The sequence below is a fragment of the Paenibacillus sp. FW104-T2 genome (assembly GCF_058789975.1).
Genome location: NZ_JBYTCE010000011.1, coordinates 1 through 115,343 on the forward strand (window position 1 = coordinate 1; position 115,343 = coordinate 115,343).

The following is a 115,343-nucleotide window of genomic DNA, read 5'->3' on the forward strand; positions in this document are numbered from 1 at the left end:
TCTCCGAGGAGATGACAGGCTCTTGCTAAATGATTCTATATAATAGCGATTAGAAGCTTGCTGCTACTTCAGCTGCCAATTTCAGGCCAGCATCCACGATCTCTTGGGAACGATCAGGTGAAGCATTGTGACCTTCAACGATAACGAGCTCAGGGTTTTGGATACCCCAGAAGTTCAGTACGTTTGTTACATATTTTACGGACATTTCAGCAGATGCCATTGGCTCAACGGAGTAAACGCCGCCACGTGCATTCAGCAATGCCACTTTTTTGTCGCCAACCAAACCTACAGGGCCTTCAGCTGTGTATTTGAACATTTTGCCAGCTTGGCTCAGGTAGGAAATGTAGTTTACCAGTGGAGCAGGAACAGTGAAGTTCCACAGTGGGAATGCAAATACTACTTTGTCAGCTGCCAGGAATTGATCTTGCAATTGTGCTGCGAGTGCAGCAGCTTGCTGCTCTTCAGCAGTTGCTTCGATACCGTTAGCTGCTTTATATCCACCTGTAATTACAGTGTTACCGTAGTAAGGGATATCTGTATTGTAGAGATCCAGCTCAGTGATGGTGTCACCTGGGTGGGATTCTTTGTATGCGCTCAAAAATGCATCGTACAATTTTACGCTGACTGCTTGATCCGCAGGACGGTCGTTTGCTTTTACAAATAGAATATTGGACATGTTCGTTCCCCCGTTAATTAAAATATATGAGTGTTTCTCCTGAAATCGCGTTGAGTACAACATATATAAAGAAAACAACAACTCATTAATACATATTATATATAAAAATGTTAGTGGATGCAATAACGTAATTACTTTGGGTTATGAACTCTTTTTATTTGTTCTTCAAAATTTCATATATTTACTTAGGAATCGCAGTTCTCACTTTCTTATGAAGAAAGCCGCTCTCGCTCTCTTAATCATTCTGCTAATTGCGAGCAGTGAATTCTGAGATAGCTTCACTGATCAGGTTCATGCCCAGCAGCAGCTCGTCGCGTCCAGGATGACTAAAATTCAATCGAATGTGACGGTAATCCTGGACACCCGTGGAGCAGAGAGAACCTGGCAGAAAGGACACACCTTTGGAAAGTGCCACTTTGAGCAATGCTCCGCTATCCAGCCCCTCGGGGAGTTGAACCCACAGGTACATGCCCCCTTTGGGGATGGTATATTGAACCCCTTTCCAGCCAGGCCTTTTGAGCAACTCAAGCATCAGCTTCAGTCTGATTTTGTACTCCCGGTTTAGCATGGAGAGATGGTCACTCCATTTAAATGGAGACTGGGCGAGCAGCTGGTATAATAACCGCTGATTCATTGGACTGGATTGCCCGTCTGCAATCCGTTTGACTGAAGCCATGGCTTGTATCAAGGCAGGATGTCCTGCTGCCCAGCCCGTGCGCAGTGCAGGTGCAACCGTTTTGCTGAACGAACCAATATACAGTACATGCCCGCCTTGATCAGCAGTATCGAGCGCAAATAACGAAGGAAACCTGCGATAGAAGTCTGCCGTCTCCAGACCGTCGAAGTGAAGCTCTCCATACGAGTCATCCTCAACAAGCAAAACCCCGTAACGAGAGCACAGATCAAGCACAGCCTCTCTCCGTTCCATGGACCATAGCACGCCCGTCGGATTCGAGAAGCTTGGCGCAGCAAAAAGCAGCTTCGGTCTAAGCTGCTGCATGTGGTGCTCCAATAGATCTGGCAATATGCCGTCTGAATCGCCAAGGACAGGCACAATTTTGGCCCCTTGCATTTCCAGAACTTCAAGACACCCCGGAGAAGTAGGGTGTTCTACCAATACGGAATCCCCTGGCTCCAGCAGCAGACGCATCACCAAATCAATTGCCTGCTGGGTTCCTGTGGTCAATAAAATCTGCTCTGGCACTGTACGTATGTCTTTTCGGATATTCCAGTCCGTGTCCAGCCACTCTCTCAGAGGTCTGTAGCCTGCTGGCTCACCATACTGAAGAGCAGATGGCCCAGAACTGAATACAGATACGGCCGCTTCTTCCAGCAGCTTGAACGGAAATAATTCCTCTGCAGGTAACTCTTCGGCCAGAGAAATGAAATAATCCCGGCCAGACATCTCACGAATATCCCGGAGTGGTGAAGACAACAGCCTGTTTGTACGGGAGGCGAAGAAATATTTCATCGGTCCGTTCCCCTTTCATCAATTCCGAACTGTGCTCGCAGTCCACAGCCACTTCAACCTATTCCTGCTGATCGCCGAATATGACGATGGGACCTGCCTCCTGATTCACATCCTGTACCTTTATAAATGAAGAATGGTTATCAGGATAGCGTCTTGGCCTGTCTCGCATATAAGGCATAGCGTTCAATAGCTTGTGCGCGACTGCTTACATCCAACTTCACATAGATTTTGCGCAGATAGTTATCAATGGAACGTCGGCTGACGTTAATCTCACTGGCTATTTTATCATAGGTTACGCCCTGAACAATTCTTTCCATGATAAAAGTTTCGGTTTCTGTCAGTTCCACCAGAAATTCTTCTCCCGGAGAGTCAGACGGCTGAGCCCATTCAGTGCTTGTAAGCCAGGAGATCGGAATGGATACGCAACCCTCCCGCAACCCGGAAATAAGGTGAATCAGCTGGCTAGGGGAAGCCTGTTTCGACAGCATGCCGCTTGCACCAAGACCCATAAGATGACGAAACAACTTCACATTGTCTTCATCTGTCAAAATAATAACATGACTATGCACGGATGCATTCTTCATCTGAGTTATATATGGATCTGCTTGCCCTTCAGGAAGCCGATAATCCATCAAAATGAGATCGGGTTGATGGATCTTCACCAATTCTAGTCCTTCTGTACCTGTTGAGGTCATTCCCCGTACAAGTAAATCCTGCTGCTCTTCCAAAATCAATTTGGTACCCAGCATGCTGGTGGGGTGGATATCTACGATGACCACCTGCCATACTTTTTTCATGATTGTTCCCCCTGGTTATGTATTGGACAAATACTTTTCTACTTTTTTTGCCTTGATTCTATCACCATACTTGCGACAGTCCACGTATAGAAGAAGCAAAGTCGAATAATGTCGAAATATGATGAATAAATGGATGAACAGCCATACAGCTGCTTTATTTCACCAAAACTGCATCATGACATTGCAATATATATGCCTCACTCATGCAAAATATAGTATAATTTTCCTGCATCTCTAGCTAAAAAGGTCGAAAATCCTGCCCAAAGTTCCTACTTATTGCATCTATAAGAAATTGTATCCTAGGACTTCCATCCGATGCAATCTCTTTTTATCCTATTACTTAAAGAATTTCATTTTTGCGTAATCAATAGTGGCATGTTAGAATGAGGATTGGTATTTTTTAAACTATTTATAACCAGGAGTGATGATATGAAACCTTCTGATCAACCTTCTGACATCCATCACACCCGGAGCGCCAAAGGCAAGGCCGGATCTTCAGTCAAGCTTTTTCTGGTCATGTGGATTGTTCTCATTGCACTGGGAGTTTTGGGAACCTACTACTATAGTAACCATCTTCAGAAGCAGATGCTTAGTCAGATTCAGGCCCATAATCAGCAGCAGATTGCCGCGCTAAAAGCAGACTACGAAAATCAGCTAACAACGATATCGAAGGAAGTAGCCGACCTGCAGGGACAAGTTCAATCCTTCAATGAGCTGCTGACGTTTACTAAGGATAATGCAAGCGACAAAACGGATAACAGCAATAAGTTGTACACCCAGCTGAGCGAAGTCAAAAAGCAACTGGAAACCCTCCAGAAAAAGATGGACCTGCTCAAATGATTACACCCGTAAAACAGGTTAATCGTTTTTTTATGCTTGCACTTGCTCCTTTTATTGGATTGATCATCTGTTTGCTGCTGCTTCGCCCCCCGCTTGAACCCGGGGATTTGATTCATTCCGGACTGTCAGAGGAAACGATTACTCCCCAGACCCAGGCTATACGCCAGGAGCTTACTGGGGCCAAGGAAGCTGCCGTTCAAACTTCTTCTTCTATTAAAAGAACGACAGAGCTGTATAATCGTACGACCAGTACGATGTCTACCATTGTACAATCCGCGTCGGTACAATCCGCACGTCCGGAAACGATATACAACCAGCGTATTTCGTCCAAGCTTGGCGTTCCCATTGAACGGGTAAACAGTGACCGGCTTACGATTGAACTCTATCGAGTAAATCCTGGCACGTACAAGGGTTACGCGATGAAAGTTAAACTGAAGGACCCTACAGCCATGAAAATGGCTATGAGCAGTGAACCAGGAAAAGCCGAGACAACCATGCAGGCCGTTAAGCGAAATGGTGCGATCGCCGGAATCAATGCAGGCGGATTCGCAGATAGCGGTGGCAAACGATACCCGCTCAGCACAACGGTCATGGACGGTAAATATGTGAACGGCTTCCAAGCCAGTTTCAAGGATCTGTTTTTTGTAGGACTTAACGATACGGGCAAACTGGTAGGCGGCAAATTTTTTGATAAAAACTCACTGGACCGCCTTAAACCACAGTTCGGCGCAACTTTTGTACCTGTCCTGCTTCAGAACGGCAAGAAAACAGCCATTCCTGCCAAGTGGAAGGTGTCGCCCAAGAGGGCTCCGCGTACCGTAATTGGCAATTACAAGGATGATCAGCTGCTTATTATCGTCGTGGATGGATATAACGAAAGCGGAAGCTCTGGTGCGACTCTTGAGGAGCTTCAGGGTCGATTATACAAACTGGGCGTAGTGGATGCCTACAATCTGGATGGCGGCGGCTCCTCCTCGCTAATCCTGAACAATCGGGTTGTGAACAATCCATCAGACGGCAATCTCAGACCTGTGCCTACTCACTTTTTATTTTACAAATGATCCTGTATAGGCATTCCTTTTCTTCCCTTATTGGTTATAATAGAAGAAAGTGCTAAATGTACAGGAGGTGGCAAGTGTATGTCGTTCTCATTGACATTCTGGATTATTGCAATTGTACTTGCATTGTTCATGACAGGCATTTTCACTGCAGCCTACAACAACGACAAAACCAAGGGCCTTTAATGGTCAAGCCTCTCCTTGTGAGAGGCTTTTTTATTGTGTTCCTATACCAAGAGACAAGGCTTAAAAGAATGCTGTAATTCTTCTAAGCCTTGTCTCTCGGGGTACAGCATCGACATCGTTGAAGCTATTGCTGATGATACATTTTATGGGCTCGTCCTCTCGCATCAAGAGTTAACCACCCGTTCATGGCGAATAGGCAATGGGATCTCTTGTGGAACCTGTCTGCAAACTGAACCGCCCTCCACCAATGTAACGTAGATTCGTTCATGATCTACCGGTTCTCCGGCAATAATTTTGATTAACTGCTCCGCTGCAAGGGAACCCCACTTCCTTTTGGAATAATCAATGGTGACCAGCCTTGGTTGAACATATTTGCTCAGTTCAATGTTGTCAAAACCGATTACATCAATATCCCGGCCAATCTGCAGCTCACTTTCGGCCAAGCGATTACACAGACCAATGGCCATCTCGTCATTGAGACAGAATACTGCAGCCGGTCTCGTATACTCTTGAATAATGAACTCAGCAGCCTGCTCTCCGCCACTTTTCTCAAAATCTCCCACAATCTCGATCCATTCCACATTTGCTTCCCGCTCGGTCACTTGTCTTACCGCTTTCATCCGCTGTGCCGAGTCAAATGAACCCTCCGGACCGGTTACGACATATATCTTCGTATGTCCTTGCTCAATCAGATGTTCCATAGCCAGTGTAGCTCCTGCCTTGTTATCCAGCAGTACCTGATTGATATTCGGATGATGAAGCTCCCGGTCAAGAACGACAATTTTATGTCCCCGATCGGCATATTGCAGCAGCTCCTCGCTGGCAAACGTATGATCGAGTATAACGGCTCCATCAATCATTCGCTCCGGAAGCATTCGGTGGGACTGCTTGCCACTGCAGACAATCAAGTCATAACCCTGAGCGTTGCAAACTGTTTTCATGCCACTAAGCAAATCCCCGTATACATCCCCGCTAAAGTCTGTCAGAAATACACCGAGAATTTTGGATTCCCTTTTCTTCAACGTTCGTGCGGCAGCGTTCGGAACATAGTTCAGCTCTTTGGCAATGGCCAAAATTTTGGAGCTGGTCTCATCTGTCACTTTATTGCTGCCATTCAGCGCATAAGACACGGTGGAGATCGAAACCCCCGCCTTTTTGGCGATATCCTTGATACTGACCACAATCTTCGCTCCCCTGTTATGTTCATCAGGCCCTCCGGGCTGGAGGACCTGACTTCTTGAATAGTTGGTAAACGGACTAACCCTTATCTGATGACACTCCGGTTACAGAATCTTCTTTCGATCGCTGTTACCCCAGAGGTCCTCTGCCATTTTTAGCTGTAAATCTCGATCACATTACCTTCGGCCAGACCTTGTTCAAGGGTTGTACGTGAAATACGCAGTCCCCCTTGACGATAAGGCTGCCGCAGTCTCGTCGAATCCAGTTCCTTGCCGTTCAACAGCACACGTTGTACCGGTTCTCCGCCAAGATGATAAACAAAGGTCACGTTCTTTCCGTTATATTGGAAATCAAAGTGCAGGCCATCCAGACTTGCCGGAAGGATGGGATCAATTACGAGATCCTCTTCCTCTTGACGAATGCCCAGTGCGTTCGAGATCAGTTGGTTCATGTAAATCCCTGGTCCGCTGGAATAGATTCTCCAGCCGCCTTTTACCTGGACATCACCGGTGCGAAGCTTATCGAACTGCTCCTGTGCATCGTAGCGGTTGTTAAATTTACCATCAGAACTGCTGAAGTAAGCATTGCTCTGGCGGAGATCCGCATTAGGCACGACTTGCTGAATACCCACAGGGTTGATGATGCCAAGGCCGTTCCATACTTCCTCGGGATTACCAAGTTTCGCCATGGCTTCAATGTAGCGAATATGTGCATGCACATATTGCAGACCAACTTCACGACCGAAGTTGGACGCCTGTTCTGCACGTTTGAAATGTGTGCTTACCCCTCCATCGTATTGGGCTGGACGGTTCATAAGCCGCACGCCGTCCGGGCAGAACAATTTTTCCTTAATCAAACGATAGTGGGACGCCGCCTGTTCGGGCTCCAGAAGCTCGGCAATCATGCTGCGTGTCATTGGCAACAGACGGTACTGAATGCCAGTCTCGCTGTCATCCGGATGCAGCATCCGCTTGGCTTGCTCTGGATCTTCCATATATACGAAACCAGGAATAACGTCGGTATCCAGCATATATTTGTTGAAGTCCTTTTTAACTCCTGCAGCCATGCTGCTTAATTCTGCCGCTAGTTCCAGCTTCACAGGCTCAAGTGCTCTGGATAGCTGACTCAGTGTTTGATACGTAAGGGCAACGGTCCAGCTGCTGACCATATACTGTTTCAGTTGGGCATTTGCAGGTTGAAGTGTATCATCCCAGTCTCCATCACCATACGAGGAAAGGAATGTATCGTGCAGGAAGTGGCTGCGGATATATTCGAGCTCTTTCTGCGCATGCTCCAGCACTGATGCTTTCTCTTCACTAAAATGGAAACCATGTTTAACGGTGTAAGGAACCTCTTCATCCAGAATGGAGTAATCCTTGGTCGCAATCAGGTAGTCACTCAGTACTTTAAGCGGCCATACAATGATGTCTCCATGGCTCTCTTCCTGCTGAATTTTGAAATAACGGTCAAACATGAACCATTGCGGCCAGTTGCCGTCATCCTCATACTGATGCGAATACACCATTTTCAAAATATCGCGGACCTGTTCATATTTCTGCGTAGCCATAAAGTATTCGACAGGCCCCTGACATACATCCCGTGTTCCCCAAGCTGCGCCGCCATATTGCTCCAAACCGTGCGGAACGGAGTAATGGACCAGCATATTATGGGTATACCACCATGCAAGCGCATTGACCTTGAACAACTCTTCTGCGTTTGGCTTCCCAGGACGCGACAGATGGAACCCGTTCATGACTTCCGCATAAAATGCACGATATGCATTAACTTCCTCCTCGAAGCTGCGTGTGGACAACACCACACTGTCTCCTTCAAGCAGGCCTTGAATGGTCATTGTCCATTCAGCCGTACTCCCCAGCTGCAAGGTGAAAATAGATCCGTCACCCGAATTTACACCACTCGCCAGTCGGGTCTCGTCGCCTACTTTCATTCCCGCTCCGCTCACCGACATGCGATATTCCAGATTCGGGTATTCCTTGGCGCTGAGGCTGTCCGTATTCGCCTTAATGCGAAGTTCACCGTTCTGTTCGGTGACACGGGCAGGCAATTCGTATTCATTCACATTCATGGTGATCTGATTAGTGATCAGGTAGCGATAAGCGATTCCTTTTTCCGATTTCACATGCAAACGTATTTCAGGAGTATCCAGTGTTGTATAGTTCGTGACAATCAGCGTGTCCTGATCCGTTTTGTAATACCAACGCACATAGTTGAAGCCCATCTCGAAGAGAGACGGCATGGTGAGCAGATGGAAGACTCCGCCCATTTCCACGTAGATCCGCTGACCGGAGGATTTCGCGATATTCAGCGCACTGCGGGCATTGCTCATCATTTTGTTAAAGTTCGTATTGCCCACAACGATGTGTGAGTTAAAAATACCGTACATATAGGAAGTCGTCGTAATCACATTCTCGCCCAGTTTCACATTGTTTCCACTCATCAGAATATGACCGTGCGGACGCTCCACGCGCATTTCCTTTTCCTTGAGGACGATATGCTCATAAGTGTCTGTGAAAAAAGCCAACAGTTCGCCATCGGCACGTTCTTCCTGTTGTCTGGTTGAAGCCGGGAAAAGAGCATTCACTTCGTCATAAGACATAGCCAAAGTACGAAGCGGCTCACCCAGAGTCGGGTTCAGGGAGACTTTAGGCAAAGCGTTGGCAGAGCTAGCTGCAACAGCTGCGTTCCCTGTGCTTTTCGCTTCATATTCGTTCCAGGCCTGTTCCACAACATCCTTATATTCCAGTTCCTTAATGGCTGCCGCATGATTCGCCTGGAACAGGCCGTAGAATACAAAGCGGGCTTCGCCATTCAAAACCACGGTTTCTGACTGAAGGGCTGTATATGCAAATTCATATTGATATACTTCATTCGCCAGCGACGGTTTAAGCAGGCTTTCAGGAATGTTCGTTTCCTTGTAGCTCAAGCCAAAGAATTGGAATCCATCGGTTGAATACCCCGTAGCACGAGTTAGAGATCCCTGCTGCACATAAGGAAATACCCCGCCCTGGGGTTGATTTTGCCTGGATGCTACGACATAACCCCATTTGTCATCCTCGAAGACTGTATGATCGATATATTGCGAAAGATAGGCTTCATTGCTTCGTACCGCTCCGGGGTCAGCTATGCCAATGTCTTGGCCGTAGATGACATCCACTTTTTCCCCGTGGCCGTTAACCTTCACATCCCAGAACCAGACTCCCCGAGCTGTCGGTGCAAAAACAACCTGATAAGTCACACCTTCCGCATTTCCCGCCCACACCAAGCGGTCTCCGTCTTGATGAGTCTGGCTCTCGGAATGGATGCCGAGCATGGGAACATAACGAATACTGGATTCGTCATGAAAACGCAAATAGAGATTATTCATGGCCCCGTCCACCGGGCTTGTCATTAATTGATTGATCATGGCCTGTCCACTTACAGCCTGGAACAGATCACCGCTCTCCCAGAATGTGAAGTTCAGCTCGCCGGCTTGAATGTTGATTTGCGATCTAGTCATCGTATTCATGTATCTATTCATATCCTCCTATCCTGCCTTCTTCCCCTGCCAAGCAGCCTTGAAGAAGGCAGTGCAGCTTCACTGCATTTTTATGCTAAAATCCAATCACTCACTTGCGGTAACTTGCATTCATTACACCAACTTGAATGTGCTTTCCAGGGTATCGCGGCTGTTAGGGCCGACAAAAATCTGGAATTTGCCTTTGTCACTGCGGTAAGTCAGATCGGAATGATGATAGCGAAGTTTTTCCTCACTTAACGAAAATGTAGCCGTACCGCTCTCGCCTGGCTCGAGTGCAAGCTTCGTATACCCCTTCAGCTCACGCATCGGTCGTACGACCTCACCGGTTACGTCACGCACATAGAGTTGAACTGTCTCCACACCTGCGCGCTGTCCGGTATTCGTTACACGAACCTGGATGCTGATCGTTTGATCGGCAGTCATCTCCTGGCTAGAGACTTCCAAATCACCGTATTCAAACGTGGTGTATGACAAGCCATAACCAAACGGAAGGAGTGGATCGTTCGGGCTATCTATATACTTTGAAACATAACGTTCTTCCGTTTTCTCCGGGTTCAGAGGGCGTCCTGTGTTGAAATGGTTATAATACACCGGGATCTGACCGACGGACTGCGGGAACGACATCGTCAAACGTGCAGATGGATTCACTACGCCTGTGAGAACATCAGCAATGGCTGCTCCGCCTTCACTGCCCGGGAACCACGCTTCAAGTACGGCATCCGATTCTTCAAACACACCATGCAGATCCAAAGGACGACCATTAAAAATCACGCTAACTATCGGTTTGCCTGTCGCCTTCAACTGTTTGATGAGTTCAAGCTGAGCTGCTGGCAGACGAATATCGGTACGCGAACCACCTTCACCGCTCATTTCCGAATCTTCACCCAGAGCCAGAACGATAAGGTCAGCCTTATTCGCCGTTTCCATGGCTTCAGTGATTTGTTCCGAGGTGATCGTGTGAACGCCACTTCCTTGGGCCATGTGAACCTGTCCATGCTGCAGACGCTCCTGCAGTGCCGTTCCCAGCTTGACAGCATCCGCCTTCACGCCTTCACAAGACCACCAGCCGAGAATGTCTTCACTCTGGGCAAAAGGCCCAATCAATGCGACATTCGCTTCCGGCTGAAGCGGAAGTACGCTGTTATCATTTTTCAGCAAAACAGCCGATTTGGTTGCCAGCTCGTAGGAAACCTGACGATGTTCCTTCGAGAATACAATCTCGCGCTCGCGTTCCGGGTCAGCGGCACGAAGTGGATTGTCGAACAATCCCAGTTTTTCTTTTAGCTGCAGAATACGGAATACAGCTTCATCGATAAGCTTCTCTTCCACTTCACCGCTCTGGATCAGCTCAGGCAGATGATTAACATAACAAGGGGTCATCATCTCGATATCCACGCCTGCGCGAATGGCACGGTATGCCGCTTCGCGATCATCTTCAGCTGCACCATGTGCAATCATCTCGCGGATGGAAGCCCAATCCGAAATCAATACACCATCGAAGCCCCACTCATCACGTAAAATGTCACGCATCAACTTTTCATTGCCGCTCGCTGGGATGCCATCTACTGTATTGAACGAAGCCATCACCATTTCGACGCCTGCATCCAGAGCAGCTTTGTATGCTGGCAAATAATACTCACGCAGATTGCGCTCGGACATATCTACGGTGTTATAGTCACGTCCGCCTTCAGCAGCACCATACGCTGCAAAGTGTTTGACGCAAGCAGCGAGACGATCTGGCTCATCTTTCAAATTGTCTCCCTGATACCCACGTACAAAAGCCGCTGAGAACAGGCTGTTGAGGTACGGATCTTCGCCTGTCGTCTCCATCACGCGGCCCCAGCGCGGGTCACGAACCAGATCCACCATTGGAGAAAATGTCACATGCAAACCGGATACTGCGGATTCGCGTGCAGCAATCTCTGCACTTTTCTCAGCCAAGTCCGTATCCCATGAACACCCAATCGCCAGTGGAATCGGGAAAATCGTTTTAAAACCATGCACGACATCCGCCATAAACAACAGTGGAATACCGAGACGGCTTTTTTTCAAATAGGCTTGCTGTACATCAATAATGGCCTGTGCGCCTGACAAGCCCAGGATAGAGCCACTGGCAACGACAGATTGCTCTGTAATCCCCATTTCTTCCATCGGTCCAGTAATCTGGCCTTGGGCATCCGTCCCTTCGTAAAAATTGGCGGTCAATTGAAGAAGCTGAGCTGTTTTTTCCTCCAGCGTCATCTGTTTGACCAGGTCAAGCAACTGCTCATTATTCATATCTGTTATCCTCCACTGCATGTTGTTGAAATAAAGAACCCGGCTGCGTTCGGGGAGAGACCGCGCACCGGGTTCAGAATGGTGGGCTGACAGAATCGTCCTGTCATGTCCCATCTTGTTAACTACTGAATGATTACTTGAATTCGCTGTTCAGTTCATCCAGGTAAGGTTGAACCAGGGACATCTTGCTGTTCACCCATTCTTTCCAGTTAGCTTCCAGATCTCCACTTTTGAGGATCAGGTTGGCATATTCGTTCTGGTAATCGAATGAAGCTTGACTCTTAGCTTTGGAATCGTACAGGTTGACATCCCAGTCGTATGTTGCGAGCGATTGACCTTCTGTACCGAGTTTTGCTTTTTCCTCGAACAGTTTTACGGCTCTATCACGGTAATCCTTTTTAATAGCAGGGTTTACAACACTGAAGTCGTCACCCAGGAGATACAGACCTTCGAAGCGTGCTGGGTATTTGTCTTCCAGAACTGTTCCTTCTGGCAACAAGCTAACCAGTTCGTTGTTCTCATCATATTTCCAGTCCGTTCCTTCGAAGCCCATGTTAATAAGCAGCTGTCCTTCTTTTGTCGCGGAGTAGTCGATCAGATCCATAATTCGTTCAAATTTCTCATCACTGATCTCAGGGTTGAAAATCAGCGCGGACCAGAAGTTTGCTTGCTCCAAGTTGCGATATTTCCCGTCATCTCCAAGAACGATTGCAGTGTGTACCAGCTCATCACTATCTACACCCAGGTTCTTTCTCATATCGGTGTCCAAACCTTGTCTGTATGAAGCCAATCCACCCAGACTTGTAACTGCAGCAGTACCTGTTACTTTAAAGTTGTTTTGACCTTCATTGTTTTTCCATGTGTAGAACTCTGGATTGAGCAGTCCATCCTTATAGGCTTTTTGCATCAATTTCAGTCCTGTCAGCGTCTCAGGATCGGCTGGTCCCCAGTGGAACTGACCATCTTCACCTTTATAGAACGGAGCATCCGTCATGGCATGCACACTGTTCGGCATAATCATGTTTGTCATAGCGTCTGCAGCATTGTAGGACAGAGGTACAAGTTTGCTGCCTACTTTGCCTGGATCTTTTTCTTTCACAAGCGCAGCATATTCATTAATTTCAGATGTTGTATATGCATCTTTCAACTCGAAACCAACCGCTTCAGCCCAGTCCTTACGGAGAGCAATAACCCCGATTTGGTTTGTAAGTGGATCAGCAGGTTTGTTCTCATAATAAATTGGTCTAGGCAAGAGATACGTTCCGCCAGTCAGTTCTTCCAATTTATCTCCGAGTCCTGTCAAGTTGTAAGCTGCTGCCACGTTCGGCCAGCGTTCCTTCCAGTCATTCGGGAATTTGTAGAAGAGTCCTTGATCAATATTGTTCAAGGCATCACCGTGAACATAGTTCCATACGGATACATCCGGCAAATCTCCTGAGTTGATCCACAGGCGAAGTTTCTCGCCCCATGAATCCCAGTCAATATAGTTGTAGTCCCAAGTTACATTGAACTTGTCTGTCCAGAATTTATGGAACTCATTATCCATGTTCCCGTTTTTTACTTCCGTAAGGTTAGCTACAGAGATGGTCAGGTTATCTGTATAATTTCCCTCTGCATCCTTCTCGTTGCTACCTTCCGAACTACTACTGGAACAAGCTGTCACCACCAACATCAACATACAGAGCGTGATGGCAAAAATGGATCTAACAGACAACTTTTTGTTCGTCTTCATGCTTTTACCCCCATGTTTTTTAGTAGAATTTTAAGTCAAAATCCTATACGTATAATCAGGTCTTGATAGCCCCTGTTAATACCCCTTTGGCAAAGTGCTTTTGCAGCATTGGGAAGAAACACATAATTGGCACCATAGTGACAAATACCGCAGCCATTTTCATCCCCATTGAGAAATTGCTGACTTGCGTTGCATCCACGCTGGAAGCATTGGAGGCATTGGTTTGTGATGTAGATATAATCGTCCTAAGTACATTTTGCAGTGGTAACTGATCTGCCTTTCGCAGGAAGATCATCGCATCGTACCAGCTGTTCCAATATGCCACACCGTAGAACAGTGTGATGGTAGCAATGATTGGTGTGGCCAGCGGAAGAACGACGTTGAACAGGATTCTCCACTCCCCTGCACCATCCAGTCGCGCAGATTCCATTAGCGATTCCGGCAAAGTGTAGAAGTAGTTCATCATCAGGATCATGTTAAATGCACTGAAGCTTCCCGCCAGAATAACGGACCATAGCGATCCCGTCAGATGAAGTGATTTCATGATCAGGTAGAGTGGTACGATACCACCATTGAAGATCATGGTGAACAGCACTAGGAAAAAGATAAATTTCTTAAATGGAAAGTTGCTGCGACTTAGTCCATACGCCATGCTTGTTGTCAGGAACATACTGAGAGGCAAGCCAATCACCAGCAGGATCAGTGTATTTTTATACCCCGAAAGGATAGTCCCGTCCGCAAACAGTGCTTTATAGGAATCCAAAGTGAACTCTTTAGGAAACATCAATAATGGATTGTCGGCATATTCTTTTTGTGTTGCAAACGAGATCATGATGACATTCCAGAACGGAATCAGAATCATCAGGGCAAGCACAAGTAAGATGGCGAAGATAACGTAATCCAGAAGCGTCATTCGTTCTGTACCAATCTTCGACTTTTTGTTAGCTTTCTTGCTCATTTCATTTTTCCTCCTTTCTTATCGGAACAATCCATCTCCGCCAAGCAGCTTCGCAAATCTGTCAGCAAGAAGCAGCAAGATCATATTCACAAGGGAACGGAACAAGCTGACCGCTGTCGAGAACGAGAAGTCGGTTGATGATTGGAACGTAATCCGATAAATATATACATCGAGTACTTCCGATACATTTTTGGTTGCGGCATTTGCCAAGTTGAAGATCTGATCGAAACCGGATGACATCAATCCACCGACAGACAGGATAAACATAACGGTGATGGTCGGCAGGATGTTCGGCAGCGTAATCCGGAACATTTGCTGCAACCGTGAAGCTCCGTCGATCTGTGCAGATTCGTATTGATCCTGATCGATACCCGAGATCGCAGCGAGGAAGATGATGGCACTCCATCCGCTTGATTTCCAGATATCTGTTAATAGAAGCATCGGTACAAAGTTGGATTCGGAACCCAGGAAGTTAATCGTTGGCAATCCAAGCAATGCTAGCGTGCTATTCACCAATCCGTCATACGCCAATACGTTGATGACAACCCCGGATACGATAATCCATGAAAGGAAGTGAGGGAACGTAAGAATCGTTTGGAACCACTTTTTCCCTCTGCGCATACGCAGTTCGTTCAGTAACAGAGCCAATATAATCGGGAATGGGAATTGGATAATCAGCTTCAAAATGTTGATATACAATGTCCGCCATACCGCGTCGATAAACGTTGGATCCCGGAAAACGTATTTGAAGTTCTCAAATCCGCTCCATGGGCTTCCCCAGATTCCCAGGTTCGCTTTGTAATCCTTAAATGCCAGAGACAGACCGCCCATTGGCATATAAGCAAACAGGATGAGCCAGACAAGCCCCGGAATTAGCAGGGTGTACGTCATTCTGTGCTTCCAGATTTCACTCCAGAGCGAATTCCCTTTCAAGTTTCCCTTCAGCTTTTTGCTAGGTCCTTCGGCTGCAGGTTTCAATTTGCATCTCCTCACTCTACTTTGGTCTTGTCGTTATACAGAAAATCAAACATGGTTCTCAGGTGATGCTCCCAAAATCTCCATTCATGAGCTCCCGGAGATTCTACGTACCGGAAATGATACGCAGTTCCCTGCATGTACTCGGCAAATCTGCGGTTCATTTCAATAAATGGATCACTTTCACCGCAGCAGCTAAGCACATCCGGTAAAGGCCTGCCCTCTTGCAGCAATTTGTCTGACAGTGCGTAGATGTCCTGGTCGGGCTTTACCTGTAACCGTTCTCCAAAAACCGCTTTCATTTCCTTGATCATACCGGGTGGCATATTGGGATCATGAAGCCTTGTCTGAATGTCGGTTACTCCGGATAAAGAAACCACCTTGCGATAACGTTCGGGATAAGTCAGTGCACATTTCAGAGCACCATATCCACCCATGGACAATCCCGCAATGTAAGTCTTCTCGGGATCCGTGTTCAGGTTGAGCTGACGTCTGCAAAACTCAGGCAACTCCTGAGTAATGTAATGGAAGTAATTCAGGCCGTATTCCATATCAGTGTAGTAGCTTCGGTTTGCCTCTGGCATAATGATGGTACAGCCATATTGTGCAGCGTACATTTCAATTGTAGTCAATCGTTGCCATGTACTCGCATTATCGCCTGCCCCATGCAGCAGATATAGCGTACCGCCTGAAGTCTCTCCGGAGTCACTGGACACTACATGTATGCTTGTGTTCATGCATAATGTAGGCGATCCGGTTTCGATCGTAATGTGTGCCATATGCAACCCCTTTCATCATCAGCTGTTGCCTGTACTCTCTCTACTCTCGCTTTTCTGCTACGACTTTTTGCCGTTCCCCCATTACCCTACTAGTTATCGAAACGATTTTCTCGAATCGTTTCAAAACATAGCTAACGTTGATTCACATGGACTTAAAAACAGCACTTTTTACTTGGAAGCGATTTCTTCGAATCGTTTCGAATAAATCATAATCCCGATGAGTAAATCCTGTCAATAACCTTTTTACAAATTTCGCGTTATTTTCTCAAAAAACTTCTTTTTCAAGTGTAAATTTGCGTCAAAAGGCACTTTATTTGTGAAAATTCACCCTTTTGGTAACCGTTTGCACATCTTTCATTGACATCCCCTTCGGATTGTACTAACATATTTTCTGATTTTGGTTCCAGATTACGGAAACGTTTCACCAGCCCTAAAATGTCGTCTTTCTTAATGAAAGGATGTTATTATGTCCAGCATTGTTAATCGCTTTGTTCAACATATTGAGGCTCAGCAATTAAACGTACTGTCGGTTCGTGTGCTGCAGCATGGAGAAACACGTGGAATGTGGGATCGGACTGAGGATAAGCAGCGCTTACAGCATTCGATCAGTAAATCGTTTACCTGTATGGCTGTAGGATTGGCACTCGAAGAAGGCATATTCACACTCGAATCCAAACTGGGAGAATACTTCACATGGCCAACACCTGCTCCGAACCTAACAGCATTCTCTCCTGCGGATCTCACACTGTATGATCTGCTGCGGATGTCTTCAGGGCATGATGTGCCTGTGCTCTGGGCGGAGGAACGGGCCACACTTGCGGAGAAAGATTGGGCTAAATATTACATGTCACTTCCAATTGACAGAGTCCCTGGTGAAGCATTTACATACAGCAGTGCCGATACTTTTATGATCTCGGCCATGTTTCAGGCAGCCTCGGGCCAGACCGTAAAAGATTATCTGATTCCCAGACTGTTTGAACCGCTGGAGATTTACAACGTCGAATGGGAAACGTCTCCACTGGGCATTACATTAGGCTGTGCGGGCTTGCAGCTTACGAATGAGGAATTAGGCAGGTTCGGACAGTTCTTGCTTCAGAAGGGCAATTGGAACGGCAGTCAGCTGGTTCCTGCGGAATGGATAGACCAAGCAACAACTCGCCAGATAACGACGCCGGGTGAAGGCGATTGGGGACAAGGATACGGCTATCAATTTTGGTTATGTTCTCACAATGCATACCGTGCTGATGGCGCTTATGGTCAACTATGCGTGGTCCTGCCCGAACTGGACGCTGTGGTTGCCGTTAATAGTGACGAATTGAACATGCAGGCCATTTTGAACCTGATCTGGTCCGATATCCTTCCCCATCTTGAAAGTGAACATTAAGCTACTCAATAGGATTATAAATTATTGTATTTTTTCAAAACATATTGAAAAAACAAAAGAAGTATCATGCCTTTATCGGTCATGATACTTCTTTATTTTACCCGTGCTGTGGAAGCTGGGTCATTTCATCTAGACATTGTGCGCATATGTAACGCTCTTTGAACTCATTGACTTCTTCCATTGATCCGCAGAAAATACATTTTGGACGGTATCTCTCCAGAATGATATGGTCCCCTTGTACTAAGATCTCTACAGGATCTCCCTCATTCATTTGATACCTTTTACGCAAAGATTTAGGCAATACGATCCTACCCAATTGGTCAACTTTGCGAACTACTCCAGCTGGCTTCATAGCTACGGCACACCTCTCCTATCTTACTCTAAATTTCTAGGTACAATTGTACTATGTTTAAAGATTCGCCAAGATTTTGTCGAATCCTGCTGGAAATAAACATTTTTTGTCCTTTTTTTTGAAAAATGTTTTTTTAGCGAATTCTAACAAGCACTTGAAGGCGAATATGGATCAATCCATGCCCGGAAAATTCAATTGTCGCAATGCTTCATATACGATAATTGCCGCCGAATTGGACAAGTTTAATGAACGTACATCACCTGTCATAGGCATTCTCATGCAAGTTTCCGGATTGGCAGCAATCAATTCAGGAGGTAGTCCTTTGGTCTCTTTGCCAAAAACCAAAAAATCTTCATCCTGGAATGAAAAATCGCTATAGTTGTTCTTCGCCTTCGTGGTTGCATAGAAAAAGCGACCCTCCGGATACTTTTCCTGAACCTCTGCGAATGAATCATGATATTCAATGTGAACTGCATGCCAGTAATCCAGGCCAGCCCGCTTCAAGGTAGCATCATCCGTCCGAAACCCGAGTGGGCGAACCAGGTGCAGATGGGTTCCCGTAGCCGCGCAGGTGCGAGAAATATTGCCGGTATTCGCGGGAATCTCCGGTTCAACCAGAACGATATGCAAAGCCATATGTGTTCAATCTCCTTTAAGTTCATGTATCTGTTGCAATCCTCTAATTCTAAAGAAAAGCCCCCCACACGTCAATGTGGAAGGCTCTGGAAGGGCTAGATTGGAAGGCTAAGGCCTCTCATCCATTCCCCTATGATTTATCCATTTGTCTTCTGAAAGTGGCTCATAAAGTCTGTCAATGCCTTAACACTCTCATAAGGTGCTGCATTGTAGATGGATGCACGTAGGCCTCCAACACTGCGGTGTCCTTTTAATCCAACGAACCCTTCCTGCTCGGAAGCCTTGATGAATTGTTTCTCCAATTCTTCCGAAGCAAGGCGGAATGTTACGTTCATCAGGGAACGGTCTGCAGCATCAACACAGCCGCGATAGAAGTCGCCTGAGGAATCAATGGTATTATAGAGCAATTCCGCTTTCTTGATGTTCTTTTGTTCGATCCCTTTCAGTCCACCTTGTTCTTCAATCCATTTCAGAACTTCATTGACCATGTAAACAGAGAAAGAAGGCGGGGTATTATACAGGGAATTGTTTTCGGTATGCGTGCTGTAACGAAGCATCGTTGGAATCGTTTTTGGCGATTCGCTTACCAGCTCCTCCCGCGCAATTACCACTGTAATCCCGGATGGTCCAAGGTTTTTCTGTGCACCGGCATAAATCATGCCAAACTGATTAAGATCAAATGGTTTACAGAAAATATCACTCGACATGTCAGCAATTAAAGGTACAGATCCCGTGTCCGGGAAAGACTTGAACTGTGTACCCTCGATCGTTTCATTGGATGTCAGATGTACATAAGCTGTGCGGTCAGGCAAACTCAGGTTCGATACATCAGGCAATTTCATGTATTTATCAGCCTCGGAAGAAGCTGCAATGTGGGTTTCACCGATCAGCTTCGCTTCAGATAACGCTTTTTTTGCCCAGCTGCCTGTCATGACATAACTTGCAGTTTGGCCTGCTCCCAGAAGGTTCATCGGCAGCATGGCGAACTGGGTGCTTGCTCCGCCCTGAAGAAATAGTACCTTGTATCCCTTCGGATTGCCTAAGAGCGACAGCAAACGCTCCTGAGCTTCATTATGTACGGACTCGTACACTGCCCCACGGTGAGACATCTCCATAATCGACATGCCTGTGTTACGAAAATCAACAAATTCTGCTTGCGCACGCTCCAAAACCTCCAGTGGCAGTGCCGCTGGTCCTGCATTAAAATTATACGCTCTCTTTGTCATTTTTCCCCCGCCCTTTCCATCCGTAGCTTACATATGAAGTAAATATTATCGCTATGATATCAGTATTCCCTATCCGCATCAAGGGCAATAAGCACTGAAGCTAGCAATTAGGGTCATCAAAATACTTTATCACCCTGCAAAGTTAACGTACTACATCGCTCATTCATGGAAAAGCCTCCGAGAGCGAGTCCCGGAGGCTTAAATTGTAGGCACACTTGTTTCGATCGGATTAGCAATCGAAGTAAAGGCTGTACTCGTGTGGATGAATGCGAATAGCTACAGCTTTTGCTTCATCACGTTTGAGGTTGATGTAGTTCTCGATGAATTCTTTAGTGAATACGCCGCCTTCAGTCAAGAACTCGTTGTCTGCTGCCAGAGCATCAAGCGCCTCTTCCAGGGAAGCTGGAACGCTGCGGATGTTTTCTTTGTCAGCATCTGACAAGTCATAGATGTTTTTGTCGAGAGGACCGTAACCAAGCTCAGTTGGATTGATTTTACGTTTGATTCCGTCCAGACCCGCCATCAGCATAGCAGAGAATGCCAGGTAAGGGTTAGCAGTGGAGTCAGGCGTACGGAACTCGATACGACAACCTTTAGGTGTCACAGCTGCAACCGGGATACGCACTGCAGCAGAGCGGTTACCTTTGGAGTAAACCAGGTTCACCGGTGCTTCGTAACCAGGTACAAGACGTTTGAATGAGTTTGTACTTGGGTTAGTCAACGCGATCAGAGCTGGTGCATGGTACAGAATTCCTCCGATGTAGTGCAGAGCCATTTCGCTCAGGTTTGCATATCCCGCTTTGTCGTAGAACAATGGGGAGTCGCCATCGAAGATGGATTGGTGAACGTGCATTCCGCTACCATTATCACCGAACAATGGTTTCGGCATGAATGTAGCTACTTTGCCATATTGACGTGCAGTGTTATGCACGATGTATTTGTATACAAGCAGATTATCTGCTGTTTTCTTCAACGTATCAAAACGGAAGTTGATTTCGGCTTGACCAGCTGTTGCCACTTCGTGGTGATGACGCTCGATTGACAGGCCAGCTTCTTCCAACAAACGACACATTTCACTACGGATATCTTGTTGAGTATCCACTGGTGCTACAGGTACATATCCGCCTTTAGTGCGAACTTTGAAGCCCAGGTTGCCGCCTTCTTCCTTGCGGTTCGTGTTCCAAGATGCTTCTTCGGAATCAACGTAGTAGGAAGAGCTGTTCGTGCCGCTCTCATAACGTACATCGTCGAAGATGAAGAATTCGGACTCAGGTGCGAAGAATGCTGCTGTACCTACACCGCTCTCTTTCAGGAAAGCTTCAGCTTTAACAGCGATGCTGCGTGGGTCGCGCTCATAGCGCTCGCCATCTGGTGTAAAGATATCACACATAACATTCAATGTAGGGTGTGCAGTGAACGGATCGACATAAGTCGCTTCAGGATCAGGCATCATAACCATATCGGACTCTTCGATTCCACGGAAACCTTGGATAGAAGAACCGTCAAAAGCTACTCCATTTACGAATGTGTCTGCATCAACAGCCGAAGCTGGCAACGAGATGTGATGTGCACGACCAGCTAAATCTACAAAACGAAAATCTACCCACTCGATGTTGTTCTCTTGAATTGATTTCAATACGTTTTCAACCGACATGTATTCGTCCTCCCAAATATTCCGAACAATAAACAACCCCACGAAAGAAAATGTCCATATTCGAATTTTTTTCTGTCGTCATTATAAATTCTTAAACATGACATCGTCAATACTTATGTAAGGTATTTTTTGCGACTATGTTAGCTATACTTACATTTTATAAATTCGCTAATTTCACTTAACAACGAATTGATTATACATTTAACCAAGTTAATGCGGTAAAGTAACCATAATAACATCCTAAAACATGGGAAAAACATTACATCATAAATGTTTCTTATCACTGTTGATTAATAAATGTATTCAATCCCCTCTTGATATGAAAAACCGGACATCCCCCCTGCTTCATTCTCAAGAATGAAACGAGGAAAATGTCCGATTGTATAGTCAAACTATAAGATTAAACGCCCACTCTTGCCGGGAAAAACTCGGCAGGTTGTTTGGCTGTATTAAACGTTTTGCCCACGATTGGAGCGAGTTTCTCCAGATCCTGCAGCAAGTTGGCGAATTGGTCAGGGAACAGGGATTGTACACCATCGCCTGTCATGGAGTTGTCTGGATCTGTGTGCATCTCGATAATTAATCCATTGGCACCAGCAGCAACAGAAGCTTTTGTCATCGGTTCTACCAGTTCACGGCGTCCTGTACCATGGCTAGGATCGGAAATGACAGGCAGATGGCTAAGAGACTGCAGCACAGGAATCGCCGACAGATCAAGCGTATTGCGAGTATAGGACTCAAACGTACGAATGCCGCGCTCACAGAGCATTACATTAGGGTTACCGCCGGCGAGGATGTACTCAGCCGCGTTCAGAAGCTCATCGTATGTCGCACTGAAGCCGCGTTTCAGCAATACGGGTTTTCCGCATTCGCCCAGCTTACGCAGCAAATCGAAGTTTTGCATGTTCCGTGTTCCGACTTGCAGAATATCCGCGTACTCCGCACAAATATCCACGTATTCCGGAGTCATGACTTCCGTGATGGTCAGCAGGTCATGTTTCTTGCCAGCTTCAGCCATCATGATGAGCCCTTCTACACCTGTTCCCTGGAAACTGTAAGGACCGGTACGAGGTTTAAATGCACCGCCGCGCAGTACCTGGCCACCAGCAGCTTTCACAAGACCGGCAATTTCATCAATTTGGGCAGCAGATTCAACCGCACATGGTCCACCCATAACGACAAGTTCTTTTCCGCCGATATCCACTTCCTTAATGGAGATAACTGTATCTTCAGGATGGAAGTCACGGCTGGCCAACTTGTAGGATTTTGAGATTCTTACGACATTCTCTACACCCTTCATTTGACGAAGATGCTCCTGCATTTTGGGTTCCACTTTGCCAATCAATCCGATAATGGTACGATCCTCCCCGCGGGAGATATGCACCTGAAGCCCTTCCTTTTCAATCACAGCGACGATATCCTGAATCTGTTCCTCCGGTGTTGCCTTACCTGCAATAACGATCATAATTAATTCCCATCCTTCCTTGTATGAGAGCACCAAAAACTGTTTCGATGTGCATCTGATTATAATTAAAAGTTCTGTCGCGCTTAAACGCTTGTTCGCTTTTAAGCTTTTATCCACTAAAGTAAATATATCATAGTCAGCCATTCTCGTCAAGGTCACTACGGCTACTCCTCTTGCAAAAAAATCCTGTGCCACAACCCTAATTCGGGGCTGCAGCACAGGATTTCTTGTATTTGTTACGTTGTACGGGTCTTCTCCCGCACTGGGGGCAGCAGTTTGCTCATGTTGACGGTACGCTTAATTTCCCACGTCTCCGGTTGATCATGCTCATATTGCTCCAGATAACTGATAACTTCCTTCGTAATCGGAGTCGGCGTCGAAGCACCTGAAGTTACGGCTACCTTGTTTACCCCTTTCAGCCATTCCTGCTTGATCTCGGACACATCCGATACCCGGTAGGCCGTTACACCCGCAATCTCTTCCGATACTTGTGCAAGTCGGTTCGAGTTGTTACTGCGCGGGTCACCCACAACGATAACCAGATCAGATTGACCTGCCTGCTCAGCTACAGCTTCCTGACGAACTTGTGTAGCCAGACATATCTCATTATGAATTTCAGCACCAGGAAATTTCTCCAGAAGACGGCTCATGATGTGTTTGATATCCCATTGACTCATCGTCGTCTGATTGGTAATGAGAATCTTGCCAGCTGGCACATTCAGTGAATCAATTTCTTCTTCCTTCTCAATCAAATGCACCTGGTCAGGCGCAACTCCAATAGCCCCTTCGGGTTCAGGATGGTTCTTTTTGCCGATATAGATGATCTGATAACCTTCAGCCGTTTTCTCCCGGATCAGGTCATGCGTCTTGGTTACATCCGGACATGTGGCGTCTACTGTAGTGAGCCCTTTGTCCCGTGCCATCTTGCGTACCTCAGGAGATACACCATGGGCCGTAAAGATGACCGTACCGCTCTCTACCTGACTCAGGATTTCGATCCGGTTCGGACCATCCAGTGTAATGATCCCCTCATCTTCAAAGGAATCCGTCACATGTTTGTTATGCACAATCATACCCAATATATATATAGGCCGTGGTAAATCAAGATTACGTGCTGCCTGACGTGCCAATACCATGGCATCCACAACTCCGTAACAATACCCTCGCGGCGAAATTCGCAGTACTTCCACTTGGTTTGCCACCCGCTTTCTTTTTCAGCATCACTGCCGATGTAATTGCAGTCCAGTCTATTATACCTTTATTCGATAGGTGGAGCAAAGACAACTGGCATCCAGATGATGAAAGTCGTTCCTTCACCGCGTCTGGTCACGACCTCAACGGAGCCCATATGCTCCTCAATAATCCATTTAGCGATGGACAACCCCAGTCCAATGCCCGGTGTAGCTCCGCGGGATTCGTCTGCACGATAGAAACGATCGAAGATAAACGGCACCTCATCCTTATCCATACCGATGCCCGTATCACTGATGCGGAGACCAACCTGGCCTTTGTATAGGATCGCATCAAGTGTTACCGATCCGTCCGGTGTGTATTTGAACGCATTTTCAATGAAAATAAAGAGCATCTGCTGAAGATAGTCTTTGCTGCCGTTCACATAAATTCCATTTAAAATCGATAAATCGCCAACCCGCCATTCTGCGTGGTGATCGAGGAAATGTGCTCTGCGAGCCACTTCTTGCACCAAAATTTGCAGCGGAATCGGATTCAGTTCTATTTTCTGTCCTGTATCGGCCCTAGCCAGTGACAGCATGTCACTAATCAACCTGCTCATGCGTTTGCCTTCGTCCGCCATGTCTTCAATCGCTTCAAGCGACATCTCCTTGACGGTCTCCTCATCCAAATTCGGTCGGTCATTGCCTTCCTGATCCCATAACTTTTTCAGGAAATCCACGTTTCCCCGAATCGTGGTCAGCGGTGTACGCAGCTCATGAGAGGCATCGGATACAAATCTGCGCTGAGCAGCATTGGTCTCCTCCAGGCCGCGGAAGGACAGTTCTGTCCGTTCGAGCATGTTATTCACCGTTTCAATCAGACGACCGATTTCATCCTTGGGACCCGTATATTGTATCCGGACACTCAGATCGTCACCGGATTGAATCTGATTGGCTGCATCAATGACATTGACGAGTGGGCGCATCGATTTACGGGCAAGAATGAGACCTGAAGTAATGGCCAGTGCCATGGCTACAAGCCAGCCAAAGATCAGAATATTAAGCAGTGCCTCCAGCAATCGTTCCTGTGAACTTACATTGGCACCCACCTGAAGAAGCCCCCTAATTTCATTGGTCCCCTGCAGGGACAAGGGCTGCTGATTGACCAGAAAAGGAGTGCCATTCACGTAAATCTTGGATATCCCGCGTTTTTCTACTATTTCATTCGTCTTCAAAACCGGAAATTGGATGCGAACCTTCTCCATGTTTCCTGAGATTTTGCCAGACTGACTTTGGTAATCCCAGAGTTGAATGTAAATTTGGGCTTCCTGCAGCTGACTCTCGGTAAAAGGGTCCAGATCAAGCGTCTGAGATAACGGGTTAACTCCGATCTGGTCTGTAATTCGCGCACTCTTCGACTTTAACTGCTGTTCGACTTCCTGATACGTATTGAAATAAACAAAGGCATAGATTACGACACCCCAAAAAATAAGCACAGCTGCCAAGATGCCAGAATACCATGCGGTTAGTTTTAACCGAATGGACATGTCAGGAGTCACCTCTCAGAATATAACCCGCTCCACGAATCGTTTGGATTAAGCGTTTGCCTCCATACTCTTCCGTTTTTTGCCGGAGCATCGCAATATATACTTCCAGTACGTTTGACTCGCCGCTATAATCATAGCCCCAGATCTTATCCATGATCAGGTCACGGGAGAGCACTCTTTTCGGATTTTGCATAAACAAGTTCAATAGTTCGAATTCCTTCGCTGTCAGCTCAAGACGTTTCCCGTCACGCAGCACTTCGCGTGAGTCATTGTCCAATATAATATCTTCGTAGACGAGCCGGTTATCCGGTGTTTCTGCAATATCCGATTTACGACGCAGCAAGGCGCGGACACGGGCCAGTAATTCTTCCAGTGCGAATGGCTTCACCAGATAATCATCCGCTCCGGTATCCAGACCGGTCACCCGGCTCTGAACCTCATCCTTCGCGGTTAACATGAGCACAGGTACTTTGCTTCCGGCTTCCCTTAATCGGCGACATACCTCGAAACCGTCGATCTGAGGCATCATCACATCCAGCACCACTACATCCGGTTCCTTATCCATTAATTTACTGAGACCCTCAGCCCCATTGGAAGCAGTCTGTACCTCATAACCTTCAAACGCCAGCCCCCGGCGGAGCATGGACACGATTTTTTCATCATCATCCACAATCAAAATAGTTGAGCGCATGGTCTTTCTCCTTTATTCTCACATTTTAATCTCATTGTAACAGCCAGAAGCCCAGTCTGCATCTTGGCCGCATTTTTCGCTTCTCCAAGCCTTGCTTGGTATCTGTAATCATGCCTTCATTAGGACAAAAAAAGCGAAAGGGCCCTCAAACCCTTCCGCTCTTCTGAATCTCGAACCACCATTCAAATTATGGTTGTGTTTGTTGCTGTTGATCAGATGTTTGTGAAGTATCATAGTCATTTTTGTTGCCGATTTTAATTTTGATATCCATCTTCTTACCATCGCGTACCACATTCAATGTAACTTCACTGCCGATTTCCTGAGTTTTGATGAAATCAATCAGGTCTTGGCTAGTGCTGTACGGCGTTCCATTTGCACCCGTGATGATATCATAGGCACGCAGATCGGCTTGGTAAGCTGGAGACTGATAGATCGTGCTGGCTACGACAGAACCTTCAGTAATATCCGTTCCCATTTGTTTCGCCACTTCAGGCGTCAGCGCCATCAGGGATGCACCAATAAATGGAACCGGCTCTTTTGGAACTTCTTTGTTTTCTTTCAGATATTTCACGGCATCCGACATGACGCTTGAAGGGATCGCAAATCCAATACCTTGCGCATCAGCGCTAACGGCTACGTTCATACCAATGACTTCACCGTTAAGGTTAAGCAGCGGACCACCAGAGTTACCTGGGTTAATCGACGCATCGGTTTGCAGCAGATGGCTGTATTCGCGGGTTTTACCTGTTTCTTCGTCCGGAATGCTGATTGTACGTTCTTTGGCACTCAGTACACCTGCAGTTACAGTATGCTCAAACCCTTCTGGGTTACCAATGGCAACAAGCCATTCACCAACTTGTGTGCTGTTTGAGTCGCCAAGCGGAGCAACAGGGAAATCATCGTCACCGCTGTTTTTCTCGATTTTCAATACAGCAAGGTCAAGATCGAAGCTGCTTCCCAGCAGTTTGGCTTCGTAAGGTTTGCTGTTGTTCTCCAGTGTAACCTGAATGACATCTGCACCTTGAATAACGTGCTGGTTCGTCAGGATATATCCTTCTTTGTCAAAAATAAATCCGGAACCAATGCCGAGTGGAACAAGCTGATTGCTTCCCTGCTGCTGCTGGCCTTGGTTGCTATCCGTTCCACCGCTTCCGTTACCTCCGTTACCGAAGAAGTATTGATATAATGGATCACTCATCGTGGATCCACCTTGGCTTCCACTGCGTGTGGACTGCTTAGCCAATGTTTCAATCTTTACAACCGCAGGACTTGTGCTCGTCACTACAGAAGAGACATCCTCTTTACCTGTTGGCAGAAGGGATGCAGTCACATTATTGCTGCTGCCCGTATTCGTAGAAGTCGATTCCTGACTTGTGCTTTGATTCTCTGCACTTGTTAAGGCTTCTTGCGGAGTAAACATGTTCGTGCGGTCTGCCGTGTACATCAGTACTGTAATGACCAGCATCCCTGCTATAAATGAAAATAATAATGATCTGACCGAGGAGCGAGGCTTACGGTTGTTGTAGTTCCAGTTTCCATTTCCGTTTTTTCCACCGTTACCACCATCTCCGCCGTTTCCGGAACCGCTGCTTCCGTTGCCGCGGCCCGCCTGTTCGGAAGATCCGTTATTGTAATACATCGGAAGCGGCTTGACAGGATCGGGTCTTGTGATCTGTACATTGCCCTCTTCACGGTTGCTATGACTCACATGACTGCTTGCTGTATCTTCATTATTCACAGACTGAAAAGGTCCATAAGAATAATAGTAAGAGGATTCGTCCGTTCCGGATGTACTGCGGTTATCCGCTTGCTTTGTTTGGTCTTCCTCGTCTTGACGGTTCGGTCTATAATTACGTTCGTCCATGCTTTCTACCTCCCAATCTCTTCTTCACAAGAGATATTCTTTAACTGTCCTTATTTTGTACTTTAAACCTTAACCGTACCTTAAAAACAATTAAAAAGGAGATAAAAGCACGCAATAATAGAACATTTTTCCCGTTAAATCAGCATTTTAATCCTTGTTCTTCACCCAACCCTGACGATGAGCGTAGATGGCCAGTTGTGTCCGATCATCCATTTCGCACTTCATTAGCAGGTTGCTTACATGTGTTTTGACGGTTTTGATACTAATATGTAGTTCTTCTCCAATATCTTTGTTGGTTTTGCCTTCTGCAATGAGCAAAAGAACTTCCTTCTCCCGTTCGGTCAGACCGGATTCGTTCTCTCTCGCCGTGCGCTGCCTGATTCCCCGGGTTAACGCCTGGGACACATCTCCCGTCATGACAGGCATTCCCCGATAGGCTCCCTGAAGCGCATAGATTAATTCTTCAGCAGATACAGTCTTCAGGACATAGCTGACAGCTCCCGCCTCAATGGCCTGCACCACCAGATCATCCTCGAGAAAACTTGTTAGCATAACTATTTTGGAACCCGGAAATTCACTCATGATGGCTTGCGTAGCCTCGGCCCCGTTCATGACAGGCATCATCAGGTCCATCAATATAAGATCAGGCATCTTACTCTGATCCAGCTTGCGCAGCTGGTTAAGCGCATCCTGTCCATTTCCCGCTTCTCCCATGACATGAAATGTCGGCTCAAGCATCAGGTACGTTTTCAAGCCCATTCTCACCATATCATGATCGTCCACAATCATCACATTCACTTTTCCGTTCATTCCGTTTCCCCCTCTGGTTCATCCGGGAATTTCGGGATAAGCACCCGTACTGTCGTTCCCGCTCCCGGTTTTGAAATAATCTGGACATCCCCGCCAAGCTTTTCTGCCCGTTCACGCATAGTGGACAATCCATAGGACCCTGGCCGCTCAACTTGCTGCATGAAGCCCTGACCGTCATCGCTTATGCTCATGCTGATCTGATGCTCGCTCTCCCGTATGGACAGACTAACAAGGCCAGCCTCCGCATGCTTCACTACATTGGCAACGGCCTCCTGAATAACAAGAAACAGCTGGTGCTCGATGGCATCCGAGACGCCGCCATCCAGTTCCAGCTCTTTTACTCCCTTTAATCCATTTTGTCTGCAATAATCCGGAAACCATCGATCCAGTGCCTCAGCCAGGTCCCTTCCTTCAAGTTCCACCGGACGAAGCTGCGCAATAAGACCACGCATCTGACGTTGTGCAATATGTGACATTTGGATTAATTGGTCCAGTACTTTGTTTCCATGCTCCGGATTCATCTGCAGCAGTTTGGGCAGGGAAGACGCTGACATATGAATGGCGAACAACTGCTGGCTGACCGTATCATGCAGGTCCCTCGCCATCCGTCTGCGTTCTTCAAGAACCGCTCGTTCGGAAGCCTGTTCTTTCTCGATCACTTCCTGCTCACCCAGACGCTGGAGGAGTCTCATTTTTTTCTCAATCGAATCCATCATGACGTTAAACTCCTGGTATACCCGGCCGAAAGAGGCATCATCTGCCTCAGGCATGCGAACAGCCAAGTTCCCCTTGGATACTTTCAGCATATTCAGATCGAGCAGGTCGATTTTGCGCTGAAGCCGCAGTGCAGCAATATATCCGGTAACTACTGTCGCCAGCACAACGACAGCCACATACGTCCATGCGCGCTGTCGTCCTGTTCCCATCAACACCTCTCCGTACAGCAAGTAGAACCCGCCCAGTGTAATCAGTCCGGTCAGGACAAAATACATCATCAGTTCCCACTTGTTGGCCTTGAGAATCGTTCGAATCATGCGTTAACCCACCTTATTTACTTTGACGTCTCCGATAAATACACTTACTACGATTCGGACCTTTTTTCCTGCTTCGCGGTAATGGGAAGTTTCCGCCTGGGCACTACTGAGGAATCCACCCCGTTTTTGGTTCAACAGCGACATATCTCCTATAAAGGAGTTCGTGGTGACCGTGACTCCCAGATCCATGTCTTCCGGCACGAATACCTTTACATCCCCAATAAATGAAGAAATATTAATTTTGGTTTCGCCATAAGGGATTTGTGCTTTCGTCAAGTCAATAACCGTATCACCGATAAACGCCGAGATATTCATCGGTTTAAGGGAGAACACTTCCTGTCCCATGTAGAGGTCACCGATAAATGCTGATTTGTTAACGGTATTTCTGTTGCCGTAATCTTCATATTCATTACCGTATCCGCCATCACCATAGTGGTTTCCATACCCGGTACCATCTGGACCATGTGAATGAGTATGGCTATGGGAATGAGAATGATGCTTTTTCTTATGCTGATGTCCCTGATGCAATTCATCTCCAGCCGCATTGGCGTATGGATCGTAATGGTGGTCTTTCGGCTCCTGTTTGGGTTTCCCAAACGTCTTTTCGAATTGCTCATCAAAAGAAGAAGGCATTTCCAGGTCCTCGGAAGACAAGGGCTGGTAAGGTTCAGGCGGCGGAGGTGGCTGCATTTTGTCCTGATGTTTGCGATCACGGCGACGAGGCCCAATCAGAACAAACAACCCTCCTCCGATTAACATGATTGGAATGAGGTAACGAATAAACTCACCCATGGAATAATCAATCCAGCCGAGATTTCGTGACAGGAAGTATCCGCCTATAGCAAGTACAATGACAGGTCCAATCATGGCATAACCGCCATTGCGACGAATTTCAGTCACTCCTTTTACGCCCCACCAGATTAGAAACAGCGGCCAATATGTTCTAAATATATATCCTATATCAATGTCATAACCCAATTGCCGAAACAAAATGATTGCACCAACGGCAATCAACGGTATGCCAACCCACCAGCGGTCTCGCATAGATCCTTTCATCGCTCATGTCTCCTTCGTCTGTATTCTGTATCCAGTGTACCTCAGACAAGGATTCGATAACAGCGGCGGCAGATGGAATTCGTCTCGGTCTCCAGACTGAGGACTGAGGATATTTATGTAAAATTTATCAAAAACTAAAAACACCCTGGAGCGTTTGCTCCAGGGTGCGGTGAATCATTATTTATTTTTGAAATTTGCCTGCACGGCCTACTTGGCCTGTTTGTCCAGTGTTTTCTACACCGAACTCTGCATTGTATTTTTCATCAGGTGTTTGGAAATTTTCTTGTACTTTGTTTTGCTGGGATTGCTTCACTTTGCTTGCCGCAGTTTCTTGTCCAAACTCAGCATTGTACTTCTCGTTTGGCGTTTGGTACCCTTGTCCTTGTGTTCTTTTAGCCACAACGAATCACCTCTCTCTTCATATTTACGCTGCACTGCTGCTGCGCGGGGTTCGTCCCCAGTCAGTATTATGTGAAGAGAGCACTACAGTTATTCATCCTTAACATCCCAAATTAAACGGCCTTGTCTAACCATGAATCCGGCACGGATTTGTACACATCGATCGCTTCAGACAACTCGTCCAGCATCTTTTCCGTGCACTTTCCGTCACCTTGTTTAATCACCTGTACCTCGACGTCCTTTTTGCCCCATTCCTTATACACTTGCTTCGTGGTCGGAAAATAAAGGTCAATTTTATTACCCTTGATGGCTGAACCTGTGTCCGCCACGATACCGTAACCATACCCGGGAATATAAAGAATGGAACCAAGCGGGAATAATTTGGGGTCAGCAGCAATGGTTGACACCGTTTCTTTGTCTCTTCGTACCTTCACCCCGGAGTAAGTAATACCATACTGAGGATGTTTCGGTCCTTTACCGGTTGACTCTACACCTGCCGTGTAACCCGTCGCGGTCACCTTTTGGGTTCCCAGTACCTGTTCTGAGCGCGGCGCCATCACAGGCATAGATGGGTCGAGAACAAGCTGCTTTCCTGGGACATCCGGCTTAGGAATGACAATAGGCTGCGGAGACCACAATAAAGCCATATAAACCATCGTCGTGACCTGTACCTGATCACTGTATTCATAATCATGGATCGATAACTCGGACTGACTTTCAACCTGACGCGTTGCAGCTTGATCCTGCCGCTTGATTACATGCAGCACTTCATTTTCCTCTTCAAATGTATACGCCTCTGCCTGATTCCAGGACAATACCAATCCAATGGATATGACCATAATTGAAATCAGAACCCGTAATTGTTTTGTTTTCATTGCATTTTGCTTTTTCAATTTAAAACCTCCCCCTTACTGCAAAGGTTTTCCAAAAAGCAAAATGCTTATACATTTTCTACTCCACTAGGTTCCAGCACATGAGAAATAGAAAAAAAACCGTCTAGGAGCATGGATTAAGCCACGCCCTGACGGTCTTTCTCAAATGCATATATTTATATTGATCTTGTGCTGATTTCTTCTTTCAGTTGAGCTACGATTTCATCCACAGGTTTCATGCCGAGATCGCCTTCTCCGCGTTTACGAACAGACACGGATTCGGCACTTCGCTCATTCTCACCAACGACAAACATATAAGGCATTTTCTCCAGTTGTGCCTCACGGATTTTGTATCCAAGCTTCTCGTTGCGCAAATCAGCCTCAGCAGAAATCCCCGCGCGTTTCAGCTTCGCTTCCACTTCACGTGCGTAATCATCGAAGTTTCCGGATACCGGAATGACTTTTGCTTGAACAGGAGACAGCCACAGTGGGAATGCTCCCGCAAAGTTCTCCAGCAAGAATGCAGTGAAACGTTCCATTGTGCTGATTACGCCGCGGTGAATAACGACCGGCCGATGTTTCTGCCCGTCATCTCCGACATATTCCAGTTCGAATCGTTCGGGAAGCAGGAAGTCCAGTTGTACGGTGGACAATGTTTCTTCCTTGCCCAGGGCTGTTTTGATCTGCACGTCAAGTTTCGGACCATAGAATGCTGCTTCACCTTCTGCTTCATAGAAAGGCAAGTCAAGTTCTTCCACAACTTCACGCAGCATGCGTTGGGACATTTCCCACATTTCATCGTTTTGGAAATATTTCTCGGTATCCTGCGGATCACGGTAAGACAGACGGAAGCGATATTCATGAATACCAAAATCCTTGTAAACCGTTTGGATCAATTCAATAACACGAGCGAATTCTTCCTTGATTTGATCTGGACGACAGAAAATGTGTGAGTCGTTCAAGGTCATTGCACGAACGCGGTGCAAGCCAGTCAGTGCACCAGACATCTCGTATCGGTGCATCATGCCGAGCTCGGCAATCCGGATCGGCAGGTCACGGTAGCTGTGCATGCTGGACTTGTACACCATCATATGGTGCGGACAGTTCATTGGACGGAGAACGAGTTCTTCGTTATCCATTACCATTTTAGGGAACATGTCCTCTTGGTAGTGCTCCCAGTGTCCAGACGTTTTGTACAATTCCACATTACCGAGAACCGGTGTATATACGTGCTGGTATCCAAGACTTTCTTCCAAATCCACAATGTAACGCTCCAGCGTACGACGCAGTTTGGCACCGTTTGGCAGCCAGATTGGCAGACCTTGTCCAACCAGTTGGGAGAACGTGAACATTTCAAGCTCTTTACCCAGCTTGCGGTGATCGCGTTTACGTGCTTCCTCCAGGAAGTGCAGATGCTCATCCAGCTGAGCCTTTTTCACAAAAGCTGTACCGTAGATACGCTGCAGCATTTTGTTTTTGCTGTCACCACGCCAGTACGCACCAGCTACATTCATCAATTTGAACACTTTGATCTTGCCTGTGGAAGGTACGTGAGGTCCACGGCACAGATCGAAGAACTCGCCCTGCTCATAAATGGTAATCACGCTGTCTTCCGGTAGATCACGAATCAATTCGAGTTTGTAAGGATCGCCCACTTCTTCAAACGTTTTGATTGCTTCAGCACGGCTGACTTCCTTGCGCACAATCGGCAGGTTTTCACTTACGATACGTTCCATTTCCTTCTCGATCTTTTGCAGATCTTCCGGGTTAAGGGGGTGTTCCAGGTCCATATCATAGTAAAATCCGTCTTCGATGACAGGTCCAACGCCAAGGTGAACCTCTTTGCTGCCATATAGGCGCTTCACAGCTTGAGCGAGCAAGTGAGCTGTACTATGACGCATCACTTCAAGTCCGTCTGGTGAGTCAAAAGTTACGATCTCTACCAAAGCTCCCTCGTGAAGCTGGGTCGACAAGTCCACCACAATTCCATCCAGTTTCCCTGCTACGGCGTTTTTGCGCAATCCGCTGCTAATGGATGCTGCTACGTCCTCAATACTGCTGCCATCGGCGTACTCACGTACGGAACCATCCGGTAGTTTAATGTTAACTGCCATTTGTCTCATTCCTCCTGTAAATGTAACCTTATCCATCAACATCATGGACTGATGATCTATTGCTATTCCTGCTGATTGGCAAAGAACGCAAAAAACACCCGTCCCGGCAAAGGGACGAGTGTTGTATACTCGTGGTTCCACCCTAATTCAGCTGCTTCATTCTTCATTGAAAATACAGCCCTCATTGGCATGACGGTAACGGGCATGACCCGGCATATCCTTACTCACGGAAAAATTACATTCATCTCCGTTTTCAAAACTGCAGCTACAAAGGGGTAAACCAAACGTGGCATCCGGAGGAAATTTCAGCCTGGTTCCCTCTCTCTGCACCGACCGTGCGTATGGTCCTTGTCTTTGTCAACGCTTTTGCTTATTGGTAAAAGTTCATCCATAAAACATGTTCATTAATTCATGGATCAACAGTTATTATAATTGCCGAGATCACTTGCGTCAAGGCCTGACAGCAGGCCGGAACGAAGCACTTCACACTCCGGGCAATGATGGCATAATTGAACCTTGTCCTCGAAGATCTGGCGAATCGTCGATATAATCGGCAGATCGGGTGTGTTTGTATGAAGCATCACTTTTTCGGGAGATATCGATATAAGTGTGCTTACAATCATGTCTTCAATATCCATTTCCAGTTCAAGACCGGGCATCTCGACGACGACTTGCTCATCTTTTTGTACAGGGAGCTGGTTAAGCCCTGCATCCAGAACCTGAAATTCATGCGAGCCTTTGTGCACCAGATGGACCAAAGGAACTTTGGCTTCCTGAAAGAACACAAAATATTTTAACAGTCCCATGAATTCTTCGTATTGACGGTCCATCCAGAATTCATCCAGTGCATATTCGACCAGTTCGTGCAGTTCCTGTTTGTATTGCTTCATTCGAAAATGAAGAATGCCTTCCAGGTGAAAGAAATGAACCTCCTCCAGATCCTGTCTAAGACCACCTGCGAGGGTTAAGCGCCGTTTCTCTCGAAGCCCTGGTTGATCCAGATCACCGTTGAATAACAAGGGCATGCAGATCCGGTGTACCTTCTCCACTTCATATTCATCCATAACGGAACAGGCCTTGGAAATCATATTTTCTACAATGGAGTGCTCCCGGGTATCCATAATGAAATCAGCCAGTCCTTTGGCAAGCAAATCACTGATCTGAGGCAGCCACTGCTGAAAATCCACGTGATTTTCATTCCCTCTGCAGACCCAGGCTGCTTTGCCGTCATTATGTTTGAAGGTGAGCCGGAAACCTCTTTTGCTTATATGTAAACCTTTGGTTTTTTCTTTGATGCAGCGATAAAATTGATCTGCTTCCTCTTGCCCTGACACATCGGTCCATACGGCGAACAGCTCCACAAGAATCACTCCTTTCCTTCCTCTTCAAAGTATATGGCAAGGCCGAGGGGGATATACGAAGCGGATTGATGGAAAGCGTGTCATCATTTCTCAGTATATTTGTAAAGAGGTTTGGAGTTCAGACAAAAATGTGTTATTATTTTGATAACAGTATGTTTCACGGAAAGGGGGGGAAGCCAAAATGAGACAACAACCTAGAATGCTCCGCAGTGCTTTTATCATCATTTTGTGTTTGTTCCAAGCGTTGTGCTTCCCTATTCCGATGCAGACAGAATCCGCTGTTGGCGTATCCGTTGATGCCACTTCCAATAAGGAAGTGTTATTACAAATACCCGAAACTCAGCAAAAACCTGCTATCCGCAAATACTCGCAAGTCATGGTCAAGCTGATTGCAGTGACAAATAACAAGCCTGTATTTTTGGTGCTTGCCTTATTGCTGATGCTGCGAATTCCTACTCCGCGTCTGCCCTTTAAACCGTTGATTTGTCTGTTTAAGCGCAGATTATTTCTGCTACCCATTAAATTCACCAGTATGTATTTGTCCCTCGCCCCTCATGCACCAAGATACGTAAACGTCCTTCACTAGGCGTTGCACCGTATGTTCGGTTGCCATGCATAGAGACATCTCTGTCCAACAGACGGTGTACTTGTGCATAACTTATAACCCTTTAAGCAAACGTTAGTTAACGACAAGGTTAACAGTGTGTCACGATGTTGAATTTGTCATATCCAATTTTGTTCAAAAATCAATGTATACGGCTGTGTGTCAGGAGTACCTGGCTCTGTTTGCCCGCATCATTTAATGTTTCTTCCAAATACAGATCATTCTATTTTCGGGAAATAAGCCTGTCTTCTGTGGCCAGCCCTCAATTTAAGGAGGCATATTATCCATGGATGTACGTGAAACTGATTTGCCGGGAATCGGCAAGAAGTTCCAGATTGAAACGAGCAGCGGAGATAAAATTGTGATCATTATTCATGATGACGGACGGCGTGAAATGTACCATTTTGAATACGACGATCCGGATCAAAGCATCTCCATGATTACGCTTGATGATTATGAAGCCAGACAAATTGCCGCTATCGTTGGCGGATTGACCTATAAGCCAAAACAGCTTGAAAATATTGAAGTTACTTTTGATGATCTGATCATCGAATGGTACAAAGTCGAATCCTCCTATGGATGCATCGGCAAGTCCATCGGTGAACTGGACGTACGTCAAAACTCTGGGGCAACGGTTATTGCCGTTGTAGAGAAAAACCACAAAAAACATATCAGCCCCGGTCCTGAGGTCGTGATTACTGCTGAGTCTACCGTTGTTGCCGTTGGCGAACGCAACCAACAGAAACTCTTCAAATCCCTCCTCCTGACCGGAAGGGGGTGAGTCGATGGATCATCTGATTTTTGAAGTAGGTCTGGCGCTCGTTCTCATTGCTGCCGCTGGCCTCTTATCTGCCAAATTGCGTTTTTCGGTCGTCCCGTTTTACATTCTGATCGGGATGGCGGTTGGTCCACATGCCATGAAAATCTGGCATCTGGACTTCCGTTTTATTGAAAGTCAGCCTTTCATCGAATTTATGGGCCGGATCGGTATCCTGTTCCTGCTCTTCTATCTCGGATTGGAATTCTCGGTAGGACGTCTGATCAAATCCGGTAAATCCATTGCCGTCGGCGGTTCGATTTATATCGGGATTAACTTTACGCTTGGATTAGTTTTCGGATTTGCTTCCGGCTTCCCGCCTGCTGAGGCACTTGTTATTGCTGGGATTACCACCATATCCTCCAGTGCCATCGTGGCCAAGGTGTTAGTCGATCTGAAACGTACAGCCAATCCGGAAACGGAAATGATTCTTGGCATTATCATGTTCGAAGATGTGTTCCTGGCTGTCTACATCTCCATCCTATCGGGATTGGTGCTTAGTGACTCATCCTCGATCGGAGGCGTCATCGTATCCGCGCTTATCGCGCTTGGATTCATGCTTATTGTCATCATACTAGGGCGCAAAGCGACTCCACTGCTCAACAAATTGCTTAAAATACGCTCCAATGAATTGTTCTCACTTGTGATTTTTGGTGCATTGTTCCTGGTAGCCGGCTTCTCCGAAACCATTCACGTGGCCGAGGCCATCGGTGCATTACTTGTTGGTCTGGTTCTGGCAGAGACAGAACATGCCAAACGGATAGAGCATCTAATCCTGCCGTTCCGTGACTTCTTCGGAGCCATCTTCTTCTTTAGCTTCGGATTGTCCATTGACCCTCTGTCCCTTGGCGGAGAAGCTGTATGGCTGGCTTTGATTGCTGTTGTTATTACACTATTCGGTAACTTCCTGGCAGGCATGCTGGCCGGGCGCAGTGCGGGGCTGTCTCCAAAAGCTTCTGCTAATATTGGTTTAACCATTGTATCCCGCGGTGAATTTTCGATCATCATGGCCAACATGGGTAAAGCCGGTGGACTCTTGCCGCTTCTCCAGCCGTTTGCCGCACTGTACGTACTGATCCTAGCCATTCTTGGACCACTATTAACCAAAGAGTCCAAACATGTGTTTAGAATTTTGGATAAAATCTTCAAGTTCAAAGATCCTCGGAAGAAGAAAGAAGAACCGAAGGTTTTACAGAAAGAAGGATAAAACCTGTGCCTGTTCAGAACAGGCATATGATTGTAACTGCGGCTCTTCGCCGATCTTCTGTGATCAACCAGGGAGAATGGCTCGCCAGCCGCACAAAGGAGGATGACGTATGAAAGCACCTCTGATATCGGCTAATCCGGTGCCACAAACCGCTAAGACCAGAATATCATCCACGCGCCGCTTCCTGAATCTCTTGCTGGTGATCGCTGGTGGAATTCTAGCCTCCGTGGGACTTGAATTATTCCTTCATCCCAATAAGATTATTATTGGAGGCATAACAGGCATATCTTCTCTGTTCGCTCATTGGACTGAGATGAGAATTGGATTGTTCCTGTTCTTATTCAATGTTCCATTTATATTTTTATCCTACAGGCTGGTGCAAAAGAGATTTGTACTCGTTACTGTACTGGGTTTGGTTGTCTTTTCGATTGGTGCCATCGTGCTTCATCCCATGCCGCCTCTGGTTGAACATCCGCTGGCTGCCGCCATGTTCGGCGGACTATGTCTTGGTGTTGGAATCGGACTTGTGGTGCGGTACGGCGGGACACTGGATACGCTGGAAATCGGTGATCCGTCCTCCCGGCCACCTGAACGGGTATTTAGCGGGAAACGGATGCTTATCGAAAAAATAATCATGCTGCTCAACTTACTGATTCTGACAGCCGCTGGTGTTGTCTTTGGTTGGGATCAAGCGATGTACTCTGTTATTGCCTATCTTATTGCATATGAAATGGTCTATATCGCATTCCGCGGATTCAGGACCACTCGCAAATTGTACATTTTGACTACCCAAAGCTCGCAGGTTGAAAAAGCCGTTCGCAAGCGTCTGCGACGGGAACCCGGATCTCCTGTACCCTCTTCAGAGTCTGCTTCCTTATTGGCTGCTGAAGGATGGATTCATCACATTCCGGGGGCATTGTACTATGAAGTTCATTTTCTGGAGATGATCTGGCTGAAATCCATTGTGCGCCATATTGATCCCCACGCTGGTATTATCACCCATCCGGAGAAATGAACCAACGACTTGAACCCCAAAAACCTCTCTCTAACCTTGTGATAAAATATCACTTTAGGTTAGAGAGAGGTTTTTTTATTCCTGGTTTTCATTCCTGCTTGCCTTATTTCCGATATCCTATACTTTTATAGTTCAACTATAGCTTTTACCACATGTGTATCTGGGAGCAACCACTTGTCCATGGCGGAAGGGAGCTGAGTTAAAGGCTCTCGGTGCGTAATGTAGCCATCCATACTGAGCTTTTTCTGCCGCAAAGTCGATATCACTTGCTCAAAATCCGCACGCGTTGCATTACGACTGCCCAATATGCTCATCTCTCGCTTATGAAACTCAGGATCATGAAACGTGATATCGGCTTTGACCAATCCCACATAGATCAATTGTCCGCCATGAGCTACATACCGAATAGCCTCATTCATGGACTGCACATTGCCTGTTGCATCAAATACAGCGGCAGCATAATCCCCTTCTGTCACTTCAGCTACCTGCTCTACCACTTGATCTGTTGCCTGTATTATAACATCTGCCCCAGCCCAAGTGCGGCTTAGTTCCAATCGGTCCAGGTTCCGGTCAATGGCGATTACTCGGGCCCCGGCCTGTTTCGCAAAAGCCATGACCCCAAGTCCGATCGGTCCTGCCCCGATTACTATAATCTGCTCCCCTGGCTGCACACCTGCTCTTCTTACTGCATGAGCACCGATACTGAGCGGTTCAACCATCGCTGTTTCATCCAGGGTCAGTCCTTCCGCCTTAATCAAATGGGAAACAGGCACGCTGATTCTTTCGCGCATCCCTCCGTCCACATGTACTCCCATGACCTGCATGGCTGCACAGCAATTGGTTTTCCCTGTCCGACAGGCAATACAGTGACCACAGTGCAGATAGGGAATAATGCTTACCTGATCTCCAACTTGAAGGCCAGCAGTATTCGGACCAATGTCATCAATGATCCCTGACAGTTCATGTCCCAGAATACGAGGATAGGTAAAATAGGGCTGGTTGCCTTTATAAGCATGCAGATCCGTCCCGCAGATGCCAATCCGCTTGATCGATACAATGGCCTCATGTTCAGCTCGAATGGGTTCGTCGGTATCCTGTATTGTCAAACGATTGATCTCTTCACACACAACAGCCTTCATCTCTATTCCCCCTTCGCTGCTTTCTGTTGTGGTTCGTTATACTCGGGACGACCACTAGTCCACGTTATGTTATGAACGGGGGCCAGAATGCGCAGTACCTCTGCCAAAAGCTCTTCATCGAGTGGTTCATCTACCCACTCGGCATTATGACGGATGTTATTTTCACTTGCGCTGCTCACCAGTGTGGTTGGGATCTGTTCATTGGCCGTAGCAAACTGCACAGCCAGCTTGGCAATATTCGCACCTTGCTCTGCACAGAACTGCGCAGCTTCAAGACAGACTTGTTTGACGCGTTCATCTGCGGGATGCCAGGCGGGCGTGCCTCTTGTACCTAATAAGCCCATCGACAGAGGCGAAGCATTGACGAGGCCAACTCCCTCTTTTTCCAATAACGGCAGCAGGGACAATAGTGAGGTATCATTCAATGCATAATGACAATACGAGATGATGGCATCGGCATCAATCTGCGGCAGCACTTTCTCGAACAGGGGCAGGGGCAGACCACAGACTCCCGCATGACGAATTACCCCCTGCTCTTTCAGTTCCAGCAAGGCTGGATAGGCTTCTTCAATAATGATCTCTGCTGGTGCAAACTCAATATCATGCAGGAACAGAATATCGATATAATCGGTGTGCAGTCGGTCCAGACTTTCCTTGACACTATCCTGAATGCGCTTACGGGAAAAATCAAACTCATTCTCTCCGTATCGTCCCGCCTTGGTTGATAAAATATAAGAACTGCGCGGCTGGCTTCGTATCGCTTCCCCCAGTACCGTCTCTGCCTTGGTTAGACCATAATAGGGTGACACATCTATATAGTTCATTCCTGCATCCAGAGCTGCATGTACCGTACGAATACCTTCCTCGCGGTCAATATCGCGAAATACCGAACCCAGGGAAGACGCGCCAAAACTCAACACAGGTACATCTAGACCGGTCCTGCCAAGCATCCTTCTCTTCATTCACTTGCTCCTTTCCAGCATGTCTGTTGCTCCGTTTCTTTCATTTTAACAGCTCAATATCAATATAAAATATCGCCATATGCGTAATATGTACTCTTTCATGACCTAGGAATGTCCCCTTATGGCAAGCATCCAACAAAAAAACCACGGATTACCCTTCAATGGGCAGCCCGTGGTCTTCATTCTAATACCTAGATATAAATAAATCCTCTTATTAGTTCTGCATGACAAAATCTTGCTGCACGGAATTCTCTTCTTCATCAAACATGCGCAGAATATCGTATCTTGTATTACGCTGTGCCGGAATATAACCCGCCTCACGAATAAGCTGAAGAATCGAGCCAATATTGACTTTGTATGTAGCACCCGCTGCGGATACGACATTCTCTTCAATCATCGTGCTGCCGAAATCATTACAGCCAAATTCAAGCGATTTCTTACCGATTTCAGGACCCATGGTTACCCATGAAGATTGGATGTTTTTGATATTATCAAGTACAAGTCGGCTGATCGCTACCGTCTTCAGGTATTCTTCCGGCGTTTGGCGCTCCAGTTTCAGATTCGTATTATCCGGCTGGAATGTCCAAGGAATGAATGCCAGAAAGCCTTCTGAGTCATATTTGTTCGCAATACACTCATCCTGTGCTTCACGTACACGAAGCAGGTGAAGTGCACGCTCTTCCATCGATTCGCCCAAACCGATTACCATGGTTGCGGTTGTGTTCATCCCGATCCGGTGAGCTGTCTGCATAACGTCCATCCAGTCGCGCCATGAACCTTTCAGACGGCTGATTTTGCGGCGTGTACGGTCATCCAGAATCTCAGCGCCTCCACCTGGCAAGGAATCCAGTCCTGCTTCGTGAATGGCACGTACGACCTCTTCCAGCGTAAGACCATCCGAAACTTCTACCATTTTCATAATCTCCGCTGGTGAGAAGGAGTGCATGGTGATGTTCGGGAAACGTTCTTTGATTGCTTTTAACAGATCCGTGTAATAGCTGAAAGGCAGATTGGGATTCGTTCCGCCTTGCATCAGAATCTCAGTACCGTTCACATCTTCTGTTTCCTGAATTTTCTGGAAAATTACTTCGTCCGGCAACACGTATCCTTCATCTGATCCAGGTCTGCGATAGAAAGCACAAAAACGGCAGTACACATCACACACGTTGGTGTAGTTGACGTTACGCCCAATGACAAATGTTCTGTATGGCTCAGGATGCATACGCTTCATAATAACATTGGCAGCTGCCCCGATTTTGTCGACTTCATTCGATTCAAACAGCTGAATTGTGTCTTCCAGGTCTAATCGTTCGCCCCGAAGGGCTTTATCTAAGATACGGTCTACCGTACTCATCGTAAAAAGCCTCCCTCATGAAGAGAAAATATGTTCACGATCCGTCCCGACTTGTATATATGCCAGCCTTCTGCATGATTGGTTAGTTCCAAACAATTGCTTAGAAATAGGAATTCTAGATGAATTGGAACCTTTCGATCCATTCTGGGTTATTGAAAAAAACGGCTCATTAAATCTATGCATAAGACGCATCGCTTGCAAGTGCTGGTGGCAACATCGCATTTCTGTACTCTGTCTATCGTAACACAGGTTACATGTGAAAAAAAGCACCTTATGGAAAGGTGCCCTAAATTTAAGTAAAAATATTGACATATTCAATCTATTATAATTACAGCTTTTTTAGACTGATTTATTGGTTTTTCAGCTAGCCCAAAATGATGATTATGATTCCTGAAGCGCCTGATCCAGATCAGCAATCAGATCGTCGATATCTTCCAGCCCCACTGAGAAGCGCAGCAGCCCATCGGTAATGCCCCGTTCAAGGCGAACCTCAGCAGGCATCGCTGCATGGGACATCATCGCAGGATAGGACAGAATACTCTCCACAGCACCCAGACTGACTGCCACAATTGGCAGTTTCACCCGGTTAAGCACCGCTTTGGCACGGTCACCCGAGCCTACATCAAATGAGACAACCGCTCCGTAACCCGTGGATTGGCGCTCGTGAGCTTCACGACCCGGATGCTCCAGCAGTCCAGGATAGTATACTGCGGTAATATCGCTGCGTCCGCTAAGCCAGGCAGCCAGCTTCGCCGTGCTTTGTTCACTGTGTGCCATACGAGCTCCAAGTGTTTTCATGCCGCGCATTAGAAGCCAGGATTCTTGAGCACCCAGTACGGTACCAAGCCCATTTTGAAGCTGTTTGAGCTGTCTCCCCAGCTCTTCGGTACGAGCAACGGCAAGTCCGGCAAGTACGTCACTATGTCCACCAAGAAACTTGGTTGCACTATGTACAACAATGTCCACGCCGAGCTCAATCGGGCGCTGATAATATGGCGTCATAAATGTGTTATCGAGAATGGTGATCAGTTCATGTTCCTGTGCCCAGGATGTAACGGCAGCTATATCCGTGATCCGCAGGGTCGGATTGGAAGGTGTCTCCATATAGACCGCCTTTGTATTCGGCTTGATGGCCGCCTTCACTTCTTCAATATTGGTCATATCCACAAACGTCGTCTCAATTTGCATTCTGCTAAGAATGGACGTGAGCAGGCGGTATGTTCCTCCATACACATCTTCTGTTACGATCATGTGGTCACCTGCCGAGAACATCAGGAACACACTGGAGATTGCGGCCATTCCTGAAGAGTAGGCAAATCCTCGAGCTCCACCTTCAAGCAATGTGATGTAATCCTCCAACGCTTGACGTGTCGGATTACCCGAACGGCTGTAATCATGCTGCGGTGGATTAAAGATATCAAAATGATGGAATGTGGATGCCTGGTAGATCGGTACGCTGGAGGCTCCCGTTGTTTTATCCACTTCGTCACCAAAATGCAGCAGCTTGGTATCAAACTTCAATTCGGAGTGCTTGTTGTTCTGCTCACTCATGATGTACGCCTCCTTCAACCTCACGCTGCGCAGCTTCCAGGGCATTCCCCAAATCCGCAATCAGATCGTCTGCATGCTCAATTCCTACCGAGAATCGCAGCAAGCGGTCATCGACACCTACAGCGTCGCGTATTTCGAGCGGGATATCTGCATGCGTCTGCACCGCAGGATACGTCATCAACGATTCAACTCCGCCAAGACTCTCGGCAAAAGCAATTAACTTGATATGGCGCAGCAGCGGTTCAACTAGACGGGCATCTTTAACTTTGAAAGAGAAGATGCCTGTGTTTCCTCTAGATTGTTTCTTCTGCACCTCGTATCCCGGGTGATCTGACAAACCAGGGTGATATACTTCCCCCACGGATGGATGTTCCAGCAAATACTTGGCAATGGTAAGTGAATTATACTCATGACGTTCCATTCGCAGAGCGAGTGTCTTCATGCCTTTCATCAACTGATAGGAATCACTTGGAGATAGTACCGCACCAATGGAGTTATGCAGGAATGCCATTTCGGCTGACAACTCCTCGCCCTTGGTGATAATCAATCCGGCAAGCACATCGTTGTGTCCACCCAGGTATTTGGTTGCGCTATGAACAACGATATCGGCTCCGAGCTCGATAGGACGTTGGAAGAACGGCGTCAGCAGTGTATTGTCCACAATCGTCAACAGGTTATGACTTTTCGCCCAGGAGCTGACCGCTTCAATATCCGTAATCATCATGAGTGGATTGGTTGGCGTCTCGATAAATACAGCTTTGGTGTTCGGCTGACGTATGTCTTCCATGGCCACCAGATCATTCGTGTCCACGTAGCTTGCCGTTACGCCAAAACGAGACAGGATACGCTCTAGAAGACGATACGTTCCCCCGTATAGATCCAGCGAGACAATCAGATGATCGCCCTGTCCAAACATGGCGAAGATCGTTTGCAGCGCTGCCATGCCCGAGCTACAGGCAAAACCGGCATCACCGGATTCGAGTGCAGCTGCAGCCTCTTCCAGTACCTTACGCGTTGGATTGGTCGTACGAATGTAGTCAAAGCCTGTGCTCTGCCCGAGCTTTGGATGGCGGAACGCCGTTGATTGATAGATGGGGAAATTCACGGCACCAGTTCCCGGTTCATTGACGGATCCGATTTGAGCCAAGCGGCTTTCGATTTTCAACTTATTGTCTTCCATTGCAGTATCCTCCTGTAATCTCGATTAGATTTGCGGGCCAATATCGTAAGGCGTCTCCTGATACACATAGTAATTGAGCCAATTAGAGAATAATAAGTTTGCATGTGCCCGCCAGGTTGCCGGAGGAACACGGGATGGATCGTCGTTTGGAAAATAGTTTCTTGGCAGTGCGATATCCAATCCCTTGGATGCATCGCGGTCATATTCCCATTTCAAGGACAATGGATCATACTCCGCATGCCCTGTCACAAAAATTTGTTTGCCGTCTTTGGTGGCAACCAGGAAAATGCCAGCTTCCTCCGATTCGGCCAAAATTTCGAGGTTATCGTTCTTCTCAATATCCTCGCGCCGAACTTCGGTATGACGGGAATGTGGGACATTGAACACTTCATCAAATCCGCGAAGCAGCTGTACGTGAGATTTGTTAATCGTATGTGGAAATACGCCAAAACACTTCTCTTCCAGCGCTACCTTAGGTACACCGAAATGATGGTACAGACCAGCCTGAGAAGCCCAACAGATGTGCATGGTCGATGTGACGTTGGTTTTGGTCCAATCGAAGATCTCCTGGATTTCCTTCCAATAATTCACGTCTTCGAAATCCATTTGCTCAACAGGGGCACCTGTAATGATCATCCCGTCAAAACGGCGGTGTTCAATCTCATCAAAGGTTTTATAGAAAAGATTCAGATACTCCTGTGACGTGTTCTTCGATATGTGGGACTTGGGATGAACCAGAACGATATCAACCTGTATAGGGGTATTCCCCACCAAACGAAGCAGCTGGGTTTCTGTTGTTTCCTTGGTAGGCATCAGGTTTAATATAGCAATGCGTAGTGGACGAATATCCTGCTGGTAAGCATGTGTCTCGTCCATTACGAAGATGTTCTCACCTGCGAGGACTTCCTTGGCAGGCAGTGCGTCTGGAATTTTAATTGGCATGATGTACAAACTCCTCCTTGTGCATAGATAGATGCAGCCATCACAGGCTTGATGTGTTTCACATCAAATCGTTCTAGACTGCCATGAGCTTGTCTATAGGTGGAGAATTGCAAATAGCGCAACGCTCTAACCTGACAAACTCAAGTTCCATAGCGAAAATCAGTGCTGAGAAGTCGGTGCATATAACAAAGACCTTCCTCGGATTCCGAGAAAGGTCATATGTAAATAGATATGCGCCTCTCTCATCTCTCAGTTACAACAGTGCCTCAATGGACACTTAGTCGCTGCAAGAATTAGCACCGTGCGGTATACCGCCGGTTGCCGGGTTTCATCGGGCCAGTCCCTCCACCTACTCTTGATAAGATTTCGCCTTATTCAATTGTGTATTTAGTGTACTTCACCGTCTACTTTAAAACATTAATCCTCTCACGTCAAGCATGTAGTTTTATGTCTGTTCATGTAGGCCGGAACCGTTTGTCTATCGCTGTCATACACTGCTTCAGGGCGCGAAATAGACACATTTTTGCGCTTGAAAGCACCATGTACCAGCGGTATACTAAACAAGTGTTGCAAACCCTTATGTGAGAGGTGACATATTCAATGGATGGCGACCCGAGGCCTGACTGTCAGCCGTATTCCGACAAACTGCATAGAGAATTGACATCAGCATGCCGGCAGCGGGACGTTATTTCCGTTTGGTTATAGAGCGAACGCAGTCCTGACATCCAGGCTCCGCTGCCGACCGGCTGATCTGTTCTTTTTGCGCCCATATTGATGAAAATCCGCCTGTTTGGCGGGTGCAGAAGGAGTGGATGAACGATGAAAATCCGGTTGGTAAACAACGGTGTATTTATCCCGGTGGACGATATTGAGCAGGCGCTGACGCCACCAGCTGAGGGATTTTACTGGATCGATGCAGACGTTGATGATCTGGCGGTACTTCAGCCGCTGTTCATGATGCATGATCTGGCTGTAGAGGACTGTTTGAGTGATGAAGAACAGCGTCCGAAGATTGAAATTTATGAGAGCCATTATTTTATTGTCGTAAACAGCATTCGTTTTGATGACGAAGAGATCTTTTTGCGTGCGGTTAACCTGTTTCTAGGGAGACACTACATCATTAGTGTTACGAAGCAGAAAGTCAGCGAACTGCGGACCTTGAAGCCTATTCTGTGGGAACAGGAAGTCAGCACCCCGGATCGTCTCCTGTATCTGTTGGTCGATTTGATTGTGGATAACTACTTTACCGTCGGCGACCGGATCGAAGCACGCATTGAGAAATTGGAAGAAGATATTTTGATGCATACGAAAAAGTCCCATTTGAATGAAATTATCGGGCTGCGCAGTGAGATTCTGTGGCTCAAAAAAGTGCTGGGACCTCAAAAAGAGGTCATCAACACGCTAAATAAAAAAGACTTGCGTCTGATCGATGATCAACTGCAGAAGTATTTCAGTGACATCTATGAGAATGCTGTGAAAATATCCGAGACGTTTGAGACTTATCGAGACCTGATGGGAAACTTGCGAGAAGCTTACCAATCCAGTATCGCCAACCGGGCGAACGAAATCATGCGCGTGTTTACCGCCATTACAACGGTGTTCATGCCCCTGACGGTCATTACCGGCATCTATGGGATGAACTTCAACAACATGCCTGAGCTGGACTGGAAGTATGGATATTTTGTAGTCATTGGCCTGATGGTGACCCTCGGCCTGAGCATGTTCTTTATTTTCCGCAAAAAAGATTGGATCTGAACCTATTCATTCAAAAAGACGAAGCGCTCCAACCAGGGAGAAACGGCTTCGTCTTTTTTTCTGTACTCAAAAACTTCTCTCGAAACGATATGGGGTGTCTACCCGACGTTCTGCTCTGTTTCTACATGTCTTCGGAATCGAATGCGGATCATGCGCAATCTCTCGTACACTTGCTCCAGATTGCCCCTAACCGGCTTATCTCCGCCGTATACTCTATGTAATACAGGTTTCAGGAAACTGTCTCCCAGCTCCTCGTATGCACTCCAGACCGCCTCCTGCTCCTGCTCAGGCATGATCGCAAGCTCTGCATCCAGGAGGCTATCTGTATCATAACCTTCCGTATCGAGTGTCTCCAGCAGTTCAATTAGCTCTCTGCGGGATAGTCCGGAGCGGTTCACAATCTCTTCCAGAGTATGCCCTTCCTTCATACCCTCAAGCACCTGCTTGCGAGTGGTGAATTTGTCCAGCTCCTGCTTATATTTCTGTTCTTTTTGCTTGTACAACCAGCTCTCATATTCATCTTCAGACAAGACAGACTGTACCCAATCAAGTGGAAAAGCAGTCGAACGCTCTACTCCGCTTGTAAGCTCCATCCACTCCTGACCGTATTCACTTGCCTTGCTCTCCCCAACACCTGGTAACTGCATGAGTTCATCCATGGTTTGGGGTACGAATGCACTGATCATGCGCAGCAAACGATTCGTTGCAATAAAGTATGGGGCCTTCCGGTCAGACGCTGCCTTTCTTCTCCGCCATGTGCATAAATCAGCATATAATTCTTCATGGCCGTAGCGTTCACTATAACAGTGAAGACGCTGTCCACCATAACTGCGTAATTTCAGATCTTCCGTCTCATGAAACAGTCCCTGAATCAATGGCCGGTAACCTTCACTCATTCGAATCGCCAACTGGTGGCGATAAATATGGAGCAGTTCTTCCCAGGAGCTCCCCTCATACCAGATGCTGTCTTCGCGATCTCCTTCCTCATATTGGCTCCACCCGAGATGCCAGGCACCTTCCTCCTCACCAATCCACAGCTGAGCGTGTTCCTCATGTTGACCTGACAATTTGGACAATCTGTTCATGAAAATGACTTCCATCGATTTCCCCTCCTTAATATTGCAGCCTATTCACAGTTAGATGAGCCGCCTCCAGGCAACAAAAAAAGCACCCCTCCTGCAAATTCATTGCAAGAGAGGTGCTTCCTCATTAACCGTAGTATGCTGTTGCTCATATCTTACCACAATGGAAAAATTCGTCAACCACTTGTGATCAATTGAATTATTTGTTCAAAGCCAATTTGGCCAAGGCCAGCGATCCGCACAAACCGGCATTGTCACCAAGGCCTGGCGGAACGACATACTCGTCGATCCCAGAGTGAAGGGCCGGATGCTGAACATATCCATTTAACAGCTCCTGTAATTTGCTGCGTACCATAGGGAACAGATGCTCCTGCTTCATGACCCCGCCACCCATCACAATTTTTTCCGGAGTGAGAATCAGTACATAATTCATGAGTGCGTGCGCCAGATAGTGTGCCTCAATCTCCCAGGCTTTGTGATCTGCTGGCAGCTCATATGCTGGCTGGTCCCAACGTTTATTGATAGCCGGTCCCGCTGCGAGCCCTTCCAGACAGTCCCCGTGGTATGGACAAAAACCTTCATATGTATCCTCAGGGTGTCTGCGTACAAAAATATGTCCCATCTCTGGATGAGACAAACCGTGAACCATTTTGCCGCCTACGACTGCACCGGCACCAATACCTGTTCCGACAGTGATATACAGACAGCTCTCCAGTCCTTGTGCTGCTCCCCAGGTTGCTTCTCCAAGCGCAGCTCCGTTTACATCCGTATCAAACGTCATCGGCACATCAAAATGTTCCTTGAGTTTGCCAATGATATCATACTGACCCCAATGAGGCTTCGGTGTTGTTGTAATATATCCGTACGTAGGACTTCCTTCAATCGGGTCAATCGGTCCAAAAGAACCCACGCCCAAAGCTTCAATCCCCTTGCCTTCAAAGAAAGCGATAACCTGCGCCATCGTTTCTTCCGGTGTCGTTGTAGGAAAACTTACCCGTTCAAGCACCTCACCATTTTCAGTTCCAATCCCACATACAAATTTGGTTCCCCCAGCTTCAATTGCGCCTAAAATCGTCAAGTTAGTCACACTCCCAAGTTAGTTTAAAGTGAAATTCATCTTTGGTTCTGGATGATGATATGTTGTGAATCTACTGCCCACTCTCCAGCTTATCCAAACGTTTCAATAACGTTTGCCTCCAGCTATCTGACAGCGATGGAATAGCCAGTAATGCACGCATTCCGGCAGCATCCTTCTTTCCCTGATGCATGACCCGGTTGGCCTCTAGAACGGTCATGGATGCAGGGTCTGTGCGGATACGCCTGAACGGAGAGTCAGGAGCGACTTCTCCCTCCTCCAATACGCGAAAATAGAAACCGGTATAGCCGCTTTCCTGAAAATATACAGGCAGCTCTTTGAAATCATATCGGGCAGCGAGCTTGAAGCAGGGTTGTCTTGGCTGGCTAACCTGAACCAAAGCTCCGCCCAGTTCATATACATCACCAATCCGGACTTGATCTTCGGAGCAGCCTTCCACCGTTAAATTCTCACCACAAGCTCCCCAGTCCAGCTTGCGCTCCATCAGTTGTTCCAGTACGGAATACCGACTGTAATCGTATACACAAACAGCCTTATCCGGTCCGCCGTGATGCTCCAGGTCCGCCTGGCCATCTCCTGTCATTCCATTGAATGACAGGAAAACCAAGCCGGATACGGGATGTTTGACAATGCCGCTCAGCACTTCACGCTTCTGGCCAGGCAACGGCTGAGGCTTACCCACATTAATGGCAAGAACAGCTGTATTACGTTCTGCTGACTGTTGATCATGTGCAAGTGTCATGTGCTTCATACCTCCCATACGATTAGTACTTTAACGGACGGAGCCGCCAAAAACGAGTGTATTACTTAACAACCGCCCTGGTGAAGTTAACATCTTCCCACCTGCATACAAGCCTGAGGAAGCTCCGCCATCCAGATTCATGGCCTGCTTGGCACCGAGCTTCTGCATGACTGCCGCCCACTCCTTAATGGTAGCTCCCGAGACAGTCGCGAGCATTACCGAACCGTCGGCCATGATGGCGATCCCGCTTCTGGCACCCGAGGCATTCAGAATCTTGGTATCCTTGAATCCTTCGCTGGTTGGGTTCACGGCGACTTTACCGTCTTTTACAAGACGAGGACCAGCACCAACAGCAGTTACCACGTCTCCCCAAGGAATCTCTTTACCTGATGCGTTGGTATATCTATAGTTCATTTCTACAGTCGAACCCACGGCGAAGCGATCTGCAGTCGATTTCTGATTGCCTGTAAAGACCAGTACAGATCCATTCTTCGGAATCGCTACATTGTTATTCGCTACTTTTTTGGTGACAATCCCTTTCTCCATCACAACTGCAGTACCACCCTTGAATCCGACTTTGGGGCCGCGCTCCGGAGTATAGAGCATTGATATGCTCGCATTCGCAGAAGGTGTACGGTTAATGAATGTTGCGTACCAGCTGCGTGACTTACCTGCTGCATCGGTAACTTTACCTGTAAGACTTACCTGAAGTGAATCCATCATTGCTGTTCCATCTTCCTTGAAACCTATCGTTGTTCCGTATCGTCCAATATGTATCACTTTTCCATTTGCTATCAACATGCCATAAGGATCTGGTGCTCCATTATACGCTTCAAAGAACGCCCCATTAATGGCTGCTTGAGCACCATATGATTTTACAATGGAAGGCAATGTTGCCGTTTGTCCTACCTGTTTCTTGGCTAAACCTACAGTCACAGGTGTTCCTTTGGGAATGCTTACCGTTTGTACGGTGAAATTTCGTCCTGCTGCTTTTACTTTCTGTACTTTGGTGCTAATTGCTGCTTTTGCATCGGCTGTTTGCGGAGCGCTTACTGCGCCTGATAATAATACCGGCAAAGCCAGGACGAGGGCCATAGCCCCTGTCCACCACTTTCTACCGGCACGATTTGTCTGCATGTTGCTCACCCTATTGCCACTCCCATCCAAGAGCCCAGGCTCTTCATCTCAAGTTGTTCGAACTTGTCCATCACCGTATCCGGATCAAGACGCAATTCACATACATCCAGTGCGCAGGCTACCGGAACAGCGCAGTGAATCTCTGCCAGTTTACGGGACAGATGCAGCATGTCGAGATCATTCTCAATTTTATTACGTACCGATGGCGTGAGTTTATCCAGATTATCCAGAATACCCTCAATGGTGCCATATTCCTGCACGAGTTTTAGAGCTGTTTTCTCACCGATTCCACGTACTCCAGGGTAATTGTCACTCGCATCCCCCATCAGACCTTTCATATCAATGACTTGACGAGGAGTCAACTGCTTCTCTGCCATGAGAGATTCAGGCGTATACACCATGTAGTTGCCGTGGCCTTTTTTCATAATAATAATGCTTGTCCGGTCATTGATCAGCTGCAGCATATCATGGTCGCCGGTCAGCACCATTACGTTCATATCCGTCTGCTCCGTATAATACTTGGCCAGTGTACCGATGCAATCATCGGCTTCATACCCCTCTGCTCCAATATTCGGAATACCCAAGCTGTCCATGACTTCACGGATCAATGCAAACTGGGGAATCAGATCATTCGGTGCTTCAGGACGATTGCCTTTGTATGCGGCGTATTCTTCACCGCGAAACGTCTTGCCACCCATATCCCAGCAGCATACCACATGACTTGGTCCGAAAGTCTGAACCGCATCCCAGAAATAACGGATAAATCCGTATACCGCATTGGTTGGCAAGCCTGCCTTTGTACGTCTGATATATCCGCTTGCAGATGTCGCATAAAATGCCCGGAACAACACCGCCATACCGTCTACCAGCAACAAAGTAGGTTCATTACGTTGATTCACTTGATTTTGTTCTCTCCTATCTGTATATAGCAATAAAATATCGAAACTAATTCTATTATTATAGCATAGTTACGCCAAGCATCGTTCAGCCAAAAAAGCCCTGAATATTGAACATTTCAGGGCTGTTAATCGGCTTCATTTATGAATGGACAGACACGTCACTCAGCCTGTTGCTAAACGTTGTTCCATTCCTGTTCATACGTCTCTTCCTTGAATCCTACGGTCACCTGCTCCCCATCTGTCACGATTGGACGTTTGATCAGGCGGCCATTGGAGGCAAGCAGACGAATCTGTTCTTCAGCAGACATGCCAGGCAGCTTGTCCTTCAACTGCTGCTCCTTGTACACTTCTCCACTTGTATTGAAAAACTTCTTCACTTCAAGTCCGCTCTTCTGAATGAGCTCGGTTAATTCGGCCTCAGACGGGGGTGTGTCGAAAATGGGGATTAGCTCCAGCTCATGGCCTTGAGCTTCAAGCCATTTTACTGCTTTGCGGCAAGTTCCACATTTTGCATACTGGTATACTTTCAGTTTACTCATTAGCATTTCCTCCTAAGTGCTCCGGTATTTATCTATCGCTTTCCTTGGTTTGCTTCGCAAATCCAAAAAGTCGCTCTACATCAATACCATCGCCATACGTTTAAAACTATTCTAAACAACATAAAACAAGGACTGCCTGTTCCTACGATCGCAGCAGTACCCTGAATATGAACCACAAATGATGATTCGAGATTCCTACAACTCTTCCCTTGGCTTCGCCTCGGTATCTAAACGTTTCTCCAGCGCAGCCATATCTGAAGGAAGAGGTGCATGGAACGTCATGCGTTCCTGTGTAAGTGGATGAACAAACGACAGCTCGCAGGCATGCAATGCCTGGCGATCGATCCACAAGTCCCGTTCTTCCCGCATTGCAGCTGTCTGTTCGTCAATCTTATCCGCAGGTAATGTCTTGTACATTCGATCGCCGATTAGCGGACATCCGATCGATGTCATATGTACACGAATCTGATGCGTTCTGCCACTCTCCAGCTTCAGATTCACCGCACTTGCAGTCCCGCCGTCCCAGCGGGTGATCGAGGTGTACAGCGTTCTTGCCGGATAGCCATCAGGCGTGACAATGCGGCGATGGGGTTCCTCCGGATCACGGTCGATTGCACCATCAACAGACCCCTGTTCGGGAGCAGGATTTCCATGTACAAACGCAATATACTTTTTGTCCACGGTTCCTGCGATCATCTGTTCAGATACATGCTGATGCACATATGGATTTTTGGCAATGGCCAGCACCCCGGAAGTCTCCTGATCCAAACGATGAATGGGTCTAAACCGGAAAAGCTCTCCCTTGGACTTCCAGTAATGAACAACACCATTCGCCAACGTTCCTGTATAGTGTCCATGTGTCGGATGCACAATTACGCCGGCATCCTTGTTAACAATAAGCAAATGCTCATCTTCATACAAAATGGAAAAAGGAATGGATTCCGGCAAAATGTCATCCGATTCCTCCTGTTCCATCCGAATCTCCACGATATCTCCAGCCGATACCTTCACGCTGATATACACGCGCTCTCCATTCAACATAATTCCCTGATCCGTGAGCTTCAGCCTGGACAAGAGCTTGCGCGATACCTGCAGCCGCCGCTGAAGCACGGTTTTCAGCAGCCAGCCATCTTCATGTTCGGGAACGGTGTAGATAATCGGCGAATAATAGCCGCTCATTCTTTGCGGCGGAACACTTTTTTGCTCCGTACATATTCAATATCCGACACCTGCTGTCTGGCATTGGCCGTCCGTGCTACAACGAAGAAATAATCAGACAGACGGTTCAAGTAACGGCGTACTGCAGGATTAATATCCGTATGCTGTCCCAATGTTACCGTGCGGCGCTCTGCACGGCGGCATACCGTACGGCACACATGAAGCGCTGAAGACAGCGGGCTGCCTCCCGGGATAATGAACCGTTCCACTTTCGGGTTTTCCGCATCATACTGATCAATCCATTGTTCAAGCCGGGTGACCATGTCATCCCGCACTTTGTATTTGGTTTCGCTGATTTTCACAAATGCCAAATCCGACCCGCAATCAAACAATTCTTGCTGAACCTCCAGCAAATGTTCACGCAAATCCTCGAATTTCCCCTCTGTATCATCGATCAGACTGATTGCCTGGCCGACAAAACAATTCAGCTCATCGATGGTACCGTAAGCTTCAACGCGGTCATCATCTTTGATCACCCGTCCTCCGATGACCGAAGTTTGCCCTTCATCACCTGTTCGTGTATAGATGCCCATTTGCAATCCCTCCAAATGTTTAATTTCATTCACATGGCAAAACATCGGTTAATTCTTAATATGCCTGCCCTTCTAATCTCAACTTAACCAGTATACTTGACCACTGCTTGATACGGAAATGCATTTTTTTCAGAAACCGCTTGTACCCTTTGCACGTATATATGAATTGGCGTGCTCTGCCCGAGTATACGTCAAATTCAGGTAAATCAAAAGTAGAGGAGACGATTATGCAAAACTGGATAACCGATTTCATGGAACAATACGGCTACATAGGCATCGCACTCATTATTGCGCTTGAAAACGTATTTCCCCCCATCCCTTCGGAGATTATTTTGCCTTTTGGCGGATTTATGACGACGTACACCAGCCTCACTCTTCCAGGTGTTATCATTGCGGCTACCCTCGGTTCTGTGCTGGGTGCAGTAATTCTCTATGGGATCGGATTGCTGATTGATGTGGAGCGTCTGGAGAAAATTGTAGATCGCTGGGGACATATTCTGCGAATCAAAAAAGAAGATATCCACCGTGTTGATGCATGGTTTGACAAATATGGAATGTGGACTGTACTATTCTGCCGCATGGTGCCACTTGTTCGCAGTCTCATCTCCATTCCTGCAGGCATGTCCAATATGAAATTCGGTTTATTCGTCCTCTTCACCACCATCGGGACACTCGCCTGGAACATTATTTTGGTCTCGGTTGGGGCCGCGCTTGGCGCTTCTTGGGAAAATATTTTGCACTTTATGGACGTCTACTCACTGGTGGTATATGCTCTGCTCGCCATTATCGTAGTTGGTTGCGTAATCTGGTGGATCAGACGTATGAAAAAAAGCAAATAAGAAATCGCGTCTCACGCAGCTGAATTGTAATCATATATTTCTCAATATAAATAAGCCTCCGTACCACAGTTTGTGGTTATGGAGGCTTTTGTTTTACCTGGATCTTGACCTAATATACTCAGATATCGTGGTACCGTACTTCTCGCTTCTTCAAATCAATGGCTAGTCCCGATACCACCATGTACATGCGTTCCGAGTGAGACTGCAGTGCACGATTCACCGAAGCCATCCTTGCGGCAAAAATACGTTCCTCTTCCGATGGATACAGGGAACCCTGCATTTCATTGGTAATAACCAGCAGCTTGCCCTGATAAGATAGTAAGGCATCAAGCAGCTGTTGTGTATGTACGCGTTGTTGATCAAGATCATCCGTTGCTCTAAATCCGGCAGCCATCCACGAAGTCAGACTGTCCACAATGACAATTCGCTGATCAGCCAGAAACAGATTTGATTCCCGATTGATCTGATGAATGACTTCCGTCAGGTGATGACCATTTCCGGCTGAAATGGCTCGATAATGAGCGGATGGCAGTTCCGGTATCACCGGATCATGATCGCCTGTGGATAAATAGATTCCTTCCCGGCTGATTTGAGCTGCATAACCTAGGGCAAACCTGGTTTTACCACTACCTATCCCGCCAGTGACCGTAATCAGCAATCCGCTCCCCTCCTTCAGTTACCATACTTATACGCTATTCTGTCAGCGCCTTCAGCACTTTTTTGGATTCTTCAACACTGGCAGCCGATAGCGGAATGGTAGCAAACAGATTTTGGGCGGCATATTCCACATCCTTGAACATCTGCATATCTTCGAGTGGGATGCCATAGAGATGGGTTTCTTGCTTCATATCGGTGCCATTGTCTCCCTGACCATCCTCAACTAACACCCCGCCCTCAAAAACACCACGCTCATACTTCTCAGGGTCAAATGTATCATCTAGCGGAATATTGGAACCATTGCTTCCGTATTGTTTCATATCTGCCTCTGGCAGAATAAAAATATCATGACTGCCTGCTGCGTATTCTACCATAATTTTCTGTACATCATACATGGCGCTTGTAATGACTTCCACTTTAGGTTCCTCGCCCAGTTTTTGCTGCAGATTGGCCTGTAACTGTTCTCCGATTACGGATGGATTACCTTGATTATCAATGATAAAAATGGTAAATCCGTCTTTTCCACCACATCCAGCGAGCAGAAAAATCAATGATACGAGTGCTGTTAGCCCCCAAAATCTCTTCATTCCAGTTCCCCCTTTAGTCTCCTTAGTACAATATATCACAATTGTTCCACGCAAAAAAATAGCCCTTACAAATAAGAGATTTCTTATTCTCACCAAAAAAGAAGACCCCTAAGGGTCTCCTTTAACATTCATATGGGTAACGTTTTCGTAACTATCAATTTATCTCCCTTTTATCGGGTTAGCTTTCATATATTCATTGATCTTCAGATCCAATAAACTGCTGATTTCAATCACAATTTCTGAAGTAAAGGATTTCTCCTCCATAAAAATCTGTTCCATCTTGCGGCGAAGCAGGTGGATCTCATCTTCCAAGGAAATGTCATGCAAAGATTCGTGATCTGGTCTCACCGACCATCGGTCGCCTTGATCGCCTTCAGCCAGGTAATGCCCACGATTAGTCGGTAAATCATATTCTACACAAAACAATGCTAACCCCTCCTTGGAAAATTAGTTTCCAAATATATGAAAAACATATTTCAAATTGAAATTATATCACAATATTTTGTAAATGAAAGTTATTTTTTTCTAAGTTGCAAAATGTCCACATTTCCGAAAACACCCTACTTCTAATTAACCCTCTTTTTGCAGTTTGTAAACAAAATTTCCGATTCGTTCCAAAGCTTCATTCAATTGGGTCACTGAAGTGGCATAAGAACAGCGCAAGAAACCCTCTCCCTGTGGGCCAAACACGTTACCAGGAACAGCAGCAACTTTATTTTCGGTCAGGAGACGTTCGGCAAAAAGATCAGAGTTTAGGCCTGTATTTTGAATACTCGGGAATGCATAGAAGGCCCCCTGAGGTTCATGGCAATCCAGGCCGATGTCTCGGAATCCCTGTACGATAAGACGTCTGCGCTGATTGTAGGATTCGACCATGCGGTCTTTCTCTCCCAGTCCATTTGTTAGTGCCTCCAGCGCCGCGACCTGTCCCATCGCTGGAGCACACATTACGGTATACTGGTGGATTTTCAACATGGCTGCGATAAGTTCCGGATGACCACACATGTAACCAATCCGCCAACCTGTCATGGCAAAAGCTTTGGAGAAGCCGCTCACCAGAATCGTGCGCTCCTTCATATCCGGGATCGAAGCGAAGCTGACATGTTTTTGAGTATACGTCAGTTCTGCGTAGATTTCGTCAGCAATGACGATCAAGTCATGCTTTTTAATGACTTCTGCGATGGGCAGCCAGTCTTCGTACGTCATAATCGCACCGGTCGGATTGCTTGGATAACACAAAATCACCACTTTGGACTTGGGTGAGATGGATGCTTCCAGTGATTCCGCAGTCAATTTGAATTGGTCTTTGGCATACGTTTCGACACCTACAGGAATTCCTCCGCCAATTGAAGCAATTGGTGAATAGGCTACATACGAAGGCTCCGGAATGAGAATCTCATCTCCTGGCACAATTAATGCACGCAGAGCAAGGTCAATCGCTTCACTGCCGCCTACCGTAACAATAATTTCATCCTTGGGATCGTACTTGGTATCAAATTGAGTATCCAGATAATAACTGATGGCTTCTCTCAATTTGGGCATCCCAGCGTTGGATGTATAACTTGTCATACCTCTCTCGAGGGAGTATACGCAAGCTTCACGCATATGCCAAGGCGTAACAAAGTCAGGTTCTCCGACACCGAGCGTAATGATATCCTTGTTGTCACCAACCAGGTCGAAAAATTTCCGAATCCCGGATGGGGGTATCTGCTGAACCAGAGGTGCCAGATACGAGGTCATCTTCTTGTTGTTTCCTGTTGTCTGTTCATTCACTATCATGACACATCTTCCTTTACGGCGAGATCATGAGACGGTTATCTTCCTGATGGTCTTCGAAAATGATCCCGTCCTGTTTATATTTTTTAAGAATAAAATTTGTTTTGGTTGAAAGCACAGAATCAATTGGAGACAGCTTCTCCGATACAAAGTTAGCGACTTCACGCAGGTTGCCACCTTCTACTTCTACGAGCAGATCGTATGCACCTGACATAAGATAGACGGATTTCACTTGTGGATATAAATAAATGCGTTCGGCGATACCCTCAAAACCACGACCACGTTCCGGTGTGATCTGTACTTCAATCAGGGCTGTCACTTTCTCATCGTCGATTTTGCTCCAGTTAACCACCGTAGCATACTTTACAATAACGTGGTCCTGTTCGAGCTGGGCCACAGCGTTCTTGATCTTGTCTTCAGACTCCCCAAGCAGTGTAGACAGCAGCGCCGGAGACCTTCTTGCGTCTTCCTTCAGCAGATCCAGAACTTTTAATTGCAGATCGTTCAAATCTTTCATGACTTTCCCTCCAGCGTCATCCAGGTTCCTGAAAATGAATTAATACTTATATTACATGAATTTAACGTCTGTGCAAAGCTAAAAACCGCCTGCCCTCAATTCAGGCAAGCGGTGGTATGGTCTGGACAATCTGTGCTTTAATCCTTATTCTCCGTTATGCTTCAACCTGTTCGCAAAAAGGTTACATGTAATAAGGGTTACCGTAATTAGGTTGATGCTGAGGCACATTCGGTGCCTGGCTATATGGACTGGACAGCGTATTCTTTTCCTGAATGAACTGATGGCATTTTTGCTGCGTTTGTTGTGCAGACTGAATCGTTTTGTCCAGCTCGCTCCGAGCGGCTTTGGAAGATGCGGAATACATGTTGTTCTGCTGCATCAGGTTAAACAGCTCTCCTTGCAATCTAAGGGTATCGTTCGTGAGATCTGTAAACATTCTGCGGGTAACAGGGCAGGAAGATTCAGTCGTTGCTGTAGTATATTCACGGGAAGTTCGTCTTAAATCCGCAAGAATCGACTTCAGCAGATCCTGCTCCTGCATAAAATTTCCACCAGATGACAAAGATTGAGAGTACACGCGGTTTCCTCCTATACATTTAATATCTTGGGACTACCTAAGACTGTGTTGGTGCAAGGGACTGATGCTGCTGAAGAGCATTGACGAGCGTGTTCAGATGCTGTTCATGTGAGCGTACATACTGATTCAGAGCTTGCTGGATTTGCGGGTTATGTGTGATGGAAGCTGTTGCTGCACACTGTTTGATCAGCATTTCTTCATTGGAGATCGAATCCGCAATATAGTTCAGTTCCTTGGGGCTAAGCGCCTGCATCTGCGTATTTTGCATGTGCTTTTTTCCTCCTTAACCTAAAGTTAATGCGAATTTATTGTTACCTTGTCCTGCAAAAGTATACTTATTTAACAATCCAAACCGAGGTGAGTCATGATGGAACTTATTAATGGCAATACATTCTGGCCAAAAACCTTTACATCCCATTTCAATTACCCTGCTCTTGAGGGCGAGATCTCCTGTGACTGTCTCATTATTGGTGGTGGGATGGGAGGAGCACTATCTGCCAAGCTGTTAACCGATAGAGGTTTGCATACTGTTGTGATTGATAAAAGAGAAATCGGTCATGGCAGCAGTATGGCAAACACCGGACTACTTCAATATTCCAATGACAAAACGCTTACTTCCTGTATAAATACCTTTGGCGAACAACGCGGGGTTCGTTTTTATGAACTATGCCGTACTGCCATGAGGCAATTAGAAGAGACCGCTTCGAGTCTCGATCTTGATCCATGGTATATTCCTCGTAACAGTTTGTACTGTGCAAGCCTTGAAGAAGATGTCGCTCTTTTGGAAGAAGAATACCATACGCTCAAAACCCATGGCTTCGATGTTGAGCTGTGGAACCGGGACAAAATTAGTACCCACTTCCCATTCAGCAAACCGATGGCGCTGTATACCCAAGGAGATGCCGAAGTTAACCCTTACAGGCTGGTACACGGCCTCCTGCAGTCTGCTTCAAAAGAAGGAGCTCAGGTGTACGAACGGACGGAGATGATCCATTGTGAATATGGTGAAGAAGGTGTCCTCTGTTACACTCCGAACGGAACAATTCGCGCCAAGCAGGTTATCTTCTCTACGGGTTATGAGACCCAGGAGATCAAAAATGACCGTGGTGCATATCTGAAGAGCACTTATGCGATTGCAACCAAGCCATTAAGAGATCTTAGCAGCTGGTACAATCACAGCATGATATGGGAAACGGCCCGTCCATATTTATACATGCGGACCACCCCAGATGGCAGAATTATTGCCGGAGGTCTCGATGAGGAAATTCCGCGTGAAGATCAGCGTGCAATTCGGGCCGAGCATAGGGGCGAGGATTTACTTAAAAAGGTATCTAACTACTTCCCACTTCCGGATCTGGAAATAGACTATGCCTGGGAAGCTGTATTCGGCAGCACCCATGATGGACTTCCGCTGATTGGCCCGCATCCTGAATACCCGAACTGTTACTTTATCGAAGGATATGGGGGCAACGGGACAGTATATAGCATGATTGCTGCATCCATTCTTGCGGACGTGATTACTGGGAGCCATAACGAAGACATGGAACTGTTCTCTCTGACCAGAACCACTAAACCTTCCCCCGTGTAAAATAGAAAAAGGTGCAGATCAGGAATGGCTTTCCTGAATCTGCACCTTTTTCTGTTGTGACCAAAACGGATCAGGACGCTGGCTTACCCTGCTCCGGCCCTACTAACAATTTACGCATAAAGACCCAGCCGACCAATGGGAAAGCTCCCAAAACCACAATGAGCCAGGTTAACGTACGAAGTGAAGGGCCATTCATTACAATAATGATAAACACCGCAAGACCAGCTAGGCGGCCTGTCATCAGACAGAGCTCCCTTAAAACGACAAGTTCAACCCTTTTCTCCACATTTTCGCCGCTCATGCCCATCAAGTCGAATCCTGCCGCAATCATGGGCAGCATGTATAACGGCATGGCCAGCGCTGAGCCAACCCCCATAATCAAAAGTGTGCCATAGCTTACCTTCCAGATCAGAGGCAGAAGAACGAGAAATAATATAATTGCCCCCGTCAGCATACCTTTCGATCTATAATGCGGTTTGAACCACTTGCCCGCCATCCAATAACTGACCAAAGCTACGGCGGATGTAATTAATGAGAACTGACCCAGCTTGTACTCCTGTTCCGTGGCTACATAAACGAGCAATGCAATTAGAAAGGCGAATACGCCCTCCCTTACACCTTGGGCAGCCAATCCTAGCCCCAGCGGTCTCCACTCGCTGCCTGATCTTGATAATTGCTGCCAGGGTTCCGACCAGCGATAGGTGCCGCTTACTTTTCTCTTTTTCAAAAAAAAGCTGAAGACAACGGCAATCACGTATATCACAAGTGACACGGTAAAAATGAGCCGATAACCCGAATTATCCGCCATCTTCGAGATAATCAATCCCGAGAACCAGGGACCAATGATTCCTGTCATGGAGCCCAACAACCCGACCCATCCATTGAACAGGTCCCTGTTCTCCCGGTCCGTTACTTCAAAGTACACCACATTAAAAGCGATCCAGAACAGACCCAGAGCACATCCGAGCAATATGCCGAGTGGCCATATCCAATCCACCGCTCGTGGTCCAGCCCACAGAACAAGCATATAAAAAATGCCAGACAATGCTGTGCCTAGACGCAGCGCACTCATTTTATTATGTTCTTTGACCCATTTACCGGCTAACCAGAATGTCAATCCAAGTGCAAGCTGTTGACTTACTGTAAACCATCCCAGCATCGCATAGTCCGGACGGCTCTTCCATAGATATACATTCAGAAATGTCCCCGACAAAGCTCCGGCTAACACAAACAATCCATTCACGCCCAGAAGCAGAATGGATTGTCGGCCCAGAGATATCTTCATCTGCTCCCTCCTTATTCCGCTTGAAGTCAGCGCTTCGCGGCAAGTCTCAGGGTTAACGTACCCCAAGCAGAGGAAAAACATGACGAATCTCAGGAATATTTCATTTTAATGGAGTGGAAATTACTTCTTGGCGCTCAGATTTTGAATCAGGCGCAGACGATCATCTTCAGACAAACTATATTGAACTTGGAAACAGCCGGAGCAGACATACATTTGTACTGTAAATGGTGCATCCAGCAGGGAATCTGTTCTTGAAACCGCGTTAGCTACAGGAGTGAATGTGTCCTTCGTGGACGTTTGTGTACCTGCGAGAATCATGAATTCACGGCAATGTGGACATTCCGGTACTTCTTCCTGCAGATCCAGCTGTTTCTCCACACCTTCTTCATATAGGATTAGATCATTTCCATCGTCCGCATATTTGGTTAGTGTTCGCAGTTCAGGCAATTTCAGTTCGACTTCATCTCCCCACAATGCCGTGAGGTCAGTGGTTTGATCGCTGTCCTGAGCATCATCAACATCATAAATATCGCCGGCCTCATCTTCGTCCTCTTCTTCTCCAATGTTGATGTTCAGCGTACGATAACCCTTCAGTTCATTGTGACAATAGGGACACTCTTCTTCAGGGCCCAATTCCTCATCCCATACAATCTCGGTGTGACACCACGGACATACTGTTGTTTCCAATTGAATCAACCTTTCTTTTATACAATCTTATTGTCAGGTGTTCATGACGTATATTACACCGATAGCAAAAAACACAATAGAAGCCGCAAACAAAATTCGGATCAATATCTTCATGCCAGGTCCCCCTACATGATGCTCGCGCCGATGACAAATGACAACGAGACAGAAATAATCATGGATATCAAGCCCACTGCCCGGTTATCCCGCTCAATTTCCTTGTCAATGGAGAATACCGGTGTCAGAAACTCAAACAGAAAATAAGCAATAAGCAGTAGAGCAAAGCCCACAAACGACCATGTCATGGCTTCATAGACAGAAGACTTGGCCTGTATGCAGAATCGAAGCACATTGCAGATTCCGAAGATCTTGCCCCCCGTAGCCATGGCAACAGCCACATTGCCTTTCTTGATCTCATCCCAACATTTGTATTTGGTTACAAGTTCAAAACAAGCCAGAAACACAAGCAGCTCCATTATGGCTACCGAGAAAAACCCGAGTACCATCCCCAAGGGATGAGACAGCAATTGGTCAATCGTCCCTTTCACTCACTGTTCCCCTTCCCTGTCCCACTGCCCCTCTCACCACGCAGTGGAACACCGTTGTTTCAAGGTCCGGCTATTCCAATTCTGCAACCGTTACGCCGTTTCCGCCTTCTCCGTAATTGCCCAGCCGGTAACTTTTAATATGTTTATGCTTACGCAGATAATCCTGAATACCGGAACGCAAAATTCCCGTCCCTTTACCGTGAATAATATAGATCTGACCCAGATTCGCCAGGAAGGCTTCATCGATAAAACGGTCCGTCTCCATCAATGCTTCCTCCAGATTGGTTCCTCGCAGATCAAGTTCGCTCTTCACGTTGTCATCACGTGTACGCTTCATGCTAGTGACCGGTTTCTGCTTAGGCTTGGCTTCTGGCGCAGATTGCTTCAGTTCCAGATCATCCAGGGATACTTTCATTTTCATAATCCCCAGCTGTACTACTGCTTCTTTGGTTCCCGATAATTCCACGACATGCCCTTTTTGGTTCAAGCTGTACACATGAACTTCATCCCCTGGGCCGATCGCCCGGGTTTTTGGTGCTGATGGAGTACGCTTCACTGTCTTTTTGCGTCTCTCCGGTTCAGCTTCATCCAGCTGTTTGCGGGCAGCAATCAGCTTATGCTCTTTCACGGATGCGCCTTCCTCCATCGCAAGCTGACGCAGGTCCGCAATAATTTTCTCTGCTTCGGCTCTCGCCTTGTCCACGATGTTACGAGCATCTTCCTCTGCTTTTTCAATCCGGCGTTCACGCTGCTGCTCCAGCTTCTCCAGCTCGGACTGATGACGACTGCGCAGTTTCTCCATATCCTGACGCAGTCGCTCGGCATTTTCCCGTTCCTGCTCGGCTGTAAGCCGGTTTTCTTCCAGGGAAGCAATCATGTGTTCTACACGCTGATCCTCTTCCTTCACTTCGCCACGGGCGTAGTCCAAAATGTATCCTGGCAAACCAAGGCGCTCAGCGATCGCAAATGCGTTGCTTCGTCCCGGAACACCGACCAGTAAACGGTAGGTCGGGCTTAGCGTATTCACATCAAACTCCATGCTGGCATTAATGACACCTTTGCGTTCATAAGCATAAGCTTTCAGCTCACTGTAGTGTGTTGTCGCGACCATGCGGCATCCTGTCTGATGCATATGTTCCAGAATGGAGATTGCCAGTGCCGATCCTTCGGCAGGATCCGTTCCTGCACCAAGCTCGTCAAGCAGCACCAGACTTTTGGTAGTCATATTTTTCAGAATTCGGATAATGTTCGTCATATGGCTGGAGAACGTACTCAGATTTTGCTCAATGCTCTGCTCGTCCCCAATATCGGCATAGATTGCGTCAAATACACAGAGCTGACTGCCATCTTCAGCAGGAACGAACAAGCCGGACATCGCCATCAGGCTTAGTAATCCAATCGTTTTGAGTGTTACGGTTTTACCACCCGTATTCGGCCCTGTCACAATAATGGATGTATAGTCATTGCCCAGTTCAATGTCCGTCGGCACCACATTTTCAATCGCAATCAACGGGTGGCGACCTTTTTTGAGCTTAATAAACCCACGATCATTCATGCGCGGCAAGGTGGCCTTTAATTCACGGGCATGCCGTGCTTTGGCGAAGATAAAGTCCAGGGAGCCCAGCAAATCGACATCATACAACAGCCACTCACCCTGCTCACTGACAAGTGCTGTCAATTTCTGCAAAATCACTTCAATTTCGCGTTCTTCCCGGATTCGGGTCTCACGCAATTTATTGTTCATCGCTACGATAGACTCTGGTTCGATAAACAGCGTGGCTCCTGAACCGGACTGATCGTGTACGATTCCGCCGAAATATGAACGATATTCCGCTTTTACCGGGATAACGAATCGGTCTCCACGAATGGTGATCAGCTGATCCTGAAGCATTTTGGATACGGTGGAGGAACGGATCATGGAGTCCAGTTTCTCACGGATTCTGGCTTCTCCCCCGCGCAGCTCACGTCGGATCTGGGCCAAAGTTACACTGGCACTATCCGCCACTTCTGCATTGTCATCAATACAGACGCGAATCGCGTCTTCCAGTGCTTTTTGCTCTGACAACTGATCACTGATAAAGAACAGGGACTCAATCTTCTCATCTTCGTGAAGAGCGGCAATCTGGCGTTTCAAACGGCGAGCAGCCAAGGTTGTATTGGAAATCCCGAGAAGTTCATGCGGATTCAGGGTTCCTCCAATTTCGGCCCGTTTGACGGATGCCGTGATGTCCACAATGCCTCCAAAAGAAGGCGACCCTTTCAGACGATCAAAAGTGAAGGCTTCATCGGTCTGCTGGAGCAGCCGTTTTACTTCTTCCAGTTCACTGATGGGTTCCAGTTGTTCCGCTTTCTTCTTACCCATGGTTGTTTGGGCATAGCTTTGCAATGTATTTAAAATTTTGCGGTATTCCAGTGTGTGTAAAATTTTCGTGTCCAAGTGTACAACTCCTTCCAAACTATATCTGTATTATAACGAAAGAAACTTTACTGCGCTATTTAACGAATCCTTCCACACATAAGTTCTGACATCATGCCGCAAACTACAGGTGTCAGGATTTTGCAACCTCTCCATGTGTGATGGTTCCAAAAGCATAATCCGATCTGAACTTAAAGGAGGTAAACACGTTGAACTTCTTGGGACATGTCGTACGTTTTATCATCGCTGCAATCGTATTAATGATTGTCAGCTGGATTGTTCCTGGATTTGCCGTCGGTGGTTTCTGGAGCGCTCTGCTGCTTGCTCTGGTTATTGCGCTGCTCGGCTGGATCATTGAAGGCGTCTTTGGCAAAAGGGTCACTCCTTTTGGTCGCGGAATCGTCGGCTTCATTGTCAGTGCATTGGTGATCTGGCTTGGTCAATATATTGTTGACCATGTCGAAGTTAGTTTGCTTGGCGCTATTCTTGCTGCGTTGGTGATTGGGATTATCGATTTGTTCATTCCGGTATCCACACCTTTTGAAGCAGGACGAAGCTCCAAGAATAACTAAGAAGCATCTAATCATGCAACTGCATGCAACACCTGCGATTTTTCCTTCAACCTCTGATGGCCATATGCCAGAAGGGGTTTTTTCATTTCCATAACCTCTCGGTCATTCCTCAAGATTAGAGAGAGAACCTTACTAACTAATCTTCAAAAAAACGACATAGCCTTCATGTACAGGCCTTACCATTTTGCGGTATGATGACTTGAGAAATGATTAAAATTTCATCTATATCATGCTTAAGGAGGCTCATGATGAAAAAGACTATGGCTTGGCTTGCAGCCTGCATGTTAATTCTGGTTCTCGCCGCTTGCGGAGGAAGCAAACCATCTGCAGACTCGGGCAGCAGCGGTGAATCCGATGCTGAAGTAACCGCAAGTGAGGAACTCGTCATTAAAGCGAGCAACTATGAATTTGACCAACCGGAATACCATCTTAAAAAAGGGGTCCCTGTTAACATTGTTTACGAAAACGTCAATGGTAATCATGGCATTCTCGTTCCTGAGCTGAATCTTCAGCTGGACACCAGAAACAGCTCTAAGGTCATTACCCCTGACAAGGTTGGAGAATTCGAGATGTCCTGCTCCGTGTTCTGTGGAAGTGGACATAGCAGCATGATCTCCAAAATTATTGTCGAAGAATAAGTCCCAAGACAATGAGCCCCCGTAACGACGGGAGCTCTTTCTGTATTATAACAAATTATACAATCGTTCGATGCCCATGATTTTAGTTATGATCTGATGCCCTTAGGTCTGATCCTGTTCAATCAATTCGATCCATTCGTTATATTCCGTCTGCAATTTCGTATATTCATCCCGCAGCTGGCGATACTCCATGTTCAGCTGCTCTGCCTTCTCCTGCTCCATTTCGCGTTCAACCTGCAGCAGTCTAAGCTGATTCGCAGCGAGTTCGTAGCGCTCACCAATCTCCAGCAGTTCATTTTCCATCGTTTGTTTCTCTTCTATGGCTTCGTTACGGAGCTTATCGAGCTGCTCACGCTCCTGTTCTAGCGCCTCTACCTTTTCAACACTGGCGGCACTTTCCTTCTGCCAAGCATTCAATTCATTCTCAAGCAGGTTCCAGCGTTCCTGCCAGGATTGCTCCTGTACGGCCCATTCATCTGCACGACGCTGCCAGACCTGGTCCTGCTGCTCGGCTTGTTCCACACGAGAGAGTAACCCGGTTTCCCGCTCCTTTAACTCATCCAGTTGTAATATAAGCTCTGCCTGTTTTGCAGACAACTCTTCATGCTTAATCTGCCATTCAAGTGCTTCTTCCTCTGTCTGTGCAAGCAAGTTCCTTTGTTCTGCGATTTGCTCAGTTAGCTTGGCAGCATGCTCGCCGGATGTTGCAATTGCTTGTTCCAGTGCCTGCTTTTCTTGATCCAGTTCAGCCAGCTTGCGCGTGTGATTTTCCTCCCGCTGCAATGCATCCCCATAATCGTTGCGGATTTGTTTATAGGATTCCTGAAGTTGGTTTAGTTCTTCACGGATCCGGTTCAGCTCCTCTTCAAGCTGTTCGCGCTCCTGCTGCACACGACTTGCCTGTTCGTTATAGCGATTCGCTTCTTCTCTGTAACCACGAGCTTCTTCCTTAACCACGGTTAATTCATCATGGAGGGACTGTACACCAGACTCCAATGTTTCATTCTGTTCTGCTGCCTCAAGCACCTGAGTCTCCAGCTCTCCCATTTCGACAAGGCGCTGTTCGGCCAGGTCTTTCCATGATTTTTCGCTTTCGGTAAGCGTGCTGATTTCATTCTGCAGCGTTCGTACGGCAGCATGAGCCTGCTCCAGAACTTTCTGCAATCTTCGTTGTTCATTCTCGGACTTCTCTTCGGCTTCACGAAGCTTCTGAATATCTTTTTCAAGCAGTCCATGCTGCTCCTGAACTTTCCGAAGCTGTGCTGCAAGGGAAGTTTCTCTCTCCACCGTCTCGTTGTATTGTTGTTTCCATTCCTGCTCCGTTTCACGAGACTTTTGCAAAGCGATTTCCGTTTCACGTAGCTGCTCTTGGAGCTGGGTACTGTCTTCCTTCAGCTGCCCCAACTGCTGTTCGAGTTCCGTTATGCGACGAGCCTGAACTTCCTGATCCTGTTTGCGCTGTGCTTGTTCCTTGCGCAATGCATCCTGCTCAGCGCGTTCCTGCTGGAGCTGCTGTTCCTGATCAGCAGCCACTTCCTGTGCCTCTTCAAGCTGCTTGCGTATATCCTTAAGCTGGTTCTCAATTTCCGCTACACGACTCTCAGCTTGTGTGCGCTCGTTTTCCAGCTGCTGCAGCAGTTTCCCTCGTTCTTCCTGCAGTTTGGCCTCAGCATTAGCTGCGGCTTCTGTGAAATGAGAAGCTGCCTCGGCTTTTACTTGTTGTAATTGCTCCTCATAGGCTGCTTCTTTTTCCATCCATTCCAATTCGGCCTGCTCTGAAGATTCGTGGAAATCGGCTTTTAGCTTTTCGATCTCTGTTAAGTGTTCCTCTTTCGTTTGTTGTAGCTGTGATGCCTGCTCTTCCTGGACCTTGCCAAGCTGGAATCTTAATTGCTCTTCTGCCTGCTGCTTCGCCTCTTGCAAACGCTGATCCGTTTGGGATTGAAGTTCACGGTATTGAAGCTCAGCCTCTTCCTGAACCTTCTTCAATTGACTCTCAGCCTGTTCCAATTCGGACAAAATCGCAGCCTCGGCTTCTTCTTTGGCTGCCTGTACCTGCTGTGCTGCCTTTGCCTCGATTTTCTGGCGTTCTGCGACAGCACGACTCTCCGCTTCCTTCATCTGGGCTGCTGTTTTATCCTGCAGTTCCTTGTACTGTCCTGCTGCCTTCGCCTGGCTCTGCTGCAACTCGGCTGCAGCACGTGCTTGTACTTCTTTTAGTTGGGCTGCTGTTTTATCCTGCAGTTCCTTGTACTGTCCCGCTGCCTTCGCCTGGCTCTGCTGTAACTCAGCTGCAGCACGTGCTTGTACTTCCTTCAGCTCTGCAGCTGCCTGTGCCTGAGCCTGCTTAAGCTGGTTGGCCGCCTTCTCTTCGGCTTCTTTCAAGCGCAATTTCATCTTCTCTTCGGCTTCCTTCAGCTGCGCAGCAGTCTGTGACTGCAACTTTTGTTCACGGGCTGCAGCCTGACTTCGTTCCTGTTCAAGCAATGATTGCAGCTTGTTTACTTCATCCTGCTTCTCGGATTGCAGCTTCGCCATAGCCTGCTCTGCCTCAGTCTTCTGCTTGGTCGCTTCAGCCAGCGCCTGGTCACGACGCTCCAGCTCCTTCTGATGTTCACTTTGAATGGCATTCAGCCTGTTCAATTCATTTCGAAGTTCTGTCCGTTCACCAGTCAGCATTTTCAGTTCATTACGGATCTCCTGGGTCTGAAGAGACTGTTCAGCCATATGTACAGCCGCCAGTACCGCAATACGCGGGGTATCCAGACGGGAATGGCTCTTGGAAATTGCGCTCATGCGCTCATCCACCAGATTAGCTACTTGTTTCATATAGTCGGCACTGCTGCCAACCAGTTTATAGGAAGTCCCGTAGATCTCTACGGTGACGCGTGTACGATCAGGTGTAGTCACAGTTGTGCCCTCCTTCAAGTCTGTATGTTGATTCTAAGCTGTAATGACAAAAAAGTCACATCGATCCTCTAATGCTAAGGATTCGATGTGACTTCAAGCAATTCCTGCTAATTGTTGTTCAAAAAATTGGCTTCTGTTCTATTTGCGCAATTCTGCTCCGAATTGCTCCTCCAGACGGGCAACCACACGAGCATGAACCTCGGTGATTTCCTCGTCCGTCAGTGTACGCTCGTGGTTGCGATACACAAGCGCCATCGCCACACTCTTCTTGTCTTCACCCAGTTTGCTGCCTGTGAACACATCGAATACCTGTACGGTTTGCAGCAGCTCTCCTGCAGCCTCACGAATCGAGCTGAGCATGGCTCCTGCTTCAATGTCTTTACTTACGACTACGGCAATATCGCGCTCAACAGCCGGGAAACGCGGAAGCTCACGGTAATGGATATCCACGTCAGCTTCACTATAGATTGCCTCAAGAGCAATCTCTGCGATATACACATCGTTCAGATCATATTGTTGTTGAAGTTCAGGATGCAATTGACCCATGGTACCGATCAATGTACCTTCACCGCCGTCCTTCCCTTCCAAATACACGGAGGCAGAACGTCCTGGATGGAACCCTTCCGGACTGTTTGCAACAAGACGAATGCGTTGTTCCAAACCAACATAGGAGAACAGGTTCTCAAGTGCACCTTTCAGATCGAAGAAGTCCACTTTTTCTACCCCTACATTCCACTGCTGAGCGGCACGGTTACCTGTAAGCAGTAAGCTCAGGACCGGAATTTCATACGGCTGCTTCGTCAGCTTTTCTTCTTCGGTGAAGAACACGCTGCCCACTTCGAATACAGCAAGTGAATCCTGCTTCCGGTTCATATTGTACACTGCTGCATCCAGCATTTGCGGCAGAACGCTTGTGCGAAGCACGCTGCGATCCTCACTCATAGGCATAGCCAGCTTCACCGCCTTGCTTCCTGCAGTCAATGCCGGGAACAAGGATGCTTTATCCGGATGTACAAAGGAGTAGCTAATCATTTCCTGCCACCCGCTGCCTGCGAGCAGTCCACGGATGGTACGGCGCATTGCTTGTGAGCGTGTGTAGGCTCCTGGTGTTGTCGGTCCTTCAATTAATGTAGTTGGAATGTTGTCGTATCCATACAAACGGGCAATTTCTTCAAAGAGATCTACGTCACGAGTAATATCGCCTCTGCGCGTTGGTACTTCCACATCAAGCAATCCTTGTTCAGCATCGCCGCATGCAAAGTGCAGACGAGCAAAAATGGTTTTCACCTCAAGCAGTGAAAGGTCGGTTCCCAGATAACGGTTCAGTCTGTCGAGTGACAGCTGGATGACAACCTTCTCTGCCACCTCGGCTCCAGCTTCCACAATTCCCTGGTGTACTTGGCCTTCAGCATAGCGCTGAATCAATTCAGCCGCACGGTCCAGTGCCGTGATAACAGCCCCCGGGTCAACTTCCTTCTCAAAACGCATGCTAGCTTCGGAACGCAGCCCCAATTGGCGCGACGTTTTTCGAACCGTTCCGCCGTCGAACTTGGCGGACTCGAGCAGCAGATTGACTGTGCCTTCCGATACCTCGGAATTCTCGCCACCCATAACACCCGCAATGGCTACCGGTTTCACGCCATCGGTAATCAGCAGCATATGCGGTTCCAGCTTACGTTCCTGACCATCCAGGGTCACGATCGTTTCGCCTTCCTTAGCCATGCGTACTTCAATATGACCTTTTTCCAGTTTATCTGCATCAAAGGCGTGCAGCGGTTGACCGTACTCCAGCATCACATAGTTCGTGATATCCACGATATTGTTAATTGGACGAACACCAGCCGCCATCAGACGGTTTTGCATCCAGAGCGGAGAAGCTCCCAGTTTGATACCCGTTACATAACGGGCAGCATAGTGACTGCATTGTTCCTGCGCCGTGATTTCCACCGAGATATGATCGGCAGCAGCATCACCGACTTCAACCAGCTGTTCTTTCGGATTAGGCAGCTTCACTTCACGACCCAGAATGGCGCCAACTTCATAAGCTGCACCGCGCATGCTCAGGCAGTCGGAACGGTTTGGTGTCAAATCCAGTTCAAGCACATGATCGTCCAGACCAAGCACCTGGCTAATTGGTGTGCCGATTTCCGTTTGCTCCGGCAGGACAAGAATGCCTTCCTGCTGATCTTTAGGAAGCAGCTTGTCATTCATGCCAAGCTCTTTTGCAGAGCAGATCATGCCAAGTGAAACGACGCCGCGCAGCTTGGCTTTTTTGATATCCAAACCGCCAGGGAGCTTCGCTCCAACCAGGGCTACGGCTACCTTTTGACCCGCATCCACATTTTTCGCACCACATACGATCTGAAGATCCTCTTCCTGACCGGCGTCAATGATGCATACGTTCAGTTTGTCCGCATCCGGGTGCTTCTCCTTGCTCTTCACATACCCTACAACCACTTTGTTTACGCCCTGGTTGCGGTTTTCCACTACATCGATTTCGATCCCTGCACGTGTAATCTTCTCTGCCAGTTCCTGTGGCGTCACACCTTCAAGGGCAATATAATCAGACAGCCAATCTGTCGATACTCTCATGGACGTTCACTTCCTTAATCTATAAATTGGTTTAGCTAAATTTCCTTTAGCGCTTGCTTATCGTAAAGTTTACAGCCGTCCGAATTGCTTCAGGAATGCCATATCACTGTTATAGAAATGACGAATGTCATCGATACCGTACTTCAGCATCGCAATACGTTCTACCCCCATACCAAACGCGAAACCGCTGTACTTCTCCGGATCATATCCACCCATTTCCAGCACCTTCGGATGAACCATTCCGCCGCCCAGAATTTCAAGCCATCCGGTTTGTTTACATACTCGGCAGCCGCTGCCGCCGCATTGTACACAAGTAACATCCACTTCAGCACTTGGCTCGGTGAACGGGAAGAAGCTTGGACGCAGACGAATTTCAGTGTGAGCACCGAACATCTCACGCACAAATTGCAGCAGTGTACCCTTCAAGTCGCTCATGCGAATGTTTTCGCTGATGACCAAACCTTCAACCTGATTGAACTGGAAGGAATGCGTAGCATCGTCATCATCACGGCGGTATACTTTACCCGGGCAGATGACCTTGACAGGTACTTCCCCTTTCATGCTTTGCATGGTACGTACTTGCACCGGAGACGTATGGGTACGCATCAACAGGTCTTCGGTTACATAGAAGGAATCCTGCATATCGCGCGCCGGGTGGTTCTTCGGCAGGTTCAGTGCTTCAAAGTTGTAGTAATCCATCTCCACCTCAGGACCTTCCGCTACGCGATACCCCATGCCGATGAAAATATCTTCGATTTCCTGTACCACTTTGGTTAGTGGATGCAGACCGCCTTGACGTCCACGACGTCCTGGCAGGGTGACATCAATGGTCTCGGACTGAAGACGCTTCGCCGTCTCTTCCTTCTGGAACTGCTCCTGCTTGCTGTCGATGACTTCCTCAATGGCACCGCGAACGTCGTTGGCCACTTGCCCGATTACGGGACGTTCCTCTGCACTAAGTGCACCCATGCCACGCAGGATTTCAGTCAATGCACCCTTTTTCCCCAAATACTTCACACGCAGATCACCAAGCGTCTGCGGATCGTTCACGCCGGACAATTGTTCCAGCGCTTCAATCTTCAATGCTTCTAAACGTTCTTTCATGTGTAATTGCCCCCTTTATGTGGTGTTATTGCAACAAAAAAAGGCCTTTTCTCCCCAAAAGGGACGAAAAGACCGTGGTACCACCCTTGTTAGACATCCGGTGCTGACTGGCCCTTCTGGCCTGCAACACGTCTGCCTCACTCTGTACGGAATAACGACCGTTAACCGTTTGCCCCTACTGCTGAGCCTCAGCAATTGCTGCCAAGTCAAGTTCAGGGAACCGCTTCGGAGTGAATTTCGGCAGCCTTGTTCTACAGAAACGCTCTCAATCTACGGCGCTTCCTCCCTGTCCAGAGGCACTGCTTACTTGTCTCCATCATCACGTTTGTTAATGAATCAAACCTATATCGACGTATTTATCGATGATCGTTCATAATTATATGCAAATTCAATCGAAATAGCAAGCCAGTCAATCATCTATTTTTTGCTCGCATCCTTCCGCCTAAGCTGAATTAACCGCTCTTGAATGTCACGGATCTCAGCGGCTTCCGCAGCTCGTTCTTCAGCAGCTTCCGGATGGGCAAGGATATCTAGGCCCGCATTGCTCATGGGAGATAGCAGTTCGGACAGTCGCATTTCCAGGCGTAATCGTTCATCATCCGATTCCCGCTGGCCAAGTGAAGAATCTCGGAGTTTTCTCGACTCTTCCCAATCCAGAACTCCTCCTTCATATACCGTAACCTTCCCTCCTTGCCCCAGATCAAGCAAGCGATTGGCCAGCATTTTGGTCAGCATTCGGTCATGAGATACAAGTACCAGAGCACCCGAAGCCTGTTTTAACACATTCTCCATCACTTCCTGGGTATCAATATCCAGATAGTTTGTCGGCTCATCCAGAACCAGCAAGTTCGCACCGCCAAAGTATAATCTCAAAAACGCAACCCTGCATTTCTCTCCCATACTCAGGTTCCCGATGCGCTTGAATACATCCTCTCTAGTAAAAAGAAAACATCCCAGAATGGTTCGGGCAGCACTCTGAGTCATGGATGGGAGACTGAGCAAGCTGTCCAGCAGAGTCTGATTCTCGGAGAGTCCCTCAAGCTCTTGAGAGAAGTAACCAATCTTCAGCTGTGGATGCCTTCTCACCACCCCCTGCTCTGGTTCAAGTTCACCAATCATCAGCTTCAGCAGGGTCGTTTTCCCCGTACCATTCGGTCCACGTACGGCAAGCCGGTCCCCTCGTCCGACGGCAATTCCCAGATTGTGAAATAACAGTTGTCCCTCCGGATATGCGAAGCTGACGTCTCTCATTTCAAGCAGCTGGCGTGCCGCTAACGTGTCAACTTGCAATTCCATGTTTAGCTTGACTGCATCGCGAGGTTTCTCTACCCGCTCATTTTCCAGCCGTTCCAACTGTTTCTGTTTTGCATGATAACGCGAAATGTTTTTGTTGGCTTTGGCTTTGTAAAAGCTCTGAGTGATCTTAACCTCCACGTCCGTTGCTGAATTGTGGGCCTTATGGAACCACTCCTGATAATTGCGAATGGTTTCTTCAAGCGCTTTGCGCTCCAGTTCCTGTTTGCGGTATAGGGTTTCCTGTTCTCGCCGTTCTCTCTCCTTATGAACTTTATAGTCAGAATATCCACCTTTATATTTGGTCAGCGCTTGCGGATTAAACTCAATGACACCTGTTGCTACCTGATCAATAAAGGTCCGGTCATGTGAAACAAAGAGCAGCGTGCCGGTGTAATTGGATAGCCACTCTTCAAGCCATCGCATGCTGTCTTCATCCAGATGATTCGTCGGTTCATCCAAAATAAGAAATTGGGGTTTGCTGACCAGCAGTCCTGCCAGCCTTGCCTTGGTTTTTTGTCCACCACTCAAGGAATGATAGGATCTGTTCCAGTGCTCCGAGCTTAAACCCAGACGGGTCAACACCTTTTCCACCTCGGTCTCCCACATATAGCCGTTCAGCTGCTCATATTGCTCCATGACTAAGGTATAGGCTTCAAGCAGCTTCTGCTCATCTTCACTCCCGCTCATACCCATACGCCGTTCCAGTTCTTCTAACTCACATTTCACTTCATAGATCCGGCCACTTTCCTTCCGTACTGCATCCAGTACCTTCATATCGGGGTCAATTAGAGAGCGTTGACGCATGAATCCCCACTCCTTCTGCGGGACGTGGCGCTCAATATGTCCGCCTCCCTCCTCTTCCCCTAAAATGATGCGTAACAATGTGGTTTTCCCGCATCCATTGCGACCGAGAATCGCAAGCCGCTCACCTTCGTTAATTTCCAGATTTAATCCTGCAAACAATTCCATCCCGTTCCATTCTTTTGATACTTCATGTAGGCGTACCAATGTCATCATAAGACTTCATCCTTCCTGCGCTAAAAAATCAAATTCATCCCGAGCTTCTTCGAGATGATATCGTTAATCTCGATCACGCAGAGCTGCCTCGGCCCGCAGGAAACCTTAGTCATCATTTCCTGAACAAAAAAACCGCTGGCATCCGCCGGCGGTCTGGCAATTCAGGTTTGGATAAAGCGTCAAAAAACAAGCACAAGATACACCCAGGTATGACAAATAAACACCCAAGAAGGGTACACAAGCCACAATACTCGGCTAGCACACACCTGATCCCATAGCTGAATTTGGACACACGAATCCCCTCATTGCTCAGCCGCTTCGGCTGACTGCGTCATACATCTTCTGCAGTTACTGGGGTTCAATTCATGTGTCTTACTTCATGGGACGTGTGGTTACCTCTCATTCATGTGTAGTATCAATTTCTCCGTTATTGTACCAGAAGTTGGGGGAATTGCAAAGCTTTGAATGAATGTAAGAAAGCAAATACTGCGCTCTCATCACTTTGAGTAAAAAAAAGAAAACCCTCTTGTGATTAACAAGAGGGTTTCTAAGTTAAGCGGGTGATGGGAATCGAACCCACGCTACCAGCTTGGAAGGCTGGAGTTCTACCATTGAACTACACCCGCACGATTGACGATCGGGACGACACGATTTGAACATGCGACCCCCTGGTCCCAAACCAGGTGCTCTACCAAGCTGAGCTACGTCCCGTTAAGTTCCTAAGAATCTTAACACGGTTTTTACAAAGACTAATATAACATGTTCATCCGGTCCTTGCAACTTTTAATTCCCATTTTTTCCTTTTGGGTGACAAACAAAAAAGACAGAAGCGATTCCCGCTCCTGTCTGATGGCTACCCTGTAGGTTTATCCACATCTCGTAAAAACCGCTTTTCAAAATCAGCCGCCACAATGGGTTTACTGAAAAAGTATCCCTGTGCTTCATGGCAATGCTGATCCCGAAGGAACACCAGCTGCGACTCGTTCTCCACTCCTTCGGCTGTCACCTTCAATTGCAGATGATGTGCCATGGACGTAATGGTGGAGACGATTGCTGCATTATTGCGATCCTCCATGACTTCGTTCACGAATGAACGGTCAATTTTGAGCCGATCAATCGGCAGATCCTTCAGGTAATGAAGTGAACTGTATCCTGTTCCAAAATCATCAATACTGATTTGCACACCAATCTCTTTAATTTTGCGAAGTTGTTCAAACGCACGATCTTTGTCAAATGTCATACTTTCGGTAATCTCCAGTTCCAGCCAGTCCGGCTCCAATCCTGTTTCCTTCAGTATGCCGTTGATGTTGTCCAGCAGATGGGAATGTCTGAATTGTCTCATCGAGAGATTAACAGACACACACAGTTTGCGGTATCCAGCTTCCTGCCATAGCTTGTTCTGCGCACACGCTTCCCGAAGCACCCACTCGCCCAGCGGTACAATTAGTCCGCTCTCTTCCGCCAGTGGGATAAACTCTGCAGGAGAAATTGCGCCGCGCTGTGGATGCTGCCAGCGGACCAGAGCCTCCATACCAACGATTAAACCACTTGCGATATTGATCTGTGGTTGGTATACAAGATAAAACTGACCTCGATCCAACGCTTTCCGCAGATCATTCTCCAGCTGCAGTCGTTCCTGTGCCTTCATCTGCATTGCATGAGCATACCGGTTCAATTCGATCCCCTGTTCCTTGGCGTTATGAAGCGCAGTATCCGCATTTTGAATGATTTCCTCTGGTGATCCTCCGTCATGGGGATATATGGCCATGCCAATTCCAAGCGTTATATGATAGTCGTTGCCGTCAACCATGACTGGCTTTTCAAACAGCTGCAAAATCGATCTTGTCCGGCGCAGAGCATTTTCTGTATTCCAGAAGTCCGTCATCGTGACCACGAACTCGTCCCGCCCAAGACCATACACTTCTTCGCCCGGCAGAGACGATTGCTTCAGACGCTGCCCCACTTGGCGAAGAACACGGTTAGCAGCCTGCTGACCGAGGGAGTCGTTAATTGTTTTGAACCGGTTGATATTCAAAACGAGTACACCGACGAGCTCGTCCTGTTTCACTGCTTCATCCATCAATCTTTTGAGTCTCTGGGAAAGGCGGCGGCGATTTGGCAGACCCGTTACATCGTCATGATGAGCAATATAGTTCATTTTGGCTTCAGCAGCCTGCTGCTTCAGAAACGGGGTATCCACTACCGTTGTATATAGTCCTTTTTGTACAAAGAAATATCCCAGACAATTCATCCACAATGCAAATAACAGATTCAAGTCGCTGATCTGCGTTGCAGAAATCAAGTAGCACTCTCCGTAGAAGAAGCACAGGGCTCCACACAGAATAGAAGGCAAATCTCCCTCTTTACCCTTCTTCCACTTCAAAAACAACACAAATGCGGTGATCCCGTAAAGAAGACCGACCAAGAAGTGAATTTTCATAAACGTTTCGCTTAGCACTTCTTGCTGAGTTAATTTGGGCAGCCAGCTCCATTCCTGAACACCCGCTGTGTACAACAGGACAAACGTACCCAGCGTTCCGCTAAATAGTAAAAATTTACGCGGTAACGCAATCTCTTTTTCTCTCACTGCATAAATAAGCAATAAACCCACTGCACAGATCACAGAGCCCAGCGTCATCATTTTGAGGGAAAATTCGGATTCCAACATCGCGCCACTCGGCATCTCTTCCGCATATGAAACGATATGAATTAATTCAAACAGGCCGATCAACAAAAAAAGCGTGGTAATCATGATTCTGCGCAGGGTTAACTTTTGGGTCTGGAACAACCAACTTTGGTTGTAAATACCGATACAGGCTGCAGCTGCAACGAATCCGCCAAGTAGCGTCAGCACAGGGTATCCGGATATGATTAGATCAGAGCTTGCAGAGGAACGATACCATTGACTTACGAGGAAACATAATAAGCCGCCTAGTGCGACCCATATCACTTTTCTCTGATCTTGCGAATTTGCCTTCATGCCTTGTTTTTCCTTCCCGGGATCACCTATCCTGAATAACCTTTAGCCCTCGTCTATGACGTTCAGGTTTGAAAACTTTCATTATTACATCATTCGACAATAAATATTTACCAACGTTCAATTCACATGCCAATACATACTATCTGGTACATAATAACATTTAATTCTGCGGACGTGAACTAAAAAATAGTTGAAAATAGGAATATGTATTCATATCCACGTAGAAAAACAAGGCACTAAGAACTAAAAAAACATGAAACTCCAATTGGAGTCCATGTCTCTTTAGTTTGCAACAGCATTTCAGACTATTTTCCATACAAAATGCATTGCGGAGAATCTGATACATGACCGTTGCTTTATGATGTTTACCGAAAAAATTATTTGTCAAAATTCACTTCTGGCGTTGTCAATTTATCATAGAAATCCACAACGTTATCCTTCTCGGATGACGAACGCAGGGCCATTGCCGAACGCGGATGCTCGTCAAGTGCTCCTGTGATCATGTATGGCAGGATGTAGCCCCATTCTTCTTTTTCACGAAGAGGAACCATCAATTGTTCCAATACGCCAAGTACCGGACGCAAGTTATATTTCGTTCCCTTCAGATGCGCCACAAGAAGTTCAGTTGGGCAGTTACCTGCTGCACGGCCCATACCATATACGGAAGCATCTAGTAGTTCGACACCAAGCTCTGCAGCGACAAGCGTATTGGAGAATGCAAGCTGCATGTTATTGTGAGTGTGAACACCGAGACGTTTGTTTGGCAGATGGGTTTTGAATTTTTCAACGAGGTACTTCACGTCGTTATGGTCAAGGCTGCCATAAGAGTCAACGATGTACACAACGTCTACAGAGCTCTCTTTGATCAATTCGAAGGCTTCGAGCAATTCGTTCTCCATGACATTGGACAAAGCCATAATGTTCAGGGTAGTTTCATATCCACGATCATGGAACGTTTGAACAAGGGCCAAAGCCTTGTCCACATCTTTGCTGTAGCAAGCTACACGGATCAGATCCAGCATGCTCTCGCTGCGCGGCAAAATGTCATTCTCGTCCACACGTCCGACGTCAACCAGAGCAGACAATTTGGTATTTCCTTTTTGCGGGATCACTTTACGCAGGAAGTCATCATTCAGGAAACGCCATGGTCCTGCTTCTTCGGCACCTTTCAGCAGTTTCGGCGAGTTTTTATAACCGATTTCCATATAATCAACGCCTGCCTCATTCAATCCAGCATATAACTGTTGAACGAAGTCCACGCTAAAGTCCCAATTATTTACCAATCCGCCATCACGAATGGTGCAATCTACAATTTTGCAATGATTTGTCTTCATTTGTCTGCTCCTTTTCTGACCAACTTGTGTATTCCTCTCATGATACTTGAACGTGACAAGAAAAGTAAAGGGATAAACACGTTATTGGGTCTAATGGTTCTATCAAGACTTCCAGTTCTGATCAATCTCGGACATCTCGGAAGGATTCGGAGCTTTTTTTCCGTAACGAACCGCGTTATAGGTACTTGTTAAAATGTCTGAAAATCTCTGCGTATCTTGCTTGCCTGAAGATCGCTTGTGATGCTGGATCTTCTCTGCTGCTTCCAGCGGAGTCTGTGCAGCTTCAATTTCGACCCCTTGCTGCCTGGCTTGATCTATCCATTTTCTGTAGTAGTAACGAACGCGCTCCGCCTCCTGAGATGGGGGTGTTTCTTTTTTCCGGAACCAGGGTTTGCGTGGTCTCACGGGTGTTTCCAGGGTTTCACTAATATCGATGTATTCGGTCCGCGGCTCGGCCCTACGCTCCCTGGGTTCCATCATCCCCCTCAATCGTTCCATAAGACGGTTTATAGTCTTACGTCCCAATCTGAAAATGAGCCATAGAATCAGTGCAGCAGAAGCACCTAGAACGAACCATCCCAGCATGTCCCAGAAAACAGATGGTTCTGACTGCTCTGTCACTCTGCCTGGAAGCTTTGATGGGTCAATACCAGAGTCTGGTGTCATCGGCAGCTGCGGATCGGAAGACGGACCTATTAATCCCCTGATCCATGCGAGCAGACGATCCCGCAGTGGAGCGAGCCAGGCGGCTAGACTGGGAAATGCTCCGATACCTGCAATGATTAACAACATCCATATCAACCGCTGATGATTCGCTCTGTTGAATTCCCGAAGCACAATCTTTCTCTGGCCATCATTTAATACGGCTCTATCCAGCTGTGAACTGTAGACATTAAGGAGACAAGCAACAAAACTGACGAAGCCTGTTGCATATAATGTTCCTCCATAGGTCTGCAATGGGAATAAGGGCTCGAACCAACGCGAGAAAATACCTCCTATAATAGACCCGACAACGCCGAAGATCTGCCATCTCCACATCAAGGTGGAGCGAAGCGACGGTTCTGGTGCCAATCCTACAAAGGCTGATAAAGCCCCCCACAGAAGAGCTGTGATTAATTCCGGTCCCGTATGTCCAGTTATCCAAACCACAATAAGGGATACAGCCACCCCTAGGAGCAGTGCTCCAACTAACCGAAGCCACATACGGGTTCCTAATCCTTGAAACCTATGGCCAAGCAGCACGCAGATGCCGCTCGCCAAAGCATAGATAATCAGCAGAATATAAGGAAAATGACCGTTTGCATAGAATGAAGTAAGGGTCAACAAGGGAAACACATAAACGCCAATTAGCAGCGTCGCGAGCAGAGACATCCCTAGTCTTGATTTGCTTTCCCAAGTCGGATCACTCATGCACTCACCGCCTTGCTGCTCTTCGTACCGTTGTGATCTGGCTCCACAGGCAGAATGGTTACTCGGTGTCCTTGTTCATGCAGGCGAGCAATCTCATGCTCCATGGCAGTAGAAACGTAAGATGTAATTAAAAGATAGCTTCGTGCCTGATGAGCTTCCTCATTGCGCTTCACTTCATCATTCAGGAACTGTTCCATGGGAACCCTGCATTTCAACTCGGTTTCAGCCATTGCCTCCAAAAGCAGCTCCAGATGCGGGCTGCCATAATCAGGTTCAATTCGAAGCGGATCACGCCCGCCATTTACCCGATAGCCGTTGTGAGCGAATCCTGCAGGGAGTCCTCTGCCAATCGCATCGGCTGCAGCAGTTGCCGCATAGCTCAGTGCACGCTCAATCGGCTCAGGTCGGGTTACTACACTCCACATATCCTCCGACTCCTGAATATTTACAATAATCCAGGACTGTGGATCAGCTGTCCAGCCTTGCTTGTATACCTGCAGCTCACCTGTACGTGCGCTTGCTTTCCAATGAATTCGGTTCATGGGATCGCCTGCTCCGTAAGGACGTACGCCAAGAATAAGAAATGGATCCTCCACGATCCAGCGAGATACCTCTACCTCCCCCTGCCACACCTGGTAAATGGCAGGCAGATCTTCAGCAGCGACCAGCGATGGATATACGATCATCGACAGATGAACAGGGATCGGTTGGGTATTGCGCCAGACGCCAAACAGATCTCCACCTGTCATGGTCACCGTATTCAACGTGTAGATACCGCGTTTACTGCACATAATCGGATGCTTGCGTGTAATTCTCGTAAATGGTTTCAAAGTAAATATACTTTTGTGATTCTGGTAGATATCACCTTGACTGATATCCATGCCTGAACCACTGCGAAAGACAAAGGATCCGGGCATCATCGCCTCAAGTCTCAGCCAGGGTACTGTTACCCGCTTCTCATTCGCTATCGTCTCCACCATCTCAAGCTCATCGCCTGCGTAACAGCGCAGTTTGCTGAATTCACGTGTATACTTCAGCCTTCGTAATGCCGGGCGTCCAAACCATACACCTTGTAGGCCAATGATAATACCCCCTACAATGACAAGCCATAATAGTGCCATAATTACCGTCCACTGCCGGTGCCAATGCTCTCCGTTGGCACCTCTGCCTGGGTCAGAATCCCATGAATGATCCGCTCCGCAGCCCCTTCCTGCTGCCTCACCCTGTTACGGAATACAAGTCGGTGAGCCAGTACAGGTTCAGCCAGAATCTTGATGTCATCTGGTAGAACGTAATCCCTGCCATGCAATGCGGCCCATGCCTGACACGCCTTCAGTAAGGCTTGCGCTCCCCTTGGACTAACACCAAGCGAAAGCTCAGGGTGTCTGCGTGTCTCTTCTGTAAGACGAATCATGTATTTAAGCAGGTCTTCTTCGACCTGGACGGACTGATATGTACGCTGCGCCTCAAGAAGCTGCTCACGACTTAATATGGATGTAAGATCGTTAACCGAACGACCGGCTACAGTCCTTCTCAGAATCTCTACACTTTCATCACTGCTTGGATAACCCATGCGAATTTTCATCATGAATCGATCCATTTGAGCCTCAGGCAGCGGAAAGGTCCCCTGATTATCAATCGGGTTCTGGGTTGCTATTACGATGAATGGACGTTCCAGCTGTCTCGTTGAACCATCAATACTGATCTGACGCTCTTCCATGCATTCCAGCAAACTCGATTGGGTTCGCGGTGTAGCACGATTGATCTCATCGGCCAGCACAAGGTTCGCGAACAACGGACCGGCTCTGAATTCGAAGTCACCAGACTTTTGATTGTAGAAATGAATTCCCGTTAGATCAGACGGCAGCAAGTCAGGGGTGAATTGTATGCGTTGAAACGTACAATCCAAAGAAGAAGCTACCGATTTGGCCAGCATTGTTTTTCCTGTACCTGGTACGTCCTCAAGCAATACATGTCCGGAAGCGATAACTGCGGTCATGATCAGTTCTATGGTTCGCTCCTTGCCTACAATAACCTGTCCCACATGATTCGTCAGATTTTTATTCATCTGTTCCATTTCCTGAATATTCATCATGCACCTTCCTTTCGCAAGCTATGAGTATGTATCCGCATTCATTCTAACTATAACCCATAATGCTTCCAAAAAAAAACAAAAGGAATCGGCCAACATGCCGATTCCTGCTCATCCTACCGTATTACACTAATGGGAGCATAATCATAAACCGGGTTCCTTCACCCTTCTTACTGTCAACCGAGATTGTGCCCCCATGGTTTTTGATGATGCGATAACTTACCGAAAGACCCAGTCCTGTCCCGCTCTCTTTAGTCGTGAAAAATGGATCGAACAGACGTACAAGCGTGTTGTGGTCCATACCCTGACCGTTATCCGTAATGGAAATCTGCACATACCTGTTCTCGGTCTCAGTGGAGATCCGTATGAGACCTGTATGCTCCTCGCCTACGCCCTCGATGGCATCCATTGCATTTTTCACCATATTCAGAATAACCTGCTTAATCTGTTTAACATCAATGGAGACGTTCATCGGCGAGTCTGCTTCATCTAGGGTAATCTCGCACCCTTTCATCAAGCCTTCGCTTTCCGTCAGTAAGACGACCTCTTTGAGTAAGGAATCCACCGATATAATGGTCTTCTGCGGTGCTGACGGTTTGGAGGAATTCAAAAATTCATAGATAATATCGTTCGCCCTGTCAATCTCCGTCAATATGATCCTGGCGTATTCATCTTTCCCCAATTGCAGCAAATGTGGGCGCAGCAGCTGTATAAACCCGCGGATCGCTGTCAAAGGGTTGCGAATTTCATGCGCGATGGATGCTGAAATGCGTCCCAGCATGGCAAGCTTGTCATTCTGATAAGCAGTCTGTTCTATTTGTTTATAATCCGATACGTCCTTGACACTGAATAAAAAATCTCCATCCATCTGATCTCCGTAGGTTACTGTGACCAGCCAGTGTCTGCCATACTCATCAATCAGTTCATGATAGCGCTTACGGTGGAAGATGGTCTCCCGGTAGATACGTAAAATTTTCTTTTTCTTGAATCGGCTCATCTGTGGATGATGCAGCATTTGCATCAGGGTGCAGCCGCTCAACAGACTTCGGGGAAGCTCCAACAATTTTGCCATTTGAACGTTAATAAACGTCAATACACCGTTGCTGTCAAACAACATAATACCACTATCCAAATGCTCCAGAACATTTTCATATTTGTTGTAATCCAGATGTACAGGCGGGAAACTGTTCGTTGGGTGAGGCACTGTATCCTGAAATTCACTAATCATGACAGGTTCCTCCTTTTCACGTAAATGATAAACTTGCCATTCGGACATCATATCATCACAGAAACAGGAAGGGCCGATTTATTTTTCATTACCGGTGCCCTTTCGTTGGGGGGCTGAGCCGAAAATATGGATGGCACGTCCGGAACCTTAGCTGGTCTATTCCCGGTAACCAACAATTGATCCGGAAAATAATATATGTTGTTTGTTCCATTCAAAACCTTCTCCTATTCCCAAACACGAACATTTCATTTGCTCCGCCTCTTTTGCAAGTCTGTTTTTATCATAGACAAGTTTATAGAAGAGAGTCAATCAGAGAAAGTGTCGAATGGAAATTATTTTAAGAAAAACCTCGAAATACCCTATTTTCAAAACACAAAAACGAAGCCTTTTCGCAAATATCGCGAATCAGCTTCGTTCATATCCAAATGATTACAGAACAATTTATACCATAGCATTCAAATTAATCTATAGTCCGCTTTTATTGTGCTGAATTTTAAGTCTGCGCTGGCTCATTACGGCTAATCGGCGTTTGAGTTCGCTCTCCCACTTCTCATCCTTCATTTCCTTAGCCAGTCTCAGGAGATCAAGTGACATGTCAATTTGTCGCTGAACAATGACCATCGCATCCTCGCTCTCGCGGTTGACGCAATTTTCGAAGATTGCATCCTCATCCTCCGTCACGTAATCCTGAAAATCAATCTCGGAAGCTCCGTCGCCATGCGCATATTCAGCCAAAATTTCATATTCATTTTCCACTTTGTAATGCACTTCCACCCGGTGGCATACCGGACAAAACAGCAGGGGAACATTATGAACCTGGGTGCGGTAATGCTTCAGCGTGCCCTTTGTTCCCACCATACTTGCCCCACAACAGTAACTCATTTTTGTTCACCCTCCTTATTACGTGCCGGGACCTTATATTTAGAAATGGTCTCCCTAGCACCTGCAGCTTTTCTGAAAAAGAAGTTTGTTCCATCAGTGTATCTCATTCATTACCATATTATCATGGTGATGGCCCGAAAATATTTACGGGGTTTCCATACCCTATTCGCCTCAAAGGCCTTCAATTCCTCTTTCGGGAGATGTAAAAACCTCTCATTCCTATAATACTTCATTAACACGTTTCTCGCCCTATCTAAACACCCTAATCGAACTTCCAAATAATATTTGGGAAAAAGGGTGCAAAAAGCCCTCAATCCCAAATGGGATGAGGGCTTGAACCACAAACGTTCAAGTTAATCAGGCTTACAGGTTGCTGTCGCCTGGTTTCCAGTTCATTGCACACAATCCGCCGGATTGCAGTGCTTGCAGTACGCGAAGTGTTTCTTCAACACTGCGGCCTACATCGTTGTGGTTAACCACTTGGTATTTCAATTCGCCTTCTGGATCGATGATGAACAGACCGCGCAATGCAACGCCTTCTTCTTCGATCAGAACGCCGTAATCTTTAGCCACTTGCTTCGTGATGTCGGAAGCCAGTGGGAAGTTCAATTGACCCAAGCCATTGCTGTCTTTAGGTGTATTGATCCAAGCTTTGTGGCTGTGTACGGAGTCAACGCTCACGCCAAGAATTTCAGTATCCAAAGCTTTGAATTGCTCGGAAGCATCGCTCAAAGCTGTAATTTCAGTTGGGCACACAAATGTGAAGTCCAAAGGATAAAAGAAGAATACGAGCCATTTGCCACGGTAATCGGACAATTTAACGGAACCAAAATCTTGTCCGTCTCCCGATACTGTTTCCATTGCGAAATCCGGTGCTGGTCTACCAACCAAACGTTCTGCCATAACTAAAAATTCCTCCTTTGGGATTATGTAAGCATCCGTATGGATTGCTCATCATCAAGAAAAGCGCGGACGCTTTTCCTGTTATTAAAATGGTTTGATACTTGATAACAAGTACAAGTAAAATGTTATCATCCGGACTTCTCAAAGTCAAGATTATAAACGTTATTTTTTTATAATAATTATAAATAAGAAATTTTCGTGCCAAAATATAAAGGAACAGCCCTCGATCTCTCCTATTGGAAAGCTAAGGGCTGCCCGATCATGATGTCTGAACTATGCCTGTTTACGGATCGCTGCAACGATCAGATCGCCCATTTCCGTAGTACTGATGGCTTTGCTCTTATCTACAGCAATATCGCTTGTACGGTGTCCTGCATTCAGCACTTCCGCTACAGCGGCTTCAATGGCATCCGCACCTTCAGCGTAACCAAAGGTTGTACGGAACATAAGTGCAACAGATAGAATCGTAGCAATTGGATTGGCCAATCCTTGACCAGCGATATCCGGTGCCGAACCGTGTACCGGCTCATACAGACCGAAGCTGCCTTCCCCCAGTGATGCAGAGGCCAGCATACCGATTGAACCTGTCAGCATTGCTGCTTCATCACTCAAGATATCTCCGAACATATTCTCCGTTACGATGACGTCGAAGCTGGCTGGACGACGCAGCAGCTGCATCGCACAGTTGTCAACAAGAACGTGCTCCACTACAACATCCGGATATTCCGGGGCTACCCGGTTAACCACTTCACGCCAGAGTCTGGATGTCTCCAGTACATTGGCTTTATCCACAGAAGCGAGTTTTTTGCGGCGTCCTTGAGCAATTTCGAATGCTTGACGAACTATCCGCTCCACTTCAGTTACATTATATACACAGGTATCCACAGCTTCTTGCCCCTGTGAGCCTTCACGTCTGAATTTTTCACCAAAGTAAATGCCTCCGGTCAGCTCCCGAACCACCATCAGGTCCGTGCCTTCCAGTACTTCAGGTTTCAATGTGGATGCATCCTTCAGGCAGTCAAACACAACGGCCGGGCGCAGGTTGGAGAACAATCCGAGCGCTTTGCGAATTCCCAGCAAGCCCGTTTCCGGACGGAGTTCCTTGCTGTTGTTGTCCCATTTTGGACCGCCAACGGCTCCAAGCAACACGGCATCTGCACTTTTGCATACGGTGAGTGTTTCCTCTGGAAGAGGTGTGCCTTTTTCATCGATCGCAATTCCGCCAAACAGTGCGTGCTCGGTTTCAAAACGATAACCGAATACTTCCTCCGTGCGTTTAAGTACTCTCTCTGCTTCCGCTACAACTTCCGGACCGATACCGTCACCTGCGATGACTGCAATTTTTTTTACGTCTGTCATGGGTTGTCCAACTCCTTCATTCATTCTCAATCGAACGTGTCATATTTAACTCTCTCTTTTGTATCATATTCAGTGGTCATTTGACCAAGATATACAATCTATGACTTTAATAGATTTTACCTATAAGAGGTTTGAGGTCTGTTGTTCTGCTCGTCAGACTGGAGTAAAATAATACGTGAAGTCAAATTCAGGTAACTCAGGAGGGATTGCGAATCATGCAATACACGTACTTGGGAAAATCAGGTCTTAAAGTAAGCCGGATTTGTCTCGGCACCATGAATTTTGGGCCTGCTACAGACGAAAAAGAAGCATTCCGTATCATGGATGCAGCACTCGATGCTGGCGTTAACTTTTTTGATACCGCTAACGTTTATGGTTGGGGTGAGAATTCCGGCCTTACCGAGGAAATTATCGGTCGCTGGTTCAGCCAGGGTGGCGGCAGACGTGAAAAAGTGGTGCTTGCGACCAAGGTGTATGGTTCCATGCATGATGAAACGGATGGTCCCAACAACGATGCCGGTCTCTCTGCCTATAAAATCAGACGTCACCTGGAAGGCTCCCTTCGCCGCTTGCAGACAGACCATGTAGAGCTATATCAAATGCATCATGTGGACCCGGCGGTTTCCTGGGACGAGCTATGGGGGGCATTCGAAAATGCTGTCCATCAAGGCAAAATTGGTTATGTCGGATCAAGCAACTTCGCTGCATGGCAGATTGCCATTGCTCAAAGCGAAGCCAAAAACCGCCATTTCCTCGGTTTGGTGTCCGAGCAGCATAAATACAGTCTTAACTGTCGTTTGCCTGAACTCGAAGTGCTGCCTGCAGCCAAAGAGCTGGGCCTTGGCGTGATTCCATGGAGCCCACTTGATGGTGGCTTGCTGGGTCGCAATGCACTTCAGAAGCTGGAAGGCACACGCAGCGGCGGCATCGCGGAACGCATTGAACATCATAAAACACAGCTTGAAGAATTTGCAGCACTGTGCCGCGATCTTGGTGAACCACAGGATACGATTGCTTTGGCTTGGGTTGCAGCCAATCCTGCAGTGACCGCACCAATCATCGGTCCCCGTACGCTGGAGCAGTTCGAAACTGCACTTAAATGTCTTGAAGTCACATTGGATGAAGCGGTGCTTAAACGTCTTGATGAGATATTCCCGGGTCCGGGTGGACATGCCCCCAACGCATATGCGTGGTAATCTGCTCTAATTGCAATTTTCTATATCCGTCCTAATTGATCAACATATATATCGTTCAAGCTATAGCAAAAAGTCTGACCTTAGATCCATACCTAGGGTCAGACTTTTTTAGCTTGCTCTACAAACATGCAGTGCAGTTCGAGTGCATTGGATGCCTGCTGAGACTGTTTACAGATTCACATTGACACGGTTGGTGTATGTTTTACGTTTCTCAATCAGCTGGTTCAGGCCATCCACATAAGCACGTGCACTTGCACCCAGAATATCAGTGCTTACACCGCGCCCTTGAACGGAAACCTGGTTCTGTGTCAATACAACATGCACTTCACCGAGTGCATCTTTACCATGTGTAACCGACTTGATGGAGTAATCGGACAGTGTAACCTCTTCCCCGCTCACCTTGTCAATCGCATTGTAAATGGCATCAACGGAACCATTACCTTCCGCTTGCTGTTCAACGGTGTTACCGTCAAGCGTGGCGATACGGACTTTGGCTGTCGGAGTCGATTCATCCCCATACGTCACGAAGATGGATTCCAGTTTGTACACCTCAGGTGCATCCTGCAATTTCTCTTCGATCACCGCGAGCAAATCCTCATCAGTGACTTCTTTTTTCTTATCCGCCAGATCTTTGAATTGGGCAAAAGCACGATTCAGTGCTTCTTCATCCAGTTCATAACCCAGCTCAATCAAGCGCTCACGGAACGCGTGGCGTCCAGAGTGTTTACCCAGTACGAGCTTGCTTTCCTTCAGACCGATGGTCTCTGGCGTCATGATCTCGTACGTTGTTTTTTCTTTCAGCATGCCATCCTGATGAATACCGGATTCATGTGCGAAAGCGTTCGCACCAACAATGGCTTTGTTTCCTGGAACAACCATTCCTGTCAAACGGCTAACAAGCCGGCTGGTACGTGCAATTTCCGAAAGCTGCAGAGAAGTTTTTGCCTGGAAGAATTCCTGACGTGTCTCCAGTGCCATGGCAATCTCTTCGATCGCCGTATTTCCTGCACGCTCACCGATTCCGTTAATCGTACCTTCGATCTGATCCGCACCATTCAGAATGGCAGCCAGTGTATTGGCAGTTGCCATACCCAGGTCATTGTGACAATGTGCACTCAGCTGCACTTTTTCAATACCATGAACATTCTCTTTGAGATGCTTGAAAATGCTACCGTACTCATAAGGACTCAGATAACCTACTGTATCCGGAATGTTAACTACCGAAGCACCTTCCTCTACGGCCATATTCACCATTTCAACGAGGAAGTCATACTCGGTACGGCCTGCATCTTCAAGAGAGAACTCAATTTTGGAAAATGACTTCTTCGCATAACGTATGGCAGAACGAGCCGTATCCAGCACCTGCGCTTTGTCCATGCGCAATTTATGTTGGCGGTGAATCGGTGAAGTTGCCAAAAATACGTGAATGCATGGGTCCTGTGCACCTTTGAGCGCTTCTCTAACCGCATCAATATCCTGCTCTCTGGAGCGGGACAAGCCAATAACCGTAATATTTTTAACCGCTTTCGCTACTGCATTTACCGCTGCCAGATCGCCTGGAGATGCTGCCGGAAACCCGGCTTCCATCCGGTCAATCCCAAGCCGCTCGAGCTGATGGGCAATTTCCACCTTTTCACGAGTGTTCAAATTGACTCCCGGGGATTGTTCTCCATCACGCAGCGTTGTGTCGAATACATAGATTTTACGCACGCCTCGCACCTCCTAGACTGTAATGTATATTTGCCTCTAAACCAGCAATAGCGGCACACGCATAAGCACGGCCGCTATTTCCGGTTAAAGCTGTAAAATTGCTTATCTTATAAGTGCAAATGGATTACTTCTTGATCCAGTGCATCATCTCACGCAATTGTCCGCCAACCACTTCGATTGGGTGTTCAGCTTCGTTGCGACGAGTTGCTGTCAGGAACGCACGACCGGATTGGTTTTCCAGGATGAAGTCACGTGCGAATTTACCTTGTTGGATATCGGAAAGGACTTCTTTCATCGCTTTCTTCGTATCTTCAGTTACAACGCGAGGTCCAGTTACATAGTCACCGTACTCGGCTGTGTTACTGATGGAATCGCGCATGCTTGCAAGTCCGCCTTCATACATCAGGTCAACGATCAGCTTCAATTCGTGCAGACACTCGAAGTACGCCATTTCAGGAGCATAACCAGCTTCTGTCAACGTTTCGAAACCAGCTTTTACCAGAGCACTTACACCGCCACACAGAACAGCTTGCTCACCGAACAGATCTGTTTCTGTTTCTTCGCGGAAGGATGTTTCGATAACGCCTGCACGTGTGCAGCCAATACCTTTTGCATATGCAAGACCGATGTCTTTTGCTTTACCTGTTGCATCCTGCTCGATCGCGATCAGGCCCGGTACACCGAATCCTTCCACGTAGGTACGACGTACCATGTGGCCAGGGGACTTAGGAGCTACCAGCAGAACATCGCTGTCTTTTGGAGCAACGATTTGACCGAAATGAACATTGAAACCGTGGGAGAAGAGCAATGCTGCGCCTTTTTTCAGGTTAGGTTCGATTTCGTTTTTGTATACAGAAGCTTGCGTTTCGTCAGGGAGCAAGATTTGAACCACATCTGCACGGCTAGTTGCTTCAGCCGGAGACAATACTTCAAATCCGTCATTTTTTGCAGTGTCAAACGATTTACCTTCACGAAGTCCGATGACTACATTCAAACCGCTATCACGCAAGTTTTGTGCTTGGGCGTGGCCCTGGCTACCGTAACCAATTACGGCAATCGTTTTTCCTTTCAATACGCTAAGCTCTGCATCCTGTTCATAATAAGTAGTTACTGGCATGTTTATAAGTCCTCCTTTGTATTGTAAAGAACCCTTCATTAATGAGCGGGTGTCTCAAGGGACCGGCATGCTGGCTGTTCCAGCAAATCAGGTCTGATCCGATCCGTTCAGACACCCGCCCTTTAGTGCGGGGGTGTAGCTCTCTTTTCAAGCGTTACATCACTAAAATGTTGAATTGCAGCAGATGCAGGATCACGATGTCATTCAAGGATCACCTGCAGTCTGTTGTACTGCTTCTTCTCGTATCCTTCGTTGCTTACCCGATATGCATATTAGACCATAGATTTAGATCTATTGGCAATTATACGTTTCCACGTACCAGTGCAGTTACTCCAGTCCGCGAGAGTTCGCGAATGCCATACGGCTTAAGCAGCTCGATCATGGCGTCGATTTTGTCGGTATCTCCAACAACCTGAACCATCAGACTACTTGGACCAATATCCACAACCGATGCACGGAACGTTTCAACCACTCCCATGATTTCAGGGCGTTCGGAAGGTTCTGCTTTTACTTTAATCAAAGCGAGTTCACGGGCAACCATCGGCTTGAGGCTGAAATCCACCACTTTGATTACGTCAATGATTTTATAGAGCTGTTTCTCAATCTGCTCCAGCGTTTTGTCGTCACCAATAGTGACAATGACCATACGGGACAAGCCCGCTTCTTCCGACTGACCTACCGTAATGCTCTCAATGTTGAACCCACGTCGACCGAACAACCCCGATACCCGCTGCAGGACGCCAGGCTGATCGTTGACCAAAATCGAAATCGTATGTCTAATCATTCCTCAGCATCCCCCATCAGCATTTGATCAATTGTTGCTCCTTGCGGAACCATTGGATATACATTTTCTTCTTTGCGAACAACAAATTCTACAACGACCGGTCCAGGTGTATCCAGTGCTTCCTGCCATGCCCGTTCAGCTTCTTCCTTGTTCGTGGCACGCAGTCCTTTTACACCATATGCTTCAGCCAGTTTTACAAAATCCGGGCTTCCTGCCAGATCGATGTGACTGTAACGGTTCTCGTAGATGATCTCCTGCCACTGGCGAACCATTCCAAGCACCTGGTTGTTAATGATGACAATCTTGACCGGGATATTGTTGATCGCGCAGATTGCCAGTTCTTGTGAACACATCTGCATTCCGCCATCGCCATTAATGGAGATGACCAGTCTATCCGGATTCGCCATCTGTGCACCAATTGCCGAAGGGAATCCAAAGCCCATTGTTCCGAGTCCGCCGGAGGTTACCCATGAGCGAGGTTGATTGAACTTGTAGTACTGCGCCGCCCACATCTGATGTTGACCAACGTCAGTAGTCACGATCGCCTCACCTTTGGTTGTATCATTCAACAACTCAACGACCCATTGTGGTTTCAACTCGTCTTCGGAATCCGTGTAGCTGTATGGTTTCTCTAGCTTCCACTGCTTGATCTGGTCTCTCCAGGCATCCGCACGCTCGGCACGCTGCACTTCCTTGTTGGCTATTTCGAGTACCGTCTTCACATCCCCAACGATTGGGATATCCGTCGCAATGTTTTTGCCAATTTCAGCTGGATCGATATCGATGTGCACGATTTTGGCATGTGGTGCAAAACCATCCAGTTTCCCTGTAACCCGATCATCAAAGCGAGCTCCGATGTTGATCAACAGATCCGCTTGTTGAATCGCCTGGTTGGACGTGTATGTTCCGTGCATACCCGGCATTCCGGTCCAAAGCTCATGTCCGCTTGGGAAAGCACCAAGTCCAAGAAGTGTCGTTGTGATTGGAATGCCTGTTTTCTCAACAAATTCGAACAGTGCTTCGTGTCCACCGGAGTAAACGACTCCGCCACCTGCAAGGATCATCGGACGCTCTGCTTCCTGAATGGCTTGAGCCAGTCGATCAACCTGAAGTTTGTTTGGCACTGTCCGAGGGTTGTAGCCTCTCAGCGTCACTGGTTCAGTAATCGGTTCAAACAAGGTTTTGTTGGCAGAAACATCCTTCGGAATATCGATTAACACCGGACCTTTACGCCCTGTATTAGCAATATGGAATGCTTCATGAATGACACGCGGCAAATCTTTAACGTCTTTTACCAGATAGCTGTGTTTGGTAATTGGCATTGTGATACCGGTGATATCCGCTTCCTGAAAAGCATCCGAACCAATCAGGCTGGAAATGACGTTCCCCGTAATGACTACGAGTGGTACGGAATCCATATATGCCGTTGCAATTCCGGTTACAAGATTCGTTGCTCCCGGACCGGAGGTTGCGATACAAACACCAACTTTGCCGCTCGCACGTGCATATCCGTCTGCTGCGTGAATCGCACCTTGTTCATGACGAGTCAGTACATGCTTGAAGTCCTCGAAACCGTACATCGCGTCGTAAATGTACAACACCGCTCCGCCCGGATAACCGAATACGCACTCGACACCTTCCAGCAACAAGCTTCTTAGCAGAATCTCAGAACCGCTAATGACCTCCGGCTTCATCCATTTTTCACGTAATTCATCTGTTGATCGTACTTCTGGAATTTGAGCTCCCATCAGTCATCCTCCTCTCGGAATTTACATCATTCTGACATTTGAAGTTACAAAAAAAACCTTTCATCCCTGCAAACAAGTTAATGCTTGCGAGGGACGAAAGGTTGTTGCTTCCGTGGTACCACCCAACTTTGTCCGAAATTTCGCAATAACGGACCTTACCAGGTACAAAAAACGATAGGTCAAACGGACATAGCCGTCTTCCATACCTGTTGTCTGTAACGCAGACATACGATTTTCCCTAATACGCGAGTGGAGTGACATCCAATGCTTTTCAGGAAAACAGCTCCGAGGTGAGCTCGTATATAAGGGATTATGGTGGTGGTTTCAGCAGATCCAGCCACTCTCTGAGCAAAAGAGCCCTTAAAACTTCGTCCTCTTCATAGCCGATTAAATATTCTCGTTAAATGTTAGGAACATTATATGATTCCTCCAACCGATAAGTCAATACCTGATTTGGATAATTTTTTTAAACGCCCTTTATCTCTCTACTACGCTACTTAACGTTACCCTATTCCCTTCACTTCATTCAGTCACCTTTTATCTTGCTCCAGGCATAGGATATACGAGCAGCACGACTAGTCTTGAAAGGAGGATCAGCATGGTGATTCGGCAACGCAATTCGAGGCTGGATGATGGCGCCATCATGAGTTTAATTGACTCGCAACTTGTTCCTCTATCCCATATGAGTACCAATGAAATCAACAAAATACGCAAAGACATACCCCTGCGTATGAACAGGGGCATGACCTTTGTTGTCTCACCGGACCCGAACAAAGAAGCTGTAGCATTTATACATTTCCTTATGCACGGCGAGTTGTTATATGTCGATATGATGGCAGTTGCTACAAAAGAACAGCGTAAAAGGTACGGTCAGACTTTGCTGCAAAAAGCCGAAAACTTCGCCGCTTCACGAGGCTGCAAAAGATCCAAAGTAATGGTCGACGAAGGCAATACAAAAGGGCTGCAGTTCTATCAAAAAAATGGATATAGTACCGTTCGTTATATTATGGTAAGCCGCTGTTACGAAATGGAAAAGAGTATTTAGGTTCTCCTAGAAAAATCCTGGTGGACGCGGTCCATACGGTCCGAACCCGGGTCCCGGACCATAGCCTGGACCATATCCGGGGCCGGGTTTTGGTCCAGGTCCGTAGCCTGGTCCATACCCAGGACCTCCATAGCCAGGACCCCCATAGCCCGGTCCCGGGCCGTAAGCGTAAGGCAATGTGGCGATTGCAAGCAAATCAAACAAAACCAGTGGAAGAATGGCTTTTGTACGCACTTTTTTGCCATTCACACGCTTTAGCACTAATTTATTGCCGGATACTTTCAACAGCTTCCCCGTAACCCGAGTGCCGTCTTTTTTCACCGCAACGATATTTTTGCCCACGAATTTCAACGCTTCACGACGCGTAACATGTTGTTTCATACTTTCCCCTCCTCCTCGGATCATTCAAAACAGTGTATTCGTCCATCACTTGCTTCGCCTGTTTCTTTGTCCCTACTTGAAAATATGGGTCTCTACCCTGACACAGTGGAAACGTATGAATTGCTATTTGCATAACAAAAAAGAGCCCGCACAAAAGCGGACCCTTTCTCTGATAAAACTTATTATATCGTTTAATGAATTGCTTACGTCTACCTTTTCCCCGGATCATACGGTTCACCGAGTGCAGACGGAGCTGACGAACGTCCGACTGCCGCGATAAGAACAATAATCGTGAGCAGGTATGGCAGCATATAAATAATTTCCTGGGGAATACTTTGAGACCATTCGAACAGCTGCACATAGTTTCGAATTGCTTGTGAGAACCCGAAAAATACAGCAGCACCAAATGCTCCGATTGGATTCCATTTACCAAAAATCATCGCTGCGATCGCAATGTATCCTTGACCAGAAACCGTATTATGCGAAAAGGTGCCTGTTGTAGTCAGTGTAATTGCGGCACCACCAACAGCCGCAAGGGCACCACTGATCATTACGCCAACATAACGATAGCGACGTACTTTAACACCTACAGTATCAGCCGCACTCGGATGTTCACCCACAGAGCGCAGGCGGAGTCCAAATGGCGTTTTGAACAGAACGTAATACGTCAGGAATACTAGAATAATCGCCAGGTATGTTGTCGGATAAACGTTCTTGAACAACGCTTCTCCAATCAAAGGAATATCCTTCAAAAGTGGAACATCAAATTTATTGAAGCCCTGCACCAAAGGTGAGTCCCCGGATCCTTCAAACAACAACTTAACCAAGTATAGCGTACTTCCTGCTGCCAGGAAGTTAATGACGATACCACTGATAATCTGGTCAGCTTTAAACGTAATTGACGCAACAGCGTGAATCAGGGATACGAGTACACCCAATGCAACGGCAACCAATACACCCATCCAGGCAGACGTTGTTCCACCCATTCCTGCTTCTTGGGCATAGTGCGCCCCAATCCCGGCTGCAAACGCGCCAAAGACCATAAAACCTTCAAGTCCCAGGTTGGTTACACCGGATTTTTCAGAGAATATCCCTCCAAGGGAAGCAAAAATCAATGCCGTAGCAAAGACAAGCGTCGTATTGATAATTTGCCCAATTGTCAACAAGTCCATCTACAACACCTTCTCTTTCTTGCGCTTGGAATAGAACGGTTTAAGTACCCAGCGCACGATGCCTTGTGCCGCAATGAAGAAGATAATCGAACCGATTACAATTCGAATAATCTCTGGCGGTACATCTGCAGCAAAGCTCATACCCGCAGATCCATAGGTAAGCGTACCGAACAACAACGCTCCCAGAAGCACACCAAACGGATGGTTCAAACCAATCAAGGCAACGGCAATCCCGTCAAAACCTGTCCCTGGAGATCCCGACATGACTGTTTGATACTGGAATACGCCCAGTACCTGGAAAGCTCCACCAAGACCCGCAAGCATACCACTGATGAACATGGCTTTTACGATGTTGCGATTAACATGCATCCCTGCATATTCAGCCGCATTCGGGTTATAACCTACAGCACGAATTTCATACCCTTGTTTTGTTTTCCACATATAGATATAAAAGAGCACCGCCATAACCAGGGCAATCAATGTGCCCAGATGGACACGGGAGTTGCCCATGAGTTCGGATAACCAGGTCAAACTGATCGAAGCAGACTCACTGATATCTACCGAACGGTTCTCCCCTTGAAGCAGCAAAAACTGCCGTACAATCAAATTGGCCAGATAGAGACCAATCCAGTTCAGCATGATACTGCTGATAACTTCATTTACGCCTCGAGCGGCCTTCAGATAACCGGCAATCGCTGCCCAGAGACCACCGAATACCGCGCCGGCAATCAGTGCCAGTGGAGCATGAATGTAGATCGGAAGACCTGCGAATTTAACCCCAACAAATGTAGCCGCAGTCATACCAACGAGAAATTGTCCTTCCCCACCGATATTAAACAGTCCTGCACGGGACGCAAATGCAAACGCGAGACCCGTCATAATGAGCGGAGTCATCTCACGTACTGCTTCTCCGAAGTTGTACATGTCACCAAAGACTTTCTTAAATAAAGCGCCATATGCCTCAATTGGGTTGTATCCCCCAATAAGCATAACGATACCGCCAAGAATCAATCCCATAAGGATCGCAACGATAGGCAGAATAAAGGAATCACGGGTAAACCATTTCAATACTTTACTCATGTACAGTACCTCTCTTTTGGGTGCTACCCGCCATCATCAAGCCGAGCTCCCTGTCATTCGTTTCTTCCGGCAGCACTTCACCGACAATCTGGCCTTCATAAATGACAGCAATGCGGTCCGAAACGTTAATAATTTCATCGAGCTCGAAGGAAATCAGCAATACCGCTTTTCCCTGGTCACGCTGAGCAATCAACTGTTTCTGGACAAACTCAATAGCACCTACGTCCAAACCACGTGTTGGCTGAGCGGCAATAAGCAGCTCCGGGTTCTTATCGACTTCCCTCGCGATGATCGCCTTCTGCTGGTTCCCCCCTGAAAGGGAACGTGCTTTGGTTTCAATGCTAGGAGTCCGTACGTCAAAAGCCTCAACCAGACGCTTCGCCTGCTTTTTGATTGCATCGAAATTCAGGAAGCCTCTGCGCGTATACGGAGATTTGTAGTAAGATTCCAGAACGATATTTTCACTGACCGAGAAATCCAACACCAATCCGTGCTTATGTCGGTCTTCCGGAATATGACCAACTCCCGATTCCGAAATATGACGCGGTGAGTGGTTGGACAATTCTTTTCCTTGCAAACGGATCGATCCGCTATCCACTTTGCGCAATCCTGTCAGAGCCTCAATCAACTCACTCTGTCCGTTACCATCAACACCAGCGATGCCCAGAATTTCGCCTGCACGAACATTCAGATTCAGTTCATTCAGAACAGAAATTCCCTCTTTGTTTTTGCTGGTCAATTTGCTGACTTCAAGGACGTTTGCACCAGGCGTTGCCGGCTTTTTGTCCACTTTAAATGTGACATTACGGCCAACCATCTTTTCAGCAAGCTCGTTGGGATTGGTTTCCGATGTCTTTACAGAGTCGATGACTTTCCCTCGGCGAATAATCGTGACCGTATCCGAGATCTCCATAATTTCTTTCAACTTATGTGTGATCAGGATAATGGATTTGCCCTCTGCCACGAGTTTTTTCATGATGACCATCAGTTCCTTGATCTCCTGAGGAGTCAGAACTGCCGTTGGTTCATCAAAGATAAGGATATCAGCGCCGCGGTACAATGTTTTTACGATTTCAACGCGCTGCTGCATACCGACTGAAATGTCATGAATTTTGGCATGCGGATTCACTTTGAGTCCATATTGTTCGGATAAACGCTGCACTTCAGCAGCCGCTTTTTTATAGTTAATATTGAGACCTTTTGTTGGTTCAGATCCCAAAATAATGTTCTCTGTTACCGTGAACGGCTGAACAAGCTTAAAGTGCTGATGCACCATGCCGATCCCAAGCTCGATGGCTTTGTTCGGGCTATCGATCATGACAGGCTTGCCATTCACTTCAATGGAACCTTCATCTGGCTGATAGAGACCAAATACAATATTCATCAACGTTGACTTACCAGCGCCGTTTTCGCCCAGTAGAGCATGGATCTCGCCTTTACGAAGCTGAAGGCTGATAGCGTCGTTGGCAACAATGCCTGGAAAACGCTTCGTGATTTGTTTTAACTCAACGACGGGGGTTGCTGCACCCATGTAATCACCCTTATAACTGATATAGTTTGGTTCCGCAAACGTAAGAAAAACGTCTATCGACGTATGTTCAAGGGAAAAAACCGCTTTTGTTGCGGTCACTTTCCTTCTCTTGAGATTATCGAATCCATCCAGCACAGCTGAAATGTATACATTCCATAATCTTAAGAAAAGCTCCTTCCGGAGCGTTATTGCTAAAACATTGATTCTGCATTTGGATGGATTCCAGCAGCATCTTGTTAACTAGGTACATATGTTATGATGGCTTGAGCAAATTTTCCTGTCTTGACAATCATAAGGCCGGTCAAGACCGGCCTCGTGATTATTCAATTCGCGGTCGAAGCAATTACTCTGTAGGTACTTTGATTTCGCCGCTGATGATTTTTTCTTTGTATTCGTCAACTTTAGCAAGGATGTCAGCAGAAACATTTTTTGTAGAAGTATCAGCAATACCTACACCGTTCTCTTTCAGAGTCAGGTTTTCAGAACCGCCAGCAAATGTGCCGTCGATAACTTCTTGGTTTACTTTCTTAACTGCTTCGTCAACTTTTTTGATCATGGAAGTCAGTGTAACATCATCACCGAACTCCAGAGATTGGTCTTTATCCACACCGATTACCCAAACATCTTGTCCTTGTTTTTTGCGGGCAATGGCTTCGTTGAACACACCGTTACCTGTAGCACCGGAAGAGTGGAAAATGATGTCCGCGCCTTGGTTGTAGATTGTAGCTGCAGCTGCTTTACCAAGGTCTGGTTTGTCAAATGCGCCTGTATAGTTGGAGATCAATTCAGCATCAGGGTTAACTGCTTTAACCCCTTCTCTGAAACCAACTTCAAATTTCTTGATCAGTGGGCTGTCCATACCGCCAACAAAACCGATTTTGTTCGTTTTTGTTGTCAGACCGGCAACAACGCCAACCAGGAAGGAACCTTGCTCTTCAGCAAATGTAACGGATTTAACGTTAGGAGAATCTACAACACTGTCGATGATCGCCAGTTTGGATTCAGGGTTTTGGTCAGCAACCGTTTTGATTGCGTCAGCCAATTGGAAACCGATACCCCAAGTCAGGTCATATCCACCTTTAACGAATTCGTTCAGGTTAGGAATGTACTCTTCATCGGATTTACTTTGCAGGTATTTAACTGCTGTACCTGTTTCAGTTTCAGTTGCTTGCAGAGCTTCCCAAGCGGATTGGTTAAAGGATTTGTCGTTAACGCCACCTACGTCAGTAACCATACCGATCTGCAAATCGGATTTCGCTTCAGTGGATTCGCCACCTGTTGTTCCACCGGCATTTGTTTCTTCCTTCGGTTTGCTTCCGCAACCTGCGAGCATTACCGATACTGCCAGCAACATGACCAAAGACAAGCTGAGCATCTTTTTCATTTCTCTTGTTCCCCCTTAATGATATATACCTAATTCCTACCCAGGTCGATATTGAACGATGAACAGATGTCTGATATGACTTTTATGCGGAATGTATGGTTTCTTCGACATAAAGAGCCCATTCACACCTTATCTTTACCGGATCATCTGCCGAAAAACCGAACATTATGACTAGGAGAGAAAAGTTTAGGACTAGCCTACTAGAGGTGATTATACATTTAACCAGTGTTAAAATCCAGATGTTTCATGACTAAAAATCACATATTTTTAGACTTTTATTGTTGAAAACGCTTAAAATTTTAGCAGTTTAACACGCTAACGTTACAACGATGTGATGTTATATAACAAAAATATACCATCATTATCACCATTAGCCAGTAACTCCTAGTTTTCATTTGCATTATATGAACGTTCGGTTTTTATGTATCTGCCAGAGACCTGGTAGCTGTAAACCGCATCCAATCTAAGTTTGTCCTTCCGGACCCCGGTGTATTCGTCCACACTTTCTGGCGTAAAAAAAGCCGCCATAAGGTACGGCGGCTTGCATGTTACAATTTAAGCGTTGATTTTGCCTTTAGCTACAGTAGCCAAAGAGTTGAACGCATTGATGTCGTTAACGGCCAGATCAGCCAACATTTTGCGGTTCATGTCCACTCCAGCAAGTTTCAATCCATGGATCAGTTTGTTGTAAGACAAACCGTTTTGACGTGCTGCTGCATTAATACGAACGATCCACAGTCTGCGGAAGTTACGTTTCGTGTTGCGACGGTCACGGTATGCGTAAACCAGGGATTTCATTACTTGCTCGTTAGCTGTTTTAAAAATGCGGTGTTTGGAACCGAAATAACCTCTTGCCAGTTTCAAAACCTTTTTATGACGACGACGTACTACAAAACCGCCTTTTACTCTTGCCATATTAAAGAACCTCCCAAATAAATATTAAATGTATCCGTGGTATGTGTACGGCCTAAGCCGATCCCCCATACGGATGTACTATTTCAAGTTAGCCAAGCCTTGTTTCAAACGTCTTACGTCCCCTGCTGCCATTACTGGGTTGCCGTTCAGAACGCGCTTAGCACGTTTTGATTTGTGGGAAAGCAAGTGGTTTTTGTGTGCTTTGTAACGAAGGACTTTACCGGAACCGGTAATTTTGAAGCGTCCTTTCAAACTGCTGTGTGTTTTCATTTTAGGCATTTTGTGTTTCCTCCTTCAATGTTATCAGGCTTTTGGAGCCAGAATCATGATCATACTTCGGCCTTCCAATTTCGGTTGACGCTCGATGGTGCAGAGTTCTGCAACTTCCGTCTTCACGCGCTCCAAAATCCGTTGACCAATGGCGGCATGCGCAATTTCACGTCCGCGGTAACGAACGGAACATTTCACCTTGTCGCCTTCTTTCAAAAACTTAACTACATTACGAAGCTTCGTTTGATAATCGTGCTCCTCAATATTGGAACGGAACCATACTTCTTTAATGTCAACAATTTTCTGGTTCTTACGGGCTTCTTTTTCTTTCTTTTGTTGCTCATAGCGGAACTTGCCATAGTCCATGATGCGACACACCGGCGGCTTAGCCTGTGGTGCCACATTGACCAGATCCAAGTTCAGATCAATCGCCATTTGCAGTGCTTCCCGAATGGGCTTGATCCCAATTTGTTCTCCTTCAGCTCCGACAAGGCGCACTTCCTTCGCCCGAATCTCATCATTAATCATGTGATCTTTACTAATAACCGTCCACCTCCAGGTCATTTTGAATACTGTTAAACAAAAATAAAAGGGATGCCGGTCAAGCTACCGACATCCCTGTAATCAACACAATTCTTCATGAGTAAACACTTCATAAATTATTGGGATCGTTGACCAGCCAACATCAATGTTGGTCAGGTGAGAAGTCGGACTTCTGCTTGTGATTCCATTGCTATTCATTTAACGCACTTGAATACTATAACACCTTAATCAACTATAGTCAATATGTTTTAGAATATTTTCTATAATCTTTGGTGTGAAGCTGTTTATCATTACCCTTGCTTGCTCTGCACCTCATCCAAACGTACAACACGTGTATGCTGGGTATGGCTCCATTGTTTGTTGTTCTGCGTGAAGAACGCGTAGAACGTAATCGGATACCACGATAGCAGATAGATCGGGAATACAATCAGATACAGATACACTTTCGCAAAAGTGACCTTCTCCAATGCCATCGACAACAGGAATGTCAAAATGTTCAAACCAATGGCTACGAAGCCTACCCATAATGGGAAGTACCCGTAGATGTTGGCAATATGCGGTCCGCTGAATACGGCAGTATCCACCCACATCACAGCGGTCATCAGGAATGTCAGTAATACAACGTATACGTTAGCACCATATACGGCAAGGTCAAACTTGACCAAACTTCTTTCCTTAATACTTTGCCACAACAGCGGGAAGAAATATCTCCGTGCTACCGTAAAGTGACCTTGCATCCAGCGCAGACGTTGTCTTGCTGAAGCTTTGAATGTCAAAGGCTTCTCATCAAATACTTTTGCATCATAGTTAAACACGGGATACACATTACGCTGCACACTGCGCATCGTAAACTCCAAGTCCTCGACAAGGCTAGTCGCACCCCAGCCGATTTCCTTCAGCAAATTCGTTTCAAAGCACATTCCTGTACCGCCAAGGAAATTGGCCATGTTCAGGTTGTGACGAGACAACTGCCACAAACGGTTGATGTACCAGTACGATACCCCGTATGCTGCAGTAATCCAGGAATCTTCCGGATTTTTCGTATCGATATAACCTTGAATAACACGCGAACCGTTGCACAAGTCGTTATTCATCTCAAGCAGGAAATTGCGATCAACCAGGTTGTCGGCATCAAACATCACAACGGCGTCATACTGACGCGGCAATTTCCACAGATATTTGAGCATCCACTCAATGGCGTAACCTTTACCTCTGAGATCGGCATTTGTACGCACACATGCATTCAAGCCATGATCTCTGACGATTTGAGCTGTACCATCCGTACAGTTATCACAGATAACGAACACATCATACAGATCTTCCGGATAATCGAGTTGCTTCAGGTTCTCCATTAACGCACCGATGACCTGTTCTTCATTGTGTGCTGCAACGAGTACAGCGAAAGACTTTGTGGCAGGATAGTGTTTCTTTTTCTTTTTCTTATACAGACCGAACAGCGAAAACGTGAATTGGTACACGGCTAGCAGTGCCAGTATGACCTGCATCGTGACGAATATAGCGTCCAACATCGTTCTCTGTTACCCCCTTTTTTTCAAACCCTGTTTACTTTAGCGTTTCTCTACCTGATTCTGCATCTTTGTTTTTTTGTAATGTGCAGAATATGACCCTGGTCTTTTGTTTACTACGCAAGTATTTCAAGCATGGTTGCTTCCAATTTGGCTGCTTTATCGATTTTGGATGCTTTTCAGCTATTTGTCAAAACCGCAATTTCACTTCCTAAAGCAGAAATGTGAACATTAAACGCTGAATTGGCAGTTCGTGATACTGCGCCCTCGCATTCATGCCTGTTATATCTTATTTTCAGCCGTTTGCTTGATTTTTATTTCTAAAGTCCCTGCTTTTTTCATTACCCAGTACTGTCCAACCAGAGGCTATATAAAAAATAACGCAAACGGACACCAAAAAGTTCAATATAAAACTCACATTTTTTTAACCTCATTTCAGCCATGTTGAATCATTGTATCTTTTTTAGCTCGTCCGAGTCAAAAAGTTAAGTTGGATGATTAACCACTCTTTAACATGAATTTTACGTTGTTCACATGTCTTCTTCTTGAAAAGGACAACATTTAAAAATATGATAAACATATACCTGAAATAACCTGAACTTCACGAAAAACGGTTATATAGTAATCAGGACAACACCGGACACAGGAAACATACCGGAAATACTGCCGCCAATTCGGGCGGCCTGACTGGCAGGAGGCCAATATGAGCCGTTTATTCGTTAAGTTTCAAGCGTACGATCGCAATGTATTTATGTGGATTAATGGTCGACTTCATAATCGATTTATGAATTTTTGGCTGTACTATCTCACCCATCTGGGCGGAGCAACATTTTCTATTGCCGTATCCTTGTTGATATGGCTGCTCGCTCCAGCCCCTTGGAATACGACAGGCCTACAGGCATGTATCGCTCTGGCTGTGAGCCATATTCCCGTAGCCATCGCCAAAAGGTTGTATCCTCGCATCCGGCCATATCTGGCCATGCCGGAGACGATCACCTTCCGCAATCCCCTGACGGACCACTCATTTCCTTCAGGGCATACAACCGCTGTCTTCTCGGTAACCGTTCCGTTTATGACTATGGAACCTATTTTGCTGGCGACGCTGCTGCCGGTTGCACTGATTGTCGGATTCTCTCGAATTTACTTGGGTTTGCACTATCCTTCGGACGTGCTTGCAGGTGCTACAATCGGTACTTTAGTCGCACTTGCGACAGTTGCATTATGGTCCTAAAGCAGATATGTTAGACTAAGGAAAACCTAGCAGGAACAGGTGAAGCAAGCGTGGAGAAAAAACGAGTATTACTACTTTCAGAAGGCTTTGGAGCCGGTCATACACAAGCCGCTTATGCACTGTCCAGCAGTTTGAGAAAGCTCTCACCGGAAGTACAGACCAAAGTGCTCGAACTGGGTAGTTTCCTTAACCCCAGGGTCGCACCACTTATTATTACGGCATACAAAAAAACGGTAACCAACCAGCCCAAACTTGTCGGATACGTATACAGGCATCAATATAAAAAGTCTTTAAACCGATTGACTACACTCGCATTGCACAAGCTGTTTTACACACATACACGTAGTGTCGTACGGCAGCTTCGTCCAAATGCCATTGTATGTACGCATCCCATTCCAAGTGCTGTCATATCAAGATTAAAGCGCCTCGGTGTACAAGTGCCACTCTGCACGGTCATTACCGATTACGATGCGCATGGCACGTGGATCAGTCCCGAGGTGGACTTGTATCTGGTATCTACTGAAGAGGTCAAGTCCAAATTGATGCTGCGCGGAGTTGCCGTGGACAAAATACGAGTTACCGGCATTCCGGTACACCCCAACTTTTGGGAGCATCCTGGCCGGGATGAGATTCGTGCCAAGTTTAATCTGAAAGATATGCCCACCGTTCTTGTCATGGGCGGCGGCTGGGGAATGCTCAGCGATGAAGTGGTCAATAAGCTTCTGACTCGCTGGCATAACGACATTCAGATCATCTTCTGTCTCGGACGCAATGACAAAATCCGGATCAGCATGGAACAGAACCCGGAGTACCGGAAAGAAAATATTCACATTATCGGATACACCAAAGAAGTGGATAAGCTAATGGAAGTTTCGGATCTGCTAATAACCAAGCCTGGTGGAATGACATGCACGGAAGGACTCGCCAAAGGTATTCCGATGTTGTTCCATAATCCCATTCCGGGTCAGGAGGAAGAGAACGTTCAATATTTTACCGCCAGAGGACTGGGCGAACCGATCACTTCGCTCGATGTCGTGGTTAAATGGATGAATAAATTGTTACATAAATATCCCGACATCGTCCGTAAACGCAAACGCCATTTGGCACAGATTGCCAAATATCGTCCGATGGAAAGTGCACAAAGCATCATTGATCTTCTGGACCTTCGGCCGTTCCAGACTGATCAGGCTAGATTATGATCAAAAGTTCGATAAACAAGCCGCATACACTTATGCAAAGAAAAAAAGGTCCCTTCAACGTGAAGGTACCTTTTTTCATGTTTACTGTAAAATGAAATATATAAAAACTACTGAATGCCTGCCGATTTCAAATATTCCTGCCATTGTTTGGTGTACTCCGCTTGTATTTTCTCCAGCCCTGCCTGCTTAGCTTTTTCCATAAATGTATTCAAGCCTGCTTCAACGTCTGCAACCAAACCAACGTTCAGTGGGTACAGATACTGTTTCTCCACTTGCTCAAGCGCAGCCTTCTCTGCCTGAAATGGTGTCCAGTCCTCAGCAAATCCGGTAAAGATATCCGGCTTCTTGATTTTGTCGAGCTCCTCGAACATGGCGAGTACGTCGTCGAACGTTTTATCATAGAGCATGAAGTCCGGATTCCGCCAAGCCCAGCCATTCATGCCCTCACGCGGGAATCCATTCGTCTGAGCATCGCCCACCATTTTGTAGTAGCCATCCTGCACTTCAAAGTTCTTACCTTCTACACCGTATTCCGTAAGCCAGTTGTAACGTTTGTCTGTTACCAGCTTCTCATAAAAAGCGAGTGCCTTCTCCGGATTTTTGCTGCTTCGCGGTATGGCGAATCCATTGTGAATCGGATGAACCGGCTGTGCAAAACCTTTGGCATTCGGATAAGCGAAGTATCCAAGCTTCCATTCGGGATGCGTAGATTGGACTTTGATCACATCCGCATTAAACTTGTTCGGGTTCTCGCCTGATAGCACAACAGCCGCCTTGCCATTTTGCAGCAGTGAATTCGATGTGTCCTTTACGTTCAGCACGTTTTTCGGGAAAAACCCTTTATCCATCCAGCGTTTGTACGTTTTCAGGTCCTCCAGATGCTGGGCGGATCCCCAATAGGACGTGATGGTTGACGGCGAATCGTACATAATATCAAGCCCGTAAGGGAGCTGACCAGCCGTATTCACCAGTTTGGAGGTTAACTGTCGGATGCCGTGAGTGTGATTGGAATTGTTGTCCGCGATCGGAATCATGTTCGGTTCATTGGCTTTGATTCCTTCAAGATAAGCTTCAAGCGTCTCCAGGGATTCCGGTTTGGGCAAATTATACTTTTCGCGCAGGTCCTCCCGGTAAGCAATTCCTTCTGTCACATATTCGATCCAGGTCGAAGGCACGGTATAGATTTTTTCATTGATTTTAACAGCATTCCACATGTCCTCGGGCACGTGGGACTGCAATGTTGGTGCCGCCTTCGGCAGCAGCTCGTCGAGCGGCAGGAATGCTCCTTTTTTGGCATACGATTGATAGAATGTCCAGTCCGCAGTGAAAATCAGGTCAATCGGCTGGCCAGAAGAAAGAAGGAGCTTATATTTTTGATCCCAGTCCGTCCAGGAAGTGTAGTTAAATTTTACATTGACGTTCAGATCAGCCTCAGCGAGTTTGTTAATTTCGGATTCAATAACAGGCAAGTCTTTGGGCGCGTCCCCAAGCATGTAAAATTGCAGGGTTACCTTCTTGCCTTTGTCTGTCGAAGACGCCCCTTCCTCATTTCCTTGCGCCGATCCCCCAGATCCGTTATTACATGCGGCTAATACCCCGGCAAACAACATTAGGGCCAGCACCAGAGACAAGTGCCGAATTATTTTGTTGCGCATACGCATCCTCCCTTTTGTAGGAAACCTTATATGTTAGCGTAAACTGCCAGGACACGAGCAGAAGTAAACAAACAACTGGCTGGCGCCCCGAGCATTTTTACGTTCTAACCTTTTACCGCACCAATCGTTAGACCTTTGACGAAATAGCGCTGTACAAACGGATACAGGAACAAAATCGGACCCGTCACCACAATCGCCATGGCCATCTTGGTTGATTCCGTAGGTACATCCTGGCTGAGCGTAATTCCTGTGCCAATGGCCATCTGATCAATAAAAGTAATCGTATTCATCGTGTTATACAGGTAAAACTGCAGCTGATACATATCCGGGTTGTTAATGAACAGAGACGAAGTAAACCAGTCATTCCAGTAACCCAGAGCCAAAAATAAACCTACGGTTGCGATCCCGGGCATCGCCAGTTTCAATACAATGCTGAAGTAAATGCGGAAGTCATTCGCGCCATCCATTTTGGCGGATTCAACCAGCTCATCCGGAACAGCAGAACGGATAAAGTTTTTCATCAAAATGATAAGAAATGGCGTCATCAATCCAGGAAAAATAAGGACGGTATACGTATCCGTCAAATTGAAATAATTAGCCAGCATAATGTACCAAGGCACCAACCCACCGCCAAAGAGCGTGGTGAAGTAAATGAAGAATGAGAAGGTATTACGGTATTTAAAATCTTTGCGCTGTAGTACGAAGCCTGCCATCGTAATGAGGAACAGTCCGAGCGCGGTCCCCACAACGGTTGTAAAGACAGTCACTCCGTATGCTTTCAGCACTTGAGTAGGGAATTTGAACACCATTTGATAGCCTTCCAGGGAAAAGTCTGTTGGAAAGAGATGATAGCCATCTCTTACAATCGACTCATTGCTGCTGAACGAGCCGGATAGGATTAGAAGAAAAGGCAGCAGACACATGATGGACAAAATCAGAATGACGCCATAGGCGATGATCTGAAACAGCAAGGTAAATTCCGAATCTCTGGCACGGGTAGTATGCATGATGCTTCTCCCTTCTGCCCGTTGGGCGGTTTAGAACAAGGCGTAATCCTCATTCACTTTTCGGATGATGTAGTTCACGGTCATGATCAAAATGAACCCGAATAGAGACTGGTACAAGCCTGCTGCGGTAGCCATCCCGATATCAAAGGTCACTTTCAGGGAGCGATACACGTACGTATCAATAATGTCTGTGGCGTTATACAGCACACCGTTATTGCCAATAAGCTGATAAAAGAGATCAAATTGTCCCTTCATAATGCTCCCCAGAGAAAACAGAAGCAGAATGACAAAGGTCGGTTTCAGCATGGGAACAGTGATATACCAGATACGCTGAAAAATATTCGCTCCATCAATACGGGCAGCTTCATAATATTCGTCACTGATCCCGGTAATCGCCGCCAGATAGATCACCATACTGTAGCCAAGATTCTTCCATAGATAAAAGATAATGATCAGGAACACCCATATCCAGGGCGTGTTATAAATATCAATCGGGCCGGCTTCAAAGCGTTTGAGTACTGTGTTCACAAAACCGGATTCATAGTTGAACATGTTGTAAGCGATTACACTGAGTAGTACGAATGAGATGAAATACGGTAAGAACATCACGGATTGCGTAATTTTCTTAAAGAGCTTGCCACGGACTTCACTTAACATAATGGCACAGAAAATGGCGAGTCCATTTCCCAGTATAATGAAAGCCAGGTTATAACCCACTGTGTTGGTCGTAAGCTTCAGCAGCATGCCGGACTGCCAGAGAAACTTGAAGTTTTCCAGCCCTACGAATGGACTGCCGAATAATCCGCCTTCAAAGTCGTACCGGGTAAACGCATAGTAGATACCCACCATCGGAAAATACGAGTTAATAAGAAAAAAGATCAGTGTAGGCAGCAGCATCAGAAACATGATTTTGTTTTTGTTCAATTCTTTGAGCATGGCTCGATCCCTCCCGAATTTCTTGCAGCGCGGTTGCGCCGTGGAGCTCTGTTTTTAGTGTATATGCCCTTCCCGCTCCCCGATACTGAAGCTTCCCGCCGGAAAATGAACGATATTGCCAAACCGGATATGAACAATGTGAACCAACACTGAAAAGAACTTTAGTGCGTTCACAAATGTTGATATCGTGCATAACCTGAGCATCGTGAACAATTCAGCGAAAGTTGAACGATATATACTGAAACAACCTTTTAAACCTTGTACAATATTGATGTAAACGCATACATAATGTATAATTTAAAGGGCTATCCTCATCCAAAGCGACCTGCTGTGAAACAGAGCGTAACGCTGTGAAATGAAGTTTTTTCACCCAAAATGCACATGTTCAGGGGGAACTGATTGATGCGCAAACGTTCGGAGGACAGTCAAAATGTATTTTCTCGCATACTGATTGGCATCATTGTCAGTACCGTTGCTACCCTGCTCGTCGCTTCTGCCATTCTCTACGTCAACTACAATCGCATCGCTCTCCGCCAGGTCTATCGCACCGATATGAACAGTCTCACACAGACCAGCCGAGAAGTGTCCAAAATGACCGAAACGGCCAAATCCTTGTCTTATCAGATTTATCAGGACTACAGCATCTCTGCACTTCTCCTGTACTCTAAACCAAGCATTTATGAAGTCACTCCAGCCATGGAGCAGCTCGATAACTACCGCATGTCCCTTCCCTTTATCGAATCCATCTATGTATACAACTCCAAAAGCAACGAATTCTTTATTAGTTCAGAAACACGTAATGGTCAGCAAACCCTTGCCGAATTAGACGATCAGGGCATTAAGGATATCCTCCAGCGATTTCATGAATACAAACCCTTTGTTCCGATTCCACGTACTTACCAGGTTGGTTCTACAGAAGAAGTTGAAGTGAATAGTTACACCTATCTCTGCTATGACACCATCAATGATAATGCCGAATTAAACTACGCAGTCGTAGTCAATATCAAGGACGATTGGTTAAGTCCCAACATCAATGCAGCGGATCAGCCGGGCAAAACATTTATTATTAACGAAAACGGACAACTGCTGTCCGATTTTGGCGATCGCACGTTAATGCAGGATCTCTCCAAGGAAGCCTTTATGCACCCCATTCTGCAAAATACGGAGCAATCTGCCTACTTTACCGCTGACGTTGACGGGGAAAAATCACTTATCACCTATACCACACCTGATAATTTGGGATGGCGTTATGTACGAATTACACCTGATCATCTGATCACTGCTGATATTCGCAGCATGCGCACGCACACCGTCCTGTTTTGTCTGGGCTTGCTTATTGCTGGACTGCTGCTCTCTTACCTTGTTTCTCGGAAATTATATCACCCCATCGATAAAGTCATTGTTCGCATGCGAGTTATGGAAGCCGAGCGTCGGGGAAGTCTGCACATCTTGCGTCAGGATTTTTTGCGTGGTGCTCTACAGGGGCGAGAGACGGTCTCCGGGGGGATTTTGGAAGAGCGCATGAAGTTTTATGGTTCGTCTGTCCAGGTTCATCGTCCGTCCAGGCTGGTATTGCTGCGTATTGACCGTTTTGCCGATTTTTGCGAAACCTACCGGGACGATATCAAGCTTGTTAAATATGCGATGATGAACATTTGCATAGAATCGGCGGAATTTCGCTACCACACGGAAACCGTCGATATGGGCGGGGACATGATCAGCCTTCTTTTCAATCACAAAAATTCGGATCAGCAGGACGTACAGGATGCAGAGGAAGATATGGAGGAACTACTGCGTATGCTGCAGGATGCGGTAATGCTGCATTTGAAATGCTCCGTTTCGTTCACTGTCGGGCCCGAGGAAGACTCTTTCGAGGATGCGATCGCCGGCTACCCCCACTCAGCGGAGGCTTCCCTGCACCGATTATTCAGCGGTCCGGGCTGCCTGCTGTATACAACCGACATCATGGCGTATCAGGCCAAGGAATATGCATTTCCGGCAAGTAAAGAGCGGCAGCTCATCGATTGCCTCATGACAGGCAAAACGGGCGAAGCCAAACAGATCTATACGGATATCGTGGATGAAACGTCAGCATACCCTTTTACCGTATTCCAATTGGCTCTGTCCCATCTGACGATGACACTGAACCATGTACGCAATACGCTTAAAAAAAATAACCAGCTTACACTGAATACGATCTCGGACACTGCAATGCTTCCTCTCCATGAAGCGGAGGAACTCCGTGAAGTTCATGCCCACTTCTATCGCCTATTTGATGAATTAGGATTGAAAGTGGAAGAGAAACGAACGCTGAGGCATGAAGAGCTCCTACGCCGAATTAGCAGCATTATCGAACGGGATTATGCGGACACCAATCTCTGCCTCACCTCCATTGCTGAGGAACTCACCATGTCGCCCATCTATATCAGCAGGTTGTATAAACAACTCACGTTAAAAGGACTAACGGATGTGATTAACGAGACACGAATCATCAAAGCCCAGCATCTGCTGATTGAGACTGAGAATTCCGTTGCAGATATTGCTGAGAAAACCGGATTCACCAACAGCTCCTACTTTTATCGCATGTTCAAAAAGTTCAATGGGGTGACCCCAAATGATTATCGTCGCAAGGAACTGCGCTCCGAGCAAATGTAACGATATCGATATCTTCTAATGATCTTGAAGAAGAAACATCAAAAAAGCGGCACACGAGGTAATGAGTCTCTCCTCCATGTGCCGCTTATTCATTTTACTCTTGGTCTTCTCCGGAATCATCCGAAGCTTCACGTACTTTGTACTTGTCCAGACGCATCTGCTGATACTCACGCAGCGCCTCTTCACCCACAATGACTTCCACACGGTGAATGTTCATGCCTTTGCCCATGAATTTCTGTTCGTATTCTGTCATGACATGCTCTTCATTCAATCCATCACGATGAAGGTTCAGGGACAGATTGGTCATTTGCAGACCATAGTCGGCAATCGCATTAAGCGAGAACTCGAACAATGTCTCCGAATCGGTCTTGAAGTGAATTTGGCCCTTGGCGTTAAGCAGTTCTGTGTATTTCTTCAAAAAACGCGGATGAGTCAAACGACGGCGTGCATGCTTGGCTTTTGGCCATGGGTCACTGAAGTTCAGATAGATCCGTTCCAGCTCTCCCGCTTCAAACACGTCCTCGATCTGTTCAATGTTCGCCAGGACAAGCTTCACATTGGGCGGCGTTTCTACATCAGCCTCACTCCACGC

99 protein-coding genes, 2 tRNA genes and 1 riboswitch (1 of these 102 running past the window's edge) are annotated in these 115,343 nt (G+C 46.9%); of the genes, 17 read left to right on the forward strand and 84 right to left on the reverse strand.

Features of this window, described 5'->3' with window-relative positions; translation table 11 throughout:
• Nucleotides 1–49 precede the first annotated feature (49 nt).
• The 3 genes from AC3WQ3_RS15195 to AC3WQ3_RS15205 form a co-directional block, all read right to left on the reverse strand.
• Nucleotides 50–739 (reverse strand): FMN-dependent NADH-azoreductase, encoded by a 690-nt coding sequence (locus tag AC3WQ3_RS15195; protein ID WP_371859981.1) that lies wholly within the window; start codon nucleotides 737–739, stop codon nucleotides 50–52.
• Nucleotides 740–923: 184 nt separating this feature from the next.
• A complete protein-coding gene (locus AC3WQ3_RS15200) occupies nucleotides 924–2,147 on the reverse strand; it encodes an aminotransferase-like domain-containing protein (protein ID WP_336779384.1) in 1,224 nt (407 codons plus the stop codon).
• Between the two features lie 140 nt (nucleotides 2,148–2,287).
• The gene (locus AC3WQ3_RS15205; protein ID WP_095359066.1) at nucleotides 2,288–2,944 is read right to left on the reverse strand and encodes a response regulator transcription factor; all 657 of its coding nucleotides are present in this window, start codon (nucleotides 2,942–2,944) and stop codon (nucleotides 2,288–2,290) included.
• A 429-nt stretch (nucleotides 2,945–3,373) separates the two neighbouring features.
• Between AC3WQ3_RS15205 and AC3WQ3_RS15210 the strand changes: the two genes are divergently transcribed.
• Both AC3WQ3_RS15210 and AC3WQ3_RS15215 read left to right on the forward strand, forming a co-directional pair.
• Nucleotides 3,374–3,784 (forward strand): hypothetical protein, encoded by a 411-nt coding sequence (locus AC3WQ3_RS15210; protein WP_492472676.1) that lies wholly within the window; start codon nucleotides 3,374–3,376, stop codon nucleotides 3,782–3,784.
• Entirely contained in the window at nucleotides 3,781–4,845 is a 1,065-nt protein-coding gene (locus AC3WQ3_RS15215) for a phosphodiester glycosidase family protein (protein WP_492472677.1), read from the forward strand. The genes AC3WQ3_RS15210 and AC3WQ3_RS15215 overlap by 4 nt, the downstream gene beginning before the upstream one ends.
• A 347-nt stretch (nucleotides 4,846–5,192) precedes the next feature.
• On the opposite strand, the gene AC3WQ3_RS15220 is transcribed toward AC3WQ3_RS15215, so the two are convergent.
• The 7 genes from AC3WQ3_RS15220 to AC3WQ3_RS15250 form a co-directional block, all read right to left on the reverse strand.
• A complete protein-coding gene (locus AC3WQ3_RS15220) occupies nucleotides 5,193–6,209 on the reverse strand; it encodes a substrate-binding domain-containing protein (protein ID WP_154895917.1) in 1,017 nt (338 codons plus the stop codon).
• A gap of 152 nt (nucleotides 6,210–6,361) precedes the next feature.
• Nucleotides 6,362–9,733, reverse strand: a complete 3,372-nt coding sequence (locus tag AC3WQ3_RS15225; protein WP_492472678.1) for a GH36-type glycosyl hydrolase domain-containing protein — start codon at nucleotides 9,731–9,733, stop codon at nucleotides 6,362–6,364.
• 123 nt (nucleotides 9,734–9,856) lie between these two features.
• Nucleotides 9,857–12,022: a beta-glucosidase BglX gene (bglX, locus tag AC3WQ3_RS15230; protein WP_492472679.1), complete on the reverse strand. Its 2,166-nt coding sequence runs from the start codon at nucleotides 12,020–12,022 to the stop codon at nucleotides 9,857–9,859.
• 133 nt (nucleotides 12,023–12,155) lie between these two features.
• Entirely contained in the window at nucleotides 12,156–13,754 is a 1,599-nt protein-coding gene (locus AC3WQ3_RS15235; RefSeq protein WP_492472680.1) for a type 2 periplasmic-binding domain-containing protein, read from the reverse strand.
• A gap of 55 nt (nucleotides 13,755–13,809) precedes the next feature.
• Nucleotides 13,810–14,712, reverse strand: a complete 903-nt coding sequence (locus AC3WQ3_RS15240; protein ID WP_095288264.1) for a carbohydrate ABC transporter permease — start codon at nucleotides 14,710–14,712, stop codon at nucleotides 13,810–13,812.
• 18 nt (nucleotides 14,713–14,730) lie between these two features.
• The gene (locus AC3WQ3_RS15245; RefSeq protein WP_127539451.1) at nucleotides 14,731–15,690 is read right to left on the reverse strand and encodes an ABC transporter permease; all 960 of its coding nucleotides are present in this window, start codon (nucleotides 15,688–15,690) and stop codon (nucleotides 14,731–14,733) included.
• 11 nt (nucleotides 15,691–15,701) lie between these two features.
• Nucleotides 15,702–16,466, reverse strand: a complete 765-nt coding sequence (locus AC3WQ3_RS15250; protein WP_154895914.1) for an alpha/beta hydrolase — start codon at nucleotides 16,464–16,466, stop codon at nucleotides 15,702–15,704.
• A gap of 466 nt (nucleotides 16,467–16,932) precedes the next feature.
• Here AC3WQ3_RS15250 and AC3WQ3_RS15255 point away from each other — a divergent pair, with 466 nt between their 5' ends.
• The gene (locus AC3WQ3_RS15255) at nucleotides 16,933–17,850 is read left to right on the forward strand and encodes a serine hydrolase domain-containing protein (RefSeq protein WP_492472681.1); all 918 of its coding nucleotides are present in this window, start codon (nucleotides 16,933–16,935) and stop codon (nucleotides 17,848–17,850) included.
• Between the two features lie 97 nt (nucleotides 17,851–17,947).
• Here AC3WQ3_RS15255 and AC3WQ3_RS15260 read toward each other — a convergent pair whose 3' ends face one another.
• The 16 genes from AC3WQ3_RS15260 to AC3WQ3_RS15335 all read right to left on the reverse strand — a co-directional run bounded on the left by AC3WQ3_RS15260 (nucleotide 17,948) and on the right by AC3WQ3_RS15335 (nucleotide 36,112).
• A complete protein-coding gene (locus AC3WQ3_RS15260) occupies nucleotides 17,948–18,202 on the reverse strand; it encodes an AbrB/MazE/SpoVT family DNA-binding domain-containing protein (protein WP_024629045.1) in 255 nt (84 codons plus the stop codon).
• Between the two features lie 171 nt (nucleotides 18,203–18,373).
• Nucleotides 18,374–18,838, reverse strand: a complete 465-nt coding sequence (gene trmL, locus AC3WQ3_RS15265; RefSeq protein WP_492472682.1) for a tRNA (uridine(34)/cytosine(34)/5-carboxymethylaminomethyluridine(34)-2'-O)-methyltransferase TrmL — start codon at nucleotides 18,836–18,838, stop codon at nucleotides 18,374–18,376.
• 137 nt (nucleotides 18,839–18,975) lie between these two features.
• On the reverse strand, nucleotides 18,976–20,064 hold the full coding sequence (serC, locus tag AC3WQ3_RS15270; protein WP_127539448.1) for a 3-phosphoserine/phosphohydroxythreonine transaminase: 1,089 nt from the start codon (nucleotides 20,062–20,064) through the stop codon (nucleotides 18,976–18,978).
• A 229-nt stretch (nucleotides 20,065–20,293) separates the two neighbouring features.
• Complete coding sequence (gene glnA, locus AC3WQ3_RS15275) at nucleotides 20,294–21,718, reverse strand: type I glutamate--ammonia ligase (protein WP_095288270.1); 1,425 nt, start codon at nucleotides 21,716–21,718, stop codon at nucleotides 20,294–20,296.
• Nucleotides 21,719–22,118: 400 nt separating this feature from the next.
• A complete protein-coding gene (aroF, locus tag AC3WQ3_RS15280) occupies nucleotides 22,119–23,183 on the reverse strand; it encodes a 3-deoxy-7-phosphoheptulonate synthase (RefSeq protein WP_336779376.1) in 1,065 nt (354 codons plus the stop codon).
• 236 nt (nucleotides 23,184–23,419) lie between these two features.
• On the reverse strand, nucleotides 23,420–24,373 hold the full coding sequence (locus tag AC3WQ3_RS15285; protein ID WP_336779375.1) for a 4-hydroxy-3-methylbut-2-enyl diphosphate reductase: 954 nt from the start codon (nucleotides 24,371–24,373) through the stop codon (nucleotides 23,420–23,422).
• A gap of 68 nt (nucleotides 24,374–24,441) precedes the next feature.
• Nucleotides 24,442–25,902, reverse strand: a complete 1,461-nt coding sequence (locus AC3WQ3_RS15290) for a sensor histidine kinase (protein WP_492472684.1) — start codon at nucleotides 25,900–25,902, stop codon at nucleotides 24,442–24,444.
• A 1-nt stretch (nucleotide 25,903) separates the two neighbouring features.
• On the reverse strand, nucleotides 25,904–26,593 hold the full coding sequence (locus AC3WQ3_RS15295; RefSeq protein WP_095288273.1) for a response regulator transcription factor: 690 nt from the start codon (nucleotides 26,591–26,593) through the stop codon (nucleotides 25,904–25,906).
• A gap of 187 nt (nucleotides 26,594–26,780) precedes the next feature.
• On the reverse strand, nucleotides 26,781–28,457 hold the full coding sequence (locus AC3WQ3_RS15300) for a S1C family serine protease (protein ID WP_336779373.1): 1,677 nt from the start codon (nucleotides 28,455–28,457) through the stop codon (nucleotides 26,781–26,783).
• A 147-nt stretch (nucleotides 28,458–28,604) separates the two neighbouring features.
• Nucleotides 28,605–29,267, reverse strand: a complete 663-nt coding sequence (locus AC3WQ3_RS15305; protein WP_336779372.1) for a response regulator — start codon at nucleotides 29,265–29,267, stop codon at nucleotides 28,605–28,607.
• Nucleotides 29,264–30,301: a histidine kinase gene (locus AC3WQ3_RS15310; protein WP_186812087.1), complete on the reverse strand. Its 1,038-nt coding sequence runs from the start codon at nucleotides 30,299–30,301 to the stop codon at nucleotides 29,264–29,266. The genes AC3WQ3_RS15305 and AC3WQ3_RS15310 overlap by 4 nt, the downstream gene beginning before the upstream one ends.
• 3 nt (nucleotides 30,302–30,304) lie before the next feature.
• Nucleotides 30,305–31,357 carry a cell wall-active antibiotics response protein LiaF gene (liaF, locus tag AC3WQ3_RS15315; protein WP_336779371.1) on the reverse strand — a complete coding sequence of 351 codons (1,053 nt, stop codon included), beginning with the start codon at nucleotides 31,355–31,357 and terminating at the stop codon, nucleotides 30,305–30,307.
• Nucleotides 31,358–31,538: 181 nt separating this feature from the next.
• Nucleotides 31,539–31,757 carry a hypothetical protein gene (locus tag AC3WQ3_RS15320; RefSeq protein WP_127539443.1) on the reverse strand — a complete coding sequence of 73 codons (219 nt, stop codon included), beginning with the start codon at nucleotides 31,755–31,757 and terminating at the stop codon, nucleotides 31,539–31,541.
• Nucleotides 31,758–31,869: 112 nt separating this feature from the next.
• Nucleotides 31,870–32,595 (reverse strand): 3D domain-containing protein, encoded by a 726-nt coding sequence (locus AC3WQ3_RS15325; RefSeq protein ID WP_419719981.1) that lies wholly within the window; start codon nucleotides 32,593–32,595, stop codon nucleotides 31,870–31,872.
• Nucleotides 32,596–32,804: 209 nt separating this feature from the next.
• Nucleotides 32,805–34,742, reverse strand: coding sequence for a threonine--tRNA ligase (gene thrS / locus AC3WQ3_RS15330; protein WP_336779369.1), 1,938 nt, complete (start codon nucleotides 34,740–34,742; stop codon nucleotides 32,805–32,807).
• 416 nt (nucleotides 34,743–35,158) lie between these two features.
• Complete coding sequence (locus tag AC3WQ3_RS15335; protein WP_336779368.1) at nucleotides 35,159–36,112, reverse strand: putative sporulation protein YtxC; 954 nt, start codon at nucleotides 36,110–36,112, stop codon at nucleotides 35,159–35,161.
• A gap of 172 nt (nucleotides 36,113–36,284) precedes the next feature.
• Here AC3WQ3_RS15335 and AC3WQ3_RS15340 point away from each other — a divergent pair, with 172 nt between their 5' ends.
• The 4 genes from AC3WQ3_RS15340 (at nucleotide 36,285) to AC3WQ3_RS15355 (ending at nucleotide 39,746) form a co-directional block, all read left to right on the forward strand.
• A complete protein-coding gene (locus tag AC3WQ3_RS15340) occupies nucleotides 36,285–36,689 on the forward strand; it encodes a hypothetical protein (protein WP_154895906.1) in 405 nt (134 codons plus the stop codon).
• Nucleotides 36,690–36,993: 304 nt separating this feature from the next.
• Nucleotides 36,994–37,488 carry a cation:proton antiporter regulatory subunit gene (locus AC3WQ3_RS15345; protein ID WP_110821088.1) on the forward strand — a complete coding sequence of 165 codons (495 nt, stop codon included), beginning with the start codon at nucleotides 36,994–36,996 and terminating at the stop codon, nucleotides 37,486–37,488.
• 4 nt (nucleotides 37,489–37,492) lie between these two features.
• Nucleotides 37,493–38,731: a cation:proton antiporter gene (locus tag AC3WQ3_RS15350; RefSeq protein WP_336779367.1), complete on the forward strand. Its 1,239-nt coding sequence runs from the start codon at nucleotides 37,493–37,495 to the stop codon at nucleotides 38,729–38,731.
• A gap of 109 nt (nucleotides 38,732–38,840) precedes the next feature.
• Complete coding sequence (locus AC3WQ3_RS15355; protein WP_492472685.1) at nucleotides 38,841–39,746, forward strand: YitT family protein; 906 nt, start codon at nucleotides 38,841–38,843, stop codon at nucleotides 39,744–39,746.
• Nucleotides 39,747–39,871: 125 nt separating this feature from the next.
• On the opposite strand, the gene AC3WQ3_RS15360 is transcribed toward AC3WQ3_RS15355, so the two are convergent.
• From AC3WQ3_RS15360 to AC3WQ3_RS15390, 7 genes are all read right to left on the reverse strand, one after another.
• Nucleotides 39,872–40,885 (reverse strand): zinc-binding alcohol dehydrogenase family protein, encoded by a 1,014-nt coding sequence (locus AC3WQ3_RS15360; RefSeq protein ID WP_492472686.1) that lies wholly within the window; start codon nucleotides 40,883–40,885, stop codon nucleotides 39,872–39,874.
• A 2-nt stretch (nucleotides 40,886–40,887) separates the two neighbouring features.
• Nucleotides 40,888–41,847, reverse strand: a complete 960-nt coding sequence (locus tag AC3WQ3_RS15365; protein WP_492472687.1) for an aldo/keto reductase — start codon at nucleotides 41,845–41,847, stop codon at nucleotides 40,888–40,890.
• 214 nt (nucleotides 41,848–42,061) lie between these two features.
• The gene (gene mqnC, locus AC3WQ3_RS15370) at nucleotides 42,062–43,201 is read right to left on the reverse strand and encodes a cyclic dehypoxanthinyl futalosine synthase (RefSeq protein ID WP_492472688.1); all 1,140 of its coding nucleotides are present in this window, start codon (nucleotides 43,199–43,201) and stop codon (nucleotides 42,062–42,064) included.
• Between the two features lie 381 nt (nucleotides 43,202–43,582).
• Nucleotides 43,583–44,752, reverse strand: a complete 1,170-nt coding sequence (locus tag AC3WQ3_RS15375) for an aminotransferase class I/II-fold pyridoxal phosphate-dependent enzyme (protein WP_154895902.1) — start codon at nucleotides 44,750–44,752, stop codon at nucleotides 43,583–43,585.
• On the reverse strand, nucleotides 44,745–45,932 hold the full coding sequence (locus tag AC3WQ3_RS15380) for a PLP-dependent transferase (protein ID WP_183521266.1): 1,188 nt from the start codon (nucleotides 45,930–45,932) through the stop codon (nucleotides 44,745–44,747). Before AC3WQ3_RS15380 ends, AC3WQ3_RS15375 begins: the two co-directional genes overlap by 8 nt.
• A 24-nt stretch (nucleotides 45,933–45,956) precedes the next feature.
• Entirely contained in the window at nucleotides 45,957–46,874 is a 918-nt protein-coding gene (gene metA / locus AC3WQ3_RS15385; RefSeq protein ID WP_127539433.1) for a homoserine O-acetyltransferase MetA, read from the reverse strand.
• Between the two features lie 239 nt (nucleotides 46,875–47,113).
• Nucleotides 47,114–47,239: riboswitch (SAM riboswitch) on the reverse strand.
• Nucleotides 47,240–47,500: 261 nt separating this feature from the next.
• A complete protein-coding gene (locus tag AC3WQ3_RS15390; protein ID WP_492472689.1) occupies nucleotides 47,501–47,644 on the reverse strand; it encodes a hypothetical protein in 144 nt (47 codons plus the stop codon).
• Between the two features lie 49 nt (nucleotides 47,645–47,693).
• Between AC3WQ3_RS15390 and corA the strand changes: the two genes are divergently transcribed.
• Nucleotides 47,694–48,629: a magnesium/cobalt transporter CorA gene (corA, locus tag AC3WQ3_RS15395; RefSeq protein WP_095288290.1), complete on the forward strand. Its 936-nt coding sequence runs from the start codon at nucleotides 47,694–47,696 to the stop codon at nucleotides 48,627–48,629.
• 98 nt (nucleotides 48,630–48,727) lie between these two features.
• On the opposite strand, the gene AC3WQ3_RS15400 is transcribed toward corA, so the two are convergent.
• From AC3WQ3_RS15400 to AC3WQ3_RS15435, 8 genes are all read right to left on the reverse strand, one after another.
• Nucleotides 48,728–49,729 (reverse strand): HRDC domain-containing protein, encoded by a 1,002-nt coding sequence (locus AC3WQ3_RS15400; RefSeq protein ID WP_336779362.1) that lies wholly within the window; start codon nucleotides 49,727–49,729, stop codon nucleotides 48,728–48,730.
• A 181-nt stretch (nucleotides 49,730–49,910) separates the two neighbouring features.
• On the reverse strand, nucleotides 49,911–50,789 hold the full coding sequence (locus AC3WQ3_RS15405) for an ROK family protein (RefSeq protein ID WP_336779361.1): 879 nt from the start codon (nucleotides 50,787–50,789) through the stop codon (nucleotides 49,911–49,913).
• Between the two features lie 70 nt (nucleotides 50,790–50,859).
• Nucleotides 50,860–51,549 (reverse strand): MOSC domain-containing protein, encoded by a 690-nt coding sequence (locus tag AC3WQ3_RS15410; protein WP_492472690.1) that lies wholly within the window; start codon nucleotides 51,547–51,549, stop codon nucleotides 50,860–50,862.
• Between the two features lie 30 nt (nucleotides 51,550–51,579).
• The gene (locus AC3WQ3_RS15415; protein ID WP_492472691.1) at nucleotides 51,580–52,686 is read right to left on the reverse strand and encodes a phosphodiester glycosidase family protein; all 1,107 of its coding nucleotides are present in this window, start codon (nucleotides 52,684–52,686) and stop codon (nucleotides 51,580–51,582) included.
• Nucleotides 52,687–52,691: 5 nt separating this feature from the next.
• Complete coding sequence (locus tag AC3WQ3_RS15420; protein WP_492472692.1) at nucleotides 52,692–53,585, reverse strand: 5'-3' exonuclease; 894 nt, start codon at nucleotides 53,583–53,585, stop codon at nucleotides 52,692–52,694.
• Nucleotides 53,586–53,758: 173 nt separating this feature from the next.
• Nucleotides 53,759–54,124, reverse strand: a complete 366-nt coding sequence (locus AC3WQ3_RS15425; RefSeq protein ID WP_336779358.1) for an arsenate reductase family protein — start codon at nucleotides 54,122–54,124, stop codon at nucleotides 53,759–53,761.
• A gap of 195 nt (nucleotides 54,125–54,319) precedes the next feature.
• Nucleotides 54,320–55,303 carry an RluA family pseudouridine synthase gene (locus tag AC3WQ3_RS15430; protein WP_492472693.1) on the reverse strand — a complete coding sequence of 328 codons (984 nt, stop codon included), beginning with the start codon at nucleotides 55,301–55,303 and terminating at the stop codon, nucleotides 54,320–54,322.
• Nucleotides 55,300–55,875 (reverse strand): cob(I)yrinic acid a,c-diamide adenosyltransferase, encoded by a 576-nt coding sequence (locus AC3WQ3_RS15435; protein WP_127539424.1) that lies wholly within the window; start codon nucleotides 55,873–55,875, stop codon nucleotides 55,300–55,302. The genes AC3WQ3_RS15430 and AC3WQ3_RS15435 overlap by 4 nt, the downstream gene beginning before the upstream one ends.
• Before the next feature lie 227 nt (nucleotides 55,876–56,102).
• Here AC3WQ3_RS15435 and AC3WQ3_RS15440 point away from each other — a divergent pair, with 227 nt between their 5' ends.
• Nucleotides 56,103–56,714: a DedA family protein gene (locus AC3WQ3_RS15440; RefSeq protein ID WP_492472789.1), complete on the forward strand. Its 612-nt coding sequence runs from the start codon at nucleotides 56,103–56,105 to the stop codon at nucleotides 56,712–56,714.
• Between the two features lie 118 nt (nucleotides 56,715–56,832).
• Here AC3WQ3_RS15440 and AC3WQ3_RS15445 read toward each other — a convergent pair whose 3' ends face one another.
• The 7 genes from AC3WQ3_RS15445 to AC3WQ3_RS15475 all read right to left on the reverse strand — a co-directional run bounded on the left by AC3WQ3_RS15445 (nucleotide 56,833) and on the right by AC3WQ3_RS15475 (nucleotide 61,096).
• Nucleotides 56,833–57,372, reverse strand: coding sequence for a bifunctional adenosylcobinamide kinase/adenosylcobinamide-phosphate guanylyltransferase (locus AC3WQ3_RS15445; protein WP_176476027.1), 540 nt, complete (start codon nucleotides 57,370–57,372; stop codon nucleotides 56,833–56,835).
• Nucleotides 57,373–57,406: 34 nt separating this feature from the next.
• Complete coding sequence (locus AC3WQ3_RS15450; RefSeq protein ID WP_336779354.1) at nucleotides 57,407–57,958, reverse strand: hypothetical protein; 552 nt, start codon at nucleotides 57,956–57,958, stop codon at nucleotides 57,407–57,409.
• Nucleotides 57,959–58,117: 159 nt separating this feature from the next.
• Entirely contained in the window at nucleotides 58,118–58,306 is a 189-nt protein-coding gene (locus tag AC3WQ3_RS15455; RefSeq protein ID WP_336780208.1) for an aspartyl-phosphate phosphatase Spo0E family protein, read from the reverse strand.
• Between the two features lie 222 nt (nucleotides 58,307–58,528).
• Nucleotides 58,529–59,737 carry an aminotransferase class I/II-fold pyridoxal phosphate-dependent enzyme gene (locus AC3WQ3_RS15460; protein ID WP_336779353.1) on the reverse strand — a complete coding sequence of 403 codons (1,209 nt, stop codon included), beginning with the start codon at nucleotides 59,735–59,737 and terminating at the stop codon, nucleotides 58,529–58,531.
• A 13-nt stretch (nucleotides 59,738–59,750) separates the two neighbouring features.
• The gene (locus AC3WQ3_RS15465; protein WP_095288304.1) at nucleotides 59,751–60,251 is read right to left on the reverse strand and encodes an Lrp/AsnC family transcriptional regulator; all 501 of its coding nucleotides are present in this window, start codon (nucleotides 60,249–60,251) and stop codon (nucleotides 59,751–59,753) included.
• Nucleotides 60,252–60,432: 181 nt separating this feature from the next.
• The gene (locus AC3WQ3_RS15470) at nucleotides 60,433–60,828 is read right to left on the reverse strand and encodes a spore coat protein (RefSeq protein WP_492472694.1); all 396 of its coding nucleotides are present in this window, start codon (nucleotides 60,826–60,828) and stop codon (nucleotides 60,433–60,435) included.
• Between the two features lie 37 nt (nucleotides 60,829–60,865).
• Nucleotides 60,866–61,096, reverse strand: coding sequence for a hypothetical protein (locus AC3WQ3_RS15475; RefSeq protein ID WP_095359106.1), 231 nt, complete (start codon nucleotides 61,094–61,096; stop codon nucleotides 60,866–60,868).
• Nucleotides 61,097–61,195: 99 nt separating this feature from the next.
• Here AC3WQ3_RS15475 and AC3WQ3_RS15480 point away from each other — a divergent pair, with 99 nt between their 5' ends.
• Nucleotides 61,196–62,416, forward strand: coding sequence for an NAD(P)/FAD-dependent oxidoreductase (locus tag AC3WQ3_RS15480; protein ID WP_492472695.1), 1,221 nt, complete (start codon nucleotides 61,196–61,198; stop codon nucleotides 62,414–62,416).
• Nucleotides 62,417–62,486: 70 nt separating this feature from the next.
• Here the strand turns inward: AC3WQ3_RS15480 and AC3WQ3_RS15485 are convergent, their stop codons facing one another.
• The 4 genes from AC3WQ3_RS15485 to AC3WQ3_RS15500 all read right to left on the reverse strand — a co-directional run bounded on the left by AC3WQ3_RS15485 (nucleotide 62,487) and on the right by AC3WQ3_RS15500 (nucleotide 67,370).
• A complete protein-coding gene (locus AC3WQ3_RS15485) occupies nucleotides 62,487–63,701 on the reverse strand; it encodes an MFS transporter (RefSeq protein WP_492472696.1) in 1,215 nt (404 codons plus the stop codon).
• A gap of 120 nt (nucleotides 63,702–63,821) precedes the next feature.
• The gene (locus AC3WQ3_RS15490) at nucleotides 63,822–64,388 is read right to left on the reverse strand and encodes a hypothetical protein (RefSeq protein WP_127539414.1); all 567 of its coding nucleotides are present in this window, start codon (nucleotides 64,386–64,388) and stop codon (nucleotides 63,822–63,824) included.
• 125 nt (nucleotides 64,389–64,513) lie between these two features.
• Nucleotides 64,514–64,933 (reverse strand): DUF350 domain-containing protein, encoded by a 420-nt coding sequence (locus AC3WQ3_RS15495; RefSeq protein ID WP_164764308.1) that lies wholly within the window; start codon nucleotides 64,931–64,933, stop codon nucleotides 64,514–64,516.
• Between the two features lie 70 nt (nucleotides 64,934–65,003).
• The gene (locus AC3WQ3_RS15500) at nucleotides 65,004–67,370 is read right to left on the reverse strand and encodes an endonuclease MutS2 (protein ID WP_492472697.1); all 2,367 of its coding nucleotides are present in this window, start codon (nucleotides 67,368–67,370) and stop codon (nucleotides 65,004–65,006) included.
• Between the two features lie 188 nt (nucleotides 67,371–67,558).
• Between AC3WQ3_RS15500 and AC3WQ3_RS15505 the strand changes: the two genes are divergently transcribed.
• Both AC3WQ3_RS15505 and AC3WQ3_RS15510 read left to right on the forward strand, forming a co-directional pair.
• Nucleotides 67,559–67,921 (forward strand): phage holin family protein, encoded by a 363-nt coding sequence (locus AC3WQ3_RS15505; RefSeq protein WP_336779351.1) that lies wholly within the window; start codon nucleotides 67,559–67,561, stop codon nucleotides 67,919–67,921.
• Nucleotides 67,922–68,169: 248 nt separating this feature from the next.
• On the forward strand, nucleotides 68,170–68,559 hold the full coding sequence (locus AC3WQ3_RS15510) for a cytochrome C oxidase subunit II (protein ID WP_336780206.1): 390 nt from the start codon (nucleotides 68,170–68,172) through the stop codon (nucleotides 68,557–68,559).
• 102 nt (nucleotides 68,560–68,661) lie between these two features.
• On the opposite strand, the gene AC3WQ3_RS15515 is transcribed toward AC3WQ3_RS15510, so the two are convergent.
• From AC3WQ3_RS15515 to leuB, 15 genes are all read right to left on the reverse strand, one after another.
• Entirely contained in the window at nucleotides 68,662–71,469 is a 2,808-nt protein-coding gene (locus tag AC3WQ3_RS15515; protein WP_336779350.1) for a hypothetical protein, read from the reverse strand.
• A gap of 138 nt (nucleotides 71,470–71,607) precedes the next feature.
• On the reverse strand, nucleotides 71,608–74,061 hold the full coding sequence (gene pheT / locus AC3WQ3_RS15520; protein WP_492472698.1) for a phenylalanine--tRNA ligase subunit beta: 2,454 nt from the start codon (nucleotides 74,059–74,061) through the stop codon (nucleotides 71,608–71,610).
• Nucleotides 74,062–74,130: 69 nt separating this feature from the next.
• On the reverse strand, nucleotides 74,131–75,165 hold the full coding sequence (pheS, locus tag AC3WQ3_RS15525; RefSeq protein WP_095288315.1) for a phenylalanine--tRNA ligase subunit alpha: 1,035 nt from the start codon (nucleotides 75,163–75,165) through the stop codon (nucleotides 74,131–74,133).
• Between the two features lie 417 nt (nucleotides 75,166–75,582).
• Nucleotides 75,583–77,478 carry a ribosomal protection-like ABC-F family protein gene (gene abc-f / locus AC3WQ3_RS15530; protein WP_492472699.1) on the reverse strand — a complete coding sequence of 632 codons (1,896 nt, stop codon included), beginning with the start codon at nucleotides 77,476–77,478 and terminating at the stop codon, nucleotides 75,583–75,585.
• 555 nt (nucleotides 77,479–78,033) lie between these two features.
• A tRNA-Gly gene (locus AC3WQ3_RS15535) sits at nucleotides 78,034–78,104 on the reverse strand.
• Nucleotides 78,105–78,115: 11 nt separating this feature from the next.
• Nucleotides 78,116–78,189: transfer RNA gene (locus AC3WQ3_RS15540), tRNA-Pro, on the reverse strand.
• Nucleotides 78,190–78,331: 142 nt separating this feature from the next.
• A complete protein-coding gene (locus AC3WQ3_RS15545) occupies nucleotides 78,332–80,458 on the reverse strand; it encodes a bifunctional diguanylate cyclase/phosphodiesterase (RefSeq protein WP_492472700.1) in 2,127 nt (708 codons plus the stop codon).
• A gap of 377 nt (nucleotides 80,459–80,835) precedes the next feature.
• Nucleotides 80,836–81,792, reverse strand: coding sequence for an aldolase catalytic domain-containing protein (locus AC3WQ3_RS15550; protein WP_127539354.1), 957 nt, complete (start codon nucleotides 81,790–81,792; stop codon nucleotides 80,836–80,838).
• Nucleotides 81,793–81,894: 102 nt separating this feature from the next.
• Nucleotides 81,895–83,202, reverse strand: a complete 1,308-nt coding sequence (locus AC3WQ3_RS15555; RefSeq protein ID WP_492472702.1) for a DUF4129 domain-containing protein — start codon at nucleotides 83,200–83,202, stop codon at nucleotides 81,895–81,897.
• Nucleotides 83,199–84,323, reverse strand: a complete 1,125-nt coding sequence (locus AC3WQ3_RS15560) for a DUF58 domain-containing protein (protein ID WP_492472703.1) — start codon at nucleotides 84,321–84,323, stop codon at nucleotides 83,199–83,201. The genes AC3WQ3_RS15555 and AC3WQ3_RS15560 overlap by 4 nt, the downstream gene beginning before the upstream one ends.
• A gap of 2 nt (nucleotides 84,324–84,325) precedes the next feature.
• Nucleotides 84,326–85,294, reverse strand: a complete 969-nt coding sequence (locus tag AC3WQ3_RS15565; protein WP_492472704.1) for an AAA family ATPase — start codon at nucleotides 85,292–85,294, stop codon at nucleotides 84,326–84,328.
• A gap of 124 nt (nucleotides 85,295–85,418) precedes the next feature.
• A complete protein-coding gene (locus tag AC3WQ3_RS15570; RefSeq protein WP_154895879.1) occupies nucleotides 85,419–86,522 on the reverse strand; it encodes an ATP-binding protein in 1,104 nt (367 codons plus the stop codon).
• A gap of 465 nt (nucleotides 86,523–86,987) precedes the next feature.
• A complete protein-coding gene (locus AC3WQ3_RS15575) occupies nucleotides 86,988–87,404 on the reverse strand; it encodes a hypothetical protein (protein WP_024628323.1) in 417 nt (138 codons plus the stop codon).
• A gap of 363 nt (nucleotides 87,405–87,767) precedes the next feature.
• Nucleotides 87,768–88,307, reverse strand: a complete 540-nt coding sequence (locus AC3WQ3_RS15580) for a peroxiredoxin (protein ID WP_062320195.1) — start codon at nucleotides 88,305–88,307, stop codon at nucleotides 87,768–87,770.
• A gap of 273 nt (nucleotides 88,308–88,580) precedes the next feature.
• Nucleotides 88,581–89,666: a 3-isopropylmalate dehydrogenase gene (gene leuB / locus AC3WQ3_RS15585; protein ID WP_492472706.1), complete on the reverse strand. Its 1,086-nt coding sequence runs from the start codon at nucleotides 89,664–89,666 to the stop codon at nucleotides 88,581–88,583.
• 215 nt (nucleotides 89,667–89,881) lie between these two features.
• On the opposite strand from leuB, the gene AC3WQ3_RS15590 reads away from it, so the two are divergent.
• Complete coding sequence (locus AC3WQ3_RS15590) at nucleotides 89,882–90,862, forward strand: aldo/keto reductase (RefSeq protein WP_193722146.1); 981 nt, start codon at nucleotides 89,882–89,884, stop codon at nucleotides 90,860–90,862.
• Nucleotides 90,863–91,030: 168 nt separating this feature from the next.
• Here AC3WQ3_RS15590 and AC3WQ3_RS15595 read toward each other — a convergent pair whose 3' ends face one another.
• The 4 genes from AC3WQ3_RS15595 to ilvB all read right to left on the reverse strand — a co-directional run bounded on the left by AC3WQ3_RS15595 (nucleotide 91,031) and on the right by ilvB (nucleotide 96,221).
• Complete coding sequence (locus AC3WQ3_RS15595; protein ID WP_492472707.1) at nucleotides 91,031–92,572, reverse strand: 2-isopropylmalate synthase; 1,542 nt, start codon at nucleotides 92,570–92,572, stop codon at nucleotides 91,031–91,033.
• 124 nt (nucleotides 92,573–92,696) lie between these two features.
• Nucleotides 92,697–93,689: a ketol-acid reductoisomerase gene (ilvC, locus tag AC3WQ3_RS15600; protein ID WP_095288327.1), complete on the reverse strand. Its 993-nt coding sequence runs from the start codon at nucleotides 93,687–93,689 to the stop codon at nucleotides 92,697–92,699.
• Nucleotides 93,690–93,990: 301 nt separating this feature from the next.
• Nucleotides 93,991–94,473 carry an acetolactate synthase small subunit gene (ilvN, locus tag AC3WQ3_RS15605; protein WP_095288328.1) on the reverse strand — a complete coding sequence of 161 codons (483 nt, stop codon included), beginning with the start codon at nucleotides 94,471–94,473 and terminating at the stop codon, nucleotides 93,991–93,993.
• Nucleotides 94,470–96,221, reverse strand: coding sequence for a biosynthetic-type acetolactate synthase large subunit (gene ilvB / locus AC3WQ3_RS15610; RefSeq protein WP_336779343.1), 1,752 nt, complete (start codon nucleotides 96,219–96,221; stop codon nucleotides 94,470–94,472). Before ilvB ends, ilvN begins: the two co-directional genes overlap by 4 nt.
• Before the next feature lie 601 nt (nucleotides 96,222–96,822).
• Here ilvB and AC3WQ3_RS15615 point away from each other — a divergent pair.
• On the forward strand, nucleotides 96,823–97,266 hold the full coding sequence (locus tag AC3WQ3_RS15615; protein ID WP_492472790.1) for a GNAT family N-acetyltransferase: 444 nt from the start codon (nucleotides 96,823–96,825) through the stop codon (nucleotides 97,264–97,266).
• Between the two features lie 6 nt (nucleotides 97,267–97,272).
• Here the strand turns inward: AC3WQ3_RS15615 and AC3WQ3_RS15620 are convergent, their stop codons facing one another.
• From AC3WQ3_RS15620 to AC3WQ3_RS15660, 9 genes are all read right to left on the reverse strand, one after another.
• Nucleotides 97,273–97,647, reverse strand: a complete 375-nt coding sequence (locus AC3WQ3_RS15620) for a hypothetical protein (RefSeq protein WP_127539345.1) — start codon at nucleotides 97,645–97,647, stop codon at nucleotides 97,273–97,275.
• Between the two features lie 209 nt (nucleotides 97,648–97,856).
• Nucleotides 97,857–98,819 carry an ABC transporter permease gene (locus AC3WQ3_RS15625; RefSeq protein WP_127539344.1) on the reverse strand — a complete coding sequence of 321 codons (963 nt, stop codon included), beginning with the start codon at nucleotides 98,817–98,819 and terminating at the stop codon, nucleotides 97,857–97,859.
• Complete coding sequence (locus AC3WQ3_RS15630) at nucleotides 98,820–99,899, reverse strand: ABC transporter permease (protein WP_110821115.1); 1,080 nt, start codon at nucleotides 99,897–99,899, stop codon at nucleotides 98,820–98,822. It lies immediately after the preceding gene.
• Nucleotides 99,892–101,430: an ABC transporter ATP-binding protein gene (locus AC3WQ3_RS15635; protein WP_492472791.1), complete on the reverse strand. Its 1,539-nt coding sequence runs from the start codon at nucleotides 101,428–101,430 to the stop codon at nucleotides 99,892–99,894. The genes AC3WQ3_RS15630 and AC3WQ3_RS15635 overlap by 8 nt, the downstream gene beginning before the upstream one ends.
• Nucleotides 101,431–101,773: 343 nt before the next feature.
• A complete protein-coding gene (locus AC3WQ3_RS15640; protein WP_095288334.1) occupies nucleotides 101,774–102,814 on the reverse strand; it encodes a BMP family lipoprotein in 1,041 nt (346 codons plus the stop codon).
• 555 nt (nucleotides 102,815–103,369) lie between these two features.
• Entirely contained in the window at nucleotides 103,370–103,729 is a 360-nt protein-coding gene (gene rplT / locus AC3WQ3_RS15645) for a 50S ribosomal protein L20 (protein ID WP_095288335.1), read from the reverse strand.
• Nucleotides 103,730–103,807: 78 nt separating this feature from the next.
• Nucleotides 103,808–104,008 carry a 50S ribosomal protein L35 gene (gene rpmI / locus AC3WQ3_RS15650; protein WP_062320217.1) on the reverse strand — a complete coding sequence of 67 codons (201 nt, stop codon included), beginning with the start codon at nucleotides 104,006–104,008 and terminating at the stop codon, nucleotides 103,808–103,810.
• Between the two features lie 24 nt (nucleotides 104,009–104,032).
• The gene (gene infC, locus AC3WQ3_RS15655; protein ID WP_153980623.1) at nucleotides 104,033–104,527 is read right to left on the reverse strand and encodes a translation initiation factor IF-3; all 495 of its coding nucleotides are present in this window, start codon (nucleotides 104,525–104,527) and stop codon (nucleotides 104,033–104,035) included.
• Nucleotides 104,528–104,832: 305 nt separating this feature from the next.
• The gene (locus AC3WQ3_RS15660) at nucleotides 104,833–106,071 is read right to left on the reverse strand and encodes a glycosyltransferase family 2 protein (RefSeq protein ID WP_095288337.1); all 1,239 of its coding nucleotides are present in this window, start codon (nucleotides 106,069–106,071) and stop codon (nucleotides 104,833–104,835) included.
• Between the two features lie 700 nt (nucleotides 106,072–106,771).
• On the opposite strand from AC3WQ3_RS15660, the gene AC3WQ3_RS15665 reads away from it, so the two are divergent.
• Together AC3WQ3_RS15665 and AC3WQ3_RS15670 are read left to right on the forward strand one after the other, a co-directional pair.
• Nucleotides 106,772–107,299, forward strand: coding sequence for a phosphatase PAP2 family protein (locus tag AC3WQ3_RS15665; protein ID WP_153977671.1), 528 nt, complete (start codon nucleotides 106,772–106,774; stop codon nucleotides 107,297–107,299).
• 50 nt (nucleotides 107,300–107,349) lie between these two features.
• Nucleotides 107,350–108,498, forward strand: a complete 1,149-nt coding sequence (locus AC3WQ3_RS15670) for an MGDG synthase family glycosyltransferase (protein WP_127539343.1) — start codon at nucleotides 107,350–107,352, stop codon at nucleotides 108,496–108,498.
• 107 nt (nucleotides 108,499–108,605) lie between these two features.
• Here AC3WQ3_RS15670 and AC3WQ3_RS15675 read toward each other — a convergent pair whose 3' ends face one another.
• From AC3WQ3_RS15675 to AC3WQ3_RS15685, 3 genes are all read right to left on the reverse strand, one after another.
• Complete coding sequence (locus AC3WQ3_RS15675; RefSeq protein ID WP_492472709.1) at nucleotides 108,606–110,159, reverse strand: ABC transporter substrate-binding protein; 1,554 nt, start codon at nucleotides 110,157–110,159, stop codon at nucleotides 108,606–108,608.
• A 98-nt stretch (nucleotides 110,160–110,257) separates the two neighbouring features.
• A complete protein-coding gene (locus tag AC3WQ3_RS15680; RefSeq protein WP_095288341.1) occupies nucleotides 110,258–111,160 on the reverse strand; it encodes a carbohydrate ABC transporter permease in 903 nt (300 codons plus the stop codon).
• Nucleotides 111,161–111,190: 30 nt separating this feature from the next.
• The gene (locus tag AC3WQ3_RS15685) at nucleotides 111,191–112,096 is read right to left on the reverse strand and encodes an ABC transporter permease (protein WP_095359132.1); all 906 of its coding nucleotides are present in this window, start codon (nucleotides 112,094–112,096) and stop codon (nucleotides 111,191–111,193) included.
• 402 nt (nucleotides 112,097–112,498) lie between these two features.
• On the opposite strand from AC3WQ3_RS15685, the gene AC3WQ3_RS15690 reads away from it, so the two are divergent.
• The gene (locus AC3WQ3_RS15690) at nucleotides 112,499–114,751 is read left to right on the forward strand and encodes an AraC family transcriptional regulator (RefSeq protein ID WP_492472711.1); all 2,253 of its coding nucleotides are present in this window, start codon (nucleotides 112,499–112,501) and stop codon (nucleotides 114,749–114,751) included.
• Between the two features lie 94 nt (nucleotides 114,752–114,845).
• On the opposite strand, the gene trmB is transcribed toward AC3WQ3_RS15690, so the two are convergent.
• On the reverse strand, nucleotides 114,846–115,343 hold the 3' portion of the coding sequence (gene trmB / locus AC3WQ3_RS15695; protein WP_336779340.1) for a tRNA (guanosine(46)-N7)-methyltransferase TrmB. It continues 252 nt past the right edge of the window; only the last 498 of its 750 coding nucleotides appear in the window; the start codon falls outside the window, past its right edge; it ends in the stop codon at nucleotides 114,846–114,848.

Excerpts from the sequence above, each read along its gene's own strand:
- AC3WQ3_RS15195 (WP_371859981.1), bottom strand. The coding sequence starts at position 739 with ATGTTGTACTCAACGCGATTTCAGGAGAAACACTCATATATTTTAATT.
- AC3WQ3_RS15200 (WP_336779384.1), bottom strand. The coding sequence starts at position 2,147 with ATGAAATATTTCTTCGCCTCCCGTACAAACAGGCTGTTGTCTTCACCA.
- AC3WQ3_RS15205 (WP_095359066.1), bottom strand. The coding sequence starts at position 2,944 with ATGAAAAAAGTATGGCAGGTGGTCATCGTAGATATCCACCCCACCAGC.
- AC3WQ3_RS15210 (WP_492472676.1), top strand. The coding sequence starts at position 3,374 with ATGAAACCTTCTGATCAACCTTCTGACATCCATCACACCCGGAGCGCC.
- AC3WQ3_RS15215 (WP_492472677.1), top strand. The coding sequence starts at position 3,781 with ATGATTACACCCGTAAAACAGGTTAATCGTTTTTTTATGCTTGCACTT.
- AC3WQ3_RS15225 (WP_492472678.1), bottom strand. The coding sequence starts at position 9,733 with ATGAATACGATGACTAGATCGCAAATCAACATTCAAGCCGGCGAGCTG.
- bglX (WP_492472679.1), bottom strand. The coding sequence starts at position 12,022 with ATGAATAATGAGCAGTTGCTTGACCTGGTCAAACAGATGACGCTGGAG.
- AC3WQ3_RS15235 (WP_492472680.1), bottom strand. The coding sequence starts at position 13,754 with ATGAAGACGAACAAAAAGTTGTCTGTTAGATCCATTTTTGCCATCACG.
- AC3WQ3_RS15240 (WP_095288264.1), bottom strand. The coding sequence starts at position 14,712 with ATGAGCAAGAAAGCTAACAAAAAGTCGAAGATTGGTACAGAACGAATG.
- AC3WQ3_RS15250 (WP_154895914.1), bottom strand. The coding sequence starts at position 16,466 with ATGGCACACATTACGATCGAAACCGGATCGCCTACATTATGCATGAAC.
- AC3WQ3_RS15255 (WP_492472681.1), top strand. The coding sequence starts at position 16,933 with ATGTCCAGCATTGTTAATCGCTTTGTTCAACATATTGAGGCTCAGCAA.
- AC3WQ3_RS15260 (WP_024629045.1), bottom strand. The coding sequence starts at position 18,202 with ATGAAGCCAGCTGGAGTAGTTCGCAAAGTTGACCAATTGGGTAGGATC.
- trmL (WP_492472682.1), bottom strand. The coding sequence starts at position 18,838 with ATGGCTTTGCATATCGTTCTGGTTGAACCGGAGATTCCCGCGAATACC.
- serC (WP_127539448.1), bottom strand. The coding sequence starts at position 20,064 with ATGACAAAGAGAGCGTATAATTTTAATGCAGGACCAGCGGCACTGCCA.
- glnA (WP_095288270.1), bottom strand. The coding sequence starts at position 21,718 with ATGTCGGTTGAAAACGTATTGAAATCAATTCAAGAGAACAACATCGAG.
- aroF (WP_336779376.1), bottom strand. The coding sequence starts at position 23,183 with ATGATCGTTATTGCAGGTAAGGCAACACCGGAGGAACAGATTCAGGAT.
- AC3WQ3_RS15290 (WP_492472684.1), bottom strand. The coding sequence starts at position 25,902 with ATGTCCATTCGGTTAAAACTAACCGCATGGTATTCTGGCATCTTGGCA.
- AC3WQ3_RS15295 (WP_095288273.1), bottom strand. The coding sequence starts at position 26,593 with ATGCGCTCAACTATTTTGATTGTGGATGATGATGAAAAAATCGTGTCC.
- AC3WQ3_RS15300 (WP_336779373.1), bottom strand. The coding sequence starts at position 28,457 with ATGGACGAACGTAATTATAGACCGAACCGTCAAGACGAGGAAGACCAA.
- AC3WQ3_RS15305 (WP_336779372.1), bottom strand. The coding sequence starts at position 29,267 with ATGAACGGAAAAGTGAATGTGATGATTGTGGACGATCATGATATGGTG.
- AC3WQ3_RS15310 (WP_186812087.1), bottom strand. The coding sequence starts at position 30,301 with ATGATTCGAACGATTCTCAAGGCCAACAAGTGGGAACTGATGATGTAT.
- liaF (WP_336779371.1), bottom strand. The coding sequence starts at position 31,357 with ATGAAAGGATCTATGCGAGACCGCTGGTGGGTTGGCATACCGTTGATT.
- AC3WQ3_RS15325 (WP_419719981.1), bottom strand. The coding sequence starts at position 32,595 with ATGGTCATATCCATTGGATTGGTATTGTCCTGGAATCAGGCAGAGGCG.
- thrS (WP_336779369.1), bottom strand. The coding sequence starts at position 34,742 with ATGGCAGTTAACATTAAACTACCGGATGGTTCCGTACGTGAGTACGCC.
- AC3WQ3_RS15340 (WP_154895906.1), top strand. The coding sequence starts at position 36,285 with ATGAGACAACAACCTAGAATGCTCCGCAGTGCTTTTATCATCATTTTG.
- AC3WQ3_RS15345 (WP_110821088.1), top strand. The coding sequence starts at position 36,994 with ATGGATGTACGTGAAACTGATTTGCCGGGAATCGGCAAGAAGTTCCAG.
- AC3WQ3_RS15350 (WP_336779367.1), top strand. The coding sequence starts at position 37,493 with ATGGATCATCTGATTTTTGAAGTAGGTCTGGCGCTCGTTCTCATTGCT.
- AC3WQ3_RS15355 (WP_492472685.1), top strand. The coding sequence starts at position 38,841 with ATGAAAGCACCTCTGATATCGGCTAATCCGGTGCCACAAACCGCTAAG.
- AC3WQ3_RS15360 (WP_492472686.1), bottom strand. The coding sequence starts at position 40,885 with ATGAAGGCTGTTGTGTGTGAAGAGATCAATCGTTTGACAATACAGGAT.
- AC3WQ3_RS15365 (WP_492472687.1), bottom strand. The coding sequence starts at position 41,847 with ATGAAGAGAAGGATGCTTGGCAGGACCGGTCTAGATGTACCTGTGTTG.
- mqnC (WP_492472688.1), bottom strand. The coding sequence starts at position 43,201 with ATGAGTACGGTAGACCGTATCTTAGATAAAGCCCTTCGGGGCGAACGA.
- AC3WQ3_RS15375 (WP_154895902.1), bottom strand. The coding sequence starts at position 44,752 with ATGAGTGAGCAGAACAACAAGCACTCCGAATTGAAGTTTGATACCAAG.
- AC3WQ3_RS15380 (WP_183521266.1), bottom strand. The coding sequence starts at position 45,932 with ATGGAAGACAATAAGTTGAAAATCGAAAGCCGCTTGGCTCAAATCGGA.
- metA (WP_127539433.1), bottom strand. The coding sequence starts at position 46,874 with ATGCCAATTAAAATTCCAGACGCACTGCCTGCCAAGGAAGTCCTCGCA.
- AC3WQ3_RS15390 (WP_492472689.1), bottom strand. The coding sequence starts at position 47,644 with ATGGGCGCAAAAAGAACAGATCAGCCGGTCGGCAGCGGAGCCTGGATG.
- corA (WP_095288290.1), top strand. The coding sequence starts at position 47,694 with ATGAAAATCCGGTTGGTAAACAACGGTGTATTTATCCCGGTGGACGAT.
- AC3WQ3_RS15400 (WP_336779362.1), bottom strand. The coding sequence starts at position 49,729 with ATGGAAGTCATTTTCATGAACAGATTGTCCAAATTGTCAGGTCAACAT.
- AC3WQ3_RS15410 (WP_492472690.1), bottom strand. The coding sequence starts at position 51,549 with ATGACACTTGCACATGATCAACAGTCAGCAGAACGTAATACAGCTGTT.
- AC3WQ3_RS15415 (WP_492472691.1), bottom strand. The coding sequence starts at position 52,686 with ATGCAGACAAATCGTGCCGGTAGAAAGTGGTGGACAGGGGCTATGGCC.
- AC3WQ3_RS15425 (WP_336779358.1), bottom strand. The coding sequence starts at position 54,124 with ATGAGTAAACTGAAAGTATACCAGTATGCAAAATGTGGAACTTGCCGC.
- AC3WQ3_RS15430 (WP_492472693.1), bottom strand. The coding sequence starts at position 55,303 with ATGAGCGGCTATTATTCGCCGATTATCTACACCGTTCCCGAACATGAA.
- AC3WQ3_RS15435 (WP_127539424.1), bottom strand. The coding sequence starts at position 55,875 with ATGGGCATCTATACACGAACAGGTGATGAAGGGCAAACTTCGGTCATC.
- AC3WQ3_RS15440 (WP_492472789.1), top strand. The coding sequence starts at position 56,103 with ATGCAAAACTGGATAACCGATTTCATGGAACAATACGGCTACATAGGC.
- AC3WQ3_RS15450 (WP_336779354.1), bottom strand. The coding sequence starts at position 57,958 with ATGAAGAGATTTTGGGGGCTAACAGCACTCGTATCATTGATTTTTCTG.
- AC3WQ3_RS15460 (WP_336779353.1), bottom strand. The coding sequence starts at position 59,737 with ATGATAGTGAATGAACAGACAACAGGAAACAACAAGAAGATGACCTCG.
- AC3WQ3_RS15465 (WP_095288304.1), bottom strand. The coding sequence starts at position 60,251 with ATGAAAGATTTGAACGATCTGCAATTAAAAGTTCTGGATCTGCTGAAG.
- AC3WQ3_RS15475 (WP_095359106.1), bottom strand. The coding sequence starts at position 61,096 with ATGCAAAATACGCAGATGCAGGCGCTTAGCCCCAAGGAACTGAACTAT.
- AC3WQ3_RS15480 (WP_492472695.1), top strand. The coding sequence starts at position 61,196 with ATGGAACTTATTAATGGCAATACATTCTGGCCAAAAACCTTTACATCC.
- AC3WQ3_RS15485 (WP_492472696.1), bottom strand. The coding sequence starts at position 63,701 with ATGAAGATATCTCTGGGCCGACAATCCATTCTGCTTCTGGGCGTGAAT.
- AC3WQ3_RS15510 (WP_336780206.1), top strand. The coding sequence starts at position 68,170 with ATGAAAAAGACTATGGCTTGGCTTGCAGCCTGCATGTTAATTCTGGTT.
- pheT (WP_492472698.1), bottom strand. The coding sequence starts at position 74,061 with ATGAGAGTATCGACAGATTGGCTGTCTGATTATATTGCCCTTGAAGGT.
- pheS (WP_095288315.1), bottom strand. The coding sequence starts at position 75,165 with ATGAAAGAACGTTTAGAAGCATTGAAGATTGAAGCGCTGGAACAATTG.
- abc-f (WP_492472699.1), bottom strand. The coding sequence starts at position 77,478 with ATGATGACATTGGTACGCCTACATGAAGTATCAAAAGAATGGAACGGG.
- AC3WQ3_RS15545 (WP_492472700.1), bottom strand. The coding sequence starts at position 80,458 with ATGAAGGCAAATTCGCAAGATCAGAGAAAAGTGATATGGGTCGCACTA.
- AC3WQ3_RS15550 (WP_127539354.1), bottom strand. The coding sequence starts at position 81,792 with ATGAAGACAAATCATTGCAAAATTGTAGATTGCACCATTCGTGATGGC.
- AC3WQ3_RS15555 (WP_492472702.1), bottom strand. The coding sequence starts at position 83,202 with ATGAGTGATCCGACTTGGGAAAGCAAATCAAGACTAGGGATGTCTCTG.
- AC3WQ3_RS15560 (WP_492472703.1), bottom strand. The coding sequence starts at position 84,323 with ATGGCACTATTATGGCTTGTCATTGTAGGGGGTATTATCATTGGCCTA.
- AC3WQ3_RS15565 (WP_492472704.1), bottom strand. The coding sequence starts at position 85,294 with ATGAATATTCAGGAAATGGAACAGATGAATAAAAATCTGACGAATCAT.
- AC3WQ3_RS15570 (WP_154895879.1), bottom strand. The coding sequence starts at position 86,522 with ATGATTAGTGAATTTCAGGATACAGTGCCTCACCCAACGAACAGTTTC.
- AC3WQ3_RS15575 (WP_024628323.1), bottom strand. The coding sequence starts at position 87,404 with ATGAGTTACTGTTGTGGGGCAAGTATGGTGGGAACAAAGGGCACGCTG.
- AC3WQ3_RS15580 (WP_062320195.1), bottom strand. The coding sequence starts at position 88,307 with ATGGCAGAACGTTTGGTTGGTAGACCAGCACCGGATTTCGCAATGGAA.
- leuB (WP_492472706.1), bottom strand. The coding sequence starts at position 89,666 with ATGACAGACGTAAAAAAAATTGCAGTCATCGCAGGTGACGGTATCGGT.
- AC3WQ3_RS15590 (WP_193722146.1), top strand. The coding sequence starts at position 89,882 with ATGCAATACACGTACTTGGGAAAATCAGGTCTTAAAGTAAGCCGGATT.
- ilvC (WP_095288327.1), bottom strand. The coding sequence starts at position 93,689 with ATGCCAGTAACTACTTATTATGAACAGGATGCAGAGCTTAGCGTATTG.
- ilvN (WP_095288328.1), bottom strand. The coding sequence starts at position 94,473 with ATGATTAGACATACGATTTCGATTTTGGTCAACGATCAGCCTGGCGTC.
- ilvB (WP_336779343.1), bottom strand. The coding sequence starts at position 96,221 with ATGGGAGCTCAAATTCCAGAAGTACGATCAACAGATGAATTACGTGAA.
- AC3WQ3_RS15620 (WP_127539345.1), bottom strand. The coding sequence starts at position 97,647 with ATGAAACAACATGTTACGCGTCGTGAAGCGTTGAAATTCGTGGGCAAA.
- AC3WQ3_RS15625 (WP_127539344.1), bottom strand. The coding sequence starts at position 98,819 with ATGGACTTGTTGACAATTGGGCAAATTATCAATACGACGCTTGTCTTT.
- AC3WQ3_RS15630 (WP_110821115.1), bottom strand. The coding sequence starts at position 99,899 with ATGAGTAAAGTATTGAAATGGTTTACCCGTGATTCCTTTATTCTGCCT.
- AC3WQ3_RS15635 (WP_492472791.1), bottom strand. The coding sequence starts at position 101,430 with ATGGGTGCAGCAACCCCCGTCGTTGAGTTAAAACAAATCACGAAGCGT.
- AC3WQ3_RS15640 (WP_095288334.1), bottom strand. The coding sequence starts at position 102,814 with ATGAAAAAGATGCTCAGCTTGTCTTTGGTCATGTTGCTGGCAGTATCG.
- rplT (WP_095288335.1), bottom strand. The coding sequence starts at position 103,729 with ATGGCAAGAGTAAAAGGCGGTTTTGTAGTACGTCGTCGTCATAAAAAG.
- rpmI (WP_062320217.1), bottom strand. The coding sequence starts at position 104,008 with ATGCCTAAAATGAAAACACACAGCAGTTTGAAAGGACGCTTCAAAATT.
- infC (WP_153980623.1), bottom strand. The coding sequence starts at position 104,527 with ATGATTAATGATGAGATTCGGGCGAAGGAAGTGCGCCTTGTCGGAGCT.
- AC3WQ3_RS15660 (WP_095288337.1), bottom strand. The coding sequence starts at position 106,071 with ATGTTGGACGCTATATTCGTCACGATGCAGGTCATACTGGCACTGCTA.
- AC3WQ3_RS15665 (WP_153977671.1), top strand. The coding sequence starts at position 106,772 with ATGAGCCGTTTATTCGTTAAGTTTCAAGCGTACGATCGCAATGTATTT.
- AC3WQ3_RS15675 (WP_492472709.1), bottom strand. The coding sequence starts at position 110,159 with ATGCGTATGCGCAACAAAATAATTCGGCACTTGTCTCTGGTGCTGGCC.
- AC3WQ3_RS15680 (WP_095288341.1), bottom strand. The coding sequence starts at position 111,160 with ATGCATACTACCCGTGCCAGAGATTCGGAATTTACCTTGCTGTTTCAG.
- AC3WQ3_RS15685 (WP_095359132.1), bottom strand. The coding sequence starts at position 112,096 with ATGCTCAAAGAATTGAACAAAAACAAAATCATGTTTCTGATGCTGCTG.
- AC3WQ3_RS15690 (WP_492472711.1), top strand. The coding sequence starts at position 112,499 with ATGCGCAAACGTTCGGAGGACAGTCAAAATGTATTTTCTCGCATACTG.